The following is a 115,343-nucleotide window of genomic DNA, read 5'->3' on the forward strand; positions in this document are numbered from 1 at the left end:
GGCCACCACCCGACGGGTGGTGGCCGGCCCCTCGGCGTGAACGGCTCAGGAAGTGCGGGAATCGGCGGGCAGTTCGGCCCGGGCTCCCGGAACCTCTCCGGGCTGCTTACCGGCCTCCGCGCCGATGTCGCTGAGGTCCGTGTTCCGCGTCTCCTTGGCGCAGACGATCGCCAGCACCGTGAGCAGTGCCGCCGCGATGACGTACAGGGAGATGGGCGTCGAACTGTCGAACTCCACGAGCAGCGCCGTGGCGATGAGCGGCGCCGGGGCACCCGCGGCGACCGACGAGAACTGGGCGCCGATCGACGCGCCCGAATAGCGCATGCGTGTCGAGAACATCTCCGAGAAGAACGCCGCCTGGGGTGCGTACATCGCGCCGTGGAAGATCAGCCCCACGGTGACGGCGAGCAGCAGACTCCCGAAGCTCCGGCTGTCGATCAGCGCGAAGAACGGGAACATCCACAGCCCCACGCCGATCGCGCCGATCAGATAGACCGGCCTACGCCCGATGCGGTCGGACAGTGCGCCCCAGGCCGGGATCACGACGAAGTGCACGGCGGACGCGATGAGCACGGCATTGAGCGCGGTCTGCTTGCTCAGTTCCGCGGACGTCACCGCGTACACGAGGATGAACGCGGTGATCACGTAGTAGCTGATGTTCTCGGCCATCCGGGCACCCATGGCGATCAGCACATCCCGCCAGTGATCGCGCAGCACGGCGACGAGCGGCATCTTCTCGGCCGTCGTGGCCGATGCCTTGCGCTGTTCGGCCTGGGCGAGGGCGGCTTTGAACACGGGCGATTCATCGACAGAGAGACGAATCCACAAGCCGAGGATCACGAGGAGGCCGGAGAGCAGGAAGGGGATGCGCCAGCCCCACGCCTCGAAGGCGGAGTCGGACATCAGTGCGGTGAGCGCGGAGAGCACGCCGGTCGCCAGCAGCTGACCCGCGGGCGCTCCGGTCTGCGGCCAGGACGCCCAGAACCCTCGCCTCTTCGCATCACCGTGCTCCGAGACGAGCAGCACGGCCCCACCCCATTCGCCGCCGAGGGCGAAGCCCTGCACCAGCCGCAGAACCGTGAGCAGGACGGGGGCGGCCAAACCGATGGTGGCGTGGGTCGGCAGGAGCCCGATGGCGAAGGTCGCACCACCCATCAGCAAAAGGCTCAGCACCAGCAGCTTCTTACGGCCGAGCCGGTCACCGTAGTGCCCGAACACCAGGGCCCCGATAGGCCGGGCTGCGAAGCCGACCGCGTAGGTGAGGAAGGCGAGCAGGGTTCCGACGAGCGGTTCGGAGCCGGGGAAGAACAGCTTGTTGAAGACCAGCGCGGCAGCCGATCCGTAGAGGAAGAAGTCGTACCACTCCACGGTGGTCCCGACGAGACTCGCGGCGACGACGCGGCGGAGGTTCGAGGCGGGTGGGGGAGCGGTTGCTGGGGCGGCCATGGATACCACTTCCGGACAGTTGGCGGGGACGTTTCCGTGTCGCCATACCGTAGGAAGGGGCAGGTCAGGCGCGTATGTGGCGGGACACCATAGTTCGGGTCGCGGGTGTGCGGGCGGGGGCTACGAGGTGGTGTTCGGGGCCTGGTCCCGCCTTGTGGGGCAGGCGGGTAGGGACTGTCCGAGTTGCGCTGTTCGGCAGGTTTCGCGAGGGCGGTGCTGACTCCCGTGCTGGTTCGGTGCTGACCAAAAGCCCACATCATCACCCGTCTTAACCTCCCCCGTGCTGACTTGGTGCTGACTACGCTGCGTTGCAGTCGGGCAATTCGTGGGGGAGCGGACGGCTGCAGGTTTCGTTTGCATCCTCGGAATGGAGACGGCGAAGGCCGGTTTGCGGCGGCTGAAGACGGGCTGGCAAGAGGGGCGGCACAACGCGCGAGCGAATCGGACGCCGGCGCTGCTGGGAGCGGCGGGGGCAGAAGAGTTCGATGGGTGGCCCGCGCCAAGAGCGCCCGTAGTACTCCAGCCGTAGATCGCGATCTTGCTGTTCAGGGGCGGTGCGAAGAAAAGGTACGGCCGCCGTCAGGGCCCCTCCCCGCGGCTCTCAGGCCGACGACACCAGCTCCTCCAGCTTGTTGAGACTCTGAGCCCAGCCCTCCTCGTGAAGAGCTTGGCGCCCCACAGTGGCGAAGTCACCCTGGCTGATGACCAACTCGGCCCGTGTACCGCCGATATCGCGAAGCGACAGCGTCACCACCGTCTCCCGATCCTCGGGATCGGGATCCTCCCACCGGAAGGTGCAGGACAGGCGTTCCGGAGGGTCGACCTCAACGAATTCCCCCACCAGGTAGAACAGATCGCCCTCCGGAGGCTGCATGGCGATCCGATACCTACCGCCTGGCCGAAGGTCGCTTTCCACACTTGGGATGGTGAAACCGTCAGGGCCCCACCACTTGGCCAGTTCCTGCGGTTCGGTCAACGCTCGGAATACGACCGAGCGCGGTGCCCGGAGGACACGCTGCAGATGCAGCCTCAGCCCGCCATCGTGTGTCATCGCGAACCTCCTCCAACCGAAGGCGCCGAGATTGACCCGCATGCTTATCGTAAGTATCCCAGCCTTAGACCGCGATCTCGCTGGCCAGGGGCGGTGTGAGGACAGTCCCCGCGCTTACACAACGCCCTGCCGGCCCTCTGACGGAGACGTGGGAGCAGCACGGCCCCCATCCCCCCGCTGCGCCCTGTTCGCCGGCTTGTCATCCCACCCTTGTAATGTCCGGCGTCGGGGCTCGGTCCGCGTGAAACGGCCCCGGCTCGCATCCGGGACCGGGCTGGGTGTTCCGGCCGGGTATCCGGACGGAGCACCCCCGGGTTGGAGTCGCTAGGGATGACCAGGTGGAACGGCTGGTCTGCCGGTGTGCCGTTGGTGACGCGGATCGAGTTGGCCGGGCAGGCGCTGTGGTTGCGCGAGACGCGGACTTCGCTGCCCCTTCGGCGGAGTTGGAAAGGGTGGCGACGGGGACGGCCTTGGTGGCGTCGACGGCCGAGGTCAGCTCGACGCAGTACCGGCGGCGGTCATGCTTGTCGAGGCGACGGTGTTGGTCCGCTGGACATTGACGCCGTTCGGGCCGACCGCGGCCGCGGCCTGGGCGTAGGGGGCCTTCGGCCCGGAGACCGCGGCCATGGTTCGTCGGCCGGCGCGGACACCGCAGCCACACCTGCCGCACGGTGGCAGGCGGGGGATCGGGCCGGACAGGACCGTGGGCGCGACATCGCGGCGGCCGAGTCCGGCTCCGCCCGGGGGCGGTCCCAGGAGTCGCTGTCCTGTCACGGCAGCTTCCATAGGGCCACGTCGCTGGAGAGTCCGGCGGTGACCATGGTTCCGTCCGGGCTGATCCGCATCGGATGCGCGATGTCATAGTCCGCGCTGTCCTGGTAGGTCCGCTTTTCCTCGATGTCGACGACCTTTCGGGTGGCGACGTCCCACAGCACGATGAGGGGGTCGCCGTTGACCGAACCGATCACGGTCTCGCCGTCGGGACTGAATTGCACGGAATTCACATACTGGGCGATGCGCTCCTTACGGGGGATCGCCTCTCCGGGGGTGGTGACGTAGGGCACCGTGAGGGTCGCGACCTCCTCCTGGCTGTCCGCCGACCACAGCTTGACCTGCCCGTCCCTGGTGCTCAAGCTCGCGGTGCCACCGGCCAACAAGGATCCGTCGGGGCTGTAGGCGAGTCCGAGTACCGGCAGTTCGAGGCCGTCGATCGTGCTGATGATTTCGCCCGTGGAGAGGTCCCAGAAGCGTACGTTGCACGCCTCGTGACTGGTAACGATCGTGCTGCCGTCGCGGCTGAAGGCGACCGACTCGACCGACTTCTTCCGGCTGTCCGTGTAGCCGATCGGGTCGATCAGCGTCGCGAGTTTCTCATGAGTGCCGGTGTCCCACAGATTGACCGTCGCGTGCATGTTGGCGCAGGCCAGGACGTCGGCGTGCGGATGGAACGCCAGTGACTGCACCTTGACGGGATCGATCTCGGTGTCGGTGAGCGTCGCGATCTCCTCGCGTGCGGCCACGTTCCACAGAGTCGTGCTCACGCCGTCGCAGCCGGCGAGCAGCGTCCCGTCCCTGCTGAAGGCCAGGTCGAGGACCCCGTCGTACCGTTCGCTGGGCTTTCTGAGCTTGACGGTGGGGGTCAAGGTCCGCGGGTCCCAGAATTCGATACCTCCGTCGAGCAGTCCGACAGCGAGGATCTTGCTGTCCGGGCTGAACGCCAGGGCGTACACACCTCTGAAGTTCGTTTTTGCGATCAAGGGGCGAGACAGTCGCTGTTGGCTGCGTGGTCCTTGGGACCGGGAGGGCGGGGCGGGATCCGACCGCCCGGAGGACGACATGGTGAGCGCGGTGGGTACGGCGACGGCCGCAGCGGCCACGGTCCCGAGCGCGCCAAGGAGGAGGGTGCGTCGGTTCGGCCGCCGCGCCGGACGGCCGATTCGGGGCCGGGGTGCACCGGCGTCCGCGTCGGGTGTCATGGCCCTTCCTCCGCTGTGTGGCCCTTGCAGGTGTCCGTGGCGGACGGGCATCCCTGATCTGTCGTCTGCCCGCTCTGAGGGGCGGGCAGAACTAACTCATATGGCATGACGGCACGATATGTTCGGGGGTGGCGGGCGCGTGTCCGCGAGGAGGACCTTCACCCTTCCCACACTCGGCACCGGGCAGGTGACGCGGATTCAGTACGCATGGTGAGCAGGGGCTGGAGACGCGGTAAAGGGTACGGAGCAGTACCTGGAAACCGTACGCGCGAATGCCGGACCGGCCGCTACGCTCGATCTCGCCGGGGCTCGTGGAGCAGGAGTACGCGTACGGGGCGTCGGTCCGGGGCCAGGGAGCGGTGCCGTTCGGCCTGACCGTGGCAACAAGGGATGTGTGAGCCACCGGGGGACATGGGTGAGGAATCGGACCACGTTGCGAGGGGGGTCGCGCGGTTCGCGTACACCTCGGCCCGATACGTCACGCGGGACACCGGATACCGCCGCCGAACCATGGTGGCGGAAGCACGGACGGCTGCTCTATCTCGGGGTCGGCATACCTGTGCTCGGCGCCGTGCTGACCGCCCTCGCCCTCAACGGCCTGGGCCTGGGCGGCGAGCCCGAACCTGCCGCTCCCGCCGCCACGGGCAGCCCCTCGGCGAGCCCTCCGTCCGCGCCGTTCACCGTGTCCGCCCGGCAGGACGGCGACGACGGTGGCTGCACGGCCCTGAAGGACAGGATCTCCTCGCCGCAGGATCGGGCGGAGATCGTGACCGGCGGTGACGTGGCCGCGGTCGTCCGGCGCCATCGCGGCGCGCGGGCCGGTGAACTCACCACCGAACTCACGATCGAAGGCGGTAGGCAGCCTCTCACCATCACCTCGATCGACATCGAGCCCGAACAGCCGCGTCCCGCACCGCCGTTCGCCGGAACGCTGCTGTGCGAGGAGGGCGCCGGAGGTGAGCCGAAGATCCAGCTGTACGCGGACCTGGACAGCCCCCGGCCAGTGTTCCTGACCGGGAAGGGCTCGGTCGATCGGTACTTCGACGAGCACGTCGTCACGCTCGCGCCGGGCGAGCAGGTCAACCTGTCGGCGATCTTCGTAGCCGCGAAGGGGTCCCGAGAGTTCCGGCTGAGCGTCCGCTACGTGCGGAACGGGAAGGAAGGCGCTGTCCCCGTGCCTGTCCCGAGGGGGAGCCGGTATGCAGTCACCGGATACGCCGCGGAGTACAAGGCTGTGTACTCGGGGTCGCCGAACGGAGGGTTCCGGCTCGAGGACGACTCCCGGCCCTGCCGATGGTCGCCCGCGGCGCCGTGTTGACCGGCGCGCGGTGCCCACAGCTTCGGGGAAGGCCCGCAAGAAGCTGGGAAGACCCGCAAAGCTACGGGAAGTTCTGGGAGACGGGGGAGCGGTATGGCACGTCGGAGTTCGCGTACGGACCTGCGTGCGGCGGGAGCGGGCCTGCTGGTCGTCGTCCTGCTGATGCTGCTCATCGGCGACGGGAAGACCGTCGCCAAGCCGTCCGGGCCTCCGAATACCCTGGAGGTGGCCTGGTCGTACGTGACCACCGGGCGGGCGCTGGACGCACGCGACGTGCCACCAGCCCTCGACGACGAGGCGTTGGCGGTCCCCGTAGGCCGCTCAGTCCGCGTCCTGGACCCACGGAGCGGCCGGCTCCTCTCCACCGTGAACGGCTTCGCGGAGGATTCCCCCGACCTGGGGCTGTCGGGCGGTGTGCTCCTCCTCGTGGACACGCAGGACCACTTCAAGGACACCTTGCGGGCGTACGATCCCGCGACCGGGCGCGAGCTGTGGCATCGCAGGGCAGCCCCTGGCCCGGACGGCAAGGGGGCCGGTGACTTCGCCGTCGGAGGCGTTCTCATGGCGGACTGGGGACCGGTGGTCATGGAGAGCGATCGAGCCCTGGCCCTCGATCCGCGTACCGGCGCGGCCCGGTGGGACGTGCGGTTGGACACCCACTGCGCCACGCCCCACCCTTACCTGGACGATCCCTACCAAATTGCGGCGACGTCGACCCGTCTCCTCCTGCTCCGCCACTGCACGGACGAGGCTGCACAACTCCAGGCGGTGGACGAGAGCGACGGAAGGCCCGCATGGCGGAAGCGTCTGGGGCGTGGAGAGCTCATTCATGTCAGTGCGGTGGACGGGGCCCTCGGAGTACGCATGGACGATGAGTTCCGGTTGCTCACGGAGTCGGGTGAGGAGATCCTGCGGCAGGCGGGGTCCGGATATCCGCTGGGGGAGGAACAGGGGGTCGTGTATGCGGGCATCGACCAGAAACTCCGGGCCTTCCGGGCGGACACCGGGAAGCCCGCCTGGAATCGTGCCCGCCCCCTGAACGGCATCCCCTTCATGAAGGACGGGCTGATCGTCGAAGACACGAACACGGACGGCTCGTACTCCGGAGACGTGCGCTGGTCCGTCGGGGACGCCGCCGGGCAGGGGCCCGGAGCCAGCACCTTCGTGGATCTTGACGGCCGCCGGACCGCCTCGGTGCCCTGGCCGGTCGCCGGAACGCTGCTGGGGGCGAGCGGGGAACTGCTCGTGGTCCGCAGTGAGGAAGCGAAGGGAACCCGCTTTACCGGACTGCGGCCGGGGCATCGTGCCAAGGACGCGGCCCGGCCCGTCGCACTGGGGGGATCGGGACCACGACACTGGCCCGACGCTTGTGGCCTGGTGGACGCCGGACTCCTCTCGGAACTCGCCCCGGACTATTTCGCGCTGCCGGAGAAGCAGAGTCGCACCATGCGCGGAGTGCGACTGCCGCACCCGAGTGTGTGCCGTTTCGCCACGGAGTCCGGTGACGACAGCGACGTCTTCTCCGTCACTGTGCGCTGGGCCGCGCCCGACGCGACGGCAGCCCGGACATACGCGGCCAGCGCCGTGCCCTGGGGCTGCGCCCCGTCACTCGGCGGGTGCGTGACGGCCGAGATCGAGAAGCCGCGGAGCGGGGCCTGGCTGTACACCTACCGGACGGGCCTGGAGTCGAGACCTGTGGCCCACGCCACCGTGGTGTCCGGCCGGTATGTCCTCGGGGTCGCCGCTGGCGAGGACGAACCGGCGCACCAGGCGCTGGTACGACGGGTCGCCCTGCACCTGTCCGAGCGGGGCGGGCGCCGGGAATGAGACACAAGCTCTGCGACCCGTGCGGTCCTTGTCGAGCCAGGCGGTCACTGCCTGTTCAACGCGCCGGAAAGCGGTGGCGGCCCGTTTACCGGGGGCAGGGCCGATCCCCGCGCGCGTGAGTTCGGTGGCGATCTGGTCCCAGATCTCTCGAGTGCCGGAGGGGAAACTGCTGGGCAACGGCAGGTAGAGCGCGACGTGCCCGTTGCTGAGCGCGTGTCGACGGCCAGCTGCGCGCAGTAGGGCGGACGGGATCCACCGCCCAGCAGACGGAGCCGGTGGGCAGAGGAGAGCAGTCCGCGTTGCACTGCTCAGCACACTTCGCGAGGGCGGAGCTGACTCCCGTGCTGACGTGGCCCGATCACCCGACGAACGCGCGTGAGAAATTCGGTGGTCGGGTCACGAGGCAGAAGGGACACTTCTATGTCGGACGCCGTACCGCCGCCCGTGCATCTCGACAAGGTGGTGGACGGGCTGGCGGAAAACCCTTCCCTGCCGTCCGAACTCGTGCGCCGTCTCCTCGGCTGTCGCAAGGGCTTCGGCAGCGTGGCCAAGCGGCCGGACCTGAACGATGACGTGATCGCCGAGATCATTGCCACAGACGATCACTGGCTGACACACTCGCTCGCCCTCAACCGCAGCCTCCCACAAGCCTTCCGGATGGTGCTCGCCGAGCACCCAGATCCCGCAATTCGCAGGGCTGTAGCCGTTGCTGCGGACGGCGCACCGCGAGGGCTGTTCGAACGGCTGCTCGGCGACGCCGACCCGCAGGTTCGCGAACACTTGGCGGAGAGCGATCACGTGCCGGCAGATCTGAGGGCCCGGTTGGCGGCGGACGCGAACCCGAAGATCCGGACGACGCTTGCCCAATGGTGGACGACGGCGCCGGAAACGGTGCGCCGACTGCTGCTGACAGATCCCGACGACTCAGTACGAGCAGGGGCCTGTGCCACCTACTTCCGCCGGATTCCCCATCCCGTTCCGCCGACAGACCTCCTTCCGGAGCTGCTGGCCGACCCGGTCACGCGCGCCGGGGCGGTACGCCACTGCACGCTGGACACCGCCACCGCCCGCCGGCTGGCCGAGGATTCGAACGATGAGGTGCGCGAGGAACTCGCGGAACACCCCGATCTCCCAGCGGCAGTGCGCGACCAGCTCGCCCAGGACCCCAACCAGCGCGTCGCGCTCCGTGTCTTCGCCCGTCAGGACACCCCGGAGCCGACTCGAGCCGCGATCCATGCACGGATCCTGTCCGACGCACCCCCATTGGACTGGCTCGCGAACCCTGAACCCCTGGACGACGACGCTCTCGAACGGGAACTCATGGGCGAGATAGCCCGAGCGGAGCTCCGGACACTGCGCCTGCCGTGGGTGACGACCGACCCGCTGCCGTATGTGGACTCGCCATACGTCTGCTTTCGTGCCTCGGCAGCGATGTCCGACCAGCTCCCACAGCCGTTCGTTGCCCAACTGCTCGACGACGAGGAGAGCAGCGTCCGCACCACGATGGCTCTCCACGCCCGGGACCAGATCGATCCCGACACTGCCGAGCGCATCGACCGAAACTACCGCCCGCACAAGGGGGTCCGATGGCGTCCGGCCGACGACTTCCCACTCCCGGCAGACGTACTTCGACGCCTGGCCACGGACACCGACCCGAGAATGAGGCAGCTGGCCCCGCGCGATCCTGACCTGCCCTTGGAACTCGCGCGCCGTCTAGCAGCTGACCCCGACCCCATGGTGCGCCGCACCATCGCCACCCATCCCAGGCTTCCGGCCGAGGACCTGACGCGGCTGCTGGCTGATCCTTCGGAATCTGTCGCGGCTGCCGCAGCCACAAACCCCAACCTGCCAACCACATGTATGCACCAGCTGCTCGCCCTCGCAGGCTTGTGACGCTTGATTGTGCGTAGTGAGCGGCCTGGCCGACTGGGCGACTACGGCAGAAGGCCCCATCCGGCTCGCGATGGTGGCGGCCAGGTACGGCGCCCGCACGGTCCACGTGTCCAGCGACCCAAGACGAGACGTGACGGGCGTCGCGGCCACGTGCCGCAGCGGGCCGCTCAGAGGTGGCCGTCCAGGAACTTCCGTACCTCGGCGCTGGTCATAGGCCCCGTGCCGTGCGCCACCGCCTCTCCCTCCTTCAGCAGGACGTAGGACGGGGCTCCGGTGATCCCGTATCGCTCGGTTGCGGCCGGACAACGTGTGATGTCGGCGCGGACAACCGTCAAGCGGCCCATGTAGTCGTCGGCGATGCCACCCACGACGAGGTCCATCACCCGGCAGGGCTCGATTGCCTTGGGCCATGTCCCGGTGAAGTATGCGAGGACCGGAACTCCGCTCATTCCGAGGATGAAATTGAACTCCGCGTCCTCACGGGGTCGGTGAACCCGCTTCGCCATGGAAGCTCCTGACCTCATATTCCGTCATTCCATCCCCATCATCCCCCGCGCGGTGTGCCAGGCCGGCCCGGTCGGTCGTCCGGTCGGCATGTCGGAAGGGAGCCACGGGGCCGTTACAGAACCACGGTGCCCCGCGAGAGGTGTCCGGCTTCAGCTCGTGCCAGGACGGTGCCCTCCAGACGGCAGGAAAGCCGCGTGCAGGGTACAGCGGCCCAGATTGCCGATCATGGACGGTCGAAGTACGCGTCAGCTGACCCGAAGACCGACCGCCAGCGTCAGTTCAAGGACCCGGTGTGGCGATGCGAGATCCGGAAACAGGTCCCGCAGCTGCGACATCCGGTACCGGACTGTCTGGGGATGGACGAACAACGCCGCGGCCACCTCGTCCCGCCTGCCCTGGTGCAGCAGCCACTCCCGCAACGTCTCCTCCAGCCGCCGTGCGGTCGCGACAGGCAAGGTCCGCAACGGCGCGAGGGCTCGGGTACGCAGGTCTGCGAATGCGTCCACGTCGGCGCTCAGCACCAGTTCGGGCAGGTGGTCCTCGGTGTCGCGAATCTCGGAGGAGAGGGAGCGCGCGCGCATGGCTCGTGCGTACGAGGCGGACGCACGGGTCCATGGCCGGGCCGGGCCGGCCACGGCGGTGCGGTCGGTCAGCTGCCGCAAGAGATGCGATCGGTCGGCATCGGGGACGAGCAGCACACCGGTGGCGTCCGGCAGATCGTCGAGGACGAGGGTGCTCGGGTCGAGCGTGCGGTAGGCCGGCCGGGCCTGGGCGGCGGGCAGCAGGACCGCGGTCAGCGAAACCGGAGGCTGCCACCCGGCCCGTTGGACAGAGGCCAGCAGCACGTCCGGGCTCGCGCCGGCGAGGAGGTCGCGGGCCAGGTGTTCCAGGTGGAGCTCGTGGGCCCGGCCCCGGGCGGCCAGTTCGTCGGCGTGGCCCGCGGCGCTCGCGGCGGAGAGCTCGTCGATGTAGGCGAAGGTCAGCTCGGCGAACTTGGCGACCTCGGCGGCGGGCAGACCTGCGGGTACGGCACCCGCTGCCAGGCATCGCCAGGCCACGCGGGCACCGACGCGGTAGGCGCTGAGCAGGGCGTCCATCGAACGGCCGTCGCGCACCTCGCCGCGGCCCAGCTCGTAGGCCGCGTCACCACCGTCGCCGCCTGTGGCGTTCCCGCTCGCGAGGTCCAGGTAGTGCCCCAGGGCGGTGCGGACGGCTCGGCGGATGGTGCCGCCCATGCGGCCGGACAGAGCGTTGGCGTAGGGAGGGACCTCGTCGATGATCGCCTGGACGACCTCGTCGGCGGTGGTCTTCAGCGAGGCCCGAAGCACGGTGACCGTTGTCTCATTGAGGGCCAGTTCGCCGGCCCTCCGGATTGCATGGCTCATGTTTTGTTCCCTGCGAACAATTCTGCTGATCAGATTCACGTCCTGCGGTCAGGACTTTACGCCCTGAGGCGTATCAAGCTGAAGTCATGACGAGTGCAGCCCTTCGCAGCAGGGCATGGAAACTGCTGGAGACGGTCACGACGCCGCTGCTGCCGTCGGACTACCTCGACCTGGTCAGCCCGCTGCGTGCGGGCGCCGACCTACGTGGGCGCATCGAGGCCGTGCACCCCGAGACGGGTGACGCCGCGACCATCGTGATCAGGCCGGGACGGGGCTGGCGCGGCCACACCGCCGGTCAGTACGTGCGAATCGGGGTCGACGTCGACGGGGTGCGCCTGTGGCGCGCCTACTCCATCACCTCGCCGACCGACCGCCAGGACGGCCGCGTCACGATCACCGTGAAGGCGATCCCGGACGGCAAGGTCAGCAACCACCTGGTCCGCAGGGCGGAACCGGGCACGCTGATCCAGCTCGACCAGGCGACCGGCGACTTCGTGCTGCCGCAGGCCGAGCCCGCCAAGGTGCTCTACCTGACGGCCGGCAGCGGCATCACGCCCGTGATGGGCATGCTGCGCGACACCGAGTTCGACGACGTCGTCATGGTCCACTGCGCGCCGCAGCCGCAGGACGTGATCTTCCGCAGCGAACTGCACGACCTGGTCGCGGACAAGAAGCTGCGGCTCACCGAGGTGCACACCGACACGGACGGCATGCTCGACATCGCCCGTCTCGACGAACTCGTGCCCGACTGGGCCGAGCGCGAGACCTGGGCCTGCGGGCCCGCGGGCCTGCTCGACGCCGCCGAGGAGCATTGGGCCGAGCACGGCGTACAAGAGCTCCTGCACACCGAACGCTTCCGCCCCGGCATCGTCGTCGCCGGCGACGGCGGCGAGGTCACGTTCAGCGCCACCGGCAAGAAGGTCGACGCGGACGGTGCCACGCCGTTGCTGGACGTCGGCGAGGAGGCCGGCGTGCTCATGCCCTCCGGGTGCCGCATGGGCATCTGCTTCGGCTGCGTCACGCCGCTCAAGGCGGGCGCCGTCCGCGACCTGCGCACCGGCGAGATCACCGAGGCCGAGCCGGGCGTCCTCATCCAGACCTGCGTGTCCGCCGCGGCGGGCCCCTGCGACATCGAACGGTAGGAGCACCTTGACCGCCATCGACCCCACCGCCCACCTGACAGCGGAGCAGATCGAGGAGCTCGGCCGTGAGCTGGACGCGATCCGCGACGAGGTGATCGCCGGCCGCGGCGAGAAGGACGCCGCCTACATCCGTAAGGTCATCTCGGCGCAGCGCAAGCTCGAGCTGGTCAGCAGGGGTGTGCTGTTGTTCTCGTTCTTCCCGCCCGCGTGGCTGATCGGCACCGCAGGTCTGTCCGTGGCGAAGATCATGGAAAACATGGAGATCGGCCACAACATCCTGCACGGCCAGTGGGACTGGATGCGTGACCCGAAGATTCACTCCACCACCTGGGAGTGGGACCACGTCTCGCCGTCCGAGCAGTGGAAGCACTCGCACAACGAGCTGCACCACACGTACACCAACGTGATCGGCAAGGACAACGACCTCGGCTACGGCATCATGCGCGTCGACGAAGACCAGAAGTGGCACCCGTTCCACCTCGGCCAGCCGCTGTGGAACTTCATCAACGCCTGCTTCTTCGAGTACGGCATCGCGGCGTACGACCTGGAGCTCGGCAAGAACCTGCACAAGCGCCGCCGCAAGAACCCGGAGTTCCGCGCGCGGGCCAAGGCCGTGGGCCGCAAGATCCGCAAGCAGGTGCTCAAGGACTACGTGATCCACCCGCTGCTGTCGGGCCCGTCGTTCTTCACCACGCTCGCCGCCACGTTCACCGCGAACCTGGTCCGCAACATCTGGACCCACTCGGTGATCATGTGCGGGCACTTCCCCGAGGGCGTGCAGGTCTTCGAGCGCCGGTCGATCAAGGGCGAGACGCGCGGCCAGTGGTACCTGCGCCAGATGATGGGCTCGGCGAACATCAGCGGCAGCAGGGCCATGCACTTCATGACCGGCAACCTGTCGCACCAGATCGAGCACCACCTGTTCCCGGACCTGCCGAGCAACCGGTACGCCGAGGTCGCGGTGAAGGTGCGTGCGCTGTTCGAAAAGTACGAGCTGGAGTACGTCACCGGGCCGCTGCCCAAGCAGGTGGCCTCCGCGTGGCGCAAGGTCTTCCGGCTCTCGCTGCCGAACAAGAAGCCCAAGGTCAGGACGCCGGACCGTGAGCAGGACCTCGTCGCGGCCTGATTCCCAGTAGCCAGGGCGTTGGCGCTTGTGTGTCCGGCTCGGGTCAGCCTGGCGCGGGGGACAGCGTCCAGCTCGCGGACGAGGCGGGCGTGGATCGATGCCGGGCTTGCAGCCTTGGGCCCGGAGACACAGCAGTGCCGGTTCCCGCACGGCACGGGAACCGGCACTGCTTCACTCAGCGGCTACGGGTTGACGCAGCCGATCGAGCCGATCGGGAAGTTGTTGCCGGTCGATGTCGCAGTGAACCCGAAGGTGACGCTGCCGTCCGGCGGGATGGTCCGGTTGTAGTCGAGATTCTTGACCGTGAGCGTGCCGTCGGACCCCGTGGTCAGCGTACCGTTCCACACACTGCTGACCTTGGCGCCCGTGCCGGGCGTCCACTTCACGGCCCAGCCGTCACGTGCTGTCGTGCCGTGGTTCATGACCTCGACGGAACCCTGGAATCCGCCGCTCCACGAGTTGGTCACGCTGTAGACGGCCATGCACCCGGAGTGCGGGTCGGTGGGGTCGGTGGGTGTAGGCGTAGGTGTGGGCGTGGGGTCCGTCGGGGTCGGCGTCGGCGTCGGGGTGCTGCCTGAGCCGCGGATGCCGGTCACTTCGCCGTTGCCGCCGTCGAAGACGATGTCGGAGCAGGAGAAGAAGTTCTCCTGACTGTCCGAGCGAACCCACTGGATGAACATCACCGCGTCGCCCGAGCGGCCCGAGGGCAGGTTCAGGTCCCAGTAGTAGTGGCCGCCGTCCGCACCCGGCGAGCCGGTCTGCGGCGGGTTGGTGACGGTCTCGATCAGTTCCAGGTCGTCCCAGCCCAGTTCGGTGGTGGGCGAGTAGCCGGGCTTGGACATGTACACCCGGAACGAACCGGGGTGCGCCGCCCAGTTGCTGTGCTTCACCTGGATCGTGTTCCCGGAGGTCAGGTGCGTCCGAGGCCAGTCACCGCGGGGGGCGTTGTATCCGGTGAAGTTGTACGGCGACCGGTCGCCGGCGCTGCACAGCTTTCCGTCCGGGACGTAACCGGCCCCTCGCCCACCCGCGTTGGAGTCGAGCACGGCGAACCAGTTGTACAGAGCGGTCGCACCGCTCTCGTTGAGCGCGGCCCTGCACGCCGGGTTGGTCGGGTCCAGAGCGCCGGTGCTGGTCTTGGCGTCCAGCATGCAGAGGTACGTACGCGACCCCGGCGTCATCGTCACGCCGTGCGCCTGCGCATTGCCCTGGCCGAGCAGCGTCAGGGCCAACCCGCTGAGTAACGTCGCGAGCACCGTTGCCAGGGAGGCAAGTTGTTTCTTGCGTCGAGTCATGGTGTCTCCTGTGCCTGTGTGGGGACTGTCTTCCGGTCGGGCTAGTCCCGTGCGGTCACCGACCGGTGGCGGGACGAAATGACTGATGGGCGATCAGGGGATCAGAGCGCACGACGACCCAAAATGGGAGCGCTCCCACGCGCTGGTTTGTAGGGGACTGTAGGAGCGCCGCGTGTCCCTGACAACCCATCGGACGAAATATGTCGCTCGGATTTCCGAAAAGGCAGGCCGGGGCGAGAGGAAGACGCGGCGGTGTGCCCCGCGGCAGTCGATTGCTTGGGAGCGCTCCCGAACGGGGAGCCTCCCGCACGGGACGCCGATGGCAGGTGCGGTCGGCCCGCGCGTACCGGTCCGGGGCCGAACGCCAAGGCAACCCGGACACGGAAGCCGTTGGGGCTACTCGTTGCGGGAGCGGGGCCAGCGGGGGTCCGCAGGGCCTCAGTGCTGGAGGGCGCTCTGTCCGGCGGCCTCTCCTCGCGGGACGCCCCTGGCCACCGACGCCTCGCCGTACGCCAGTTCGCTGGCCAGGAGCGCCGCGCCCACGACCCCCGCGCGGGGGCCGAGTTCGGACATGACGATGGGCAGATTGCCGGTGGCGAGGGGAAGCGAGCGTTTGTACACGACGCTGCGGATCTCGGCGAGCAGGGGATAGCCGAGCCCGGTCAGACCGCCGCCGATCACGATCATCGACGGGTTCATGAAGCTGACCAGCGTGGCGAGGACCTGCCCGACCCGGTGGCCGCCTGCCCGGATCAGGCCGACGCTCGTGCTGTCGCCGCCGTCCGCGCACTCCCCGACATCCAGCGCGGTCAAGACCCCCCGCTCGGCCAGCCGTTCGGCAAGGGCGGGCGACCGGCCGGACCGTGCGGCCTCGGTGGCGTCCCTGGACAGGGCCGCTCCGCCGAAGTACGCCTCCAGACAGCCGGTGTTCCCGCAGGAGCAGACGGGCCCGTCCGCCTCGGCCTCGACCTGGACGTGCCCGATGTCGCCGGCGCACCCCTCCGCGCCCCGGTAGATGCGGCCGTGGTGCTGCATGCCGGAGCCGATGCCGCTGCCGATCTTCACGAAGAGCAGGTGGTCGACCGTCCTCGCGATCCCGCTGTGCTGCTCCCCGAGGGACATCACGTTGACGTCGTTGTCGACCACGACGGGGCAACCGTGCGCCACGGAGAGGGTGTCGCGTACCGGAAAGCGGTTCCAGCCCACCATGATCGGCGGCGAGACAGGTACGCCTTCGCGGAAGCTGACGGGTCCCGGCAGGCCGATGCCGATCGCGTCGAGTTGCGTGTAGTGCCCCTGGCCGGCCATCGTGCGCAGGAGTTCGCTGACACGCCCGAGCACGGCGACCGGTCCGGAGCGGATGTCCGCCGGCTCGGAGCAGGAGGCCACGGGCGCGAGGGCGCCGTCGGTGATCTCGATGTCGATGGAGCTGGCGCCCAGATCGACGGCGGCGAACCGCACGCCGGGGTCGAGCCGGACGAGGGTGGAGCGCCGCCCGCCGCGCGACGCGGCGGGGCCCGCCTCACAGACCCGCCCGGCGGCGACCATGCGGTCGAGTTCGCCGAGCAGTCGCGGGCGCGGAACCTCCAGCCGGTCCGCGAGTTGGGCGCGGGACAGTGGGCCGTTGTCACGCAGCAGACTCAACACGCGGTACTGGATGTTCACGGACTCACTTCCTCTGGACACCCTCGGACAGTACTTCGGGAGTTGTCGCGGGGGCGGTACGGGGTCGCACACCGTACCGCCCGGCAGGGCCCGTTCTCGCAGGGCGGTACGGGCGGCTTCGGCAACTTTTTCACAGAACGCCGAAAGGTGCCGCACCGTTGGCGGAACTCTCCCGGTGGGGCTCCCGCCTCCCGGAAGGGACCGGTCACGGACCTCGGGTACAGGACTGCCCCGCCGGTGACAGCGGGGCAGTTCCGTCCGTTCCGGCGTCAGCCGGTGGCGCCTCCCTTCAGGGCGCGAGCGCTCCGTGCCAGGGCCGCGCCTGCCGCGCTGTCCGGAACCAGGGCGGTGTCGGACGTGTAGCCGGCGAACGATTCCAGAACGGCCGTCGCCTGGCTGGTGCGGCCCGCGTCCGCGTGCGCCTCGGCCTGGGAGAGCCGTACGCTCAGCCGCTGCTGTCCCTGCGCCGTGACCAGGCCGTCGGCCCGCAGACGGGTGATCAGCGCGCGGATGTCCGCATACGAGGTACGGGTCGTGAAGGCCACCGTCCTCGTGGTGGTGTTGCCGGCCTTGTCCCGGGCACTGACCGTGAGGTCATGGTTCCCCAACGGCAGTCGCCACAGCTCCAGCGCCTGACCCGAGGCGACGGAGTCGCCGTCCAGGGTGGCCGTCGTGGTGGCCACACCGGACACCGCGTCCTGTGCCGAGAAGACCGGCGTCGGGCGGTCGGAGTCCCCGTGGACGCTGCCGGCGTCGAGACCGCTCACCGTCACCGTGGGACCGGTGCGGTCGATCCGTACGGTGAGCGAACCCGCCTCGGAGACGTTTCCGCCGTTGTCGGTCGCCCGGTAACGGACGGTCGTGGCCCCCTCCTTGGACAGGGTGACGGCCGCGTTGGCCGACTGCCACGTCGTCCCGCCGTCGACCGAGTACTGACGACTGGCGACCGTCCCGTTGTCGGTCGCCGAGACCGCGAGCGACACGTTGCCGGTGTACCAGCCGTCGTCACCGTTGGGCCGGGGCGGGTTGAGCGTGGCCGTGACCTTGGGCGGTGTCTTGTCCGCGACGCCCGTGCCCAGGAAGGTCAGCGAGTCCAGCTCGACACCGCCGGAGCCCGTGACGAAGACCTCACCACTGCCCGAAGGGGCGTCCGGAAGTGCGGTGGTGATGGACTGCCAGCCGTCCCCGGCCGGAACCGACACCGTCGCGAACGGCTCCGCGTCGGCAGCACCCCAACGCAAGTCCAGGGTGCCGGCCCCGCCGGCGCGGGTCTTTACCCCGGTGATCCCGGCGAAGGACACCGGGTCGTACGCGATCCAGTCACCCGCGTCGAAGGAGGTCAGCTTGCGCTGCCCGGACGCCGTGGTGTCGTCCGCGACCGTGACACCCTCCGCCGAGTCGTAGTGCTCCGCCTGCATGACGGCCGGATTGAGCACCACCTGGGCGTCACCGGTCGCCGCAGGAACGCCGCCCGCGCCCTTGTCGGTGTAGGCGATACCGAGGACGCCGAACACGTTCTCGGTGTCACCGTGCCCCGCGTCCGTGGGGGTGGCGACGCCGCCCGTGCAGCCGGTGCCGCTGTTGACCGGGTGCCCGTGCTGGTTGTGCCCCAGGCCGAAGGTCCAGGCGGCCTTGGCGCAGTCCGGCGTGGTGCCGTCCTCCGGGTCCTCGACGGCGATGCCGTACGGCACGGCGTCGCCCCAGTTGAAGAACCCGCCGTCGGGCGGCGAGGTGATGCGGACCGTCGGCGCCGTGTTGCCCACCGTGATCTGACGGCTCGACAGGCCGAACTTGCCCTGCGGGTCGGAGACCTTCAGCCGCGCCTGGAACTGCCCGTTCTCCGGGTACGTGCGGCCGGCCGTGGGCCCGGTGGCGTCGAAGGTGCCGTCGCCGTCGAGGTCCCACTGGTAGGTGAGGTCGCCGTTCTCCGGGTCGCTGGAGCCCGTGGCGCTGAACGAGACCTCCAGCGGGGCCTGGCCGGACGTCCTGTCGGCCTTGATCACAGCGGTGGGGGCCTTGTTGCCCTCGGCGTAGTCGATCCGGTAGAGACCCGCGTCGGGATTCTGCCTGAAGAAGCCGTCCCCGTAGTCGAGGACGTAGAGCGCGCCGTCCGGGCCGAACTCCAGGTCCATCGGGTTGTCCCACTGGGGGATGCCGTTCTGTGAACGCTCGCTGTTGGGGAGGAAGTTCTCCAGTTTGCTTACGGGGCCGTCCGGCCCGCCGAGCGTGAAGGCGGCGACGTAGTCCTGGGAGAACTCCGCGAAGAACGCCTTGCCGTCCCAGTACTCCGGAAACTTGCCGGGTGAGGGGTTGCCCGCGTCGTAGTGGTAGACCGGACCGCCCATCGGCGCCTGGCCGCCGGGACCGCCGGGGCCGCGGAACGCGGTCAGCTCGGGCCACGGCTGGTCGGTGTCCCGGTCGCCGTACCAGAGCGTGGCCGGCACGGCCGCGGGCAGCTCGGACAGGCCGGTGTTCCAGCGGGAGTCGTTCACCGGCGCCGCGCAGTCGAAGGCGGGGCCGGGTGTGAGGGTGGCGAAGTCGAAGTCCCGGTAGGGCTTTCTGTTGTCACCCGTGCAGAACGGCCAGCCGCTGTTCATGGCCTTGGTCGTGGTCTGCCACTCCACATATCCCATCGGGCCGCGGTTCGGGTCGGCGGTCCCGGCGTCGGGGCCGTAGTCGCCCCACATCACCGCGTCGGTCTCGGGGTCCACCGCCAGCCGGAAGGGGTTGCGCAGGCCCATCACGAAGATCTCGGGGCGGGTCCTGTCCGTTCCCGGCTCGAAGAGGTTTCCCTCCGGGATGGTGTAACTGCCGTCCTCCTGGACGTTGATCCGCAGGATCTTGCCCCGCAGGTCGTTGGTGTTGCCCGAGCCGCGGCGCTCGTCGAGCCCGGGGTTGTAGCCCGCCGCGTCGTTGATCGGTGTGTAGCCGCTGACGTTCGGGCCGGACGCAGGGGTGTTGCCGCCGGTCGCGAGGTAGAGATTCCCCTCCCCGTCGAAGTCCACGTCACCGGCGACGTGGCAGCACTGGCCACGGTTGGCGTCGACCCGGATGATCTCCTGCGCGGTGGAGAGGTCGAGCCTGTCACCGGTCCACTTGAAACGGGTCAGGGTGTCGTACCCCTCCCACTGCTTCCAGTACGAGTCGTTCTGCCCGGCCGGCAGTTGCTGCGGGGCGGCCCCGGCCGGGGTGTTCAGCGGCGGTGAGTAGTACAGATAGACCCACTTGTTGGTCGCGAAGTCCGGGTCGAGTGTGACGGTCTGCAGCCCCATCTCGGAGTTCTGGTACACGTCGACGTGGTTGACGACCTTCGTGACACCCGTGCCGGGGTCGGTGAGCCGGACGTCGCCGTTGCGGGCCGTGTGCAGGACACGGCTGTCGGGCAGTACGGCGAGGTCGATCGGCTCGCCGGTGTCCTTCGTCAGGGTGACCTTCTCGTAGTTCGACCAGTCCAGGGCGTGTTCGTGGCCGGGGTGCGCCTGGGCGGCGGGCGCGACGGCCACACCGCCCAGCGCGGGCAGTGCCACGAGCAGGACCCCCGTGATCAGGCCTCTCAGGGTGCGGTGCACGATGATGCGTCTCCTCGATCGCTGACGGTAAGGAGCGGAAACGGAGGCGCTCCGCGCGGGGGCGCCCCTCTTCATCGGAGCCCTCTCAGCCGAGGAGTCCCTTGAGCGCCGTGAAGCTGCGCTCCGCCGCTCCGAGCGAACCCGGCGGATTCGGCGCGGTGTTGGGTGCGGTGTCCTGCTCCCAGATGCCCACGTGCGAGGCGCGCGGCCCGATGTCCCGGACGAACCTCTCGTACGGAAGGTCACCGGCACCGAACTCGACTATGTCGAAGCCGTTGGCGTTCGCCGCGTTGGCGTCGCCGTCCTTCATGTGGAACAGCGGATAGCGGTACGGCTGGTTGCGCACGTACGCGGCGGGGTCGAATCCGGGCCAGCGGTACTGGCCCACGTACGCCCAGTAGATGTCCAGCTCCAGATAGACGTGGCGCGGGTCCGTGTTCTTGAGGAACACGTCGTACAGCCGGACCGACGGCTGGTCGGAGGCGAACGCGAACTCGCCCGCGTGGTTGTGCTGGTAGAGCTTCAGGCCCCGTGCGGTCGCCGCGGCACCCCAGATGTTGAACTCGTCGGCGGCAGCGCGGTAGCCCGCGACGGTGTTGACGTTCGAGGGCGCGTTGGCCGTGCCCACGTGCGGCATCCCGAGGATCTGCGCGGCGTCCAGCTCGGCCTGGAGGTTGTTGCGCAGATTGCCGATGCCGACGTGGCTGCCGACGGCGCGCAGTCCGTTGTCGTCGAGGAGCTTGCGGATCTCGGGGAGAGTGATCTGCCGGCCCAGGACGGAGGTGGACTGGGTGTACCCGGCGAACTCGATCTCCGTGTAGCCGATCCGGGCCAGCTCGGGGAGGACGACGCCGAAGCCGAGCGCACTGACCTTGTCGCGGATGCTGTAGAGCTGGATGCCGATGCGGTCCTTGGGGATGGAGAGACTGCTCGACGCGGCGGTGGCGGAGGTGGCGGCGGCCCCGGTGACGGTGGCGGCGGCTATAGCCACGGTGGTGCCGACGGTGGCGCGCAGGAAGTCCCTGCGGTCGAAGGACTTGCGGATATGACTCACGGTCACTCCTGGGGAATGAGGAGAAGGAGACATGGGCCGGGACGCGCCGACCGGGGGAGCTGCCCGGTGGTGTGCGCCGCGACGGTGGATCCACGGACTCGGCACAACAGCGCTACGAGCGTGGCTTGTCGGCGGTGGGAAGGTGTGTCGCGCCGACCGGGGTACGGCGACGGGGCGGGCCGCGGTCACCTGGCGGGGCGGACGGGCGGCGGGCCGCCGGCTGTCCCGCTCGGCGTCAGAGGCGGGACGTGCCCGCCTCGTGGGCGTCGGCCCGCGCCGCGGCGGCGCGCGCGTCGGCCTTCTCGGCGAGGCCGACGCCACGGTCCAGCGGCGCAGCTCCCCTTGCCGAGCGGGCGGACGACGAGCCGGCGGCGGCGGTCTCTCCGGTGACGCCGCCACGGATACGAGCGAGCTCGCCCACGACCAGAACCGGGTCGTTGCCGGTCGCGGTGAGCCCGCCGCGCACGATCGCGTTGTCGAGCACGGCATTCGCGGTGTTGTCGGTGACCGCCAGGTTGCCGCCGAAGTACGAGGCCCCCGCGCAGGACCCGATCAGGCTCTCGCCGCCGAGCTGGAGGTTGTCGGCGTTGCCCGAGTACTTCGCGGCGCCGTACACCTCGCTGGCGCAGAACACGCCGCCGAGGGTGTTCCCGTTGACGGTGAGCGCGCCCTTGACGGTGGTGTCGTACACATCGCTGTACTGGTTGCCGTCACCCGTCAGCGAGCCGCTGAGGGTGCTGCCGGAGACGTACAGCTCGCCGGCCCCGGTGCTGACATTCCCACCGAGCGTCGAGTCGACCACGTAGACGAACCCCTGGGTGGCGTCGACCTGCTTGAGGTTGCTCTTCTCCAGATGCGCGCCGAATGCGGAGTCGGTGGTCAGAGTGCCCTTGACGGTGGTGTCGGTGAGGTCGAGATAGGCGTTCTCCTCGACGTTGACCGCGCCGTTGAAGGTGGCGCCCGCCGCCACGAGGTCGGCTCCGGCCTCGACCGTCACCGTGCCCTTGACCCTCGTGCCGGTGAGGGTGCAGGACTTTCCGGCGGGTACGACCAGGTCGTTGGTGACGGTCACGGCACCGCCGTCACCGACACAGGTGGTGTAGAGCGCGGCCTGGGCCGAGCCGGAGAAGGCCACCAGGCTCCCGGACGCCACTAGTGAGGCCGTGGCGATGAACGTGCGAATCTTCATGTCGCTTCCCTTCCGCTGCGGTCACGGCGGAGTCGGTGACCCGGCCGGTTTCCCCGCGTTTCGACGGGGTGCTGAAACGGTGCGTGGGCGACGACCGTTGTGACGGCTGTCGCGCGGTGCCTCGTGACGGGTGGCGGCCCGGCCATGGGGGGAGAGACCTGGAAAGACTCGTGAGGTGAAGAGCGTTCGAGGGGGAACGCGATCGGGTGCTGTGTTACAGGGACGAAACACATGTCTCGGTGGGCCGAGAGATTAGGGCGCCGTGTGGGGGACTGTCCAGAGGTTCGGTACGAATCTCTCGAACTTTGTGATGATTCATCAAAAGGTGTGCGGCATAAGGCGAAAGAGAGGGCGGAGCCGTCGGGGCACCGGAGGTGACGGTGCGGCAGAGGCGCGGTATTCGCACTCGGAAAGGGGTGATGCGACGACCTGCGGACGCCCGGTCGGAGGCAGATCCCCCGGCGCCTCCGTCGTGGCCCCACGGCGAAATCGAACTGCGCGCGGTCGTCCACGGGTGACACCAGGGCCGTTTCCTGATGACACGCCAGTCCGGCTCCGTACCGCCGACGCTGGAGGCGCGGCCGGTCGCCGCCGACCTGGCGGCTCAGACCGCCGTCGCACGGGACGGCGACCGAGTCAGTGCAGGTGCGAGATCATGAAGACCGTGTGGGCCGTGTCCCGTTCGACGCGGCGGGCGAGACGGTCGAGGGCGTCCGCCCCGCTCAGCAGGGTGCCGTTCTCGGCCGAGAATCGGGCGCCGGCCTCCACGAGCAGCCACAGGGGCGGATTGGCGAGGAGCACGCGGAGATGGATCTCGGCCCGGCCGCCGTCGGTGTCGCTCATCACGAGGCGCTGCTCGATCCCGTCGGGCCGGCTGACGGTGGCGAGCCGGTCGGTGCGAACAGTCTGCCGGGTCCACAGACCGTGGACGGTCACCCGGCCGGGGGCCGCGACGACCCTGGCGGGCAGCAGGATCACGAAGAGCGCGACGGACAGGGCGATCCACATCGCCGCGCTCCCCAGCGTCAGGCCGGCGTCCACTGCGTCCACGGTCAGCGACAGGGCGAGCAGCAGCCCGGCGCAGCCGACGGCGGCCCGGGCCTCCCCGGCCCACTTGCTGTCGGGGACGATGTGGTCGCCGGACTCCGGCGTGCGGACGAATCGTGACTCCATGGAACGGACGTTAGAGCCGCGGACGGCCGATGCCGGTCCGTCTTGACGCGGCACCTATGCCGCGGCGGCCAACTTTGACGCCTGGCTGACGGGGCCCCGATGGTCGGGGCGGGAAGATTCGGACTGTAACTCCGACGCCGATTACGACGCGGCCGGCGCCTCCGCGCCGCGACACGGGATCGGCCGGCCCCCTCGGCGGACGTGCGGATGGGCGCGGTGTCCGTGACCGATGCTCGCGGCGCGCCGGAGCGCTCGTCCGGTGGGCAGCCCCGATGAAGCATTATGGGTGCATCTTGACGCTTTCCTGACGCGCCCGCCCCGATGGGGCATTTGGGCGTTGCTTACGCTGGCCGGGCCGTCCGTCCGCAGGCCGGAACCCCTCACCGAGCAGCAGCCCAGGAGCCTTTCCATGTCCACGACGAATGTCCCGCGCACCGGTCGACTGCGCACGTGGATGCTCGAGGGGCTGTCCGACATGGGCAAGGGCAAGCCGTCCCGGCCCGTGGAGTCGTCGCCCGGGGCCGGCCACAAGGGGCAGCGGTGGTGGCGGGTGATGTGCCTGACCGGTGTCGACTACTTCTCCACCCTCGGCTACCAGCCCGGCATCGCCGCGCTCGCGGCCGGACTGCTGTCTCCCGTCGCCACCGTCGTGCTGGTGATCGTCACCCTGGCGGGCGCCCTGCCCGTCTACCGGCGTGTGGCGGAGGAGAGCCCGCACGGCGAGGGCTCGATCGCGATGCTGTCGCGCCTGCTGTCCTTCTGGAAGGGCAAGCTGTTCGTCCTCACCCTGCTGGGCTTCGCGGCCACCGACTTCCTGATCACCATCACACTGTCGGCGGCGGACGCCTCCACCCACCTCGTGGAGAACCCGCATCTGGCCGAGGCCCTGCACGACAAGCAGGTGCTCATCACGATGATCCTCATCGCGCTTCTCGGCGCGGTGTTCCTCAAGGGCTTCCTGGAGGCGATCGGCGTGGCCGTCGCCCTGGTCGGCGTCTATCTGGCACTCAACGCGGTGGTCGTGGCCACCGGCCTGTGGCACGTGGCCACCGAGGGCCACGTCGTCACCGACTGGTCCACCGCCCTGACCGCCGAACACGGCAACGTCTTCGCCATGATCGGCGTCGCACTGATCGTCTTCCCCAAACTCGCGCTCGGCCTGTCGGGCTTCGAAACCGGTGTGGCCGTCATGCCGCACGTCGAGGGCGACCCGGGCGACACCGAGGAGAAGCCCACGGGACGGATCCGGGGCACCAAGAGGCTGCTGACGACGGCCGCGCTGATCATGAGTGTCTTTCTGATCTGCACCAGCTTCATCACCACCGTTCTCATCCCCCACGAGAAGTTCGAGTCCGGCGGCGAGGCGAACGGCCGTGCCCTCGCCTACCTCGCTCACGAGTACCTCGGCAACGCCTTCGGCACGATCTACGACGTCTCGACCATCGCCATCCTGTGGTTCGCCGGTGCTTCCGCCATGGCCGGTCTGCTGAACCTGATGCCTCGCTACCTGCCCAAGTACGGCATGGCCCCGCACTGGGCGCGCGCCGTACGCCCGATGGTCATCGTCTTCACCCTGGTCGCCTTCCTGGTAACCTGGATCTTCGACGCGGACGTCGACGCGCAGGGTGGCGCGTACGCGACCGGTGTCCTCGTTCTGATCTGCTCCGCGGCCATCGCCGTGACCATCGCCGCCCGCAAGGCGGGCCAGCGCGCCTGGACGATCGCCTTCGGTGTCATCTCCGTCGTGTTCCTCTACACCACGGTCGTCAACGTCATCGAGCGCCCGGACGGGGTGAAGATCGGTGCCTGCTTCATCGTCGGCATCATCCTCGTCTCCCTCCTCTCCCGCCTCGGCCGCGCTTTCGAGCTGCGCGTCACGCATGTCGAACTGGACGAGACGGCCGAACGATTCGTCCAGGACATCTCCCGCCGAACAGCCCGGTTCATCGCCAACGAACCCGACAACCGTGACGCCGCCGAGTACCGCGACAAGATTGAACAGATTCGCGCCGACAACGACCTCCCCACCAGCGAGGACTTCGTCTTCGTCGAAGTCACCGTCACCGACCCCTCCGAGTTCGAAGCCGGGTTGACCGCCCGCGGCGAAGTCCTCCACGGCCGCTACCGCGTGCTCACGATCGAGTCGTCCTCGGTCCCCAACGGCCTCGCGGCCCTCCTCCTCCACGCACGCGACATCACCGGCACCCGCCCCCACATCTACTTCGAGTGGACCGAGGGCAACCCCTTCGCCAACTTCCTCCGCTTCTTCCTCCTGGGCCAGGGCGAAGTCGCCCCGGTCACGCGCGAGGTGCTGCGCGAGGCGGAGGCGGACCGGAACCGCCGCCCCCGCGTCCACGTCGGCTGAGAGGTTCCGTGACGAAGTGATCCGCCTGTGCGGTCGCCTCCGAAGGCAGGTGGGGCGAGGCCGGCGAGTCGGGGGAGGCGTTGGGCAGTGAGAGGACCATCGTGAGCCCGCCTCCGGGAGTGTCCTCGGCGCCGAGCGTGGCGTGGATCGCTTCTGTGAAGCCACGCGCGACCGCGAGGCCGAGTCCGACTCCGGCGCCTCGCGGGGCATCACCGAGACGCTGGAAGGGTTCGAACATCTGCCCCTTCGCCGTATCGGGGACGCCCGGACCACGGTCGACGACACGTAGTTCCACCCGGTCGCGCAGACTGCTGGCCGAGACGAGGACGGGCATGCCCTCCGGGCTGTACTTGACGGCGTTCTCGACGATGTTGGCCACAACACGTTCCAGCAGGCCGCGATCCACGGCGACCATCGGCAAGGTCTCCGGAATGTCCAGTTCGACGCTGCCCTCGGGAACCCCGCCCAGTGCCATCGGGACGACCTCGTCCAGATCCGTCTCCCGGATCAGCGGTACGACGGTGCCTGTGTTGAGGCGGGACATGTCCAGCAGGTTGCCTATCAGCGCGGCCAGCCGGTCGGCGCCCTCCTCGATTCCTTCGTGCAGGGCCTCGCGGTCGGTATCGGACCAGTCGACGTCGTCGGCACGCAGGGAGGTGACGGACGCCTTGATGCCGGCCAGCGGGGTGCGGAGGTCGTGGCTGACGGCGGCGAGCAGCGCGGTGCGGAAGCGGTCGCTCTCGGCGAGCTTGCGCGCCTCCTCGGCCTGGCCGACCAGACGTTGCCGGTCCAGTGCAACGACGGCCTGGGCGGCGAAGGCGCCCAGGACCCTGCGGTCCTCGGCCGGCAGCGGCCGACCTGAAAGGACCAGGGCCAGGTTCTCTCCGACAGGTATGTCGACGTCGGCGTCCTCGGGGCGGCCGACCGGGCGGACGCCGACAGCCGCCGCACAGGACCAGGGATCGACGTCGCTCGCCCGCTCCAGGAGCGCGACGGACTCCATGGCGAAGGTCTCACGGAGCCGTTCCATCAGTGCGTCGAGGGAATTCTCGCCCCGCAGGATGCTCCCGGCCAGGAAGGAGAGGATCTCCGACTCCGCGCGCAGGCGCGCCGCCTGGTGGGTGCGGCGAGCCGCCAGATCGACGACCGAGGCGACGGACACAGCCACACCGATGAAGATCACGATGGCGACGATGTTCTTGGGGTCGGAGATGGTCAGCCGGTGCAACGGCGGTGTGAAGAAGTAGTTCAGCAGCAGAGAGCCGAACGCGGCCGACGCGAGGGCCGGCAGCATGCCGCCCAGCAGGGCAGCGGCGACGGTGGCGGTGAGGAACAGCAGCATGTCGTTGGCGAGCCCGAGCTCGGGAACGACGCTGCTGAGCAGCAGGGTGAGGAGAGCGGGCCCGACGACGCCGGTCAGCCATCCCCAGATGATCCGGGCTCGGCCGAGCCGCGCGCTGCGGGCGATCGGCAGGCCACGCCCCTTGGCTGCCGCGTCGTGGGTGACGATGTGGACGTCCAGGTCCGGACCGGACTCCCGGGCGACGGTGCCGCTGACGCCGGGCCCGAGTACGTACTGCCAGGTCTTGCGGCGGCTGACGCCGAGGACGATCTGGGTGGCGTTGATGCCTCGGGCGAATTCGAGGAGGGCCGAGGGCACGTCGTCGCCGATGACATGGTGGAAGGTGCCGCCGAGATCCTCGACCAGGGTGCGCTGGACGGCCAGTTCCTTGGGCGACACCGCCTTGAGCCCGTCGCTCGCGGAGATGTAGACGGCCAGGACCTCACCGCCGGCGCCCTTCTCCGCGAGACGGGCGGCGCGGCGGATGAGAGTGCGTCCTTCGGGCCCACCGGTCAGCCCGACGACGATGCGTTCGCGGGCCTGCCAGGTGGTGCGTATGTCGTGCTCGCCCCGGTACTGCTGCAGGTACTCGTCCACTCGGTCGGCGACCCAGAGAAGGGCCAGTTCGCGCAGGGCGGTGAGGTTGCCGGGGCGGAAGTAGTTGGACAGGGCGGCATCCATCTTGTCCGGCTTGTAGATGTTGCCGTGCGCCATCCGTCGGCGCAGCGCCTGGGGCGACATGTCGACCAGCTCGATCTGGTCGGCCCGGCGCACCACCTCGTCCGGGACGGTCTCGCGCTGCCGTACGCCGGTGATGGACTCCACGACGTCACCCAGCGACTCCAGGTGCTGGATGTTCACCGTCGAAACGACGTCGATCCCTGCCTTGAGGAGCTCCTCGACGTCCTGCCAGCGCTTCGCGTTGCGGGAACCGGGCACATTGGTGTGGGCAAGCTCGTCCACCAGGGCGACCGCCGGGGCGCGATCCAGCACGGCGTCGACGTCCATCTCCGTGAACACCGCGCCCCGGTAGTCCACTTGCCTGCGCGGCACGAGCTCCAACCCGTGCAGCATCACCTCGGTGCGGGACCGGCTGTGGTGCTCCACGAACCCGATGACGACATCAGTACCCCGCTCCACCCTTCGGTGCGCCTCGGAGAGCATCGCGTACGTCTTGCCGACGCCCGGCGCCGCGCCGAGGTAGATCCGGAGTTTTCCGCGTCCCATAGTGTGACTTCTCGTTCTTCCGTGGTGGAGGCGGTATCAGGGTTCGAAGCGTGAACGCGTTCATGCTGAACGGCTTGGTCACGTAGGCGGCGGAACGGCGTCCGGCCGGTGGGGTGCGGAGTCGTCGCACCCCACCGGCCTCCGTTCCCTCGCCCGAGGCCCGTCAGCCCTGGACCAGGTCCCGCAGCGCGGTGTTCAGCTCGAGGACGTTCACCCGGGGCTCGCCCATGAAGCCCAGGAGCCTGCCCGTCGTGTGATCGGCGACGAGGCCCTCGACCTCCTTGACCGGAAGGCCGTTCTTCTCCGCGACCCGGTGGACCTGGAGCTTCGCGTACGCGGGAGAGATGCCCGGGTCCAGACCGGATCCGGAGGAGGTGACCGCGTCTGCCGGTACGTCAGCGGGCTTCACCTCGTACGAGGCCGTGGAGTTGTCCTCGACCACGGCCGCCTTGGCGTCCGTCACCCACTTCACCAGGTCCTCGTTGTCGCCGGAGCGGTTGGTGGCGCCGGAGAGGATCAGGGAGTACTGCGTGTTGACGCTGTTGCTGCCCAGACCGTTGGAGGGGCGCGGCTGGAACCACTTCAGATCCGGTCGTACGGCCTCCTCGGCGTCGTCGGGGTTCTGCTTCGGCAGGTTGTACGTCTGGCCGATGAGGGAGGAGCCGACCACGCTGCCGCTCCTGTCCTTGATCTCGGAGCCGTTCGCCCGGTCGTGGAACAGGGCCTGGGCGACACCGGTGACGGCGAGCGGGTAGATCACCCCGCACACCAGGGTGAGGACGAGCAGGGCCCTCAGCCCGGCCCCGAACAGGCGCACGGTGTTGCTGACGGAGGTGTTGGTCATGGCGGATCAGCCGATTCCGGGGATGAGGGAGATGAGCAGGTCGATGATCTTGATGCCGATGAACGGGGCGACCAGTCCGCCGAGGCCGTAGATGCCGAGGTTGCGGCGCAGCATCCGGTCAGCGCCCGCGGGCCGGTAGCGCACTCCCTTGAGGGCCAGCGGTACCAAGGCGACGATGATCAGAGCGTTGAAGACGACCGCGGACAGGATCGCCGACTCCGGCGAGGTCAGGCCCATGATGTTCAGCTTGTCCAGCGACGGGTACGCCACGGCGAACATGGCGGGGATGATCGCGAAGTACTTCGCGACGTCGTTGGCGATGGAGAACGTGGTGAGGGCGCCGCGCGTGATGAGGAGCTGCTTGCCGATCGCGACGATCTCGATGAGCTTGGTGGGGTTCGAGTCCAGGTCCACCATGTTCCCGGCCTCCTTGGCGGCCGAGGTACCGGTGTTCATCGCGACACCGACGTCCGCCTGGGCGAGGGCCGGGGCGTCGTTGGTGCCGTCACCCGTCATGGCGACGAGCTTGCCGCCGGCTTGCTCCCGCTTGATGAGGGCCATCTTGTCCTCGGGCGTCGCCTCGGCCAGGAAGTCGTCGACCCCCGCCTCCTCGGCGATCGCCTTCGCGGTGAGCGGGTTGTCGCCGGTGATCATGACCGTACGGATGCCCATGCGGCGCAGCTCGTCGAACCGCTCGCGCATGCCCTCCTTCACCACGTCCTTGAGATGGATGACCCCGAGGATCCGCGGACCGCGAGCGTCTTCCACAGCCACCAGCAGCGGCGTGCCACCGGCCTGGGAAATCCCGTCCGTGAGTGCTTGCGCGTCCTCGGCGACCACCCCGCCCCGCTCCTTCACCCAGGCGACGACGGAGCCGGTCGCCCCCTTGCGGACCTTGCGCCCGTCCAGGTCGACGCCCGACATGCGGGTCTGCGCGGTGAACGCGACCCATTCGGCATCGGTCAGCTCGCCCCGGTCCCGTTCCCGCAGCCCGTACTTCTCCTTGGCCAGGACGACAATCGACCGGCCTTCGGGGGTTTCGTCGGCGAGCGAGGACAGCTGCGCGGCATCCGCGAGTTCGTCCTCGGTCACACCTTCGGCCGCGAGGAATTCGGCCGCCTGCCGGTTGCCCAGGGTGATGGTCCCCGTCTTGTCGAGGAGCAGGGTCGACACGTCGCCCGCCGCTTCCACCGCGCGCCCCGACATGGCCAGGACGTTGCGCTGGACGAGGCGGTCCATACCGGCGATGCCGATCGCGGAGAGCAGCGCACCGATGGTGGTCGGGATCAGGCAGACGAGGAGCGCGGCGAGCACGATCATCGAGGTCTGGTCGTCGGCGCCCGCGTAGACGGCGAACGGCTTCAAGGTGACCACGGCCAGCAGGAAGACGATGGTGAGGGACGCCAGAAGGATGTTCAGGGCGATCTCGTTGGGGGTCTTCTGCCGGGCCGCGCCCTCCACCAGGCTGATCATCCGGTCGATGAACGTCTCGCCCGGTTTCGTCGTGATCCTGATGACAACGCGGTCGGACAGCACCTTCGTACCGCCGGTCACCGCACTGCGGTCACCGCCGGATTCGCGGATGACCGGGGCCGATTCTCCGGTGATGGCGGATTCGTCGACGGAGGCGACGCCTTCCACGACATCGCCGTCGCCGGGAACGGTGTCCCCGGCCTCGCAGACCACCAGGTCCCCGATGCGCAGCTCCGTTCCGGCGACCCGCTCCTCGTCGGAACCGATCAACCGGCGGGCGACGGTTCCGGTCTTCGCCTTGCGCAAGGTGTCGGCCTGGGCCTTGCCCCGGCCCTCGGCCACCGCTTCCGCGAGGTTCGCGAACACGGTGGTCAGCCAGAGCCAGCCGGCGATGGCCCAGCCGAACCAGTCGGTCGGGTCCTGCACCGCGAGCACGGTGGTGACCGCCGAGCCGACCAGGACGACGAACATGACGGGCGACTTGATCATCACGCGCGGGTCGAGCTTGCGAACCGCGTCCGGGAAGGACTTCAGCAGCTGCTTCGGGTCGAAGAGGCCGCTGCCGACGCGTTCGCCGGCCGTGTGGTTGCCGGACGGCGACAGGTCTCCGTGCGGAGCGTGAGTGGGGGTGACGGTGCTCATGAGGCGAGCCCTTCAGCGAGCGGACCCAGCGCAAGGGCGGGGAAGTAGGTCAGACCGGTGATGATCAGGATGGTGCCGACGAGAAGACCCGTGTAGAGGGGTTTGTCGGTGCGCAGTGTGCCCGCGGTCTCGGGTACCGGCTTCTGCTCGGCCAGCGACCCGGCGAGGGCCAGGACGAAGACGATCGGGAGGAAACGGCCGAGGAGCATCGCGATGCCGATGGTGCTGTTGAACCACTGGGTGTCCGCGTTCAGTCCCGCGAAGGCGGAGCCGTTGTTGTTCGCCCCGGAGGTGTAGGCGTACAGGATCTCGGAGAAGCCGTGCGCCCCGGAGTTCGTCATCGAGTTGCCCGGCGTGGGCAGAGCCATCGCCACCGCGGTGAAACCGAGCACGAGTGCCGGGGTGATGAGGATGTAGCAGGCCGCGAGCTTGATCTGACGCGTGCCGATCTTCTTGCCCAGGTACTCCGGGGTCCGCCCGACCATGAGCCCCGCGATGAACACCGCGATGATCGCCATGATCAGCATGCCGTAGAGGCCGGATCCGACGCCACCGGGTGCGATCTCGCCCAACTGCATGCCCAGCATCGTGATGCCACCGCCGAAGCCGGTGAAGGAGGAGTGGAAGGAGTTCACCGCACCGGTCGAGGTCAGCGTGGTGGCCACCGCGAAGATCGAGGAGCCGGCGATCCCGAAGCGGGTCTCCTTGCCCTCCATGGCCCCGCCCGCGATATCGAACGCGGGTCCGTGGTGGGCGAACTCGGTCCACATCATCAGCGCCGTGAAGCCGAGCCAGATGGTGGCCATCGTGCCGAGGATCGCGTACCCCTGCCTGATCGAGCCGACCATCCGGCCGAAGGTGCGGGTCAGTGCGAACGGGATCAGCAGGATGAGGAAGATCTCGAACAGGTTGGAGAGCGGGTTGGGGTTCTCGAAGGGGTGGGCGGAGTTGGCGTTGAAGTAGCCGCCGCCGTTGGTGCCCAGCTCCTTGATGGCCTCCTGGGACGCGACCGCGCCACCGTTCCACTCCTGCGTGCCGCCCATGAACTGGCCGACCTCGTGGATGCCGGAGAAGTTCTGGATGGCACCGCAGGCGACCAGGACGAGCGCACCGATCACAGAGATCGGCACCAGGATGCGGACCGTGCCGCGCACCAGATCGGCCCAGAAGTTGCCGAGTTCACCGGTACGTGCCCGTGCGAAGCCCCGGACGAGCGCCACCGCGACGGCCATGCCGACGGCGGCGGAGAGGAAGTTCTGCACCGCGAGGCCGCCGGTCTGAACGACGTGGCCCATGGCCTGCTCGCCGTAGTACGACTGCCAGTTGGTGTTGGCCACGAACGACGCGGCCGTGTTGAACGCCTGGTCCGGGTCGATGGAGGAGAAGCCGAGCGAGCCGGGCAGCGAGCCCTGTACCCGTTGCAGGAGGTACAGGAAGAGAACACTCACCGCCGAGAAGGCGAGCACGCCCCGCAGGTAGGCGGGCCACCTCATCTCGGCGGCAGGATTGGCACCGATGGCCTTGTATATCCACTTCTCCGGTCCGTAGTGCTTCTCGGAGGAGTAGACCCTGGCCATGTAGTCGCCCAGCGGACGGTACGCGAGCGCGAGGGCGGCGATCAGGGCGAGGAGCTGGAGCACACCAGCGGTCTGGGGACTCATAGCGGCGCTCAGAACCTCTCCGGGTGAAGAAGGGCGAGCACGAGGTAGCCCAGCAGGGAGACGGCCACGACGAGGCCGACGATGTTCTCGGCGGTCACAGCTTGGTCACCCCCCGGGCGATGAGAGCCACCAGCGCGAATACCGCGACTGTGGTGACGACGAAGGCCAGGTCGGCCATCGTGAGCTCCTGATTGACGTGAGGAATGGAATCGGCCGTGCGGCCAAGATGAGGAAACCTCGGCTCCGGACCGGTGATAAGCCGCCTTGACGGGGTCCATACGAGGACGGGCGCTCCCTTGACGCCGACCTGATGCGGTCGACCTTCACCGCTACGGAGCGTTGTCCTCCGTTGCACGGCGCGAGACCGGCCTGCTCCGGGCCGTACCGGAACCCGAGCCGTGGCCAGCAGCCACGTCAGGCGGCCGGTCGCGCTCTCCGGAAGACCGGTGGCCCGGCCACCAGAACCGGTGGCCGGGCCATACGTACAGCGGGAGCCTCGACCCCGGCCACGGAACGACCGGCACCGGCAGCTCGGAGGGCTGGGCGGATCCTCGCGATCAGGCGCCCACATCGCGCCGTCGGAAGTCTTCCTGGGTCTCGCGTCGTACCAGCAGGCGCGCCGAGCCGTCGTGCACCGCGACGACCGGAGGCCGGCCGACCAAGTTGTACGCGGAAGCCATGGACAGCTGGTACGCGCCGGACACCGGCACGGCGAGCAGATCGCCGGGGCGGACGTCGCCGGGGAGCAGGACATCAGCCGCGAGGACGTCGCCCGCCTCGCAGTGCCGGCCCACGACCGTGGCCGCGACCGGCTCGGCCGTCGCGGGCCGGCCGATCAGGCGTGGCGCGTAGCGTGCCCCGTACAGAGCCGGCCGGGGGTTGTCGCTCATACCGCCGTCGACGGCGACGAACACCGTCGACCCGGTGTGCTTGACGGCGAGTACGCGGTACAGCGCCACTCCGGCCGGGGCCGCGATGGCCCGCCCGGGTTCGATGGCGAGTCTGGGCACGGGCAGTCCCGCTGCCGCGCAGCTCGAGGAGAGCTCCCTGCCCAGGCGGCGTGCGAGCGAGGTCAGGTCCAGCGCGGTTTCCCCCGGCCGATAGGCGACGCCGTGCCCACCACCCATGTCGAGTTCCGGAAACGTGACTCCGTGGCTCTCCTTGATCCGGGCCATCAGCCCGACCATCCGGCGTACGGCCACCAGATAGGGCCTGACGTCGGTGATCTGGGAGCCTATGTGGCAGTGCAGGCCGCTCAGTTCGAGCTGCGGCTGGCCGAGGACCCGGGCGACGGCGTGCTGGGCGGAACCGTCGGTGAGGGAGAGGCCGAACTTCTGCCCGTCCGTACCGGTACGGATCTTCTCGTGCCCGCCGGCGGAGACTCCCGGTACCACCCGCACCATGACCTTCTGCCGACCGTCGGAGCCGACCAGCGCGGCGATTCGGGCGATCTCCGAGGGGCTGTCGACGATGATCCGTCCGACTCCGAGCCGCAGCGCGGTCTCGATGTCGCGCGGGCTCTTCGCGTTTCCGTGCAGTACCGTCCGCGCCGCCGGAAACCCGGCCATGACGGCGAGTTCGAGTTCACCGGCCGAGCAGACGTCGAGCCCCAGCCCCTCCTCGTCGATCCACCGGACCATCGCCCGGGACAGGAACGCCTTGGCTGCGTACAGCACATCGGCGTCGGGGAAGGCGGCCCGGTACGTCCGGCACCGCGCCCGCACCTCGTCCTCGTCCAGGACGTAGACAGGCGTGTCGAACCGGTCGGCCACGTCGGCGAGCGAGACCCCGCCGACACTCACATGCCCCTCCGGGAGGCGTGCGGTGGAGGCCGGCCAGACGGACAGGTCGTCCAGTCCGGCCGGGAGTTCTGTGGGAGCGGGAGCGGACATGGCGGCATCTCCTCGAGAGACGGGTATCGAAGCGTGGGTCACCGTGCGCGGACGGGCTCGTCGGCTGTGCGTACCGGCTCCGCAGTGACGGCAGGAGCTGAAAGGACCGGGTCGAGGACGAGCCGTTCGATGCCGAGAGGAGCAGCGAGGGAGCGAAGCGCGGGCTCGGCGAGCCTGATCGAGGACTGACCGGCACCGAGGGCCGCCGTCAGCAGGTCCTGGCAGGTGAAGCCGACAGCGGTCCGCTCCCCGAGGGGAGTACGGAACATCCGCAGCGCGGGCCCCGCTGTTCCAGGCCGGACGGGCACGAACAGGAGCCCGGCCGGGGCCTGTTCTTCGGGGTCGGGGTCGTCGTCGTACTGGAAGAGGCACATGGGTTTCTCCGAAGGATCTGCGCGAGGCTGTTGCCCGGCGCGTGACGTCGAAGCTTTGCCCGCCCCTGTCTGCGGTGCGCCCTCACCTGACGCAACCTTGACGGCTGCCGTCCCGTTCATACGGATCACTGACGCTCGGAGCGCTCCGGCCGCCGTTCAATGGAGGTCCGGGACAGGACTACCAGGAGGGACATGCGGTGCTGCGGAGGATCGTGGTCGGTGTGAGCGGTTCCCTGGGGAGCCTCGCGGCCCTGCACCGGGCCACCGCCGAGGCACAGGAGCGCAACGCGGAGCTGTGCGCGGTGCTGGCCTGGCAGCTGCCCGGCGGAGGGCTGGGCAGCCGTGCCACGTACGGCACCGCTGTGCTGCGGGAGTGCCGGGAAGCGGCCGCGGAAGACCTGCGCACGGTCCTGGACACAGCGTTCCCCGCCGGAAGACCAGGAGTCACTCTGACCGGGCTGACCGTGCGCGGCGAGCCCGGGGCGGTACTCGTCGATGCCGTTCGGTCCGCCGACGACCTCTTGGTCGTCGGCACGGGTCCACGCGGCAGGTGGCTCCCTCGGCTACGGACGCCGGTGGCCCGGCATTGCCTGGCACACGCACCGTGCCCCGTGCTCGCGGTTCCCCCGAACCCGCTCGAAGCCGAACTCGCATCGGTACGTCGCAGGACATGGTCCGTGCCGTACATGACTCGGGAACCAGGGCGATGAGATCCAGCCCCGACCTGACCGGTCCCACCGGCAGGCGCCAGGGGAGTGGGCGGCCCCGTAGGTTCGTGGTGAAGCCCCTGGTCCACCTCTACCGGTGCAGCCCCAGAAGGTCCGTGAACGCTTGTCGGCTGTGCACGAGCAGCTCGCGTACCGAGGGGTTGTGTGCGCTCTTCCAGATCAGGGCGAGCAAGGCTGGTGTGTCGACATCATCGATGGTGCGGGCGGTGAGCCGGTCGCGGTAGCTCGCGGCCATCGAGTTGCTGAGGACGGCGACGCCCAGCCCGCGGGCGGCGAGGTCGGCGATGGCATCCGCGGCGCTGGCTTGCAGCGCGATCGAGGGTCGAATGTCCTGTGCGGCGCAAGCCCGGTCGAGCACCGTGCGTAGGCCGGTACCCGGTGGCATGCACACGAGGGGATAGGCAGTCAGGTCGCGCAGGGTGACTCGCCGCTGTTTCGCCAAGGGGTGCCCGGCCGGGACTGCCGCGATGAGCCGTTCGCTGATGATGGTCAGCGCCTCCAGCCCGTCGGGGGTGGTTGCTGCTGCCCCGATGAGCGCCAAGTCGACGGCGCCGGTGCGCACCCCATCGACGAGCCGGTCGGAGCTGTCCTCCAGCAGCGAGATCTCCACACCGGGATGCGCCGTGTGGAATGAGGCGAGAGCGTCGAACAGCGGGGTGACGGTGCAGCCGATGACCATGCCGACGGTGAGGCGACCCCGGATCAGCTCGGTCACCTCGTCCACTGCCCGGCCGACTGCCCCCGCTGCGGCGAGTGCGGCACGGGCGTGTTCGAGCGCGGCCTTCCCCGCGACGGTGGGAGTGACGGTTCGGGCCGAACGGTCGAACAGCTCGGCACCGAGCTCCCGTTCGAGCTGGCGGATCTGGGCGCTGATGCCCGACTGGCTGATGTGCACCCGCTCGGCCGCACGCGTGAAGTTCTGCTCCTCGGCGACTGCGACGAGGTATTCCAGCTGTCTCAGCTCCATGACTACAGATTCTAGTTTGCAGAAGATCCATCTGTTGGACTTCTGGTCGGCAGGCGACCAGGCTGAGGAACACCGGAGCCCTACGCCAGGAGGAACCCATGCAGGAGTACGAGAAGGCCACGCGGCCCGAGGACATCACCCGCTTGTTCGTTGAGCGGTCCAACGCCGGCGACGCGGCCGGGGTCGCCGCGCTCTACGAAGAGGATGCCGTGATGGCTTACCCGCCCGGCGAGCTGACGGTGGGGCGGGATGCGATCCGCGGGCTTTGGGAGAAGGTGCTGGCCAACGGTCCCCGCTTCGAGCAGGAACAGCCACTGCCGACATTGATCAGCGGCGACATCGCCCTCACCTCGACCCCACCGAAGGACGGTGCCGGCGCGCGGGCGCAGGTCGTCAGGCGCCAGTCCGACGGGAGTTGGCTCCGCCTGCTCGACCAGCCCGAGTTCGTCCCACCCACCCGCTGACCCCGTCGCGACCAGCTACTTCGGGTCGCGGTTGAACTGCGTCGTCGACCAGCGGAATCCGAGGGCGATCAGGGCGACGCACCAGGCGATCGCGATCCAGGCGTTGTTGCCGATCTCCGTGCCGAGGAGGAGCCCGCGGAGGGTTTCGATGGCGGGGGTGAAGGGCTGGTACTCGGCGATGGGCCGGAACCACCCGGGCATGGTGTCGGCGGGGATGAAGGCGCTGGAGACGAGGGGAAGAAGGATCAGCGGCATGGCCATGTTGCCGGCCGCCTCGGGGTTGGGGGAGGCCAGGCCCATGCCGACCGCGATCCAGGTCAGTGCAAGGGCGAAGAGCACGACGATTCCGAATGCTGCCAGCCACTCCAGGGCGGTCGCGTCCGCGGAGCGGAAGCCGATGGCCACGCCGACGGCGCCGACGAGAACGACACTCATGACGGATTGCAGCACGCTGCCGACGACGTGCCCGATGAGTACCGAAGGACGGTAGACGGCCATCGTGCGGAAGCGGGCGATGAGGCCTTCGGTCATGTCCATGGAGACGTACACCGCGGCCCCGATCACGGTGCTGCCGATGGTCATCAGCAGCAGGCCCGGGACGATGTAGGCGATGTAGTCGGAGCGGTCCGCGCCGCCGCCACCGATGCCCGCGCTCATCACGTCGCCGAAGACGTAGACGAAGAGCAGCAGCATCATGATCGGCGTGAGCAACAGGTTCAGGGTCCCCGACGGATAGCGACGGGCGTGCAGCAGATTGCGGCGCAGCATCGTGTTCGAGTCGCGTACGGCGAGGGACAGGGCGCTCATAGGACGGTCTCCTTGGGCTGGTGAGGCACGTCGGTGCCGCTGGTCAGGGCGAAGAAGACGTCGTCGAGGTCGGGGGTGTGGACGGTGAGTCCGTCCGCCTCGATGCCGGCCGAGTCCAGCCGGTCGAGAACGGAGCGCAGTGCGCGTTGACTGCCGTCGCTGGGGATGGACAGCGACAGTGCCTCGTCGTCCCGGGTGACCTCGCGTAGGGCGTCAGCGGCGGACCGGTACGCGACCGGGTCGGTGAAGCGGAGCCGGACGTGCCCGCCCGGGACGAGCCGTTTGAGTTCGTCGGCGGTGCCCTCGGCGGCGATCCTGCCGTCGTTCAACACGGCGATGCGGTCGGCGAGTTCGTCGGCCTCCTCCAGGTACTGGGTGGTGAGGAGGACCGTGACGCCGTCGGCGACGAGGCCGCGGATGATGCCCCACATGTTGTGACGGGAGCGCGGGTCGAGTCCTGTCGTCGGTTCGTCGAGGAAGATGATCCGCGGGCTGCCGACCAGAGTCATCGCGAGGTCCAGGCGGCGCTTCATCCCGCCGGAGTAGGTGGAGGCGGGCTTCCCGGCGGCTTCCTTCAGGTCGAAGCGCTCCAGGAGTTCGGCGGTGACCCGCCGTCCCTCGCTCTTGGGCAGGTGGTGCAGGTCCGCCATGAGGAGCATGTTTTCCTCGCCGGTGATCAGTCCGTCCACGGCGGAGAACTGTCCGGTGACACCGATCGCGGCACGAACCGCCTGCGGGTCGGCGGCCAGGTCGTGACCGCCGACGTGCAGGTCACCGGCGTCGGCGGTGATGAGCGTGGAGAGGATTTTCACGGCGGTCGTCTTGCCGGCACCGTTCGGGCCGAGCAGCGCGAACACGGACCCGGCCGGGATGCGCAGATCGATGCCGTCGAGGACGAGCTTGTCACCGTACGACTTGCGTAGGCCGACGGCGGAGACGGCGGCAGGCGACGGGTGCCCGCCACCGGGACTAGATGTGGGCATGACAGGTGAAGGCATGTGACTTCCTTCCGGGGCTGAGGGCGCAGGGGGGGTGGACGCTGTGCGGAATGCGGATCACGGACTGCTCGTGACTGCGCGTCAGTCGTGCCGTCCTGGGGAAGGGGGTCGAGCGGTCCGCCGCGGAGACCTGCTCACCCGTGGGCGTCGGCAGGGCTGAGTCAGGTCTCGTCGGCCTGCTCGCCCCCCTCGGCGGACAGGCCTGCGGCGGCTTCCGGTGGCCGGTCGGCCCGCGCCTGTTCGCGCTGCGCGGAGGCCGAGGGGCCGCGCCTACGGGCTTCGTCCGCCGGCTCGAGCCGGCAGGGTGCTACTTCTCGGCGGTGCCGGGTTCCCCGCCGAGGGACTCCTGGTAGACCTCCGCGTACGTGCGTGAGTCCTTGACCAGGTCGTCGCAGAACGCGGCGACGTCGTTGCCGATGAGTTGCAGAACCCCCTTGCCCGTCGCGGCGCCCTCCTCGAAGAAGTCGACGATTCCGGGAAGCAGGGGCCCGTCGAGCAGGTCGATCGGTCCGACCTTGAACAGGTACCTCTGCATCTCCTTGTAGACGATCCGGTAGTCCGGCGGGAGCGCCTTGACCCGAGCCATGTGCGCCCGCCACTGCTTCTTGCCCTGGATGATGTCCTGGATGCTCACGTCAGCCTCCCAGCCGGCTCAGTTTCCTTGCGACGTTCCTGTTCAGCTGCTCGCGCCACCGGTCGCGATGGGTTCGGGCGCCTTCTCCGCCGGCGAGTGCCGTGCAGAAGCCTCGGATGTCGTCGCCGAGTACTTCGTGGACGCTCAGTCCGTCCGCCGCTGTGTCTTCGAGCAGCCCCAGGGCGGCGTCGAGGATCGGCATCAGGTTGCGGCCGGTGAAGTCCCCGTAGGGGAAGAGGTGGGCGATGATCTGTCCCCACGCCGCCCGGTAGTCGTCCGGCAGGGCCGCGGCCCGGGTCTCGAACGCCTTCCATTCCCTGGTGAGATCGTTGCCTGTGATCTTCTCCCAGAAGTTCATCTCCCGCCCTCCTTGAGCGTGTTGATGCGAGCTGAGACGTACTGCCATTTCGCCCAGAACTTCGCGAGTTCTTCGCGTCCCGCGTCGTTGAGCGCGTAGAACTTGCGCGGCGGACCGACCCCGGACGGTCGTTTCGTCACCTGGACGAGTCCGTTCCGCTCCAGCCGCAGCAGGATGGTGTACACGGTCCCCTCGATGACATCGGCGAAGCCGAGCTCGTTCAGCTGACGAGTGATGGCGTACCCGTAGGTTTCCTCGCTGCCGATGATTTCGAGCACGCACCCTTCGAGCGTGCCCTTCAGCATCTCCGTCAGGTCGTCCATCGCGAGACCTCCTCGGTTCTCTCGGTACTGCGTGCTACCGAGTACTGCTATAACGTATCACCGAGTAGTGGGGAGCGGTAGTGACCGGCGGACACGGGCCGGACTCGGACTGGCATTTGGCCTTCCGGTGCGGGTTCTCGGCAGTTTTGCCGTGGGGCGTCGGCGGCCGGCCGGCAACCCATACATTCGGTTCATGTCTGATCACTCGGAGTTCCCCACGCGTCCGGTCGCCTCCTCCCCTCCCTCCGAGCCCTCCGGCCTCTCCCGCCGTGGTGTTCTGCGGGCCGCGGCGGCTGCCGGAGCGTTGGGTATCCCGCTCGGCGCCGCCATGGCCTCCCCGGCCGCGGCGGCGCCGGGCATCGTTCCGACGGCCGCACCTGAACTGCCCGCCGGCCTCGTGCCCTACCTCTCCCCCTACATCAACTGGGCCGGCGAGATCACCCACGGCGGGCTGTGGGCGTGCGCGCCCCGCGCCGGGCAGGACCTCGCCGACCTCGCCAACTGGGCCCGTGCCAACGGCTGGCGGCTGCGTGCCCGCGGCAAGGCGCACACCTGGTCGCCCCTGACCATCACCTCGTCCACCGAGCGCGACGCGAAGGTCCTCCTGCTGGACACCACCGTCCATCTCACGCACATGGAACTCACGACCCCGCCCGCAGGCGCCCCCGGTGCGGTACGTGCGCAGGCCGGGGTGACCCTCGAAACGCTGATGGCCTTCCTCGCCGACCACGGACTGGGCGTCACCAACACTCCCGCACCGGGGGAGTTGACCCTGGGAGGCACGCTGGCTATCGACGCACACGGCACCAGTGTTCCCGCGGACGGCGAGTCCGCCCGCCCCGGTCACACCTACGGCAGCCTCAGCAACCTCGTCCTGTCCCTCACCGCCGTCGTATGGGACCCGGACCAGGGTGCCTACGTCGTGAAGACCTTCCGCCGAGGAGCCGACGAGGAGTGCGAGGCGCTGGCCACCCACCTCGGGCGCGGCCTCATCGTGGAAGCGGAGATCCAGGCGGGCGAGGACATACCGCTGCGCTGCCGGAGCCGTGTCGACCTCACCGCCGACGAACTGTTCGCCGCCCCGGGCAGCGACCTCGCCGCCCGGGGAAACACCTTCGCGGACTTCATGGCCGAGTCGGGGCGGGTGGAGACGATCTGGTTCGCCTTCACCGACCGGCCCTGGCTCAAGGTATGGAGCCTCAGCCCCGAGCGCCCGGTCACTTCCAGGCCGGTGCACAGCCCGTACAACTACCCGTTCAGCGATGTCGTCCCGACCACGGTCGCCCGGCTGGCCGGGCTCGTCGTCGGGGGCTCCTGGCATCTCGCGCCGCTGCTCGGCGCCGCGCAGTACACGGTGGCGGCCACCGGACTGACCGCCACCCTCGCGAAGGACCTGTGGGGCCCGTCGCACACCCTCCAGTTCTACCTGCGCCCCACAACACTGCGGGAGACCGCGAACGGGTACGGGATCCTCACCCGTCGCGCCGACGTCCAGCGCGTCGTCTCCGAGTTCGCCGGCTTCTACAAGCAGAGGCTGGCGGCCTGGGCCGCGGCGGGCAGATTCCCGATCAACGGGCAGGTGGAGATCAGGGTCAGCGGCCTCGACCGGCCCGATGACTCCGCCGCGCCGGGCGCACGCCCTCCGCTGCTCTCCGTCGTCCGCCCGCACCCGGACCACCCGGAGTACGACTGCGTGGTGTGGGTGGACGTGCTGACCCAGCCGACCTCACCCGGAGCCCACGCGTTCTACCGGGAACTGGAACGCTTCCTGATGAGCACCTTCGACGGCGACTACGCGCTCGCGCGCGTCGAGTGGTCCAAGGGCTGGGGCTATACGGATACGGCGGCCTGGGCCGACGAGCAGATCATCGAGTCCGCGGTGCCCGCTTCGTACGGCGCCGGGCAGTGGTCCGAAGCCGTCTCCGTCCTGGACCGGCTCGACCCCCACCGGGTCTTCGGCAATGGCTTCACCGATCGGCTGGTGCGCTAGCCCCGGGCCCGGAGGACAGGACAGGGGCTGTTGCCCTGTCCTCCGGGTTCTCTGCTCCTATGTGGCCCGCACGCGCCGGACCAGTCCTGTCACCACGTCCAGGACGAGGAAGGCGGCCAGGGTCACCCCCAGGACCGGCAGCGCCCAGCCGAGAGCGGCGACAGCGGGAATGCCCAGGACGATCACGGGCAGCGGCAGCCGGCGCCATGCTCCGCGGGCGGGCGCCGTGCCGAGTGCCGCCTTGCGATCGTCGCGGGTCGGGCGGCGCTGCCACCACATGCGGTAGCCCCAGATGGTCACGGCGGTGAGGCCGAGCGCGATCGCGGCCAGCACGATCTGGTTGACGATGCCGAACAGCACGCCCATGTGCCCCTGCACCCCGAGCTTGCTGAGTTTGGACAGGAGCGGATAGTCCGCCCACCGGCTGTGGGAGGTGATCTCGCCCTTCTCGGCGTCGACGGCGACCTGGTCGTAGTGCACCGGCCAGACGTTGTCGCCCTGGGCCACGACCCACGCGCCCGAACTGTCGGCGGGAGGCGTCACCTCCACCGTGCCGCCCAACCCGGCGTCCCGGGCCGCGGCCAGGGACGCGTCGAAGTCGGCCGGATCCGTCGCGGCGGACTCCTCCGCGGCACCGTGCCCGGCGTGTTCCCCGCCCTCCTCCTCCGCGGGCGGCTGAGCGCCGGGAAGCGTGGTGTCCAACGCGGGAGCACGGCCCTTGACCGCGTCCAGCAGCTGACCGAACCGATCGCCCGCATAGTGCGACCACGTCAGGCCGGTGGCACTCAGGAAGAGCAGACCGAGTGCCAGCCACACACCCGTGGCCGCGTGCCAGCTGCGGGTGCGGCGCACGCCCCGGGCCGAACGGTCGGGCAGCAGAACGCCCCGCGCGGACTTGGCCCGCTGTCCACGGCTGCGTCCGAGCCAGAGGACGAGACCGCCGGCGACGATCACCCAGAGCCAGCTCGCCGCGACTTCCGAGTAGAGGCGGCCGGTCTCACCCAGGTGCAGATTGCGGTGGAGGTCGTCGAGCCAGGTGGTGAGCGGAGTCGAGCCGAACCACGTGGTCAGGTCGCCCTGCACCTCGGCGGTATAGGGGTCGACGAACACGGTGCGCTGCTTGTCACCGAGCTCCGGCAGGGACAGCACCACCCGTGTGGTGTCCTCCGGTCCGGGAGGGGTGACGACGGAGGCCAGGCTGCCCTCCGGGTGCGCGGCCCTGGCTGCGGCTATCTGCTCCGACAGCGGACGGGGCGCCTCGCCGACCTGCTCGACGCGCAACTGGTCGCCGTACACGAGTTGGTCGAGCTGCGGCGTGAAGGTGTAGGCCAACCCCGTCAGGGCGGCCACGATCAGGAAGGGGGCGACGAATATGCCGGCAAAGAAGTGCAGCCGGACGAGCAGGCTCCGTACGGCCTGCCAGGAGCGGCCGGGCCCGGGCTCGGCCGCGGGGGCGGAGGCGGGCTCGGCGACGGTGACCGTTGCCGCCGAGGCAGGCGGGGCGTCGTGACGACGGCGGTCGTTCCGTGGTGGTTCTTCGGTTCCGAAAGACATGCGTATCCCTCAGGTGGGCGCGTCCGCCGGACATGCCGGGGACGCAGCGAAGTCGGTGAGGTGTTTCCGTCGGGGTGACGGTGCGACGCGAGTGCCCCGGCCGGGCTCCGCCCGTACGCATGCTCCGGCGCACCGGTGAACAGCCGGTGCGATGGAACGCGGAAGGGGGACCGTCAGGCCGGGGTCGCCGAGGGAGGACCCCGCCGGGTCCGGGAACGGGCGAGCAGTACCCCGAATCGGGGATGCGCCGACGAGAGGGGTACGGGTCGAAGCCGTGGAGTGACAGGGAGGACCGGCGGCTCGCGGTAGGAGAAGGCCGGGGCGACCATGCCGGCCAGCCCGCGCAGGACCCGTTCTCCGTAGATGACGCACAGCGCGGTCCCGACCGTGGCGACCGCATGGGCCGAGGTCATGGCGGAGGACAGAGAGTGCCCGATACCGCGCTCGGCGATGTCTGCCGGGGCCATGACCATGTGCCGGCCGGTCATGTGGTGTGCCGCGTGGCCGACTTCGGGCATCGAGAGACGATGGAAACCGAGGTGGAGGGAGAACTGCGTTCCGGCCAGCGCCAGCACCGTGACATCGAAGCGGCGCCGGCGGTCACCGAAGAACACCGAGCCGAGCACGGTCAGCGTGGCCAGGATGAGCGCCAGCGGACCTGCGCCGGGCAGCCGCCCACCGGCCGAGGCATGGCTCACCACACCCAGGAAAAGGCATGCCGAAGCGCAGAGCAGACCTCTTCCGATCCGCCCGGTCCATCCTCCCGGCTCGCGCACGGGTACAACCTATCGAGCATGTACACGGCGGCGCGTGTGTGTCTGTACGGTGCACGAGTCCGGATGGAGGCGGAACAGCCGACCGCCCCGAGCACCAGGGGGTGCAGGACGAACGTCTGCTTCCCTCCTCGTCGTTCGGCGCGGCGGCGGCCCGTACGCCGAGCACCGTGCGGACCGGCTTCCTGTCGGGTCATGATCCGGCTGGTGGCCACGGCAAGCGGCAGGATCGACCGTGAACCGGCTAACCATCACATGGGCTCGCCCCGTCCGGACGAGGTGATGAACGGCTCACCTGTGCGAGGACGATCACCGTGTCGTCGGTGGGCGCGGACGGCAGCAGGCTCGTCAGGATGTTCTTCGCCGTCGCTTCCAGCTCCCCTGCGCTACGCGCGAGTTGGGATCGGAGGGCCTCGATGCCCTCGCTGATGTCTCCGCCCGCTTCGACGAGGCCGTCGGTGTACAGGGCCAGGACGGCACCTTCCGGGAGTTCGATGTCGGTCGTGCGGAACGGGAATCCGCCGACGCCGAGGGGAACTCCGAGGACCTCGTCGATGACATCGACCGTGCCGTCGGGCTGCCGGACCAGAGGTGGGGGGTGGCCCGCGTTCGCGATGCGGGCTGCGCCGGTCGTGGGGTCGTAACGGATGTAGAGGCAGGTCGCCAGCTCGATCCCGGCTTCCTGTGCGCACACGTCGAGTTCCCTCAGAACGGCGTCCGGTTCGAGATTCTGGCGGGCCAGGGTCTTGGCGGTGATGCGCAGTCTGCCCATCGCCGCGGCCGCCGGAACGCCGTGTCCCACCACGTCTCCCACGACCAGCGCCACGTGGCCGCCCGGCAGTTCGATCGCGTCGTACCAGTCGCCTCCGACCTCGCTGATGTGGCTTCCGGGCAGGTATCTGTGTGCGGTCCGCACATAGGGGCCGGCCGTGAGGGCGTTGGGGAGCAGGGCGCGTTGGAGGGTGAGGGCGATGTCCTGGACGCGGCTGTAGAGGCGGGCGTTGTCCAGGCAGAGTGCGGCGCGGGAGGCGAGTTCGCCGGCCAGGCTGAGGTCGTGCTCGGTGAAGACGGGGCGGTCGGCGGAGCGGCCGAACATGGCGACGCCCTGCACCGTGCCCCGCGCGATGAGCGGAGCGAGGAGCAGACTGGTCAGGCCGCTGTCGAGGAGCAGCTGGACGCGGGCCCGATGGATGACGGTGCGCGTCATGAACTCGTCGTTGACCGGGACGCACACGGGGCCGCCGGTGCGGATCATCTCGTGGATCGTGGAGCCCGGCGGGTAGGTGACCCTCGCCAGGCCGGCCACGAGCTCGGTGGCAGGAGGCGGCAGGCTGGTTCCGGAGGCGATCCGGCGGGTGATCAGCGGAGCAGCCGGGTCGAACACCTCACGTTCGTCCGCCCACTCCACGACCTCGACGACCGACGCGTCGCAGAAGTCCGGGACGGCGGCGTCGACCAGCTCGCGAGCGGTCACGTTCACGTCCAGGGTGGTGCCGATCCGGGTGGAGGCCCGGTCGAGGAGGGCCAGGCGCTGCCGCGCGGCGGTCGCTTCCACGATCGCCCGCTCGCGGTCGGTGACGTCCACGAGCAGGCCGCCCAGTCCCGGCCGCGTGCCCACGGCCTGGCTCAGAGGGAAGAAGCTCACGGAACGTACCTGGTCACGGTCGGGGTGCCCGGGCGTGCGGAAGCCGACCAGTGCGCTCACGACGGGCCGGCCCTCGTCGGCGACGGCGCGCAGCAGTCGCCGGTACTCACCGCCGTCCGTGGTGATCATGATGTCGGTCATGGGCACCCCGATGTGGTCCTGGATCGATACGCCGTCCATGGCGGCGAGGGCCTGGTTGAGGTGGACGTAGCGCAGGTCCTCGTCGAGGATGACGAGGCCGATGGGGCACGTCTCGAAGAGTGCGTCGAGGAAGGCGAGGTTGGTCTTCACCCGGTCGAGTTCATCGCCCCTGCTTGCCAGGCCCACGACGACGGAACGGCCGTGCTCGCCCGTCACGGGAAAGACCCGGAAGCCGCAGTCGAACAAGGTTCCGTCCTGGTGCAGCACCCGCATCCTCACCCGCCAGTAGCCCAGGGTCCGGCCGCGTTCCACGAGTCGCTCGGCTGCGTTCGTGCCGTCCCGTGTGGCCGCGGGGAAGAGGGCGGCGGCCGGCCTGGACAGGACGTCCTCGGCCGCGTAGCCGAAGAGTCGCTGCGCGCCCGGCCCCCAGTAACAGATCCGACCGTGGTCGTCGATGCCCAGCACGGCCACGGACACATGCTCCAGCAGGGTGCCCGGCTCCGACCACAGCGGACCAGGAGCGAATTCTTCCCCTGGCGGGTCGGATGACACCGGGCCCCCTTTCAGGCGCGCACGGGCCGACCGTGTGCATCCAGTCGCTGGTGGACGGGGCTGTCCAGGCAATTCTGCCCGCCCCGGGCCGTTCGGACATCGCGGCCGTCCAGCTGCACAACGGCCGAACCGCTCGGACAGGAATGGTGATGCGAGGCGAGCCGACGGATCTTTGTGCAGCTCAGTGCCGGTTTCGTCGACGCTACAACAGATGCGGCGGTACCGCTGGTTCAGGTGAGGCGCCGGCGGCAGCCCGGCCCGGGTCGGCTCTGGATCCCCGAACTTCGGCCTTCGTGAACATCTGCGTGCCGCTCTCGGCGGCGAACGGGTGAGAATGTGGACGGACGAACCGTATGAGGAGCAACAAGAGATCACCGCAGCGAACGCAGATGCCGAGCAGGGGAGCCGAGGCGATGACGCCCTCGCACGCACCGGACCCACCGACCGTCGTGGTCGTACAGAACACCAGGAACGGCGGTCCCGGCCGGGTCGGGGCCTGGCTGCGCGAGGCGGGGATCGGCCTCGAAGTGCTGCGTCCCTACGAGGGTGAGGCCTTGCCCCAGGCGCTCGGCGGCAGGGCGCTCCTCGTGCTCGGCGGCGACTTCATGCCGGACGACGACGAGCGCGCGCCCTGGCTCCCGGCCACCCGCCGCCTCGTCGCGCAGGCGCTGGACGACCGCACGCCCTTCCTCGGCATCTGCCTCGGCGGCCAGTTGCTCGCTCAGGTGGCGGGCGGCAGCGTACGGGCGCGTCACGGGCAGCCCGAGTTCGGCAGCACACAGATCCGGCTGCGCCCCGAAGCCGCCGATGACCCGCTGCTGTACGGGCTCGGCGCGACGGTTCCCGCGATCGAGCGGCACGTCGACGCGATCACCGAACTCCCGCCGGGTGCGACCTGGTTGGCGTCCAGCACATCCTGCCCCCACCAGGCGTTCCGGGTCGGGGCGCGGGCCTGGGGCGTGCAGTTCCACCCGGAGGCGGAGGCCTGTCGGATCGCCGGTTGGGACCGGGAGCGGCTGGCCCTGCAGGGCTTCGACAGGGACCGGCTGCACACCGAGGCCCTGGCGGACGAGGACGCGGCGGTCCCGGCGTGGTCGGCGTTCACGCGAAGGTTCGCCCAGGTGTGCGCGAGGCTGCCGTGACCGCTGCGGGCGGTCGCGGATACGGCGGCTGATGATCCAGGAGTTCCTGAAGCCCGGTTCCCCTGTGAACCGCCTCACCCCTCAGGCCTCACTCGCGCTGAGGTCCGTGAGCGCGGCTCCCAACCGGCGTACGCCCTCGGTCAGCTCGGATTGACCGGCCGCCGCGGCGAACCCGATACGCAGGTGGGCCGCCGGCGGCTCGGTGGCGAAGTAGCGGCTGCCGGCGCTCACCGCGACGCCCCGTTGCCGGGCGGCACCGGTGAGGGCGATGTCGTCCACGCCGGACGGCAGGCGTAGCCACAGGTGCAGTCCGCCCGTAGGCAGCCCGGCCAAGGTCGCGCCGGGGATCTCCTGGGCGACCGCGGCGGCCAGCACGGCGCACCGCTCCCGCAGCGCCGTACCGAGAGAGCGGATGTGCCGGTCCCAGGACGGGGAGCTGAGCACCTCCAGCGCGGCCTCCTGGAGCGGACGGGTGACGAAGAAGTCATCGACCAGACGTACCGCCCGCATGCGCTCCATGACCGGTCCGCGGGCCACCAGCGCCCCGATCCGCAGGCTCGGTGCGGCGGGCTTGGTGAGCGAGGTGACGTGGACGACCGTGCCGTCGCGGTCGTCGGCCACCAGCGGCCGCGGCACGGCACCGCCATGCCCCAGGTGCCGCGCGAAGTCGTCCTCGAGCACGAACGCGCCGGACGCGCGCGCCACATCGAGGATCTGGCGGCGCCGTCGGGGCGCCAGTACGGTGCCGGTCGGGTTGTCTTCCGCACCCTGCTGTTCGGCGGCGGCGCCCTCGGCGGCCTGTTCACGGGCCTGCTGTCCGGCAGAATCGGCTCCCAGGGCGCTTTGGCCTGGGCGGCGACCGGATCCGCCGCGGTCCTCATCCCACTCGCACTGTCCCCGGTGAGCCGCCTCCGAGGCCTGCCGCCGACACCGGAGGAGCCCGTTCCGACGACGGTGGCCGTGCAGGAGGCGGGCTGAGACGCCGAACGCCGAACATGTGGCGGGGGATCAGGCGATGGCCCCGCCGTGCGGGGGCTTCGGAGCGCCCGGCGGAACGAAGCAGGCGGTGATCGTCTTGCCCGACGCCTGGGGGTGCGTGGCCCATCCGTCGGCGAGCGCGTCAACGATGGCGAGTCCGCGCCCCCCGGTCGTCGTGTGGTCTTCGGGCTGCTGGGCGGGGGGCACAGGATCGGAGTCGTGGACACTTACGTGCAGGCAGCGGCTGTCCCAGGTGAGGACCAGCTGGGCATCGCTGTGTGCGTGCACGTGCGCGTTGGTGATCAGTTCGGAAACGCTGAGCAGTATGGCGTCCACGGTTTCGGGAGCTTCCTTCGTCCATTCCAGGGACGCCAGGTGGTCCCGCGTCCAGCGGCGGCCGGCCCGTACCCCGTGCGCTACGGGAAACGACTGAGCCCATCCCACCGCACGCAGCGACATGTCCTTCGTCATCGGCCCCTCCTCGCTCGGCTCCTTCTCTCTCCTACCCCCGCATTCGAGGACCATCACGGCAACCCCGGCCCGCGGCCCGCCCGCCCGGCCGACCGGAGCGGAAGCTGACCGGTCTCTCCTGCGACCGGGTGGCGAAGGGGCATGCGTGTGCCGCCGCCTACCGGGTAGTCGGCAGCGCAAGGCGTAACCGAGCGAAAGAAGGGTTGTTCCTCATGTCCTCCTCCCTCGTCGAGACCGTCGACATCAAGGCGCCTGTCAGCGTCACCTGGGCTCTGTGGAGCGATGTGACGCAGTGGCCGAAGTTCCTGAGCCACGTGCGACGGGTCGATCCGATGGACGAGCGCCGGTTCTCCTGGCAGTTGTCCCTGCCGGGTGCCGACAAGAGCTTCGTCGCGGAGCTCACCGAGGTCGTCCCGCAGGACCGGATCGCCTGGAAGACGATCGAGGGCGTGCATCACGCAGGCGTGGTCACCTTCCACCGGCTCGATGACACCTCCAGCCGGGTCGCCCTGCAGATCGAGTACGACCCCAGCGGATTCGTCGAGCACCTGGGTGCCCTGACCAACCTCGACTCGGCACTCACCAACTACGACCTGGGTGAGTTCCAGAAGCTGGCCGAGTCCACGGCGGCGGGTGACGGCCCTCGGGGCCTGTGACCGCCGCAGGCCCGCCGGGGTGCTGAGCACCTCGCGGACGTGACCGCCCGTGCGCGCTTCCGAAGTGCGCACGGGCGGTTCTCCGTCGAACGGCGAGCGGGTGGCGAGGGTCGTCCGGCGGGATGACGCGCAGGGCGTCGCTGCAGGCGGCTCAGCGTCCGACGGCGCAGGCGTCCCCGTTCAGCATGAACCGTGGCGGCGACGACGAGTCACCGGTGTGTGCGGCCAGATAGCCGAGGGTGATGCTCGCGCCGGGAGCGATCGTGGCGTTGTGCGAGGCGTTGTCGGCCGTGATCGTGTTACTTCCCTGGGTGAGGTCGGTGTTCCAGTCGGAGGTCACGGTCTGCCCGAGGGCCAGCGGGAACTCGAGGGTCCAGCCGTTCACCGGGGTGCTGCCGGTGTTGGTGACGGTGAGGTCCACCGTTGTGCCGGTTCCCCACGTCTGCACGGCGAGGTCCACACGGCAGGCGGGTTCCTCCCGGGAGAATGCCACGCGGTGCAGGCCGCCGGACAGATCGTTGACCACGTAGAACTCTCCGTCGACTGTCGTGCCGATGGACGTCACCTGGGTGGGCATCTCCCCGATCTCGGCCTGCTCGTAGCCGCCTCCGCCGTCGGGTCGCAGCGCCCAGACCGTGGACGAGCAGTAGTCGGTGGCGATGTACGTGCCGCCGACGAGGCCGGCGTACTTCTGGCCCCGGTAGACGTGACCGCCGATGACCGAGCAGCCGCCCGTGTAGGGGGAGTAGGTGAAAACCGGCTCCGTGTACGTTTCGCCGGGCACGCAGTCGCCGCCCGTGAACCTCTCCAGGCCCTCGTAGCAGGACCAGCCGAGGTTCAGCCCTCCCTCTCCGGGCGTGAGGTGGTCGACCTCCTCCCACCGGCCCTGGCCGACGTCGCCGATCCACATCGAGCCGTCGGCGCGGTCGAAGGAGAACCGCCACGGGTTGCGCAGGCCGTACAGCCAGATCTCCTCGCGGGCGCCGGGGGTGCCCACGAAGGGGTTGTCGCCGGGAACGCAGTAGGGGAGCGGTTCGCAGCCGCGGCTCACGTCGATGCGCATGACCTTGCCCAGCAGGGTGTCCAGTCGCTGCCCGGAGCGGAAGGGGTCCGCGGAGCCGCCGCCGTCACCGATGCTCCAGTACAGGCGGCCGTCGGGGCCGAAGGCGAGCTGGCCGCCGTTGTGGTTGCTGTGCTCGGCGTGCGGCTGGGAGAGCAGGACCTCCAAGCGGGACTCGTCGAGGCGGTAACGGGCGAGAGTGACCGCTCCGTCGGGCAGTGCCGTGTACGCCACGTACAGGTGGTGGCTGTCAGCGAAGTCGGACGGGGCGGCGATGCCGAGCAGGCCGCGCTCGTTGCCCGATTCGTCCACGGCCGACCTGATGTCGATGAGCGGGGTTGGGGCCAGACCGGTATCAGGGTGGTACACGCGCACGGTGCCGGACTTCTCGGTGATGAACAATCGGCCCGAGCCGTCGTCGGGGGCGACGAGGGCGGTGGGCCGTCTCAGCCCGGAGGCGACCTGGGTCGTGGTCGCACGGAGCGAAGGCAGGGGGACTGACGAGGGGTCAGCCTCCGCGCCGGTCGGCCTTGTGTCCGCCGTCGCGGTCGGGGCCGCCGCCAAGGGCTGGGCCGCGGCGGCGGGTAAGGGAGCAAGGGTGGTCAGCAGGAGGGCCAGCAGCAGCTGTCCGGTCCAGCGGCTTCGTAACATGTCGGCTCCAGAGTCGAGGACGCTTGCGCGGCGGTCGTACGCGCACACAAGTGGTTCGCACCCGGTGGCGCGCCCCGAACGGCACGCTGTCGTAGCGGACGTCACCGGTGCCGGTCGGCGGGAGGGCCCGGTCGTTCGGTCGTTCGGTCGGACGATGAAGCCGTCCGTCTTCCCGGTCTTCCACGCACCCACGGTGTGCCGGCGAGTTGTAGCGGCCGCTCTTGGTCCAAACTGGCGTGCGCATGACAATTGGTGTCTTCTGGTGGGGTGCCGGGTTCTCTGAGGGGGTGCCAACCGTGTGGGAGCGCTCCCGCGATTACCCAAGACTGCGCGCGGAGAGGCAGCGCGGGCAACATTCGTTTGCGCCACTTCCGCGCCACGTGGCGCAAATGATGCGATCGCCGAACGAGACCCACTGGTTGGCGGTCGGCGTCGGTCGGCCGTCCGTCGCCCCGTCACCGGGGCGCGCCGAAGCCGGGGGTTTTCGACCCGCCGAAGGGGAATCCGAGGGGCGGCATGGGTGGGGCCGGCGCGCCACGGTCGGGCCGGCCGGGACCGCTCCGGAGTCGAAGTCCCGCCGCGTTGAGTCGGGTTGCCAGTGCCGGATGGTCGTGTGCGCAGCCTCGGTCACGGCCATTGCCGACCGCAGGACACCTCGCTATGTTAATCAATAATCACATTGCTCAGCATGATCCGAAACACGGTCGTGACGCAACTGGCAATGGAGAAAGGACATCTCGAGCCATCTGGTCGAGCAGGGAAGTGGGTAAGTTAATGCACAATCCCGACAGGCGAAAATTCCTGTCCCTCGGTGTCGCACTCGGCCTCGTGGGCGTGGCCGCCCCCGCCCAGGCATGGGCGTCGGCGGACTCGGTCGGCGGGACCGGCACAGGTGCCGACCCGGAGTACGTCTGGGACAGTGCGGTGGATCCTCTGATGGTTTCGCTGCTCACGAACGGCCAGGTTCCCGCGGTCAACACGGCGATGGCGGGGTGGGTGGACAACGGTGACGCGCTGCCCGGCGGCCTGCCGGCCGAGCTCAGGGCGCATCTCGAGGCGGTCAACAAGCTGCCCTCCTGGGCCGACCCCGTCAAGCTGGCCCGCGCCGCCGACTTCAACCGGCGCAAGGACACCTACCTGTTCATGCTGTACGGCCTCGGCAGCGGGATCATGAGCACCGTGATCCCGCGGGAGGCCAGAAGCGTCTACTGGTCCGTGGGCGGCGCCGACATGAAGGACCGCGCGGCCAAGACGTTCACGTTCGGCTACGACCTGGCCCAGCTGGACGCCTTCAAGCCGACGGGACAGTTCGTCGTCACCGCCAACAAGACGCGACTGGTGCACGGCGCCGTACGTCACCTGCTGCCGCAGTCGCCCCACTGGAAGGCGGGCGCCGACCAGGTCATCCCGATCAGTGCCGCCGACATCCTGGTCACCTTCCACAGCCTGGGAACCTTCGTGCGCCGGAGGATGCTCGACTGGAGGATCCCGATGTCGGCCGCGGACCAGGAGGCGTTCCTGCACTCGTGGCAGGTCGCCATTCACCTGCTCGGTGTGCCGGACGAGTTCATTCCGAAGACATGGGCGGCCGCGGAGGCCCAGTCCGCGCAGGTGCTCACCCCGATTCTCGCCGCGACGCCCGAGGGACTCGACCTGGCCGAGGTGCTGCTCGGTCTGACCGCGGAGATCGATCTCGGCGTCACCCGTGGGTTCCTGAACGAGTTCGTGCGCTACGCCCTCAGCAACGAGGTCGGCGACTGGCTGGGGCTGCCGCGCGACTACGCGGCAGCGGCTCTGCTCCGCACGGTGTGGCCGGCCTTCATCCTCTTCCGCGAAGGGCTGTCGCCCGTCGCGCCCGGCGCCTTCTACATGTTCGACCAGTTCCTTCGCGGCGTAGCCATGCTGTTCCTCAACAAGGGCACTTCCGGGGCCACCACCCCGATCACGATCCCGACCGGGAACAGGCCGGCCGGCTGAGCCGCCGGTCCGTACCCGCAGGTGCACGCCCCTCGGCTGTCGCGCCGAGGGGCGGACACCCGGGGTGACCTCCGCGCACGCCACCTCACGGCGCGGCGCCCCGTCGCGTGCCGGGTTACGAAGCCGGTTCAGAGGCCCAGCGCACCCACGACCAGAGCGGTCACGGCGTCGCGGTGCGCAGGGCTGTCCTGCCACCGCAGTGCGCGGCCGGCCTCGACCGCCACACCGAACCCCGCGTGCACCAACACCCGGGCCTGGCGCGGGTCCAGCTCCGGACGGGCCAGCCGCAGCTGCTCCTCCCAGACAGCGATGTGTTCACGCTGAGCGAGGACCACGGGCCGGCGCAGATCGGCCGGCAGGCCCGCGACCTCAGCTTCGGCGACGCTGTTGAGCGCGGTGTACTCGAAGCTGTAGGCCACGTACGTCACCGCCAGCGCGACGACGGCGTCGTGCGGGCCGGACACCTCGTGCAGACTCCGGTCCACCCCCTGGGCCAGCAGCCCCGCCGCCTGAAGGCACGCGGCCGCCAGGATGTCGACCTTGCCGGGGTAGTGGCGGTAGAGCGCCGACGGGGCCAGCCCCACCGCCTCGGCGATCTGACCGTTCGTGACGCTGGCGAACCCGTCCTCTGCGAACAGCGGGATGGCGGCCGCGAGGATCTCCGCGCGCCGTGTGCGCGGAACCGGCTGGGCGGGCAGCTCCACGGTACGGGTGCCGCTCAGGGGTGCCGCGGGATCGGTCGCGGCGACGCGCAGCGCGGACGTCAACAGCAGTTCATCGGCCCGACGTTGAGCGATCGAGGTGTGGTGCATCGCGATGGACCCGATCGCGCCGAGGGCCGCCGCGGCCCGCAGCTGTTCGTCCGGCAGCGGGTACTCGCGCTGCACCGCCTCGTCGACGCGCCCCACGACGTGCCCGAACTTCGTCCTGAGATGTCGGCGGTCCTCGCTGTTGAGGTACCGGGCCTCCCATCGGTACACGCCCCCCGATGCGCGGTGCGCGACGGTGACCCGGGTGACGGCGCCGAGCACGTCCGCCAGCCCCGCCCCGGACGGCACCTCGTCGAGCGAGGTGACGAGCCGGTCCGCCATGAGGTCGGCGCACTCCGCGAACAGCGCGTACTTGTTCGGGAAATGCCGGTAGAGGGCCGCCGCGCTGATACCCACGCCGGCGGCGATCTGCTCCATGGACGCCGCGTGGTAGCCGCGCTCGCTGAAGACTCGGCCGGCCGCCTCGACGATGAGCTGCTTGCGGTTGCGGGGCCGGGTGGCCGCGGCCGGATCGGCGCTCACGGCCGAACGGGCGGGTGCGGAGACAGGGCCATGCGGATCAGTCAACCACACGGTCCCCGAGGGGTTCGGGCTCCCTCGGCGCGGACCGCGCCCCACGCGGATGCCGGCTCACTTCCCAGGTGAAGGCGCACGGACGGAACCGTCACATCAGCCTCGCCCGGCCTCCGGTGCCCCCGTGCACCGGCCGTCCCGTTCACACCGGCGGATGGCTGACGAGGAGATCGTCCGTGGTCGCCGCGAGCAGCCGCCCCGCGTACGAGGCGAGGGCCGTGGCCGCAGGGAAGGGGCCGCCGAAGGTGAAGGGCGCATCGTAGGTGACCGGCGGACGTGAGAGCAGTCCGTCCGGACCGACGGCGTACAGACGCGCGTTGAGCACGGTCAGGGAGGCTGCCTTGCCCGCCGGTCCCAGGGCTGTCCACGGCGCCTCGGGGTGCAGGGCAGGCCGATGGTGCAGGGTGTCGTCGTGCGGGGTCACCGCGAAGAGCGTGTTGTCGCACATCGCCAGAGCCGTTGTCCCGGCGGGGACCTTCCCGGCCGGGGTCCAGGGAGCCGGCCCGGGCACCGGGGCGCGTACTAGGAGTCGGTCGTCCGTTCCGACCGCGAGCAGGGCCAGCGGTACGGGGCGGCACGCCTCGCGCGGGGCCGTCAGGCACCGGATCTCCGGCGCAGGTCCCGGCGCGGGCGGACAGGGGATCCACGGCAGGTTCTGGTCCGACGGCTCGCGGTGGAGCAGGGTCCTGCCGTCCTCGGCCACGGCGAAGAGCAGGCCCTCGCAGGCGGCGAGCGCCCGCAGACGCGGCGCCGGCCCGACGGTGTGCCAGGAGGGACGGGGCGAGATACCGCCGAGACGGTCGAGGACGTTGCGGGTGATCCGGTCCACGACCGGATCGGACAGTGCCCGGCCCCAGTTGATCGTGGCCGTGTTGAAAACCGTGCCGGCGCCCATGCGGAAGACGCCCATGGTGGCCCAGCCGCCCTGCCCGTACGCGCGCCAGTGCCGCAGGTCCGCGGTGGCGAGGACGGCGAAGGAGCGCGGGGTGCCGTCCCGCCCGGTGGCCCGGGGCACGCCGGCCGACCAGTCGAGTTCGGCGGCGTCGGTCTCGTACCCGAGCGCGCCCCGGGCGAACGCGTCGCCGTCGGCGAGTCCGGTGCCCTCGAAGACCCAGTGGCCGGCGAACCGGACCGTGTAGGACTCGCGTCCTATCACGGCCATGCCCTCGCCCCACGCGCCGGCGCCGTTGCGGAAACTGACTCCGGTCATGGAGTTCTCGGGCCGGTCGACGGGCGAACTGGACCACTCGACGGTGGCGAGGCGGGGGTCCACAGCGGTTGCGGGGTCGGCGGCGGCATCGCGGTGACAGACCATCGTGCGGCCCTCGTCCTCCAGGCGCATCTGCCACCAGGCGGTGTTTCCGGCGAAGACCGCCAGATTGCCGCCCCTGCGGACGAAGGCCTCGACGCTGTCGCGCATACCGGCCGACCAGTACTCGTCATGCCCGTTGATCACCAGCAGCCGGTAGGAGGACAGCAGTTCGTCGCCGTCGTGCAGATCGAAACCGGAGCAGAACTCGACCCGGTACCCGGCACGCGGGAGCCAGCGCAGCAGAGGCTCCTCCCAGCGCTCGGGCGGCGGCCCGCCGCCGGGCCCGGTGAGGGACACCCGTGCGGCGCGGCCCGGCTCCTCCGCGTAGTAGATGCTGCGGCCCGGCTGTCCCGCACGGTGGTACGCGCGCCAGGTGGCGAAGGGAACGGAGACGAGCACGGACGAGGTCGCCGCGGGCCGGGCCGCGCGGACCACGAACCACACTTCGTGCTCGGCGTCGCGCTCGGGCGCCGGTGTCTCGGGACGGTCGTCGTGGAAACGGGCCACGTACAGGGAACTGGGCCAGTCGGGCGGGACGTCGAGGGTCCACCCGGTCCCGCGAACGGGCACCCGCGTCATCGCGCGCTCGGTGACGACGTCACTGACGACGACGTGACCGGTCAGCGGGCCGCCGTCGCCGGCGGTCACGCCGAAACGCATGCTGCCGCCCTGGACGCAGGACGTCGTCTCCGCACGGGCCAGGGGCCGCGGGACGGGACCCGCGCTCATCGGCCGGAGCCTTCCGTCGCGAGGAGTCCGGGCAGTGCGGCCAGCCGGGGCGGGTCGCCGGCCGATGAGGACACGACGACTTCCTCGATGGCGCGAAGGTGGGCCTGGATGGCGGCCGGCGGCAGATAGGCCGTATCGGCGGTGAGGGTGACGGTGAGCGCGCTGTCGTCCCCGCTCACATGCAGGCAGTACCGGCAGGCGACACGGTCCTGCGTCGCGGGGAAGTCGAGCACGCTCCGGCGGCGGAGCGCCACGAGTTCGTCGGCGTCCGACGCGGGACGGGGCGTCGCGGGCCGCTCCGCCAGCCGCATGTCGTTGAAGCAGCAGTACGGGTGCACCTCGGCGCCCCGCTCGTGGGACGCCCGGTCCAGCAGGGTGTCCCAGTCGGCGGGATCGTAGGCGGCCGCGCGGTACCCGGCGAGCGCGGCCGGCCACGCACCCGCCAGCAGATCGGTGAAATCGGGGTCCGGACCCGGGACATCGTCCATGCGCAGAACGAACAGCGCGTCCTGCGACAGCGTGCTGACCAGGGTGCGGTGGCCCTGCGCCGCGCGATTGCCCGCGATCGGCATGACCGCCGCCACGGAGTGCCCCTGATCGGCGGCGACCAGAGCGGCCGAAGCGGTGAGGAGCACGGTCGAGCCGCTGACCCGATGGGCGGCGGCCAGCGCCTCGACGGCCCGGGGAAGCACGGCGGAGACCAGACGGCCCGTCCAGAAGCGGGGGGTGCGTGGAACCGCGACCGGGGTGGGGAACATCGTCGGAGGGGCCTGCCGCAGGCCGTTCTCCCAGTGGGCGAGCGCGGCCGCACCGGAGCGGCGGCCGGCCGGGGAGGCCTGATGCCGTGCCAGGTCCATCGGGGTCTCGGCACAGGAGGGGCCGGCCGACCCGCGGCGGGCCAGCAGCCGCAGATCGCGGACGAGGACCTCGGCTCCGTGCCCGTCCGTGGCCAGATGGCACAACGCCAGCACGACGTGGGTGATCCGGCCTTCGTGGCGGACGGCGCCGAACCGTACGGGCCACTCGTGCGCGTAGTCGAAACGGCGGGAGGTCAGGGACGCCAACAGGTGCTCGGCGGCGGCCGCGCAGCCGGCCGGGTCGGGCTCGTCGTGGACGCGGACCTCCACCAGCCCCTCGGCACACAGGCGTTGGCGGGGTTCTCCGTCGTCACCGGTCGCGATCCGGGTGCGCAGCGCCTCGTGGCGGACGAGGAGTGCGGCGACTGCGCCTGCCAGCCGGGGCAGGTCGACGGGAGTACCCCGGTCGGCGAGGGGCAGGACACGGCCGATGTTGAAGTAGTGATCGTTCGGCGCGGTGCGGCCGATCGCGTGCCAGATCGCGCGCTGCCCCCAGGTGAGCGGGGCGTCACCGGACCGGCCGCCCGTGAACGGGACATTCGTCCTCGCGTCCGCCGGGGTCATGCCGGGAACCGGTGCCGCAACTGCGGCCGCGCCGGCGTCCGGGGCAACCGAGTCTGGGATCAACGCGTCCGGGGCCGCCGTGGCGGGGACCAATGCGTCCGGGGCCGTCGCGGTCACGGGGTGGCCTCCGCGGCCAGAGCCCGCACGCGGGCGGTGAGGCCGACGAGTCCTTCGGTGTACAGCGCCCGGTCGCCGAGGTCGATGAGCACGCCGTACTCGGTTTCCAGACTGTCGGCGAGCCGCAGCAGGGAGAGCGAGCTGACACCGAGCGCGGCGAGCGGTTCGGCGGAGTCGACGATCTCGCCGGCGGTCACCTGGCCGTCCGTGGCCCGTTCGACGAGCTCGGCAAGGCGGTGACGGGTCGGGGCGGGCGCGTTCACCGTACGCCGCCCGCCTGCCGGGCGGCCTCGTCCGCCAGACGGCGGCGCAGGCTGAGCGGTCGGATGTCCGGCCACACCTGGTCGACGTGCGCGACGCACTCCTCCTCGGTGCCGCTGAAGCCCTCGGCCCGCCAGCCTGCGGGCAGCGGCGTGCCCTCCTGCCAGAGGGCGTGCTGCTCCTCGTCGTTGACGGCCACGAGGTAGCGGGTCGGATCGCTCATGGAGGCTACTCCTTGCACAGTGCGGTGACGGCGGCGGTGACGCCGTGCACGGTAGGGGTGTCGAAGAAGACGTCGAGAGGGACGTCCACGCCGAGGTTCTGATGGATGCGGGCGGCGATGGCGGTGATGGTCAGGGAATGGCCGCCGAGGTCGAAGAGGTCCTCGTCGGGCCCGAGGTCGTCCAGGGCCAGGACCTCGCGCCAGATGGCGAGCACCGCCCCGGTGGTGGGGTCGAGTTCGCCGTCCGTGGCGCCGGCGGCCGCCGGTCCGCTCCGGTCCGGGACCGGTTCCGGGAGCGCGGCCCGGTCCAGCTTGCCATTGGGCGTCAGCGGGAAGGCGTCCAGCACGGTGTACGTGCCGGGCACCGCGGCGGCGGGGAGCGTCGCGGACAGATGGGCGTGCAGCTCCTGCGCGCTGGGTGCCGGGCCGACGGGAACGACATAGGCACTCAGCCGCCGGTCGCCGTCCGTGCCGTGCACCGCGGCCGCGGCCTGGGCCACCGAGGGATGCGAGGCCAGCCGCGCCTCGATCTCGCCCAGCTCGATCCGGTGGCCGCGCAGTTTGACCTGGGTGTCGGAGCGGCCCAGGTAGACGAGACCGCCGCCGGGCAGGCGCCGGACGAGGTCCCCGGTGCGGTAGATGCGCGACCCCGGCGGGCCGTACGGGTCGGGGAGGAAACGCGCGGCTGTCAGGCCCGGGCGGTGCCGGTAGCCGTGGGCCAGCCCCGCGCCGCCGAGGCAGAGCTCACCCGCAAGTCCGTACGGGACGGGGCGCAGCCGCTCGTCGAGGACGTAGGCGCGGGTGTTGGCGAGCGGTTCGCCGATGAGGACGTGTCCGTCATCGGTCACGGCGGGTTCCGCGAGGGTGGACCAGATGGTCGTCTCGGTCGGGCCGTACACGTTCACGAGCCGCTTGCTCACCGCGGCCAGGTCCGAGGCGAGGGCCGGGGGCAGCGCCTCGCCGCCCGTGAGCGCCGTGAGCCCGGCCGCCGCGCCGGTGAGGCCCGCGTCGAGGAGCAGCCGCCACCCGCTGGGAGTGGCCTGGACATGGGTGATCCCCTCGCCCCGGACGAGGCGGAGGAGCGCGGGGCCGTCGCGGTGACCGCCCTCGGGTACGAGGACGACGCGTCCTCCGGTGACGAGGGGCAGAAGCAGTTCGACGGCGGAGATGTCAAAGGACAGCGAGGTGAGTCCCAGCCAGCGGTCCTCGGGGCCGGAGCCCAGGTGGTCGCGCAGCGCGCCCAGGACGTTGGCGAGCGCGGAGTGGGGTACCTCCACCCCCTTGGGGCGCCCGGTGGACCCGGAGGTGTAGAGCACATAGGCGGGCTGGGAGGGCGTCGGGCCCGGGGGCAGGGCCGGGGTGTCCGTGCCCTCGGGCGCGAGATCGGCCGGTACGAGGTCGCCGGGGCCGTCCGGACGCGCGGTGATCCGGAGCGCGAGACGGGAGTCGGACCGGATGAAGGCCAGCCGCTCCGCCGGGTAATCGGGGTCGAGGGGCAGATAGGCGGCCCCGCAGGCCATGGTGGCGAGGACGGCGACCAGTTGATCGCGCCCGCGGGGCAGGCCGATGCCGATGAGAGTGCCCGGGCCCGCGCCGTGGCGGTGCAGCGCGGTGGCCGCGTGCGCGACGAGACCGGAGAGCTCGCGGTAGGTCAGGGCTTCCTCGCCGCGGACGACGGCGACCGCGTCGGGGTGGGCGGAAACCGCCCGGGCGAAGAGCGCGGGCACGGTGCACCGGGCGAGTTCGGGCCGGGGGGCCGGTGCGGCGAGTTGGTCCGACCGTTCCCGGGACGTCAGCAGGGGCAGGTCGCCGACCGGTGTGCCGGGGTCGGCCAGTACGCCGTCGAGGAGCGTCCTCCAGTGTCCGGCGATGCCCCGTGCCGATTCGGCGGTGAGGGCGTCGGCCCGGTACTGCAGGCTCGCGTCGATCTCGGACCCGGAGTCGACGAGCTGGAGGTGGAGCAGGTTGCGCGCGGTACCGCAGAAGCCGGTCCAGTGGACCTCGGCGCGTACCCCGCCGCCGAAGGCGGGCAGCTCCCCCGCGGGGCGGCGCCGGTAGCTGAGGGAGAGGGGGGTGAGCGCGGTGCGCGGGGTCAGACCGCGCACGGAGCGGCCGAGCGGAACGGCCCGGTGCCGGTACAGGGCGCGCAGCTCCGCGCGGACGGACTGGGACCAGGTGGCGAACGGCGCTTCGGGGGCCGCGGTGCTGAAGAGGGGCAGCTCGTTGACGGCCAGCCCCACATCGACCGCCTCGCCGCGCGGGCGCAGCGACAGTTCGACGGCGGTGACCGGGGCGGGGTCGCCGTAACGGGCGAGCAGCGCGTGCCAGGACGCGGTGAGCAGTTCGAAGCGGGTCAGGCCGAGCCGGCGCGCCGTCGTGTCCACGAGGGCGGTCCGCCCGGGGCCGAGGTTCAGCGAGATCTCGGCGCCCGGCGCGGGAGCGGTGCCGGGGATGCGCGAGGGTGCGAGGCCGGGCAGCACGGGCGCGGCCGGCTCCCGCCAACGAGCGGCCCAGTACGCCTCCGCGCCCGTGAAGGCATCGGATGAGGGCTCCACCGTCGGCCGCGGGGCGACCGGAGCGAGCGGGCCTCCGTGGTAGGCGTCGGCCAGGTCGCTGACCAGCTGGTCCTTGGACTCGCCGTCGAAGACGAGGTGATGGACGGTCAGAAGCAGGACGTGCCGTACCGGGGACAGCCGGAAGAGGACGAAGCGGTACAGCGGCCCGCGGGAGAGGTCGAAGGCAACCGACCGCTCCCGGGCGAGGAGGGGGTCCAGTTCACCGGGGAAGCAGTCGACCACGCGCGGACGGGACTGTTCCGTGCCGGCCTGTGGAGCGCCGTCGGCACCGAAGACCGTGTTGAGGGCCGGGTGCCGGGCCGCGACGGCGGAGCAGGCCCGGACCATGCCGTCGGCGTCGACGGGGCCGTGGAGGTCCACGGTCATGGTGAGGTGGTAGGCGGCAGCGGTGTCCAGGGTGCGCTCGGTGAGCCAGACGCCGTGCTGGGCGGGGCTGAGGATCGCGTTCACAGGGTGGCCTCGGAGTGGTCTTGGGCGAGGAGCAGGCGCAGGTCGCGTTTGAGGACCTTGCCGGCCTCGTTACGGGGCAGCGCATCGCGGAACAGCAAGGTGGCGGGCAGTTCGTGGACGGCCAGGTGATCGAGCAGGAACGTCCGCAGGGCGGACGCCGTCAGACCGGCGTCGGACACGACCACGGCGGCGACGACGCTGCCGAGCACGGGATGCGGAACTCCTACGGCGGCGGCGTCGCGCACCTGTGGATGGGAGTGCAGGGCGTTCTCGATCTGGAGGGTGGAGACCTTGTGGGCGCCCGACTTGACGACGTCCCGCTCCCGGTCGAGCAGGTGCAGGAAGCCGTCCTCGTCGATGCGGCCGAGATCGCCCATGCGCACCCAGCGCCCCTGGAAGACCTCACCGTCCCTCTCACCCATGTACGCCCGCGGAGCCGTGGGAGAACGCAGCCACAGCTCGCCCGAGCCGCCCGCCGGGACCGGGAGGCCTTCCGGGGTGGTCACGCGCAGATCGGCCAGGGAGGCGGGCCGGCCCGGTGAGGTGGGACGGGCCGGATCGAACAGCAGGGTGATCTGCGCGGGCGCGGCCTCGGTGGAGGTGTAGTAGTTGACGATCTGGGCCTTCGGGAAGGCCCCGACGAGCCCGAGCGCGACCGGTTGGGGAAGGGCGGCGGCCGTGGATCCGACCAGGCGCACACCGTCGAGCGTGCCCGAGGCCGTGGCGTCCGCGAGGGCCGGTGACGCCAGCAGTTCGATCGCCATGGCGGGGACGAGGAAGACGCTCCCGACGTCGTGTTCGGACAGGAGCCGGAGGAAGCGGGCCGGGGTGAACTGCGGAGCGGTGACACACGTGGCGTGCGCGTTGAGCGCGTTGACCAGCATGGTCTGTCCGGCGTTCGTGCCGACCGGGAAGGCGTGCAGGAAGGCGGTGGAGTGGCGAAGCGGCCGGCGGCGCTCGTCCGGCGTGCAGCCGTGAGCCAGGTTGGCGTGGCGGGCGCCGACGGCCTTGGGGGTTCCGGTGGTGCCGGAGGTGTAGAGGATCTGGGCGAGTTCGCCGGGTGCGGGGTCGGGCAGGTCCGGCGCCGTGGGGTGGCCGTCGGCGTCGGATTCGGTCAACACGGTTGTTCCGGGCGGGATTCCGGCCGGCAGGTCCGGCCCGCCGTGCAGCAGGAATCGGGCCTCCGCATCGGCGAGCACGTACTCCGTGGCGGCGGGCGCGGACCGGTCGGACAGCGGGACCGCCACCCCGCCGGCGCGCAGCACCGCGAGGAACGCGACGGCGAACTCCGTCCACCGGCTCGTGCCGTGGTGCAGCACGACACGGTCCCCGGGCCGCAGTCCGGCGGAGCGCAGCACGGAGGCGTACGCACCCGAACGGGCCTGCCAGGATGCGAAGTCGAGCCGTTCGCGGCCGGTGACGAGGGCCGTGCGGTCGCCGTGCGCGGCGGCACGGTGGGCGAGCAGGGCGGGCAGGGTGGCGACTGTGTCCGTCACGTCCGGCTCTCCTTCACGCGGCGGGCGGCGGCGATGCGGGCACGCTCGCGCAGGCCGACCAGGTCGTCGGGTTCGGCCTCGGGGACGTCCCGGTCGAAGCGGGCCAGCACGGGAAGGCGCAGGCCGAGCGCGACCATGCCGAGCATGGCGCACCCGAACAGGACGTACATCAGGGCGATGCCGCGCCCGGGGCCGGTGCCTATCAGGGGGCCGAAGACGGGGGCGAGCGCCCCACCGGGCTCCATCAGCGGCCCCAGCAGCGAGGAGCCCAGCGGCGCGATGACTCCGTGGCCCAACGGCAGGGTGGACCAGGCGACCAGCGTGTTCAGGGCGAAGACGCGGCCGTGGAAGCGCTGCGGCACCTTGACCTGGACGATCGTGGAGTAGACGCCGTTGACGAGGGACAGGGCGAAGGACATGCCGAACGCCCCGGCGGCGATCACCCAGAGGCTGGCGTGCAGTCCGGTGACGGCTCCTGCCAGGGCCAGGAGCGCCGCGATGCCGAGCATGCCCCGCAGCCTGTGTCGGCGCGGGCCGCCCCAGAAGCCCATGACGATCCCTCCCAGGATCGCTCCCGCGCCGCCCGCGACCGCGACCCGCGCCGCCCCCTGGAGGTCGTCGAAGGCGAGGACCAGCGGGGTGATGAGCAGGAACAGGGGCGAGAGGAAGATGTTGAGGCCCGCGAACCACAGGAGCATGGCCCGGAAACCCCGATTGCGCCATGAGTGCGTGAAGCCGTGCCGGATCTCGGACACGAGGGACTCGCGCCGCGTCCACGGCAGCGTACGGGGGAACTTCACCGCGAGCAGGACGCCGATGGCCAGCACGTAGCTGACCACGTCGATGACGAGGATGCCGCCGAGACCGATCGCCGCCATGAGCGCCACAGCCACCAGTGGAACCACGAACTGCGCTGTCCCGAAAGCGAGTTGAACGATCCCGTTCGCGTGGCCCAGGTACTGCTTGGGCACGAGCTGGGGGACCGCGGACGCGTAGGCGAGGCGTTGGAACGTCAGGGCGACGGAGAGCACGCCGAGCAGGACGTACACCTCCCAGGAGTGCAGGTTTCCGGTGACGAGCAGAGCGAGGAGGCCGGCCTGGGTGGTGCAGGCGGCGATGTCGCCGGCGAGGAGCACCGTGCGCCGGTTCATCCGGTCGACGAGGGCTCCCGCGAGAGGGCCGACGAGGATGCCCGGGACCATGGCCACGACCGCGTACAGCGCGTACCGGGTGAGGGAGCCGGTGTTCAGGAGGATCCAGATCGGGAGGGCGAACTCGGTCAGTGCCGAGCCGGTGATCGAGAAGAGCTGCCCGACCGCGACCAGGAGGAACCGGCGCATGCTGGGTTCGGGCCCGGCGGCGGACTCCGTTCCCTCGTGGGGCGGAGCAGAGGGCTGTTCGTCAGCCTGTGTGCCGTCGTCCGCGGCGAGGGGGCCGGTGTCCCCGTGGAACCACCACGAGTGGAGCGGATCGTGGGCGGGGAGCTCGTCGGTCAGCCCGTCGCGGACCGCGAGGTGCACGGTGGTGACCGCGTCGGCGACCTCGACGGCCCGGTACTTGAGGAAGAAGTGACCGCCCTGGTCGAGGACGGCCACGGCGGAGCGTTCGGCGAGCAGCAGCCACTCGCGGTAGCGCTCCTGGTAGAAGTCGGCGGCCGGGTCCTGGTCGCCGATCAGGCAGACGAGCGGGGCGCGCAGCCGTGGGGCGCCGGCGGCGACGTCGGCGATGGCGCGGGTGAAGTAGTCCTCGGCGGCCTGTGTGTCACGGCGCATGTTGCCGATGATGAAGGCGGCCTGCTCCTTGTCGAGGTCGGAGGTGTTCACGCCGAGCCCGATGAGCCAGTTCGCGTACACCCGGTCGCCGAGCAGGGGTTCGAGGGAGGCGACGCGGCTGAGTGCGTTGAGGACGCGGCTGCGCGGCCGGGCGAACGGGAACTGGGCTCCGGCGTAGACGGCCTCCAAGGGATGGCCGGTCGCCTCCAGCAGCCGGGACACGGCGATCGCCAGCGCCGTACCGACGGCGCAGTGGCCGTACACGACGACAGGTCCCTCCGTCCGTTGCCGCACCTCGCCCGCGATGCGTTCGGCGAGTTCGTCGAACGGCACGGACTCCTCGGTGACGCCGACGTCGTGGCCCGGCACGGCGACGGCCCACAGTTCGACGTCCAAGGGCAGGGCGTCGGCGACGGGCTGGTAGACGACGGGGCTGCCGCCGCCGTAGGGGACGCAGACGAAGGTGCGGGTACGGCGGGCGGCGGACACGGGCGGGGTGAGCCGGTGCAGCAGCGGCCGCGGAGTGTCGTCGTGCTCGTCCCTGGCGGCGACGGCGGCCAGGTCGCGGATGGTGCGGTGGGTGAAGAGGTCCATGACGCTCACGGGCTGCGCGCCCGCCTCGGCGAGCCGGCCGCGTGCCCTGGCGACGACCTGGGTGGCGAGGAGCGAGTGGCCGCCGAGGTCGAAGAAGTCCTCGTCCGTGCCGACTTCCGTGAGGCCGAGCACCTCGCACCAGATCCCGGCGAGCAGGAGCTCGGTCGGGGTGGCCGGCCGGGTGGCGCCGGCCGCGCGCCGCATCTGGGGCGCGGGCAGGGCACGGCGGTCGAGCTTCCCGTTGGGAGTGAGCGGCAGGGAGGGGACGACGGCCACCACGGCGGGGACCTGGTGTTCGGGCAGCAGCCTCTTGAGCGCGGTGCGGAGCCGTGCGGGGTCGGGCTCTTCGGAGCCGGTGGCGGCCACGACGTACCCGACGAGACGCTTGTCGCCCGGCCGGTCCTCGCGCAGGACGACGGCGGCGTCCGCGACACCGGGCAGGCCGCGCAGCGCGGCCTCGGTCTCGCCGGGCTCGATCCGCAGCCCGCGCAGCTTGATCTGCTGGTCGATGCGGCCGAGGTGCTGGAGGGCGCCGTCCGGGCGGCGTCGGGCCAGGTCTCCGGTGCGGTAGAGACGGGAGCCCGGCGGGCCGTACGGGTCGGGCACGAAGCGGGCTGCGGTCAGCCCCGGCCGGCGGTGGTAGCCGAGGGCGACGGCGGTGCCGCCGATGTGGAGTTCGCCGGGGGCGCCGGGCGGCACGGGACGCAGAGCGGAGTCCAGTACGTACAGCCTGGTGTTGTCGATCGGGAGCCCGATCGGCACCGTCTCCAGGGGGCCCGAGCACTCCCACGAGGAGACGTCGACGGCGGCCTCCGTGGGCCCGTACAGGTTGGCGACGGAGCAGTGCGGCAGCCGGCCGGTCAGCTCGCGGGCGGCGTCGGGCGGCAGGGCCTCCCCGCTGCTGATCACGCGGCGCAGCGCCGTACACCGCTCGATGTCCTCCTCGGCGAGGAAGACCGTCAGCATCGCGGGGACGAAGTGGGCGACGGTGACGCCGGCGGAGGCGATGAGGTCGCGCAGGTAGCCGCTGTCCTTCTGGCCGCCGGGCTTGGCGAGGACGATGCGCGCGCCGGTGGCCAGGGGCCAGAAGAACTCCCAGACCGATACGTCGAAGCCGACGGGGGTCTTCTGCAGGACGGCGTCGTCCGGCCCCAGGCGGTAGGCGTCCTGCATCCACTGGATGCGGTTGGCGATCGCCCCGTGGGTGTTCGGGACGCCCTTCGGACGGCCGGTGGAGCCGGAGGTGTAGATGAGGTACGCGGTGTCGTCGGGGCCGGGTCCCGCCGGTGCGCGGCGCGATCTGGGCGGCTCCGCGGGGTCGTCCAGCAGCATGACCTGCGCGGTGCAGCCGTGCGGTGTGGGCAGTCCGCGCTGGGTGAGCAGGACGGGCGCGTCGCTGTCGGCGAGGAGGAAGGCGAGGCGTTCGGCGGGGTAGCCGGGTTCCAGCGGGGTGTAGCCCGCACCGGTGCGCAGGATGCCCAGCAGACCGGCGACGAGTTCGGGCGAACGTTCGGAGCAGATGGCCACGAGGCTGCCCGGGCCGACTCCCTCGGCGGCCAGGCGGGCGGCGATCCGGTCGGCCTGTGCGTCGAGCTGCCGGTAGGTGAGGGCCGCCCTGCCTTCGACGGCCACGGCGACCGCGCCGGGAGTCCGGGCGATCTGCTCGGCGACGAGGGCGGTGAGCGTGGTGGGCGCACGGTCCAGCGCGGTGGCGTTGAACCGGCGCGTCTCGAAGTCGTGTTCGTCGGGGGTGCGTCCCGCGAGGGCGGACAGCGGGGACTCCGGGGCCGCTGCGACGGCCTGGAGGAGCCTGCCGAGGTGGTCGGCGAGGCGTGCGATGTCGGCAACCTCGAAGAGGTCGGTGTTGAAGTTGAAGGACCCGTGCAGCCCGTCGGGCCACTCCTGGAGGAAGAGTTCGAGATCGAAACGGGTACCGCTGGCCCGCACCCCGAACGGTTCGGCCGTCACCGGGCCGTCCGATCCGGCGTCCCGCTGGGTGGCGTAGTTCTGTACGGCCAGGACGGCCTGGAAGACGGGTGGCCGCGACACGTCCCGCGCGACCTTGAGCTCGCTGACCAGCTGGGCGAACGGCAGGTCCTGGTGGGCGTAGGCGTCGAGGCAGGTCTCGCGGGTGCGGCGCAGGAACTCGGCGAACGAGGGGTCGCCCTGCAGACGGGCCGGAAGGGCGATGACGTTCACGAACATGCCGACCAGAGGCTCGAGTTCCGGTTCGGGGCGTCCGGCGACGGGGGAGCCGACCGCGAAGTCCGTCTGACCGCTGTAGCGGGCCAGGAGGATCTGGAAGGCGGCCAGGAGGACCATGTGGACGGTCGCGTCGTGCCGGCGCCCGAGCAGCGTGAGCCGGTCCAGGAGGGCGCGGTCGACCGAGAACGCGTGCCCGGCGCCCTCGAACGTCTGACGGGGCGGGCGGGGGCGCGAGAAGGCGAGCTCCAGCGGCTCGATCCCGGCCAGCTCACGGGTCCAGTGGGCGACCTCGGCAGCGAGCCGCTCACCGCTGAGCTGCTCGCGCTGCCACAGGGCGAAGTCACCGTACTGGACAGCGAGTTCGGGAAGCGGATCCGGATTCCCCGAGACGTGTGCGGCGTGGCCCCGCAGCACCTCACCCAGCAGGACCTCGCTGGACCAGCCGTCACTGACGCTGTGATGGACCACCAGGAGCAGTACGTGGTCGTCGTCGGCGAGCCGGATGAGGAGCGCTCGCAGCAGCGGCCCCTCCTCCAGGTCGAAGGGCACGGCCGACGCCTCGTCGACGAGGCGTTCGGCCTCGGACAGGCACGAGGCTTCGGCGTGGGTGAGAGCGGCCGGCCCGGGCGGGTCGATGACCAGCAGGGGGCGCCCGTCGTCGGTGGCCGGGTACCGCGAGCGCAGCGTCTCGTGGCGGGCCACGCTCGCGTCCAGAGCGGCGCGCAGAGCACCGGTGTCCAGAGGGCCGCGGAGCCTGCGGACCACCGGGATGTTGTACGCGGCGGTTCCCGGAGCGAACTGCTCCATGAACCAAAGCCGTTCCTGGGCGAACGACAGCGGGACGGGCGTGCCGGGTTCCCGGCGGGGCACGGTCGCGCGGGCAACGGTCCGCGAGGCCAGCCGGCGGCGCAACAGCTCCTTCTTGGCCGCCGAAAGACGGGTCGCGGCGGGTTCTGCCGGATTGGTCGTGTCGGCGCTCATGAGACGGGCCGGCTTCCTTCCAGTACGTCCTGCGCGGCGAGGAGCTCTTCGGCCGCCGTGTCCGACAGGGCGTCGATCTCGGCGGTCAGGGCCGCTTCCACGGCCTCGGCGAAGGCCGCGACCGTGCGGTGGGTGAACAGGGTGCGCAGAGGGACGGCGAGGTCGACGGCGGCGCGAATACGGGCGACGACCCTGGTGGCCAGGAGCGAGTGGCCGCCCAGGTCGAAGAAGTCGTCGTCGGCGCCGACGGGTCCGGTGCCGAGCACCTCCCGCCAGACGTCGGCCACGAGTTCCTCCGCCTCGGTCCGGGGCGGTACGTGCACGGCGCGTACGGGCGAGGAGGCCCCCGGATCCGGCAGGGCCGCCCGGTCCACCTTGCCGTTCGGGGTGAGGGGCAGTTCGTCGAGCACGACCCAGGCGTCGGGGACGAGATGCGGCGGCAGCACCGTGGACAGCTCCGCGCGCAGCCGCGCCGGTTCCGGCGCGGGCGCTCCCGGCGCCGCTACGACGTGGGCGACCAGCCGGTCCTCGCGGGCGGACACCACGGCCTCGGCGACACCGGCCAGGGCGCCGAGCGCGGACTCGACCTCGCCGGGTTCGATCCGGAATCCGCGCACCTTCACCTGGCCGTCCAGGCGGCCGAGGAACTCCAGTTGCCCGTCGGCGCGACGGCGGACCCGGTCACCCGTGCGGTAGCGGCGGGCCCCGGGAGGCCCGTCCGGGTCGGGCACGAAGGAACGGGCGGTGGCGCCGGGGCGCCCCAGATACCCGTCGCCGACACCGGCCCCGCCGATCACCAGTTCACCGGGAGTGCCGGGCGGCACGGGCGTGCCGTGGCGGTCCAGCACGGCGACGGTCGTCCCGCCGATGGGCCGGCCGATGGGTGGCCTGCGCAGTTCGTCGGCAGCCCCGAGGTCCGCCGTGGTGGCGATGACCGTGGTCTCCGTCGGGCCGTAGGAGTTCACCAGTCGTACCGTGTCGCCGAAGCGGCCCCGCCAGACGGCGACCGCCTCCGCGCGCGCCTGGTCGGCGCCCAGGATCAGCAGGCGCAGCGAGTCCGGCCACGGGGTTTCGTCCAGGTCGGCGACGAGGTGGTGCCAGTAGGGGGTCGGAAGGTCCAGGACGGTGACACCGGCCGCGTACGGTTCGGCCAGCTGATCGGAGAGGGCGGCTCCGGGCCGGGCCGTGACGAGGACCGCGCCCGACGCCAGCGCCGGGAAGATCTCCTCGGCGCTGGTGTCGAAGGAGAGCGAGGCGCTGTGCAGGACGCGGTCCGACTCGCCGATGCCGTAGCCCTCGCGCATCCACGCGACCCGTGCCGCGAGTGCGCGGTGCGGTACGAGAACGCCCTTGGGCGTGCCGGTGGAGCCCGAGGTGTAGACGAGGTACGCGGGATCGTCCGGGCCTGCCCCGCTGTCGGGTCCGGGGAGAGGCCCGCTGGTGTCCCGGGAGCCGGTCGGCGGGGTGATGGACAGGACGGGGAGGTCGACGGCGAGACCCGCGACCGGCTCGCCGTCAGTCGTCAGCAGGAGGGCGGCCTCGCTGTCCCGGAGCATGAAGTCGAGCCGTGAAGAGGGGTATTGCGGGTCGAGCGGGAGGTACCCGGCGCCGATGCGCCAGGCGGCGAGCATCGCCACGACCGCCTGTGGACCACGGGGCAGACAGAGCGCGACGAGGTCCCCACGACGGACGCCGCGGGCCAGGAGCCGGGCAGCCAGAGCGCGGGAGGAGCCGGCGAGTTCACCGCGCGTGAGGCTTTCGTCGGGCCCGATGACTGCCGCTGCGCCGGGGACGAGCGCCGCCCGGTCGATCGCGTCGAGGACCGTCGGGGGGTGTGCCGGAAGAGCGGGCCCCGCGGTCTCGTTGCGCTGTACCGCCAGCTCCTGCCCGTCCAGTACGGGCAGCAGCCGTACGGGCGTGTCCGGCGCGTCCAGGGCGGCGCGCAGCAGGACCTCGAAGCGGGCGGCGATCAGGGCGGTCCGCGTCGCGTCTAGGAGATCGGTGCGGTAGCCGAAGACGGCGTGCAGATCGTCGCCGTCCGGGCGGACGTCCAGGCTCAGTTCGAACTTGGCGGCGGTGTGGCCGCCGTCGCCCTCGGCGCACACGAGGTCCGCGAAGGGGTGCTCGCCGAGAGCGCCGCCGCTCTGCGTGTGCACGGTGAGGAGCGTCTGGAAGACAGGCGTGCGGCCGGTGTCACGGTCCTGCCGCAGCTCCTCGGTGAGCCGTTCGAAAGGTACGCGGCCGTGCGTCAGGGCGCGGAGCCAGTCGCCGCGGATCCGCCGCAGGACGGCGTCGAAGGACGGATCGCCGGCGAAGTCCGCGCGCAGCACCAGGGTGGAGGAGAAGTAGCCGACGGTCCGCTCGCTGTCGACCGTGGTCCGTGCCGCGGTGGGCACCCCCACACAGAAGTCGTCCTGGCCGGTGCAGCGGTGGAGAAGAGCCTGGTAGGCGGCGGCGATCACCATGAACGGGGTGAGGCGCCGTAAACGGGCGAAGGACTCCACCGCGGCGCCCAGACCGCCCAGCACCCGGGTGTGGTAGGCGCCTGTGCTGCCCGGGACCTCGGGACGGGGGTGTTCGAGGGGGAGGGCCAACGGCGATGCCCCACTGAGCAGTTCACGCCAGTGGTCGAGGGCCGACGCGGCCTCGGGGCCCTCCAGCCACGCGCGCTCCGCGGCCGCGTGAGCCAGATAGGACGGCGGCTCCGCCAGCTCCGCCGTACCGCCCACGCGGTGGGCGGAGTAGTGCGCGGCGAGTTCGGAACGCAGGAGGCCGAGGGACCACCCGTCGGCGACGATGTGGTGCACCACGAGGCAGAACGTGTACGCGCACTCCCCGGTACGGAGCAGCGCGGCCCGCAGCAACGGCCCCTCGGCCAGATCGAAGGGGCGGTTGGTGAACTCGCCGATGCACGAAGCGATGTCCGTATCGGAACGGCCCCGCAGATCGCGGGTGTCGAGCGGTACGCGAGACGGCGGATCGACGACGACGTACGGACGTCCGTCGACGGCGGGGAACCGGCTGCGCAGCGCCTCGTGCCGCCCGGTCGCCGCGTCCAGGGCCGCGCCCAGGGCCGCCGGCGAGAGCGGTCCCGTGAACCGGAGCACCAGCGGAATGTTGTAGGCCGCGTCCCCCGGTTCGAACTGGTCCAGGAACCACAGACGCTCCTGCCCGACGGAGAGCGCGGCCGCGGCGTGACCCCTCGCCGGTCCGGGTTCGCTCGCCGGTGCGGAAGGGGGCTGCTGATCGGGTACGGGCATGACGCTCCTGGGGGCCGGGCTGTGAGGTCGGCCCGAAATGGCTTGAACCGCATACGTGTTGCCGGCATGCGAAGGGTGACGCGCTGGGAGGGGAGGACACCTGCCCTGATGGGCTGTCGTGGTGCCGCAGATGCTAGAGAGAGATCGATCCGTGGGTCAATGGTCTGGACCAAAGTGTTGGCTCCGAGGGGATACCGAGTGTGCATCGGCCAGGAAGAACGCGAAGACCGAACGTGCGGGCGGCGGGTCGGTGCGCAGGGTGAGTGGCCCCCGCGGCTCCGGGGACAAGGCCGGCGGTGCGGGGGCGCAACCGGCGGCGCGTAGGGAGTGTGCGGCGGGCGTCCGGGAGTTCCCGCTCCGGACGTGCCGCGGCGCCGGGCCGAGGGGTGATCGGCTGAAACCCGCCCCGGGGCGGAGTGGGGGAAGGGCCTCGGAGTGGCGCTTTTCCGGACATCTCGCGAGGGCGGTCCTCACCCCCGTGCTGGTTCGGTGCTGTCCGGCCGGGTGACAGCCATGGCCGGGTGAACAGGACAGTGAGGCGCCACGTATGGAGGAGAGGGCACCGAATCCCACGCTCCCGGCGTCGGTGACGTCGTGTCCGTACGGCTTGGAGGGGCAACGGATGAGGCACGCACGACGCAGCCTGCAACGGATCGCACGGCTGGCGGCCGTCGGCGGACTGCTCTGCGGCGGGCTGATGGTCACCAGCGCCGTGGCGGGCGAATCCTCTGCCCCGCCGGACGGCCCGGGCGGCACCGTTCCGCCTGCCGAGCTCGGCGCGGGTCTGGTCTCGCAGCTCGGCACCTCGCGTACGGCGGGCAGTTGGATCGGCTCCGACGGCCGCCCTGTCGTCGCGGTGACCGACGCGGAGGCCGCGGCGGAGGTCCGACGAGCGGGGGCACGCGCCGAACTCGTCCGTCACAGCATGGTCCGCCTCCGGTCGGCCGCGGACGCGCTGAGCGGAGCCCCCCGGGTGCCCGGTACGGCATGGGCGATGGACTACTCGTCCAACCGGATCGTCGTGCGTGCCGACAGCACCGTGTCCGCCACGGACTGGTCACGGATGTCGGGCCTCGCCGAGGACATCGGCAGCTTCGTGCACATGCGGCGGACCGCAGGAACCCTCTCGACGCGGCTCAACGGCGCCGACCCGATCTTCGCCCGCAACGGACGCTGCTCCGCGGGATTCAATGTGACCGACGGCCGGCAGAACTTCGTCCTGACAGCCGGTCACTGCGGTCCGCGCGGAACCGCCTGGTTCCAGGACGCGACGGGCACCCGGCAGCTCGGCACCACCACGGCCGGCAGCTTTCCCGGCAGCGACTTCTCCCTCGTCGAGTACGGGAACGGTGAAGCTCCGAGTGCGACGAGCCTCGTCGGCGTCGGTGGTGACCAGGAGGTGAGGATCACGGCGGTCGCCGATCCTGTCGTCGGTCAACGGGCCTTCCGCAGCGGCAGCACCACAGGGGTGCGCTCCGGCCGGGTGACCGCGCTGAACGCGACGGTGAACTACCCGGAGGGCACGGTGACCGGCCTGATCGAGACGACGCTCTGCGCCGAACCGGGCGACAGCGGGGGGCCGCTGTTCGCCGACGGGCTGGCCCTCGGCCTGACGTCCGGGGGCAACGGCGACTGCACCATCGGCGGTACCACGTACTTCCAGCCGACAACCACCGCGATGGCGGCCCTCGGAGTGAGACTGATCGCCGAGGGGAGCGGCACCGGCCCGGTCCCACCCCCGTCCGCCGCAGGGGCCGTGGCCCCAGGAGCCGTTGCCCCAGGATCGTGGGGGCTTCCGATGTTCGGCGGTTCCGTCAGCTTCCGGACCCTCACACCTGGGCTGCTGGTCATCGTCGTGAGCCTTCTCGGGCTCGCGGCGACCGGCTTGATCCGATCGGCCCAGCGGCGGAACAGCTACCGACGCCGGTACGCCCGGAGCTGGAACTGAGCGTCCGACCCGCGTCGGCGTCATGCCGGGCCAGGTCATGCGATCGCCCGTCTCCTGGTGCGGTCTCATGCCTGGCCCGTTCGCACCTTCTCAAGCCAGAGCGGTTGCCAGTCCCCTGAACACCAGCCCGCATCCGAGTACCAGGACGACGGAGGCCGTGGCGAGCGGCGCGATCCGGTGGGCACCCGCGAGTACCCGGCTTCGCGGCCGCTGGACCAGCCTCCGGGCCGTGGTCTCCCGTAGCCGCACCACCAGGAACCCGGCTCCCGCGAGCGTCAGCGCCAGCCCGCCCCCGTACGACAGGACCAGCAGGAAGCCGAACCATGCCTGGCCGAGAGCGGCCGCGCCGATGAGTACGACGACGGCGGAGGGACTCGGCACCAGCCCGCCGGCCAGGCCGAGGAGTATCACGCCGCGGAGCCCGGGGGCGGGCGGTGTGTGGCTGTGGGAATGGCCGTGGGAGTGACTGTGGGGATGGCTGTGTCCATGCCCATGGTGGTGATCGTCGCCGTGCACCTGGCCGGCACTCGCCGGTGTGGGGGAGCGGTCCGCGCCTTCGCCGGCGTGCTCGTTCCGGCGCACCGTCGCGAGAGCGGGAACCCGCTCTTCACCGTGCAGAGCTCCGGTGTCCTGACTGCGCTCGTGTACCGGAGCGTGCTCCTGCCCGGGTGCGTGGCTTCCATGATGGCCGTGGCTATGAGGGCGGTGGCGCAGACGCCACCCCCTGCGCAACAGGAGCACCCCTGCGACCGCGACCAGGGTGCCGCTCGTGACACCCAGCCAGGACACCACGGTCGGCGCGGCCGCGGAGCCGGCGGTGATCAGGGCACCCAGGGCGAAGACGCCCAGCGTGTGGGTGAGAGTCACCGAAGCCCCGAGAGTCAGCATGTCCCGCATGGAGCTACGGCCGCCCGCTGCTGCGGCGGCGGCCATCATGGTCTTGCCGTGCCCCGGGGCCAGTGCGTGCATGGCGCCCAGCAGCAGCGAAGCCACGAGCGCCAGCGCGGCGAAGCCCACGGTCAGCTCGTGCCGGGCGACCAGTCCGGTCAGCGCCTGCGTCCAACGGTCCGTCCCGCGCGGCAGCACGCCCAGCGCCGGGGAACCGTTCGCCTCGCCCTCGTTCCCCGCGCGCAGCGCCGGCCCGCCGGGGCGGACCGTGAACGTGGCCGAACGCGAGTCTGGCGGTGAGGAGAGCAGGTCGTCGGGGTACGCGGTCAGCCGCCGGGACCGGGAGGCGTCGGGCACGCCCGACCCCGAGATCGTCATCCGGTCGCTCCGTGCGGTGATCTCCCGCCATCCGACTCCGGTGGCTACGTCCGTCGGGCGGTACGAGAGTCGCAACCGCGCGTCGTCCGGCAGCGGCGCCGCCATCTCGCAGGTCACGCGCAGTGTCTGCAGCCCCGCCTGCCCCGCGCGCACCTGCGCCTTCGCGCTCCCCGCCGAGACGGAGACCCCTGTGCCGCCCGCGCCCCTGCCCCCGACCGTGAACCGAGCACCCTCGGCGGCCGCATCGCACCGCGCCCGGGCCCACGCCGACAGCTCGTCCGGCGCGAGCCGGTCGTCCCGGTCGCTGTCGATGCGGATCCGTTCCTGAGAGGCCGGGATCTCAGCCAGGTCCTCCACGTGGTCCACGCTGAGCCGCCCCGGAGCGACGACGAGACCGTCGTACTGGTTCACCGTGAAGTTGCCCAAGGGGTGTGCTTGCGCCGCCTGCGCCGGGAGCAGAGCCAGGACAGTGCCCGTCGCCAGCGTGGCGAGAGCGCAGGCGGCGGTACGGCGGATCATGAGTCACCCCGGGGCCGGGGCAGTGCCGACAGGGCGGATGCGGCGTCGCGGGCTCCCGTGGGTGAGAAGCCCGGATTCAGATCGAGCGCGGCACGCAGATGGCGGCGGGCAGCTCCGTCGTCGTCGAGAGCGCGCTCGATCATGCCCCGGTGAAAGAGGAAGGAGGCGTTCTGATAGCCGGGCGACCCGGCGGTCGCCTTCTTCGCGTACGTCAGTGCCTCCTGGTTCCTGCCGTTCGCGTGCAGCGCCCAGGCGAGAGCGTCCGCCGTGTGCACGCTCTCGCGGCGGGTCCATTCGGCGCGCGCCGACTTCAACGCCTCGGCGGCGTCGCCGTGGTCGGCCTCGAGGAGGGAGGACTCCAGATCGGTGGCGACGCCGTTGGCGCGGGCCAGGCGGGTCCAGACACGGATGAGCGCGTACTGCTCCTCGGCCTGCCGACGCTGTCCTCCCACCTCGTACATTTCGGCGAGGGCGGCGAGCTGCCCAGGCAACGGGTAGCGCCGTACGACCCCTTCGAGGTCGCTCACCGCACGCTTGCCATCGCCCAGCGCGGCATGGGCGCGACCTCGCCCTTCCAGCGCCGGCAGGTGATCCGGTTCGGCGCGCAGAGCGGTCGCGAAATGCTTCAGGGACTGACGGAACTCACCCTGGGACCAGGACAGTTGACCGAGCAATGTGGCGGTATGGGCCACATCGGCGGTACTGAACGCCGAGGCCAGTGCCCGCAGCAGCACCCGACGTGCCCCCTTCACGTCGCCGCGCAACTCCAGGACGTACGCGTACCGCGTGAACACGGGTATGCCGGGACGCCGCCGGTCGGCGAGCTCCACTGCCTCCAACGCCTCGTCGTAGCGGCCGAGTTCGACGAGTGCATCGACACGGGTGCACAGTGCCCGTTCGCTGTACGGGTTCACCCTCAGCGCCCGGTCCACCAGGATCAGCGCCGCTTCGAAGTCGTGGCGCGCGGCGGCCAGAGCCGCCTGCCCGGCGAGTGCCGCGTCGTTCCCGTCCGCGGCACGCAGCTTCAGTGAACGCCCGAACGCCGCCTCGGCCTGCGGATACCGTGTCGGATCACCGCCGGTCCGAGCCTGCTCGATGTATGCCGCGCCCAGTGTCGCCCACCCGCCGGCGTCCCGGGGCTGCGTCCTGAGGTGCCGCTGCAAGGCGGTGATGCCCTGCGCGAGCTCCCCGACGGCCAACTGCTCGACGGGCACATCCGCCGCGAGCGCTCGCCCGGCCCGCTCGGGCCGCACCATGTCACCGCCGGCCCCGGACGCCACCGAGGTGAACGTGAGCCCGAGAGCCACCGCCACGACGGCGGAGACGCGCCACCGCCCCGGCCCGTGCCGTCGCTGACACCATCGCGCGAACCGCGGCGTGCGTACGGGCATCGATCCTGCCCTCCTCGTTCTCGGTCGGTAGTGGTTCGGCAGCGTCATGGGGAGCGCGTCATGCCGGCGGGCGGGCCGTGGTCACGAGCGGCCGGGCCGCCGCGGCACCTGGCAGCCCGACGGCCGGAGGTTCAGCCGAGCCAGGACCGGTGTCCGGTCCGACGGCGGGAACGCAGCCACGCCGTGCCGAAGACGACCAGCAGTACCGTCACGGCTCCCGTTCCCGCGGAGGCGAGCATCACCGTGTCGTCGTCCCACGACGCGGTGATCGAGGACATCCCGCCCGTCAGTCCTGTGGTGTTCGCCTTCGTGGCCGCCTCCGCCGCCCTGACGTCGGAACCGGCGGTGGGCAGGGCGACGTACGGAAAGGCGGTGCCGAACTTCTTGTCGTTCGCGTCGACGGCGTCGCCCAGGTCGTTCTTCGAACCGACGAGTTCGCCCTCGACGACCTGGAGCGCGATGTCCAGCACGTCGTCCGTGAGGCGCCGCCCGTTGGGGAAGCCCGCGTTGTCGCCGTCCAGCACCCCCAGCCGTTTCGGCTCCGCGACCGGCTTGATGGACGTGTTGAGGCGCAGCATCTCCGAAGCCTTGCCCGCCGGAGGCTGGTTGAGGTCCTTCACCCCGGTCAGGAACACCGAGACGAGATCTTCGCGCGGCTCCGCCGGAGCCTTGATCTTGTAGATTCCCTCGATGAGTTTCGGCAGCTCGGGTTCGATGACGTTCTTCAGGAAGTCGCCGTCGTTCTCGGGCGACGACGCGTTGAACCTGTCCTTGTCCTTGACCGGATTGACGACCTCGTTGACCAGCGGCATGCCGAGCCGCGACACCCGCGTCCAGTCGCCGTAGGCGTTCTTCCGCTCCGTCGTCGCGTAGATGCCGACCACCGGCTGCTCGGCGGACTCCCGGATGTACGAGTTCGGCACCTGAAGGGCGATCGTGTTGACGTTGTAGCCCTGGAGAGTGTCGTTGCCGACCTCCGACAGATCGCCGCCGTACAGGAGGTCGAAGACCCGCAGGTCGAGGAAGAACGGATCATCCGCCTGACCGGCGAAGGCCTTGAGCCCGCCGGCGACCTTCTGTACCGCCTGGTCGCGCAGCGCCTGGTAGTCGGGCATCGACGCCTTGCCGACGTTCGACGGCGCGACCGGCAGGCCCTTCGCCAGCGGGTGGCGCGAGACAGTCTTCCCGTGCTGCAGCCGCAGCAGCTCCAGGTCGTACGTCTGGGTGAAGTTGAGGTCCGGATCCGTCAGGCTCTCCACCGGGCCCGTGTTGTAGAGGAAGGTGTTCTCGTTCTTCCGGTGGTCCTTGAAGGTGAACCGGTACAGGAGGTCGTCCTGGGCGTCACCGTCGCTGTCGATGTGGATGTCATAGCGGGCGTCGCCGGCGAACGTGTAGAAGTTGGGGCCACCGGCCGGCTCCTGGAACGGCAGCCAGTTCGCCACCAGCGTCGTCGAGTCGGGATGGTCGGGGCTGACGAACGCGTACACGTCGGTGTTGTCGAACTGGGGCTGCCCGGAGATCAGGGGCGCTTCCCGGTGGCTCGAGGCTGTCGCCGTCTCCGGCTCCAGCATGCCCACACCGGCAGCCGTGAGCCCTCCGGCGGCCAGCGCACCACAGGCGACCAGAGCGATGCTCCCGCGCCCCCGCCAGGTCCGGCCGCTTCTCGTCGTTGCGGTCATCTCGTCCATCCTTCGTCGGGCATCGATCCGTTCCGGCTTGCTCGTAGCTCCAGTACGTGCGCCGCACCGGTCTTGTTCGGCCCCGACCGAACGAGTTTCGGCCGCCCGAGGTCGGACGGCGTCCCTCTACGACCGCGTGGACAGGACCTCTCGGACGGTCAGCCGGATTGGGAGCGCCCCCGGCGGGCAGGCGAGGCTTGCACCACTACAGAAGGAGATTTGATGATCATCGTCGGAATAGTCGCCGTCTGTGTTGTCCTGGCCGTCCTCGCGTTCTTCGTCCCGAAACTCTCCCGCCATCCCGAGCGCGGAACCCAGCGCACGCTGGGCCTGGGCTCCCGCGCGGGCAGCAAGGCGCCCGGTGTCATGGGCCGCGCCTTCAGCAAGCCCTTCCGCAGCAGCTCCAAGGCCGTCGGACGCAGTGGTTCGGCCGGTCGCCGCGCCCGCTGGCGCATGCCGTTCTGACGGCTTCCGCGGAACTCTGCGCTCCACGGGCGCGGCGTAGCCAGGAAGTGGCCCGTCAAGGAGTCAGGTTCAGGCGATCCGCTCGCAGACGTCCGTCGTCGAGCCGTGAGCCATCGTCACGGTCTTGTGGCCGGATGCGCTGATGTCGAGGGTGTACACGCCGTCGACGACATACATGCCCCGGTCGAGGTTGCCCTCACCCACGCCGACCAGGACCGGCCCCAGCACCGACCAGAACTGTGATCCGTCGGCGCGGTACTCGACGATCGCGGAGCCGCTCGCGTCCGCGTCGTAGAAGACGTCCGAGTCCGTGTTGGTGACCCGGACGACGAGGTCCCCCTTGTACGCCACACTCTTCGGCGACCCGTCCGGGTAGCGGGCCAGAACACGCTGCACCACCTCGTCCACGACAGGTTCGCCATGGATGGCGAAGTCGCACCGGAGACCCGCGGCGACATCCCAGGGTGCGGAAGGCGCGGGCGTCCAGCCGAGATCGTGGTGCGGGCCGGATTGGTGGGCGGTGGCGTGGGCCGGCGTCGCGCCCAGGAGCGTGGTTGCCAGGATTGATCCGATGGCCAGAACTGTTCGTCGCATGGTGACTTCCCGTGAGTGAGGTTCGGCTGGTGTCCCGGCCGAAGCGTGCCCCCGGCTTCTCACCACTTGCTGACCATGCTTGTCTGCCGCGTAGTTGGGCCGGATACGCTCGCCAACGCCATGGAGTTCCAACTGCTGGGTTCGTTCGAGGCTCGACACGACGGTGCACGGGTCGTTGTCGCTGACCGCCGTCAGGAGCGCTGCCTCCTTTCGATCCTGCTCCTCGAGGCAGGGCAGGTCGTCTCCACCGACCGCCTCTCCGACCTGCTGTGGGACGGTGACGCCTCCGCGTCCGCCCGCCGCACCATCCACACCTACGTAGGCCGCATCCGCGCCCGACTGCGGCCGTACGGGCTGCACATCGACACCCGGCACGGCGGATACGTCCTCGACCCGGGTGGCCACACCATCGATACCGAAGACTTCATCGCCCTGTGCGGCCACGCACGGGCGACCGCGGACGCCGTGCAGCGTGTGCGCCACTACGACCGGGCACTTGCCCTCTGGCACGGGCCGCTGCTTGCCGACGTGGCCGACGACGCGCTGCGCAAGCGGCTCGGCAGCCGGCTCGGCGAACTGAGGATGTCCGCGCTGGAACAGCGTGCGGAGGCCCACCTGGAACTCGGCGAGCACGACAAGGTGGTCGCCGATCTCTCACCGCTCGCTCCCCGGCACCCCGAGAGGGAGAGGCTGGTCGCCGCGCAGATGACCGGGCTGCGCAGAAGCGGCCGGCAGGCCGAGGCCCTCGACCTCTACCGGCTCACCCGGCAGGCGCTCGTGAACCGTCTCGGCGTCGAGCCGGGCACCGGACTGCGGACCCTGTACGAGCGCATGCTGCGGGGTGATCCCCGGCTGGACCGGCCGCCCGGGCCCGTGTACGCGGTGCGTGTGGGGGAGGAGTGGCTGCCCTGGTCCACGAGCGGTCACCCCGCGCTCGAGTTCTGCAACACCTACGCCGGCTGGGGCGGTCCTCCCCTGCCCGGATCCGAGTGGCTGCGTTCGTACTCCACACTGGCCGTCTGGGCAGGCCATATGGATCTCGCGGAGGACTGGGTCGTGTCGGGGCTGCTCAAGAAGGCACTGCAGGAACCGAATGATGCCGCGGCCGTCCTGCGGGAGGCCCGGGAGTTCCGTACGCGGCTCTACGCCGCTCTGACCGACATCGATGATGTGCGGGCCTTCAAGGCGGTAGCCGGTGCGGCGGAGGACGCGGCAAGAAACTCCGCGTTCGTCCTCGGCGAGGGCAGACTGGGCCGGTGGCGACTGTCGCCGTCCGCAGGACTGCGTCTGCCCGTTCTCGCGGTGGCCCGCAGCGCGGCCGAACTGCTGGCCGATCCGGCCAGATTCATGATCCGGGTCTGCCCGGGGGAGGGCTGTGGCTGGGTGTTTCCCGACGAGAGCGGTCGGCGCAGATGGTGCAGCCTCCGCACCTGCGGGAAGGACGTGTCGACGGTGTCGCGCTCTGACTGAGCCTGTGACCTGGGAAGAGCAAGGTCCGGGAGGGAAGTTCCAGGCGTCAGCCGCGCGTCCTGGCCACGCACGCCGCCACCACGTCACGGAGACTGCCCGTGCGGTCGAGTGCCTCCCGCTGGATCCGTGCCCCGGTCCCGCGCTCCAGTACGTTCTTGAGCGCGGCCTCGGCCCCCGCGAGGTCGCCGCTCTCCTCCAAGGCGTCGCGGACGTGCGCGAGCAGGGCGCCCACAACGTCGGACGCGGGCTCGGGCAGCATGGTCAGGGGGTGGAGGAGCTTCCCCTCCAGTCCGGACCGGCCCGCTTGCCAGGCGGCCATCCGCAGGACACCCACTCCGACCGGGTCGGGCGGCTCCCCTTCGGACCAGCTGCGTGCCGCTGTGTCGACCAGCCCGCGCACCAGCGTGGCGAGCAGCGCGGCGTCGGCCGGATCGAGGCACACATCAGCCACCCGGACCTCGACGGTCGGGTACCGGTGCGAGAGCCGTGCGTCGAAGTAGATCATTCCCTTGTCGCGCAGGACGCCCGTGTCGACCAGTGCCGCGACCTGTTCGTGGTACCGGTCGGCGGAACCGAAGACCTCGACCGGCCCGGCCGACGGCCAGCGCCCCCAGACCCTGCTCCGGTAACTGGCGTACGCACTGTCGAGGCCTTGCCAGAAAGGTGAGTTGGCGCTCAGCGCAAGGAGCACCGGCAGCCAGGGGCGTACACGGTCCAGCACACCGACGCCCTCCTCGTCCGACTCCACCGAGACGTGCACGTGGCATCCGCAGGTCAGTTGCTCCTGCGTGGTCAGTCCGAACTTCTCGGCGAGCCACCGGTGCCTCTCGCCGTCGCCGATCGAGGGGCTGACCGGCAGAGGCGCTGTCGCCATGGCCGCCACGGTGGCACCGGCCTGGGCGGCACTCTTCGCCGCCTCGGCCCGTGAGCGAAGGATCTCGTCCGCGAGTTCACGCATGTCGGTGCGCGGCTCGGTGGCGAACTCCAGTTGCTGGTCGTGGAGTTCCGGCTCGAAGACCGAGTCGCCCTCCGCACGGCGTTCCGCGAGGGCCAGCACCGCCGTCGACAGCGCGCGGGGCTCACCGCTCTGTTCGTCGACGAGCAGCAGCTCCTCCTCGACACCCACCGTCCGCACCATCGTGGCCTCCCGAGCCCCGTTCCGCCGACCGCCCACGGCCGGGCCTGCTTGTTCCTGCCACTCACCGACTGCCCCGCTCTCCCGGCTTCACGCGAGCAGGGCCCCCGACGGGATTCGAGAGCGCGCACAGGGAATCGGCGCCGGCCGGCGCACGGCCCGATCTGCTTGTCATCACCCGCATCGGCGCAGCCGGCTGAGCCGGATCGGCGGACATCGAGGGATCGGGCGTGATCGCCGTCGTGCCGAGGTGCGTGACGGCGGGGACGGGGGCATCGTGGTGTACGGGGCCGGCCACCCCGCACTGCCGGGTGCCCATCGGCCAGTGGGGCCTACGAGCCCCGCGGTTCAGGACTGCCCCGCCCCCGCCGTCGTGCGGTCCGGGCGAAGGAGCGTCGGATGTCGGCCCTCGAAAGGATCTCGCCGCAATGCGGGGCGCCCTGCTGGGTGAATCTGGCCGCACTGGACCTGCGTGCTTCTCAGTCCTTCTACGGGGCTGTCATGCACTGGGAATTTCACGCCAGCAGTCTCGGCAGCGACTTCTCGGTCGCGCTCGCGCACGGCAGACCGGTCGCCGGGATCGGGCGTTGCGCGGGCGGTGACGGACCCTCCGCAGTCTGGATTCCGTACTTCGCCGTGAGCAGCGCGGACGGGACAGCGGACAGAGTCAGGGAACGTGGCGCCACACTCGCGGTGGGCCCGATCCCGCTGGGCGACGGGCGCGCCGGGGTCGCCGCCGACCGGGAAGGGGCCATCTTCGGTTTCTGGGAGGGGTCGACTCCGGAGTGGTCGGCGGGGGAGGGGGCGCCGGCTCGGCTGGACCTGCAGACCGGCCACGCCTTCGAGGCGGCCATCTTCTACGCCGAGGTCTTCGACTGGGCGGCCGGGCCGTCCGGCAGTTGTACGGTCGACTACGCACAGGACCACGTGCTCATCCAGGTCGGTGGGCGCACCGTGGCCACTCTGCGCGGCGGAGCCACGGATGCCGCTCCGGACCCCAGGGCCCGGACACGGTGGATCGTCGACTTCTACGTCCCGGACAGCGAGCGGACGGCGGCCGCCGCCGTCGCTCACGGCGGCGGAGCGACGGCCATACCCTCGCCCGGTGGTTCCGGGGAGACCGCCTACGTGATAAGTGACCCCGAAGGTGCGCTCGTCTCCGTCTCCGAGCGATGACACGGCCCGGTCCACGAGTCCGAGGCCGATCGGCGAGCGCGGACCAGGGCGAGCCCACCCGTGGCCACGGCGATCATTCCCCCCGTACCGCCCAGCGACGTCACACGCCGCCGACGCCCGGTGCGGCGGCTTTGCGGCCGAGCACGGCAGCGGACTCTCTGCGGCGCCGCTGTTCCGCGACGTCGGCCACGGGAGCGGAGAGCATGAGGGTGCGGGTGTAAGGGTGCCGGGGGTCGGTGGTGACGGCTTGGGCGTCGCCCGTTTCCACGAGGGTTCCGCCCCTGATCACCGCCACCCGGTGGCTCATGAAGCGCACGACCGAGAGGTCGTGGGTGACGAAGAGATAGGCGACGGCCGTCTCCTCCTGGATCTCCAGCAGCAGTTCGAGAACCGTTCGTTGGGTGGTCAGGTCGAGCGCGGACACCGGCTCGTCGCAGATCACGAGCCGGGGGCGCAGCGCCAGCGCGCGGGCTATGGCGACCCGTTGGCGCTGACCGCCCGAGAACTCCCGGGGCAGGCGGCTCGCCGCGTCCGACGGGAGGTGGACCCGTGCGAGGAGATCCCCCACCCGGCCGCGTGCCTCCCGGGCGCTCGAACCGTGCCCGAGGAGGGGCTCGCTGAGCGTGTCCCCGATGGTGCGTGAGGGGTTCAGCGAGGTGTACGGATCCTGGAAGACGACCTGGAGGTCGCGGCTCAGTTCACGGCGGCGGGAGGCCACTGCCGTGTCGATGCGCTCGCCGGCGAACGTGATGCTGCCGGAGCGGGTTGGGACGAGCCCGAGGACCGCGCGCCCGATCGTCGTCTTGCCCGAACCCGACTCGCCGACCAGGCCCAGGGTCTCTCCCGGCCGTATGTCGAGGGAGACCCCCTTGAGGATCTCGGCGCGCGGGGCGCGCCATCCCTTGCCCGGGTAGGAGACCCGGAGATCCCTGATCCGCAGCAGGGCGTCGGGGAAAGCGGATTCGGTGGTGCCGGTGCTGGTCATGCGGTGGTCTTCCTCGCCTCTCGGGACTGCCAGGGCGTCCGGACCGGGGCCTGGTCGAGGACCGCGCCGAGCAGGGTCCGGGTGTAGGGGTTCCGGGGGGAGCGGAGGACCTGATCGGTGGGTCCGGTCTCGACGATCCGGCCACCGCTCATCACGGCGACGCGGTCGCAGAGGTCCGCCACGACCCCGAGGTTGTGGGTCACGAGCAGCACGCCCAGGCCGCGGCTCTGCTGGAGCCTGCGCAGCAGGCCGAGGATCTCGGCCTGGACCCGGACGTCCAGCGCGGTGGTGGGCTCGTCGGCGACGAGGAGTTCCGGGTCGCAGGACATCGCCCCGGCGATCAGGACGCGCTGGGCCATGCCTCCGGAGATCTCGTGGGGGTACAGCCGCATCGTCCGCTCGGGATCGGGGATCTCCACCAGGCGCAGCAGGTCGAGGGCCCGTCCGGCCGCCTCCTTGCGCGAGATGCCGAGGACATGGCGCATGGGCTCCGTGAGCTGGCTGCCGATGGTGAAGGCGGGGTCGAGGTTGCTCATGGGTTCCTGCGGAACGTAGGCCACGGTGCCTCCTCTCAGGGCGCGGTGAGCGCGCTCGGGCAGGCCGACGACCTCCTGTCCCTTGATCGTGATGCTGCCCGAACCGACCCTCCCGCCCTCGGGCAGGATCCCCAGCACCGAGAAGGCGGTCTGCGTCTTGCCGGAGCCCGATTCCCCCACCAGGCCCACGATTTCGCCCGGGTGCACATCCAGGTCGACGCCGTGCACCACCTCCTTGGCGGTGCCGTCCGGGCGGGCGTAGGCGACGGTGAGGCCGCGGACCGACAGGAGTGCGGCCGGGTCCGACGGCTTTCCCAGGTCCGCCGCGGCCGGGTCGGACAGCCCTGCCAGGACCTCCGCTGCCGGGGCCGGCTGGGTGCGGGGCCGCCTGCGGCGCCGCCCGGCCCTCTCCCCGCCGCGGTCCTCCAGTACGTCGCGCAGCGCCCCGGCGAGCAGGACGAGACTGCCGTTGGTCAGGCCGAGGGCGAGTCCGGGCCACAGGATGAGCAGGGGTGCGCGCTGGATGTTCTGGAACGCCTCGTTGAGCATCGCGCCCCAGGTCGCCGCCGAGCCGCTGCCGACGCCGAGGAATTCCAGGCCGGCCTGGAGGCCGATGGCGATTCCGGCGACGAGGGCCACCTGGATGATGAGGGGACCGCGGACGACGATCAGGATGTGCCGGGCGACGATGCGGGTGTCGGACAGCCCGGACACCTTCGCGGCGTCGACGTACAGCTCCTTGCGGACGTTGGCGACGATGCCGCGGACCAGACGGAAGAAGCTGGGGGCCACGAGCACCCCGAGCACGATCATCAGCACCCAGACATTGGGGCCGAGGATGGCGCGGGAGGCGAGGAGCACCACCATCGCGGGCAGCGCCATGACGAGGTTGACGGCCCAGTTGGCGACGGAGTCGAACCGGCCACCGTAGTAACCGGCGTACAGGCCGGACGGCACGCCCAGGGCGAGCGCGATGGCCAGGGCGACCACCGCGCCGCCGAGTGTGTTGCGTCCGCCGTACAGGATGCGCGAGAGGATGTCCCGTCCCGCGGAGTCCATGCCCATGGGGTGCGCCCCGTCGGGCGCCGCGAACGCGTCGCCGAGCGAGGAGACGTCCGGGGCCTGCGGTGCGAGCAGGGGCGCGAGGACGGCGGCGGCGACGAGCAGGAGCAGTACTCCTGCTGATATCGCGCCGAGAGGGTTGCGCAGGAGCCTGCGCAGACTGCCGCCGCCTGCCGGGACGGCACGAGCGGCGGCGCCGTCGGGGGCCGGGGTGGACGGACGGGAAGCGGTGGCCATGCCGGCCGGGAGGTTCTCGCTCATGCGGCCCTCGCCTTCGGGTTGAGCCAGCCGATCATGGTGTCGACCAGGAGATTGATCAGGACGACACCGATCACGGTGAACATGACCAGCGCCATGATCACGGGGATGTCGCCACGGGTGGTGTACGTGACAGTCATGCTGCCGATGCCGGGGAGACCGAAGATCTGCTCCACGATCACCGCGCCGCCGAGCAGGCCGACGAACTGCATGCCGAGGACCGAGAGCGCCGGCGCGGACGCGTTGCGCAGGACGTGCCGGAACACGATCCGGGAGGTGGGCAGTCCGCGGGCGCGCAGGGTACGGACGTAGTCCTGGCGCAGTACGTCGACGACCGCGCCCCGTACCTGCTGCGAGACTCCCGCGACGGAGGCGACCGCGAGGGACAGGACCGGCAGCGTGATGGTGGAGAGCCAGCCGCTGGGCGACTCGGTGAACGCCGTGTACCCGATCGCCGGGAACCAGTTCAGGTTGACGGCGAAGACCAGCACGATCACCAGGGTGACGAGGAAGCCCGGCAGGGCGTATCCGATCACCCCGAGGATCTGCACGAAGCGGTCGGCCGCGCCGCGCCGGACGCCTGCCCACACACCGAGCAGGAACGACACGACGGTGGTGACGAGGGTGACCCCCAGCGTGAGGCTCGCGGTGACCGGCAGTCTGCTCGTGACCGCGGTACCGACGTTCTCGCTGGTGAACCAGGAGGTGCCCAGGTCGCCGCGGACGGCGTGCGCCAGCCAGTCCGCGTACTGGGTGAGGACGGGCCGGTCCAGGCCGAGCGAGGCGTTCTTGGCGTCGACGGCCGCCTGGTCGGCGCCCTGGCCGAGGAGTTGCCTGCCGACGTCCGCGTCGGAGACCGACAGCAGCAGGTAGGAGAGAAGAGAGATGACGATCAGGAGCACAGCCCCCGCCGCGATCCTTCGGGCGATGAAGTTCAGCATGGCACTCGGTATCTGTTCGGTACTCGGCTGTTCGGCACTCGGCTGTTCGGGGCCGGCCGCCGGGGGTGGCCGAGCCTCATGGGCCGCCCCCGGCGGGACCTCATGAGGCGGGTGCGTAGTTGTAGATCGAAGGAACGGCCATACCGGACTGCGGAGTGATCTTCACCGTGCCGTCCGAGACGTGCAGGTAGGTCATCCGGTAGAAGGGCACGAACCAGCCGTCCTCGACGAGGTGCGCGTTGAGTGCCTTCGCCGCCTGCTGGGCCTCCGCGCCCGTGCCGGTCTGGATCTGCGGCATCAGCTTCTGCACAGTGGCGTCGGTCGTGCCGAACATGTTGAAGGCGCCGGGACTGACGAGTTCGTTGACGACGACCCAGTCGGACGAGGACTGCCCCATGTTCATGACCATGCCGGAGTAGGCGCGGTCGGTGAACACCTTCTGGATGGCTGAGCCGCCGTCGAGGTCGTCCCAGACCAGCTTGATGCCGATGGCCTTGAAGTCGGTGGCGAGGGACGCGGCCAGCGCGTCGTTGACGATCGCGGCGATCCGGGGGAGCTTCAGCGTGAAGCCCTTGGCGTAGCCCGCGGCCTTCAGCAGGCCCTTGGCCTTGGCCGGGTCGTGTGCGTAGTAGGTGTCCAGCTTCGGGTCGTAGCCCTGCGCGTCGGGGCCGAAGACCTGGCCGGTGACCTTGCCCCTGTTCTGCCGGATGGTGGAGAGCATGGTGTCGCGGTCGATCGCGAGGTTGAGAGCCTGGCGGACCCGGGGGTCCTTGAGCGCGGGTGTCAGCTGACCCGCGCGGTCGAACAGCAGCAGCCCCTGGAAGTCGAATTCCTGCTTCGTCGTCTTCACCCGGGGGTCGGACTCGATGCTGACCTGCTGGTCGGCGGTCTGCAGGAGCGCCGCGTTGACCTGGCCGGTCCTGATGCCGTTGGCGATCGCCGTCTCGTTGTCGAAGAAGCTGATCGTGAGGTTCTCGTAGGGAAGTTGCTCGCCCCAGTAGTCCTTGTTGCGCTCGTAGACCCACTTGGTCCCGATGGTCGTCTTCGCCTTGACGAGACGGTAGGGGCCCGTGCCGTCGGGGGTGGTCTTGAGGCTGTCGGCCTTCGCGAACTTCGCCGGGTTCGCCATCAGTCCTGCAGCGTCACTCAGGTAGAACAGCATGGCCGGGTTGGGCTGCTTGAGCTCGAGGGTCACGTGGGTGGCGTCCACGACCTCGACGGCCTTCAGGTCGTTCAGCCATTTCGCGTCGGCGCCGCCGCCCTTCTGGAAGTGCTCCATGTTCGACTTGACGGCTGCCGCGTCGAAGGCTGTGCCGTCGGCGAACTCGACGTCCTTGCGCAGGGTGAGGGCGAGTTCGGTGGCGTCCGCGTTGTACGTCCACTTGGTGGCGAGCATCGGGCTGAACTCACCGTTCGGCTCCCGCTTGACCAGGGTGTCGTAGGTGGCCTGGAAGAACGGCAGCGCGCTGCCGACGGCGTGCGCGGGATCGAGGCTCTGCGGAAAGGTCAGGGTGGCGATGTCCAGCTGCGAGCTGCCCGAGCTCTTGGCGTCCGTGCCCGCGCAGCCCGCGAGGGTCAGGGAGATCGCCAGGGCGGCGGCGAGAGCCCCGGTTCGAGTGGTTCTGCTCATGAGATTCGCTCCGTCTGGAGGGCCGGGGAAGGACGTCCCGGGTGAGAGTGGCGGTGAGCCTACACACGGAATTAACCAGTTGGTAGGTTTTTTCGATGAGAGTTCGGTCGCCTGGTAAATTCCGAGGGCGCACGACGAAGACGCAGGTCAGGATGGCCGCAGCAGACCGCCCAACGGGCCGGCCGTGCGAGCGGCAGGGCAGGTGGATGCCCCACGACGGCAGGAGGCCGCCGAGTTGGACGACCGACCCGAGGACGCCCCGCAGCGCCTGTCGAAGGGCGAGCGCACGCGCGCCCGCATCCTCGAATCGGCGACGGAACTGTTCTCCCGCACCGGCTTCAACGCGGTCTCGCTGCGCGACATCGCGGCGCACGCGGGGATGACCCACGCCGGGCTGCTCCACCACTTCCCGGGCAAGGAGGCGATGCTCCTCGAAGTGCTGGCACAGCGGGACCGGACCGACGCGCAGGCCGTCTTTCCCGACATCGTCCGGCCGGGGACACCGGCCCGTGCCTCCGACCGGCTGCGCGGCCTGGTCGACCTGGTGGCGCGCAACAGCCGGACGCACGGCATGGTCGCGCTCTACACGAAGTTGTCCGCCGAGGCGACCGACCCCGGTCATCCGGCGCACCACTACTTCAGGGAGCGCTACCGCGTCGTCAGGGCGGAGCTGACCGAACTCGTCGCAGCCCTGCAGGCCGAGGCGGATCCCCCCGTCGACGTGGAGCCCGCTGTCGTGGCCGTCCAGCTGCTCGCGCTGATGGACGGCCTCCAGACCCAGTGGCTGCTGGAGCCCGAGGCCGTGCCGATGGACGCACTGGTGCGCGCCTTCCTGGCACGGCTCGGACTCGACCCCGACGACGGCGCGGGAGCGGGCTCCGTCAGCGCGTGAGCGTTGCGAGTGCGGCATCGGCCGTACTTCTGTGCCCGGCGGCGTTGGGGTGGAACCCGGCAGCCTCCGCGGTGTCCGTGGGCTCGATCCAGCGGACGCCCGCCGGCTTGCACGCGTCGTGCCCGACGGACGGCGCGTACGCGTCGACGTACACGTCCTGCTGCGCCCCCGCCCGCTGTGCGAGCATCGAGTTGAACTGCTTCTCCTTGTCCCTGATCCAGGGGAAGTCGCCGTTCGCGAGAGATACCGTCGGGCGGCAGGCCGTTCCGTCGTCGGGGAGGATGGCGGGGTATCCCACGACCAGCACCTCGGCCTGCGGTGACCTGGCGTGGATCTCCGTCAGTACGGCCGAGACCTTGCCGGCCGTGGTGGCGATGCGGGAGCTGATCTCGTCGGTGCCGAGCAGCGTGAAGCTGCTCTTGCAGGGCGCGCCGTACGGCGCCACCTGGGCGAGGATCACGCAGCGGGTGAGGATGCCGGCCAGGTCGAGGTCGTTGCCGCCGATGCCGATGGTGACCAGGGTCGTGTCGGGCCGCAGCGCGTCGAGTTGCGGAGGCACCGTCTCCTGCGGGTTCGTCATGTGAGTGGTGTCGGCCCCGGCGCAGGTGGCGTCGGTGAACGACGCGGCGCCGAGCTCCGCCGCGATGAGGGTCGGGTAGTTCCTGGCCGAGCGGCCACACGTCAGGTCGGTCTGCTCGGGTATGCCCGGCCCGGAGCTGAAGGAGTCGCCGAGCGCGACGTACCGGACGGCCTCCTCGCCCTGTGTGCCGGGGCGTTCCGCCGGGGTGCCCGCGGAGGCGGCCACGGTGGAGGCGGTCAGGGCGACCATGACGGTGGCGGCGGCGAGTGCGATGCGCGCCGCCCGGCGCGTGAGGCGGGGGAGTCCGGTCCGTGAAGACGGCTGAATGGCAGGGGGCATGACCGTTCCTCGTTTCGTTCGTGGAAAGGAGGCGCGGCCTCAGGACACGGTGCACTGCACTGTCCCGGAGCGGCGCGGCTCGAGCGCGAAAACCGTACGTTGAACGGTTTCTGATCGTCAAGGGGTTGCGCGGGGGTCGATGCACGCCCGTCGGCCGTAGTGGCGGCGGGTGAACTGGGGTCCTTGACGTCTAAAACCGATCAACTTATGGTTTTCGGATGGGGGTGCCGGGCCGAGCTCTGCACGACCGACCCGGCCGCCGCACCCGCCGCCTCTCCCGCCCCGACCCGTTAGGTGCCGCATGACCCAGCAGACCCCGCCTCGCCCGGGTGTGGAACAGGCCGCCCCGCGGCTCTCCCTCACCGAGAAGGCGTCCCTGACCAGTGGCGCCGGTGACTTCGTCACCGAGGCCGCACCGGAGGCGGGCATCCCCGCGGTCACCATGTCCGACGGCCCGCACGGGCTGCGGCTCCCGAAGGAGAGCGGGGACGGGGGCCAGGTGGATCTGCACAGCGCCGCCCCGGCCACCTGCTACCCGCCCGCCGTGGCGCTCGGCAGCAGCTGGGACCCGGAGCTGGCCCACCGCGTGGCCGGTGCGCTCGCCGACGAGGCGACCGCGCACGGGGTCCGGGTCCTCCTCGGCCCCGGCATCAACATCAAGCGGTCTCCGCTGTGCGGACGGAACTTCGAGTACTTCTCCGAGGACCCGCTGCTCACGGCCGAGCTGGGCGGCGCCATGGTGCGGGGACTCCAGGAGTCGGGCGTCGGGGCGGCACTCAAGCACTTCGCGGCGAACAACCAGGAAACCGACCGCATGCGCGTCAGCGCCGACATCGACGAGCGCCCGCTGCGCGAGATCTATCTGCGCGCCTTCGAACGCATCGTCCGCCGTGACCGCCCCTGGTCGGTCATGTGCTCCTACAACGCGGTCAACGGCACGCCCCTGTCCGAGAACACCCGGCTGCTCACCGACATCCTGCGCACGGAATGGGGCTTCGACGGCATCGTGATGTCCGACTGGGGCGCCGTACGCGACCGGGTCGCCGCTCTCCGCGCCGGACTCGACCTCCAGATGCCGGGCACGCACGGGCGCACCGACGCCGAGGTCGTCGCCGCGGTGAAGGCGGGAGAGCTCGACGAATCGGTTCTGGACACCTCCGTCGAACGACTGGCCCGCTTCGCCCGCCGGGTGACCGGTGCCGAGCTCGCCGGCCCCCGGATGTCGGTCGACGAGCACCACCTCCTCGCGGGGGAAGCCGCCGACAGGTGCGTCGTACTCCTCAAGAACGAAGGGGACGTCCTGCCGCTCGACAGGTCGGGCGGGAGCGTGGCCGTCATCGGCGAGCAGGCACGCACCCCGCGCTACCAGGGCGCGGGCAGCTCCCAGGTCACACCGACCAGGCTCGACGCACCGCTGGACCTCCTGCGCGAACTGTCCGACGGGGCACATGTGCGTTTCGCCCCCGGCTACACGGTCCCCGGTGGCGCGGCGGACGCTTCGGCGGCGGGGACGGCCGAGGCTCTGGGCGAGGAAGCCGTGCGCCTGGCGGCTGCCTGCGACACCGTGGTCGTCTTCCTGGGCCTGTCGGCGGCCGAGGAGTCCGAGGGCTTCGACCGCGACCACATCGACCTGCCGGACGACCAACTGCGGCTGCTCGAACGCCTCGTCGCGGCGAATCCGCGCGTCGTGGTCGTGCTCTCCAACGGCGGGGTGGTGCGCACGGCCCCCTGGCACGACACCGTGCCCGCCCTTGTCGAGGGATGGCTGCTCGGCCAGGCGGGGGGCGGCGCGCTGGCCCGGGTGCTCTTCGGTGCCGTCAACCCGTCCGGCAAGCTGGCCGAGACCGTCCCGCTGCGTCTGGAGGACTCGCCGAGCCACCTCTCCTTCCCCGGAGAGGAAGGGCACGTCCGCTACGGCGAGGGCGTCTTCGTCGGATACCGGGGCTACGACTCCGCGGCCCGTGTCGTCGCCTTCCCCTTCGGCCACGGGCTGTCGTACACGACCTTCGCGTACAGCGGTCTGCGTGTCGTACCGGTTGGGGACGCCTTCTCCGTGGCCGTCACCGTCACCAACACGGGCAGGTGCCCCGGACGCGAAGTCGTCCAGATCTACAGCAGCGGCCCTGCCGGATCGTCGGTAGCCCGCCCCCCGAGGGAACTGCGCGGCTTCGCGTCGGTGTCCCTCGCCCCCGGCGAGAGCCGCGAGGTGGTCGTCGAGGTGCCGCGTGGGGAACTCGCCCACTACAGCGCACGCGAGGGCAGGTGGCGGGTCGAGGGCGGCGCATACGGCATCGAGGCCGGCTCGTCCTCCCGCGACATCCGGCAGTCGGCCCTGATCGAGGTGGAGGGCGACCCCTCGGACGTCGCGCTGAGCGGCCGCAGCACGATCGCCGAATGGCTGAACCACCCGGTCGGAGGCCCGCTGCTGATGGAGAGGTTCCTGGCGGCGCGGGCCGGGGCGGGGGCGGCCGGCGGCGCCATGGAGGACCCGACGATGGCGCGGTTCCTCGCCGGGATGCCCCTCGATGTGATCGCCGAGTTCCCCCAGAGTCCCGTTGGCCCCGCAGGGGTTGCCGAACTGACGGCGCTGGCCGCCGCCGGCACCCCTCCCGGGAGCGCGTGAGATGACAGGACGTCCGACGGTCGACGGCAGCGTGAGGCCGGGCTGGGAGGCGGTGCGGGACGCCTTCGCGCACGGTCAGGCGCACGATCCCGGTCACGCGCAGCTGGCTGTGCATCACCGGGGCCTGCTCGTTGTGGACCTGTGGTCCACGGGCACGGCGGCCACGGGCTTACAGGGCACGGCTCGCCGTCCGTTCGGGCCGGACTCCGTCGGCGTCCTGATGTCGGTCTCCAAAGCCCTGGTCGCCGTCTGCGCGCATCTGCTGAGCGAGCGCGGAGTCCTGGACCTGAACGCACCGGTCGCCCGCTACTGGCCGGAGTTCGCGGCCGCGGGAAAGGCGGACACCACGGTCGCCGACCTGCTCGCCCACCGGGCAGGACTCCCCGCGTTCACCGCCGCTCCCGAGGGGACGTCGCTGCCCGGCCTGCTCGACGGCGGGGCGCGGGTGCGCGCCCTCGCGGCGATGGAGCCCGTCTGGCAACCCGGGTCGGCGTACCTCTACCACGCACTGACCTACGGGCATCTGATCGGAGAGGTCGTCCGCCGGGTGACGGGGACGAGCATCGGCCGGCTGTTCGCCCACCGGGTGGCCGGGCCGCTGGACCTGGACCTGTGGATCGGTCTGCCGGCCGGGGAGGAACACCGCTTCGTGCCGCAGACCTCCGGTCCGCCGCCCGGCGCCGAGCGGATCGCGGCAGCCGTCAGCTCTCTCGGCCTGGCCACGGACCATCCGCTCGCCACCGCACTGCGTGCCTCGGCCGCCGAACTCGCCCGCGTCACCAAGGCGTTGGGCGGCACGGAGGGGCGGTCCGCCGAGATTCCGGCCGCGGGCGGCATCGGGAACGCCCGTTCGCTCTCACGGCTGTACGCCGCGCTCATCGGCCGCGTCGACGGGGTACGGCTGCTGTCGCGGCGGACCCTGGACCTGGCACGGACTCCGCACACCGACCATCTGCCGCAGCCCGCGCCCCTGCACCGGTTCGACGGTCCCGACCGCTCACGCTTCGGGCTCGGATTCGAGCTGCCCCGCCCAGGGGAACCCCTGCTGGGCGACGGCTCCTTCGGGCACGCCGGTGCGGGCGGCCGCCTCGGCATGGCCCATCCGGAGAGCGGGCTCGCCGTCGGCTACGTCTGCACGGAGATGTCCTGGGAGCCGTCGGCCGGCCCCGATCCTCGTTGGATGCCGTGGACGGCGGCCGTCAGGGAAGCGGCGGGTATCCCCGCCACGGCCTGACACCGGCGCAGGGGTACCCGACGACGGGGGAGCGGGGGAGCGGGGGCACCGGCGATGGCCGCCGGCGCCCCCGCTCCTCTCTGCTCGGCCCGGGCCTCAGCGGTCGGGGCCCGCGCTCTCCGTGTCGAGGGTGAGCAACCGCATGATGTCGTCGATCGGCTGCTCCATGTCCGTCGTACGGTCGATGAGCCACTGCAGCTGGATACCGTCGGCCACCGCGAGCAGCAGGACCGCCAGCCGCTCGGCGGGGATCTCCGTGCTCATCCGCCCCTCGTCCATCCGCTTCTGGACGAAGCCGGCGACCCGCTCACGCAGAACCGGATAGCGCTCCGCGAAGTGCGCGTGCGCCGGATGTTCCGGGTCGCCGGCCGCCGCCGCCATGGAGACGAACAGCTCCACCAGCCCCGGGGTCTTGGCACCCTCCCGGATGATCTCGCGATAACTCTCGGGGCTGGTGCGCTCGTCCTGGCGCGCCCGGGCGGTCTCGTCGCGCATCCGGAGGACCTGGGTGAGCAGATCCTCCTTGGAACTGAAGTAGTGCATCAGGCCGGGCAGGCTGAGACTGCACTTGGCGGCCACCTTGCGCAGTGATGTACCGCGGTACCCCTCGGTGGCGAAGATCTCCAGGGCTGCCTGAAGGATCTCGGTGCGCTTCGCCTCGCCCTTTTCGTACGGGCCCCGTTTCGCCATGCGCAGCAGCCTAACCGGCACTGCGGACAGGGGCGGATCCGGCCGCCGGGAGTCCGTCGTGTCCATCGGGTCCGTCGTTTCCGTCGGGAATGCGGCCGGACCGGGCCAGTGAGCCGAGCCATCCGGCGGACGGCTTGGGGGTACGGGTGAAGGTCTCCGGGTCGACGGCGATCAGGCCGAACGTCGGCCGGTAGGAGCCCCATTCGTAGTTGTCCAGGGCGCTCCAGTGCAGATAGCCGCGGACGTCGATCCCGTCCCGCATCGCCGAGGCGAGGCTCGCCAGGGCCGCGGTGGTGTACGCGATGCGCTGGTCGTCGTCGGCAGTGGCGATGCCGTTCTCCGTGACCAGGACCGGGACGTGCGGGCCGACGACGTCCGCGGTGTGCCGCACGGCTTCGCCGAGCGCCTCGGGGTAGACCTCCCAGCCGGTCAGGGTGGTGGGAACGCCCTGCGGGACGGGCAGCGGACCGTCGCTCCCGATCCGGTGGCGGGTGTACGCCTGGACGCCGATCCAGTCGTCCTCGCGTGCGGCCTCCAGAAAGACGTCCTCACGTGGCCGGGCGTACGCCGCCATGGCCGCCGCCGCGCCGGGTTCGGCCTGGTATGCCTGGTTGGCGACCGTCCACCCCACCTGGAGCGTGGGGTCCGCGGCCTTCAGGACGGCGGTGGCGGCGCGGTGGGCACGTATCAGCGCCCGGGTGACGGGAGCGTCCGGTTCCACCGAGCCCGGGTCGACCGTGATGCCGGTCTCCTCGCCGCTCGACGGCCGGCCCTCGCTGTCGGCCGCCGCGAGGCCGCGCCCTCGGAGCAGGGTGTGCATCAGCGCGATCATGTTCGGTTCGTTGATGGTGGCCACGTGACGGACGCCCGGCAGAAGAATTTCCGTCGCGACGCCCGCGTACGAGGCGAACAGGTCCGTCGATTCGGGCGAGGTCCAGCCGCCGAGGGCGCTGAACCAGCGCGGGGAGGTGAAGTGATGCAGTGTCACCAGCGGGGTCAGGCCGCGCTCCAGGGCTCCGCGCACCATGTTGCGGTAGTGCGCGACGGCCGCGCGGGAAATCTGTCCGCGCTCTGGTTCGATGCGGGCCCACTCGATGCTGAACCGGTAGGCGTTGAAGCCCAGTTCGCTGAGCAGGTCCATGTCCTCGCGCCAGCGGTGGAAGCTGTCGGCCGCGTCTCCGCTGCGCTCGGCCACGAACGTGCCGGGCCGGTTCTCGATGGCCCACCAGTCGCTGGAGACATTGTTCCCCTCGACCTGGTGGGCGGAGGTGGAGGCGCCCAGTAGGAAGCCTTCCGGGAGTACTAGTCCTGGCCCGGTCGGGGGCGTCATAGGGGAGCTCCTTCCGCATCGGAGAGGGGCATGGCGGAAGGCTGCGCCCCGCTCCGTGAAAAGCGTTCATTGATCGGTTTTCGTGTTAGCGTACAGGGCGTACCTGGCCTGCAGGAAGAGGCAACTGCCTCGGCGCACCACCCGGGAGGCCCGGTCTGCACGCCCATACAGCGCAGCCGGTGGAGGAGAGCATGGACGCGGTCATTCCCCAGCCCGAGCGGCAGGTCACGGCCGCCGCCGGCCAGGGCCCGCACCCCGCGGGGCCTTGGCGGATCCACGCGGCGGACGACCGCCTCACCACGCTGGCCAGAACCGTCCAGGCCCTGCTCGAACCCCACTCGGGTGCCCGTGAACACGCCGCCTCCGTGCCCGCCGTCCTGACGCTCGCTCTCGACGAAACCCTCCGGCCGCACGGCAGGACGGTGGGCGTCGCCCCCTGCGGCGCCGCCGAACCCGTCGACGAGTCCTACCGCCTCACGGTCACCGGGTCCGGCATCTCCTGTCTCGCGGCCACCCCCACGGGGGTGTTCCGGGCCGCGGTCACGGCCGTCCAACTGATCGCCACCTCGCCGGGCCCGATTGCCTGCCAGGAGATGGAGGACGCGCCCCGCTACGCCTGGCGCGGCCTCCTGATCGACCCGGCACGCAACCACCTCACGCCCGGCGAGGTGCGCCGCATCATCGACCTGGCGGCGCTCTACAAGCTCAACGTCCTGCACCTGCACCTGACGGACAACGAGGGCTGGCGCCTCGAGATCCCCGGAACCCCCGAACTCACCGGGACCGGACCGGACGGCGCCCCGCGCGACTTCTACACGGCCGAGGACTACCGCGCCCTCCAGAGGTATGCCGCCGAACGCTTCGTGACGATCGTTCCCGAGATCGACCTGCCGGGCCACTGCGCCACCCTGCGCGAGGCGCTGCCCGGACTTCCGGACGCACCGGCGCCAGAAGGCCTGAGGGGCCGCTTCCCGTTCGTCCCTCCGCTCGACCTCGCGGACCGGGACACCAGGGAGGCCGTGGCCTCGGTCCTCGCCGACGTGTGCCGCATGACCGAGGGACCGTTCGTGCACATCGGCGGCGACGAGGCAGTCGGGATGACCCAGGACAGCTTCGCGCACGCGGTCCGGGAACTGCGGTCGCTGGTACGGGAGTCGGGAAAGCGCCCGCTGGGCTGGCAGGAGTCCTCACGCGCCGGCATCGGCCCGGACGACATCGCCCAGTTCTGGGTGGATGTGCCGATGATGGATCTGCCGGACACCTCGGAGGAGCTTGCCTCCCGCCCCGAACTGCTCGCGGCGGGCCACACCCCCGAGCTGATCGCAGCGCTCAAGAAGTTCTTCGCCCCCAGCGACCACGACCTCGCCCGCATCCTCGAAGGCGGCGGCCGCGTGATCCTGTCCCCGCAGTCCCACCTCTACCTGGACCGCGCCTACGCCTCCGAGTTCGTCCCGCCCACACAGGCTTCGGCCGCCGCACGCCTCGGGTTCCCCGCCTACCGGCCCCTCGATGTCCAGCACACCGCCACCTGGGACCCCGCCTCCTACGAGATCCCCGAGGACCGCGTAGCCGGTGTCGAGGCGACGGTCTTCAGCGAGACGGCCGAAGGGATCGACGATGTGACCTTCCTGCTGCTGCCCCGCCTGCCCTCTGTCGCGGCGGCCGCATGGAACGGCCGGACGCCCAGGTGGGAGGACCACCGCGTCCGGCTCGCCGGCCACGCACGCCTCTGGCGGCAGCGTGGGCTCACGTACCTCGCCTCGACGGAGATTCCCTGGGAAGACGCGCACGTCACGGACGAGGCCTGACAGCCGGGACGCGGTCACGCGCCGATGTTCGCGGGCGGCGGCCCCACGACGGCGGTCGCTCCGTACGGCGCCAGTGTCCAGGCCCGTAGCGAAGCAGAGCGGTACGCACGAGACCGCGCCGTGGTCGAGCACGGAACCGAGGGGATGCTCCAGGGTCTCGGGCGACCCTGGAACCCGTGCTCATGTACGGGCTCAACCACGAGGCGCACCGTACGGAGTTACCGGGAGACCTCGCGGTCGACGCGACCCTGGCCGCCCTTCGTGGCCGCACCAGGGCCGCTGCCTGCGGGCAACCGCCGCCGGAGCCACCACGGGCGAACTCGCCCGCACCGTAGGAGTCTCGGCGACGGCCGGCCAGCACGCTGCGCGAGGCCGGGCTGATCGTCAGTCACCGGTACACCCATTCCGTCCTGCACACCCTCACCCCGTTCGGTGCCGCGCTTCTGCGCGCCGATGGGCACCGGCGGGAAGGGTGACGTCCGGGCGGTGCTGCCCTTCGGCCCGGACCGTGGTGGGGCGGGCGCGTCAGGGGCGGCTGGTCAGGTAACCGCCCATGTTGGTGAAGTACTCCGTCGCGGGCAACTCCCGGCCGTCCTCGGTCCGTACGCGTGTGACGGCCAGACCGTGGTTGCGGCCCGTGCGGGCGTCGGCTCCGGCGACGATGACCACGCCCTCGCCCTCGCGGTAGAAGATCCGGCCGGGCGTACCGCCGTAGCGGCCCTCGGACACCACTGCGGCGAGCACCTCGAGCCGCTTGCCCTTGTGGAAGGCGTAGGCGCTGGGGTACGGCTCGGACTGGGCCCGGACCAGACGTTCGAGGTCCTCCGCCGGCCAGTTCCAGTCGATGCGGATGTCCTCGGCGGAGCGCTTGTGGAAGAAGGTCGCCAGGGAGCGGTCCTGCTTGGTGAACTCCGTCTGCCCGGACGCGATCAGCGCGAGTGCGCCGGTGGTCACCGGACCGATGAGGTCGACGGTCTTGTGGAACAGGTCGGTGGCGGTGTCCGTCGGCCCGACGGGAACCGCCTCCTGGCGGACGATGTCCCCGGCGTCCAGTTCGTCGTCCATCATGTGCGCGGTGACGCCCACCTCGGGCTCGCCGTTGATGAGGGCCCAGATCAGCGGGGAGAAGCCGGCGTACTTCGGCAGCAGCGAGTCGTGGACGTTCAGCGTTCCGTACCGGGGGAGGCCGAAGATGCGCGGGGGGATCCAGGTGCGCCAGTTGTTGGCGACGATGATGTCCGGCTCGGCCGCCTTGAGGCTCTCGAACAGTTCCTCGTCGTCAGGCCGGTTGCGGATCAGGACCGGGACGCCGTGCTCCTCGGCGAGGTCGGCGACCGAGTCGCTCCAGATCTTCTCGTACGCGTGCTCACTCTTGGGGTGTGTCACGACCAGCACCACGTCGTGCTCGGAGTCCAGGAGAGCTTGCAGGGTGCGGTGCCCCCAGGTCTGGTATCCGAACATGACAACCCGCATGGGTTTTCTCCTCAGGGTAGGGACTGGTCGTTGGCCAGTAAAGCAAGCCTTACCTTAGTATGCAACGCGATGGTGTGCAGCCGTAGTTGGCGGGAGCTCCTGCGACCGCCCCTCCGGCGTGCCCTATCGACAGCTCCAAAGGATTAGCTTAGGCTTACCTAAATTCCAGCGGGCCGCTTCGTCGGCGTGCTCACATCCCGTACCTTCCCCCACGCCTGACAGGCGGCTTCCCCGCACGATGGGAGTGACATGTCACAGGTTCTTCCTGGCGACGTAACACCGGTCCACGACCTCATTGGCATCGGCTTCGGCCCGTCCAATGTGGCCATGGCGATCGCGATCAGCGAGCACAACGCACGCGCCGGCTCACAGGAGGCGGTCAGCGCTCACTTCTTCGAGCAGCAGCCACGCTTCGGCTGGCACCGCGGCATGCTGATCGACGACGCGACCATGCAGGTGTCCTTCCTCAAGGACCTGGTGACGCTCCGGAACCCGACCAGTGAGTTCAGCTTCCTCTGCTATCTGAAGAGCAAGGGTCGGCTGGTCGACTTCATCAACCACAAGAACCTCTTCCCGCTGCGGGTCGAGTTCCACGACTACTTCGAGTGGGCCGCGGCCCAGGTCGACGACATGGTCTCCTACGGCAACGAGGTCGTCGGGGTCACCCCCGTCGTCCGTGAAGGCACCGTGGAGTACGTGGACGTGACCGTCCGGTCCGGGGAGGGGCTCGAGGTCCACCGGGCCCGCAACCTCGTCATCGGCACCGGGCTGCGTCCCCTCATGCCGGAGGGCGTCGAGCGCGGCGACCGCGTCTGGCACAACTCCGACCTGCTGGCGAAGGTCGCCGGGCTGGAGGGCACCTCGCCCTCCCGGTTCGTCGTCGTGGGTGCCGGGCAGAGCGCCGCCGAGAACGTCGCCTACCTGCACCGCGTCTTCCCCGAGGCCGAGATCTGCGCGGTCTTCTCGCGCTACGGCTACAGCCCCGCCGACGACAGCAGCTTCGCCAACCGGATCTTCGATCCCGAGGCGGTCGACCAGTACTTCACGGCGCCCGACGAGACCAAGCGCAAGCTGATGGACTACCACGGCAACACCAACTACGCCGTCGTGGACATCGACCTGATCGACGACCTGTACCGCCAGGCGTACCAGGAGAAGGTCCTCGGCACCGAGCGGCTGCGCTTCGTCAACGTGTCCCGGCTCACCGGCGTCGAGGAGACGCCGGAGAAGGTCCGGTCCACCGTGAAGTCCCTCGTCACGGGCGAGGAGAGCGAGCTCGACGCCGACATCGTGGTGTTCGCCACCGGCTACAGCCCCGTCGACCCGCTCGGACTCCTGGGCGACGTCGCGGACCGCTGCCTCCGCGACGACGAGGGCCGTGTCCGCGTCGAGCGCGACTACCGCATAGCGACCGACTCCGACCTGCGCTGCGGCATCTACCTGCAGGGCGGCACGGAGCACACGCACGGCATCACGTCGTCCCTGCTGTCCAACACCGCGATCCGGGTCGGCGAGATCCTGGACTCGCTGCTCGACCGGGGCGTCAAGTCCGCTTCCGACGAGGCCAGGCCGGTCGCCGACGGAGCCGGCAGCACAGTCCGCTAGCCCGCAGTCGCGGGGGATCGGGGCCGAGGCGCGGGGTGAGCGACCACCGCGCCTCCCCAGTGGATCAAAGGGATAGCGTACGTCGACATGAGCACGACTGCAGTTGAGCGCCCCGCGACCGGGGGAGCAACGCAAGCCCGCCGGCGCCGGGTTGTGGGTTTGGCCACGCTCGTGGTGATCCTCCTGGCCGTGGGGGTGATGTCGTTGGCCGTCGGGGCGCGCGCGTTGAGTCCTGGCGAGGTGTGGCACGGGCTGTTCGCCGCGCCGGACTCCGACCAGCGGCTCACCGAGATCAGGCTCATCGTGGAGACCGTGCGGATACCCCGGACGGTGCTCGCCGTCGTGGCGGGCGTCGCCCTGGGGGTCGGCGGGGCGCTGATCCAGGGGTACACGCGCAACCCCATCGCCGACACGGGCCTGCTGGGGGTGAACTCCGGAGCCTCGTTCGCCGTCGTGACGGTGATCGCGCTGTTCGGGTTCTCCAATCCGTTCCAGTACGTCTGGTTCGCCTTCCTGGGTGCCGCCGTCGCCGGCGTCGTCGTGTTCGGGCTGTCGAGCATCGGCCGTGGGGCGGGCAACCCCCTGACGCTCGCACTGGCCGGGCAGGGGGTCACGGTCTTCCTCGCGGCGATGACCACGGCGGTCGCGCTGTCGGACAGGGAGTCGCTGAACGCGCTGCGGTTCTGGAACGCCGGCTCCGTGGCCGGTGTCGGATTCGACGTCATCTGGCCGGTGACCGCGTTCATCGCGGTCGGACTGGTGCTGGCCCTGACCCAGCTGCCCACCCTCAACCTGCTCAACCTGGGCGACGACGTGGCGCGGGGGCTCGGTGTGAACATCGCCCTGAGCCGGACCGTCGGCATCGTCGCGATCACCCTGCTGGCGGGCGCGGCGACGGCGGCGTGCGGACCCATCGCGTTCCTCGGACTCATGGTGGCCCACGTGGCCCGGTACCTGACCGGTCCGGACTATCGCTGGCTGGTGCCGTACGCGGGTCTGCTCGGGGCCGTCGTCCTGCTGGTCTGTGACATCGTGGGCCGTTTGGTCGTGCGGCCGGGTGAGCTGGACGCGGGAGTCGTCGTCGCCCTCCTCGGTGCCCCGTTCTTCGCGGCCCTGGTGTGGCGAGGAAAGTTCAGGAACGCATGAATGTGACCGATGTGAAGCCGTCGATGGCGCCGGGCGTACGCTTGGGCCACGTGTCGTTCGTATGGCGGCCCTGGCTCCTGTGCGTCACGCTGCTGCTGATGACGGCGACCTTCCTGGTGTTCTGCCTGTCCGTCAGCATCGGGGACTTCCCCATCGGCCTCTCCCGGGTGATCGCCACGATCCTCGGCAGGGGCGAGCAGTTCGACGAGTTCATCATCATGGATCTGCGGATGCCGCGGGCCCTGGCCGGGCTCGTCGTGGGCATCGCCCTGGGAGTGTCCGGGGCGATCACGCAGTCCATCGCGCGCAATCCGCTGGCCAGTCCGGACATTCTGGGAATCACCGGGGGCGCCAGCGCGGTCGCGGTGTTCCTGGTGACGGTGTCGGGCGGGACCGCCGCGGCGGTCGTCAACTCCGTGGGCCTGTCCGCCGCGGCGCTCGCCGGCGGCCTCGGTACGGGTCTGCTCGTGTACTTCCTGGCGTGGCGGCGCGGGATCGACGGCTTCCGGCTCATCCTCATCGGCATCTCGGTGAGCGCCGCGATGGAGGCGATCACGACCTGGCTGCTCGTCTCGGCCGACATCAGGGACGTGGCAAGGGCCCAGACGTGGCTGGTCGGCTCGCTGGACAACCGGTCCTGGGACGAGGTCGAAGTCGCGCTCTGGGGAACGCTCGTCCTGCTGGCGGCGGTGGCATGCGTCGCGTTCCAGTTCAAGCCGATGCACCTCGGCGACGAGATCGCCGCGGGTCTCGGCGTCCGGTACTCGTGGGTGCGAGCGGTCCTCCTGCTGTGCGCGGTTCTGCTGGCCGCTGTGGCGGTGAGCGCGGCCGGTCCCGTTCCGTTCGTCGCGCTGGTGGCACCGCAGGTGGCGATGCGTCTGGCGAGGTACCCGACCCCGCCGATGGTGGCCTCCGGCATGGTGGGGGCGCTGCTGCTGATCGGTGCCGACCTCTTCGCACGTACGGCACTGCCGATCACTCTCCCCGTCGGCGTGGTCACCGCCGCGGTCGGCGGCCCGTTCCTCGTGTACCTGCTGGTGCGCGCGAACCTCAGATAGAGCACGCGAAGGCTTCGGCAATCCAGGCAATCTTGACCACAGCTTGACTACAGGGGGACTTGTGGCCGCTCAGTACATCACCGAGATCGAGTCCGGCGTCGATGACGTCGCACGGCTGGCAGCCAGGGGCGTCACGGTCGGGTACGGCAGCCGGACCGTCATCGACGGCCTCGACGTGACGATCCCGACAGGGGTGATCACCACGATCATCGGCCCCAACGGCTGCGGGAAGTCGACCCTGTTGCGCACCCTGACGCGGCTGCTCAAGCCGACCGGCGGAACCGTCGTGCTGGACGGTGCGGACATCGCCCGACTCAGGTCCAGGGACGTGGCGAAGAAGCTCGGTCTGCTGCCGCAGGCGCCGGTGGCGCCGGAGGGGCTGACCGTGTCCGATCTGGTCGCCAGGGGGCGTCATCCGCACCAGAGCTGGCTGCGGCAGTGGTCGTCGGACGACGCCGACGTCGTGGAACGCGCGCTGGCCATGACCGGGGTGTCCGAACTGGCGGACCGTCCGGTCGACTCGCTGTCCGGCGGACAGCGTCAGCGCGTGTGGATATCGATGACGCTGGCCCAGGGCACCGACCTGCTGCTGCTGGACGAGCCGACCACGTACCTGGACCTGGCGCACGCGATCGACGTGCTCGACCTGGTGGACGACCTGCACGAATCGGGATGCACGGTGGTCATGGTGCTGCACGACCTCAATCTGGCCACGCGGTACAGCGACAACCTCATCGTGATGAAAGAGGGTTCGATCCTCGCGCAGGGTCACCCGCGCGACGTGATCACGGCCGAGCTGCTGCACGAGGCGTTCGGACTGCGCGCCATGGTGATCGAGGACCCGGTGGGTGACCGGCCGCTCATCGTTCCGGTCGGCCGGACGCACGTCCAGTTCAACTGAGGGCCGGGTAAGGGAAATAGCTCCAGTTAGGCTAGGCTAACCTCACCAGCGCAGGATAAGGTTTGGCTGCCCTTAGACGGGGGCACGCGGACAGCGCGAAAGCAAGGGATTCCCGGATGCTCCTCCATAGAACGACGGTTACGAAGTCCTGGCGGCGGTTGGCCGCCGTCGTTTCCGCCGCGACGCTCGGCGTCGGTCTTCTCGCCGGATGTGGTTCCGACACGCCGGACAAGAAGACTGACAAGGCTCCGGCTGCCGCCTCCGGCGTGTTCCCGGTCACCGTGGAGCACGCGTTCGGATCCACGAAGGTCGAGAAGGCCCCCAAGCGGGTCGTCACCGTCGGCTACACGGACGATCAGACCGTCCTGGCGTTCGGCATCAAGCCGGTCGGCATGGTCGACCAGTACCCGAACCCGGCGGGCCAGTCCCCCGACATCAACACCCAGTGGCCCTGGGTGAAGGACAAGTGGGGCGACGCCCGCCCCGAGGTCGTCATGAAGAACGGCGACGCGGGCCCCAACTTCGAGAAGATCGCCTCCCTGCGGCCGGACCTGATCCTCGCGGTCTACTCCGAGGTCGACCAGGCCGCCTACGACAAGCTCTCCAAGATCGCTCCCACGGTGGGCCGCACCAAGGGTGAGAAGGACCTCTTCAGCGCACCGTGGCAGGACAACGCGGTCCACATCGCCAAGGCGCTCGGCAAGGAGGCCGAGGGCACCGCGATGGTCAAGAGCATCCAGGGCCAGCTCGACACGGCCCGTGAGGCCCACCCGCAGTTCGGCAAGGAGACCGCTGTCGCCGTGTCCTGGTACAAGGACTCGATCTCGGCCTTCACCACCACCGACGTGCGCGGCCGGCTGCTGACGGGCATCGGCTACAAGGGTGCGACGGAGATCGACAAGATCGCCGACGGCCAGTTCTCCACCGCGCTGTCCCCGGAGCGCGTCGACCTGATCGACGTCGACCGCATCGTCGTCATCAACGACAAGGCGGACACGGAAGCGCTGAAGAAGTTCGAGCTGTTCAACAACCTGTCCGCGGTCAAGGCCGGCAAGGTCTCGTACCTGCTGGACAGTGAGGGTCCGGCGGTCGGCGCGGCGCTGTCCCAGGGCACCCTGCTGTCCATGCCGTACGGGGTCGACGAGCTCGTCAAGTCGGTCGAGTAGAGATGGTGGTCAACCTGACCGGCCCCCGGCCCGAATCGGTCCGCGCGTGAGTGTCACCGATACACGCGTCGCACCGGCGACCCTGCGCACGGCGACCGGACGCGAGGGCACCCGATGGGTAGCGGCGCACTGCCGCGAGTTGCCTTGGCTGACCGCCGCCACCGTGTTCACCACGGTGGCGGGGGCGGCGCTCCAGGTGCTTCCTGTGCTGCTGCTCGGCCAAGTGGTCGACGGGGTGGTAGCAGGTGAGTCCCGCTCGGTCCTGGTCAGGATCGGGGCGTTGATGGTGGCCGCCGCGGTGTTCGGCGCGGCGGCCACCGCGGCGTCGACGTACCTGATCGGGCGGCTGGGCGCGGATCTGCTCGCGCGGCTGCGGGAAGGTGCCGTCCGGGCGGTGCTCGGGATGCCGAGCGCGCGCGTCGAACAGGTCGGCCGGGGAGATGTGCTCTCCCGGGTCGGTGACGACGTGGCCGTGCTGTCCAGGGGCATCCGGTCGGCCATCCCCACGGTCTTCTCGGCCGGAGTGCTGGTCGCCATCGCCACGGCCGGAATGTTCGGACTGGACTGGCGGCTCGGCCTCGCGGGTGCCGGCGCACTGCCCGCGTACGCGCTGGCCCTGCGCTGGTACCTCCCCCGCTCCGCCCCGCTCTACCGCAAGCAACGGGCCGCACAGGCGGACCGTGCGCAGGCGTTGATCAGCGGCCTGAACGGGATCGACACCGTCCGGGCGTACCGCCTGGAGGGCGCCTTCCGCGAGAAGGTCACCAGTGAGTCCTGGCGGGTGCGGAATCTCGGCATCGAGGTGTTCCGGTTCTTCGGCCGGTTCGTCGGCCGGGAGAACCGTGCCGAGTTCATCGGTCTGGTCCTCATCCTCGTGGTGGGGTACGCCCTGCTCGAGGCCGATATGGCCAGCCTGGGCGAGGTGTCGGCGGCTCCGCTGATGTTCCACCGGCTGTTCACGCCGCTGGGCGCCATCATGTTCACCTTCGACGAGGCGCAGAAGTCGGGCGCCAGCCTGACCCGGCTGGTCGGGGTGCTGGGTGAGGCCGCGGACGAACGGCTGGTCGGTGACACCACCGTCGCACCGGCGGAGGCCGCGCCGTACCCGGTGACGGTGGAGGGCCTGACCTTCACCTATCCCGACACCGAGGATCCCGTCCTACGGGACGTCAGCCTGACGATCCCGGCCGGTGGTTCGCTCGCACTGGTGGGGGCGACGGGCGCGGGCAAGTCGACCCTGGCCGCGCTGATCGCGGGCATCGGGACTCCGCAGGCCGGATCGGTGCGCATCGGGTCGAACGACCTGGCCGGTACGGACGAGGCGGGGGCACGTGCCCTGGTGAGCATCCTGACGCAGGAGACGCACGTGTTCTCCGGTTCGCTCGCCGACGATCTGCGGCTGTCCGCGCCGGAGGCGACCGACGCGGAACTGATGGAGGCGCTGCGCACCGTCGGCGCCGGCGGTTGGGTCGAGGCGCTGCCCGACGGGCTGCACGGCATGGTCGGCGAGGGCGGTGAGCGCCTGGATGTGACCAAGGTCGCCCAGGTGGCCCTGGCCCGGCTGGTGTTGGGCCGGGCCCCCGTGGTGGTGCTCGACGAGTCGACCGCGGAGGCGGGCAGCGAGGGTGCGGCGGAGCTGGAGCGGGCCGTGCTGGCCGCGTGCTCGGGCCGGACCACGCTGTTCGTGGCGCACCGGCTGACCCAGGCGATGGCGGCGGACCGGATAGCGGTACTGGATGCCGGGCGCGTGGTGGAGCAGGGAACGCACGAGGAGTTGGTGGCTCTCGGCGGCCGCTATGCCCGCCTGTGGCAGGCATGGCGTGAAGGTAGTTAGGCAAGCCTGACTTAGGGTAGCCTAACTTCCATACCTTGGAAGGGACACTGAGTCTTCGATGATGGATCCGAACGCTCGACTCGTACTGCTTTCTCCCGCGAGCCTGGCCGACGTGCGCCGGCGGACCGGTAACCGCTCCGACAGGATCATCGCCGAAGCGTGCGCCATCGGTCTCTCGTACTGGGCGACCGGACTGGGGCCCGACGGCATCGACCTCACCCCGGGGACCCTGTTCGCGGATGTTCTCGGGTGGGTCGACAACGGCGGTTCCGTGCCTACCGGTTGGGAGGTGGGCGCGGACGGCCGGAGCATCGCCGTACCGGAAGGCGTGCCGCGGGCCGAGGCCCAGCTCGCTCTGGACGACCTCGCCGACTTCCCGGACCGGCCCATCGGCAGCATCGGCCCCTCCGGCCCGGCGGCGCGGATCGAAGCCCTGGCCGAGTGGAACGACACCGAGGCCGGGCGGGTCCGCCCGACCTTGGTGGAGATGTTCCGCGAGCACGCGCGGGCCAGGCCCGACGCCGTCGCCGTCATCGACGAGAACCAGTCGCTGACGTATCGTCAGGTAGCCGAGCTGTCGGGTCAGCTGGCCCACCATCTGATCGAACGCGGACTCACCGCCGAACAGGTCGTCGGTATATCCCTCGGCCGCTCCGCCGACATGGTGATCGGACTGCTCGGCGTGCTCCAGGCAGGCTGTGCGTTCGTGCCGCTGGATCCGCAGTGGCCCGCCGCACGCCGCGCCGTCGTCGTCGAGGACGCCCGGGTCGTGCTGCAGCTCAACGACACGGGCGAGCACCACCCGGGTGAACCCGAGGCCGTGGCCGTGGACCTCGGCGACTGGAGGTTCGCTTCCTGCCCCGTCGAGGGCCCCGAGGTCGCCGTCCCCGGCGACGCCCTGGCGTACGTGATCTTCACGTCCGGTTCCACCGGGCGGCCCAAGGGCGCGATGATCCGGCACGAGGCGATCAGCGAGCGCCTGCTGTGGCAGGTCGACGAGATCCTGCGCTTCGGTCATGACGACGCGTCACTCTTCAAGGCCCCGCTGTCCTTCGACATCTCCATCAACGAGATCTTCCTGCCGTTGGTGTCCGGCGGCAGGCTGGTGGTCCTGCGGCCCGGCGGCGAACGCGACCCGCACCACCTGCTGAGCGTGATCGCCGAACACCGCGTCACCTTCACGTACCTGGTGTCGTCCATGCTGGACGTGCTGCTCGAGATCGCGGGCGACTCCGGTCGGCTGGACAGTCTGCGGCACGTGTGGTGCGGCGGCGAGGTCCTGACCCCGGAGCTGTACGAGCGCTTCCGCACCCGGCTCGACATCCCCATGTACCACGGCTACGGCCCGGCCGAGACGACGATCGGCGTCAGCCACGTCATCTACCGGGGCGAGGCGGAACGCCTGTCGACATCGATCGGCAAGGCCAACCCCAACACCCAGCTCTACGTGCTCGACGACGAGCTGCGCCCCGTCCCCGTCGGTGTCGGCGGCGAACTGTACGTAGGCGGATTCCTGCTGGGGCGCGGCTACGTCAACGCGCCCGGCCTGACGGCGTCCCGGTTCGTGGCGAACCCCTTCGCGGGGGACGGGTCCCGGCTCTACCGGACCGGTGACCTCGCGCGCTACGCCCCGGACGGGTCGCTGGACTTCCTCGGACGGGCCGACAACCAGATCAAGATCCGCGGTATGCGTCTGGAGATCGAGGACGTCGAGGCCGGTCTCGCCGAGCACCCCGGGGTACGGCACACCTGCGTCGTCGCCAAGAAGAACACGGCGGGCGGCACCTACCTCGTGGGGTACGTGATCCCGGCCGCCGGCAGCGAGGACCTGCGCGCCGAGGAAGTCAGGGCGTGGGCCGTCGAGCACATGGTGGAGTACATGGTGCCCGCCCACACCGTCGTGATGAAGGAGTTCCCGCTCACCGCGAACGGCAAGCTCGACCGCAAGGCACTGCCCGAGCCCGTGATCGGGACCGGCGCGATCGTCCCGCCCGCCACCGAGAACGAGCGCGTGCTGTGCGCGACGGTCGCGGCGGTGCTGCGGCTGGACGAGGTCGGCGTCGACCAGGACTTCTTCCGGCTCGGCGGAGACAGCATCCTGGCCATCTCCCTGCTCAGCGCGCTGCGCGAGGCGGGCCTGTATGTGACGGCACGTCAGATCTTCACCAACAGTGTCGTGGGCGCGCTGGCGGCGGTGGCGAGCCGCGAGGACGTGTCCACGGCGCGGCACGGCGATGTGGCGACCGGTTCCGTCGTCGGTTCGCCCATCGTGCAGTGGCTCGGTGAGACCACGGACGCCATCGACGGCTTCGTGCAGTCGATGGTCCTGAACACCCCGGCTGACCTGACCGCCGGAGCCCTGGACGAGATCCTCACCGCCGTGGTCGCACGCCACGACATGCTGCGCGCCGAGCTGGTGCGCGGTGAACGCTGGAGCTTCGACATCCCCGAGGCGGCACCGGCCGCCGCGGTGTGGCAGGAGAGCGACCGTCCCCTCGACGCCTGCGTGGAGCTCGCCACCGACGGGCTCGACCCGGACGACGGCGTGATGCTGCGGGCTGTCTGGCGACGGGAGGCACGCCAACTGGTTGTCGTCGTCCACCACCTGGTGATCGACGGCGTGTCCTGGCGGGTCCTGATGGAGGACCTGGCCACGGCGTGGCGCCAGATCTCCTCCGGCGAACCTGTCGAACTGCCCCCGGTGGGCACGTCGTTCCGGCGCTGGACCGAACTGCTCGGGCGCGCGGAATTCGACGCGGACCGTGCCTACTTCGAGCGCCCCCTGCCGGGAGCGGACGCACCCGTGGGCAGGCGCGCGCTGTCCGGAACCGACACCGTCGTCCAGGAGCGGACCCGGACCGTCTCCGTCGGCCCCGAGGTCACGGCCGCGCTGCTGGGCGAGATTCCCGCGAAGTTCCACGCGGGCGTCAACGACGTCCTGCTGACCGCGCTCGCCGTCTCCCTCGCCCGGTGGCGCCGCGACCTCGGGCAGGACCAGACGTTCGCGCACATCGAACTCGAGGGCCACGGCCGTGAAGGCCGGTTCGTGGCGGGCGCCGCCGGCTTCGAGCCGGAACTGTCACGAACCGTGGGCTGGTTCACCACTCTGTTCCCGGTGACCGTCGACCCGGGCGCGGCAGCCGACCCCACGGCACCCGAGTACCTGGCCGCAGCACTCAAGGCGGTCAAGGAGGACCTCGCCAGGGTGCCCAGCAACGGCGTCTCCTACGGCGCCCTGCGCTACCTGGCCGGTACCGCGTTCGACGCGCCCGCACCCCAAGTGCTGTTCAACTACCTGGGACGCTTCGACTCCGGCGCGACCGGCGACTGGCAGCCCGCGGGCACCACCGGGCAGCTGGGCGAGAAGCGCGACCCGAGGATGCGTCTGCCCCGCTCCCTGGAGTTCAACGCGATCGCCGAACCCGCGTCGACCGGCGAGTACGAGCTGGTCACCACCATCTCCTGGCCCGACGGAATGTTCACCGACGAGGACATCGCGACCGTCGGCGAGTACCTGCGGGTGGCGCTGGCCGGACTGGCCGCACTCGACCGGGGCGGCCACTCTCCCAGCGACTTCTCCCTGGTGCCGCTCACACAGCCCGACGTCGACGCCCTGGACGGCCCGGAACTGCGGGACATCCTGCCGCTGACCCCGTTGCAGGAGGGCCTGTACTTCCACTCGGTCTTCGACGACGACTCGGCGGGCAGCTACGTCGAGCAGCAGGTGCTGACGCTGGAGGGCGAGGTGGACGCCGACCGGCTCACGGCCGCGGCCACCCGGCTGCTCACCCTGTACCCGAACCTGGCCGCCAGGTTCGTGGCCCTCGCCGACGGCCGTGTGGTCTCCGTGCTGGAGAGCGGCGCCCAGGCACCGTTCACCACGCTGGACCGCCCGGGAATCACCGACGACGAGATCCGCGACTACGCCGAGCGGGACCGCCGCGCCGGATTCGACCTGGCCACCGGCCCACTGATGCGGTACACGCTCGTCCGCGCGGGCTCCGGCCGGAACGTGCTGGTGCAGACCGTGCACCACATCATCGCCGACGGCTGGTCGGTACCGCCGATGCTTCGTACGCTGCTGGCCGAGTACCACCGGCCGGGAACCGTGTACCAGATCGGCGGCTTCCCCGACTACGTGCACTGGCTCGCAGGACGCGACGACGACGAGAGCGACCGCGTCTGGCGCGAGCAGCTCGCGGATCTGCCCGGCCCCTCACTGGTCGCCGAAGGACACACCCCCTCCGACCGGTTCACCGACATCGCCGTGGAGCCGACGGACGACATCGACGCGGCAGCCCGGGCGGCCGGCGTGCCGCTCAGCGTGGCCGTGCACAGCGCCTGGGCGGTGACCCTGGGCGGCATCCTGCAGGGCAAGGACGTGGTGTTCGGTTCCACGGTGTCCGGGCGCGACGCGGACGTGCCCGGCATCGGGGACATGGTGGGCCTGTTCATCAACACGATCCCCGTGCGCGCCCGGTGGGAGTCCGCCACCACGGCGGGCGACCTGCTCGCCTCCGTACGGGAACACCAGAGCGCGGTGCTGCCGCACCAGCACGTCTCGCTGGCGAGGATCGGCCGGCAGGCGGGCGCCGGCGCCCGGTTCGACACCCTGGTGGTGTTCGACGTCGCGACCGATGTGGACGCCCTGCGGGGACCCGACGACGAGCTGGTCATCGCCGACATCGTGAACGAGGGCGCCCCGCACTACCCGTTGACGCTGGTGGTGGAGCGCGCACTCGACGGCCGTCCGCGCTTCAACCTCATCTACGACGGTGAGCTGCTCCGTGAAACGAGCGCCCAGGCCGTCCTGAGCACCTTCACCCGGACCCTCACCGGCCTTCTCACCCGTCCGGACGCCCCGGTCGGCGATCTGGCAGCCGACGACGCCCGACGCCCCGCGCCGATCACCCCGACGACCCTGGGCGCACTGTTCGACGCCGCCGCGCACCGCGACCTGGCCGCCACCGCCGTCACGCAGTGCGCGCTCGACGGCAGCTCCAGGTCACTGACCTACGGCGAACTGGAGGCGGCGAAGAACGAGCTGGCCTCGGCGCTTCGAGCGGCCGGTGTCGGACCGGGCAAGCGCGTGGCCGTCGCCGTCCCCCGTTCCCTGGAGCAGGTCGTCGCCCTCGTCGCGATCGTCTCCGCGGGCGGCGCGTACGTGCCGCTGGACCTGGCGTACCCGGACGAACGGCTGGAGTACATCCTCTCCGACGCCGCTCCGCAGGTCGTTCTCGTCGACCGTGAACAGCGGGACCGCTTCACCGAACTGCTGACCCGGGAAGGCCTGTCGGCCCGCGTGCTCGTCCAGGGGGACGAGCTGCAACAGGCCGACGAGCTGCCCGACGACACCGCCGCGCCCGCGGCCGGCTGGTACGACCCGGCGTACGTGATCTACACGTCCGGATCGACCGGCAGGCCCAAGGGCGTCGTCGTCCCGCACTCCAGCGTGGTGACGCTGCTCGCGAACACCCGGCCCGACATGGACTTCGGCCCGAGCGACGTGTGGGTCCAGTTCCACTCGTACTCCTTCGACTTCGCGGTCTGGGAACTGTGGGGCGCGCTGGTGCACGGCGGAGAGCTCCTGGTGCCGGAGTACGCCCTGACCCGCTCCCCGGTCGACTTCCACCGGCTGGTCCAGGAGCGCGGGGTGACCGTGCTCAACCAGACCCCGTCGGCGTTCTACCGGTTCGTCGAGGCCGACCGGCACGCCGGCGGACCGGCCACCGCGCTGCGCCGGATCATCTTCGGCGGCGAAGCGCTGGATCCCGTGCGGCTGCGCGGCTGGGTCGAGCGGCACGGCACCCGTTCGCCCGAGCTGGTCAACATGTACGGCATCACCGAGACCACCGTCCACGTCACCCACCGGGTGCTCACCGACGAGGACTTCGGCGAGGACGTCAGCCCGATCGGCGGTCCGATCCCCGGCCTGGTCACCTACCTGCTCGACGACCGGCTCCGGCCGGTTCCGCCGGGCCGGGTCGGCGCCATCTACGTCGCCGGCGACCAGGTGTCCCTCGGCTACCTGGGCAGGCCCGGACTGACCGCCGGCCGGTTCGTCGCGAACCCGTTCGCGGGCGACGGTTCCCGCATGTACCACACGGGTGACCTCGCGCTCCGCACGCTCGACGGCGAGCTGGAGTTCGCCGGCCGCGCCGACGACCAGGTGCAGCTCAAGGGATTCCGTATCGAGCTCGGCGAGGTGGAGGCCGCGATCCGGGAACTCGACGGCGTGGTCGATGTGGCTGTCACCGTCGCGGACAGCGGCGAGCACCTCGTCGCGCACGTCGTGGGACGGGTGCCCGGCGACCTCACCGGCCTGCTGTCGGCGAAGCTGCCCGTGCACATGGTGCCGGGCCGGGTCCTGCCGGTCGACGCCCTGCCGCTGACGGTCAACGGCAAGCTGGACCGGAAGGCCCTGACCGAGCGTGCCGCACAGGACGGCACCCCGGAGGCCGCGGGCGAATCCGCACGCGCCGCACAGGACGGCACCCCGGTGGCCGCGGGCGGGTCCGCACTCGCCGCGCTGGTCGGGATCTTCGCCGAGACGCTGCCCGGCTC

Annotated in this window: 81 protein-coding genes and 1 pseudogene (1 of these 82 running past the window's edge); 29 read left to right on the plus strand and 53 right to left on the minus strand. The window is 70.6% G+C overall.

From position 1 onward, the window contains the following. Positions 1 to 45: 45 nt before the first annotated feature. The 4 genes from ACFW9O_RS11915 to ACFW9O_RS11930 form a co-directional block, all read right to left on the minus strand. Positions 46 to 1,446 (minus strand): MFS transporter, encoded by a 1,401-nt coding sequence (locus ACFW9O_RS11915; RefSeq protein WP_384607871.1) that lies wholly within the window; start codon positions 1,444 to 1,446, stop codon positions 46 to 48. Positions 1,447 to 2,047: 601 nt separating this feature from the next. Then, positions 2,048 to 2,539 (minus strand): SRPBCC domain-containing protein, encoded by a 492-nt coding sequence (locus ACFW9O_RS11920; RefSeq protein WP_384607873.1) that lies wholly within the window; start codon positions 2,537 to 2,539, stop codon positions 2,048 to 2,050. 450 nt (positions 2,540 to 2,989) lie between these two features. After that, a complete protein-coding gene (locus ACFW9O_RS11925) occupies positions 2,990 to 3,271 on the minus strand; it encodes a hypothetical protein (protein ID WP_384607876.1) in 282 nt (93 codons plus the stop codon). Continuing rightward, positions 3,268 to 4,254, minus strand: coding sequence for a WD40 repeat domain-containing protein (locus ACFW9O_RS11930; RefSeq protein WP_384607879.1), 987 nt, complete (start codon positions 4,252 to 4,254; stop codon positions 3,268 to 3,270). Before ACFW9O_RS11930 ends, ACFW9O_RS11925 begins: the two co-directional genes overlap by 4 nt. A gap of 790 nt (positions 4,255 to 5,044) precedes the next feature. Here ACFW9O_RS11930 and ACFW9O_RS11935 point away from each other — a divergent pair. From ACFW9O_RS11935 to ACFW9O_RS11950, 4 genes and pseudogenes are all read left to right on the plus strand, one after another. Next, positions 5,045 to 5,791 carry a hypothetical protein gene (locus ACFW9O_RS11935; protein ID WP_384607882.1) on the plus strand — a complete coding sequence of 249 codons (747 nt, stop codon included), beginning with the start codon at positions 5,045 to 5,047 and terminating at the stop codon, positions 5,789 to 5,791. 93 nt (positions 5,792 to 5,884) lie between these two features. Beyond that, the gene (locus ACFW9O_RS11940; RefSeq protein ID WP_384607885.1) at positions 5,885 to 7,618 is read left to right on the plus strand and encodes a PQQ-binding-like beta-propeller repeat protein; all 1,734 of its coding nucleotides are present in this window, start codon (positions 5,885 to 5,887) and stop codon (positions 7,616 to 7,618) included. Between the two features lie 420 nt (positions 7,619 to 8,038). Next, positions 8,039 to 9,511 carry a hypothetical protein gene (locus ACFW9O_RS11945; protein WP_384607888.1) on the plus strand — a complete coding sequence of 491 codons (1,473 nt, stop codon included), beginning with the start codon at positions 8,039 to 8,041 and terminating at the stop codon, positions 9,509 to 9,511. 19 nt (positions 9,512 to 9,530) lie between these two features. After that, positions 9,531 to 9,629, plus strand: a pseudogene (locus ACFW9O_RS11950) (dTDP-4-dehydrorhamnose reductase); the annotation flags it as partial. 49 nt (positions 9,630 to 9,678) lie between these two features. Here the strand turns inward: ACFW9O_RS11950 and ACFW9O_RS11955 are convergent. Further along, positions 9,679 to 10,017: a thioredoxin family protein gene (locus ACFW9O_RS11955; RefSeq protein ID WP_384607891.1), complete on the minus strand. Its 339-nt coding sequence runs from the start codon at positions 10,015 to 10,017 to the stop codon at positions 9,679 to 9,681. A gap of 246 nt (positions 10,018 to 10,263) precedes the next feature. Then, positions 10,264 to 11,403, minus strand: coding sequence for a PucR family transcriptional regulator (locus tag ACFW9O_RS11960; RefSeq protein ID WP_384607894.1), 1,140 nt, complete (start codon positions 11,401 to 11,403; stop codon positions 10,264 to 10,266). A gap of 86 nt (positions 11,404 to 11,489) precedes the next feature. Between ACFW9O_RS11960 and ACFW9O_RS11965 the strand changes: the two genes are divergently transcribed. Further along, positions 11,490 to 12,545, plus strand: coding sequence for a ferredoxin reductase (locus ACFW9O_RS11965; RefSeq protein WP_384607896.1), 1,056 nt, complete (start codon positions 11,490 to 11,492; stop codon positions 12,543 to 12,545). Between the two features lie 7 nt (positions 12,546 to 12,552). Beyond that, positions 12,553 to 13,671 carry a fatty acid desaturase family protein gene (locus ACFW9O_RS11970; RefSeq protein ID WP_384607899.1) on the plus strand — a complete coding sequence of 373 codons (1,119 nt, stop codon included), beginning with the start codon at positions 12,553 to 12,555 and terminating at the stop codon, positions 13,669 to 13,671. 182 nt (positions 13,672 to 13,853) lie between these two features. Here ACFW9O_RS11970 and ACFW9O_RS11975 read toward each other — a convergent pair whose 3' ends face one another. From ACFW9O_RS11975 to ACFW9O_RS12000, 6 genes are all read right to left on the minus strand, one after another. Next, positions 13,854 to 14,966: a lytic polysaccharide monooxygenase gene (locus tag ACFW9O_RS11975; RefSeq protein WP_384607901.1), complete on the minus strand. Its 1,113-nt coding sequence runs from the start codon at positions 14,964 to 14,966 to the stop codon at positions 13,854 to 13,856. Positions 14,967 to 15,404: 438 nt separating this feature from the next. Beyond that, on the minus strand, positions 15,405 to 16,652 hold the full coding sequence (locus ACFW9O_RS11980) for an ROK family protein (protein ID WP_384607904.1): 1,248 nt from the start codon (positions 16,650 to 16,652) through the stop codon (positions 15,405 to 15,407). Between the two features lie 248 nt (positions 16,653 to 16,900). Next, positions 16,901 to 20,200 carry a PQQ-dependent sugar dehydrogenase gene (locus ACFW9O_RS11985; protein WP_384607906.1) on the minus strand — a complete coding sequence of 1,100 codons (3,300 nt, stop codon included), beginning with the start codon at positions 20,198 to 20,200 and terminating at the stop codon, positions 16,901 to 16,903. Positions 20,201 to 20,285: 85 nt separating this feature from the next. Next, positions 20,286 to 21,254, minus strand: coding sequence for a sugar phosphate isomerase/epimerase (locus ACFW9O_RS11990; protein WP_351176598.1), 969 nt, complete (start codon positions 21,252 to 21,254; stop codon positions 20,286 to 20,288). Between the two features lie 235 nt (positions 21,255 to 21,489). Next, entirely contained in the window at positions 21,490 to 22,443 is a 954-nt protein-coding gene (locus ACFW9O_RS11995; protein WP_384607909.1) for a hypothetical protein, read from the minus strand. Between the two features lie 636 nt (positions 22,444 to 23,079). Beyond that, complete coding sequence (locus tag ACFW9O_RS12000; RefSeq protein ID WP_384607911.1) at positions 23,080 to 23,616, minus strand: hypothetical protein; 537 nt, start codon at positions 23,614 to 23,616, stop codon at positions 23,080 to 23,082. A 409-nt stretch (positions 23,617 to 24,025) separates the two neighbouring features. On the opposite strand from ACFW9O_RS12000, the gene ACFW9O_RS12005 reads away from it, so the two are divergent. Further along, complete coding sequence (locus ACFW9O_RS12005; RefSeq protein ID WP_384607914.1) at positions 24,026 to 25,981, plus strand: amino acid transporter; 1,956 nt, start codon at positions 24,026 to 24,028, stop codon at positions 25,979 to 25,981. Here ACFW9O_RS12005 and ACFW9O_RS12010 read toward each other — a convergent pair. The 7 genes from ACFW9O_RS12010 to ACFW9O_RS12040 form a co-directional block, all read right to left on the minus strand. Beyond that, complete coding sequence (locus tag ACFW9O_RS12010; RefSeq protein WP_384607917.1) at positions 25,914 to 28,550, minus strand: DUF4118 domain-containing protein; 2,637 nt, start codon at positions 28,548 to 28,550, stop codon at positions 25,914 to 25,916. The genes ACFW9O_RS12005 and ACFW9O_RS12010 overlap by 68 nt on opposite strands. 163 nt (positions 28,551 to 28,713) lie before the next feature. Further along, positions 28,714 to 29,394, minus strand: a complete 681-nt coding sequence (locus ACFW9O_RS12015; protein ID WP_384607919.1) for a potassium-transporting ATPase subunit C — start codon at positions 29,392 to 29,394, stop codon at positions 28,714 to 28,716. Positions 29,395 to 29,400: 6 nt separating this feature from the next. Continuing rightward, complete coding sequence (kdpB, locus tag ACFW9O_RS12020; protein WP_384607921.1) at positions 29,401 to 31,509, minus strand: potassium-transporting ATPase subunit KdpB; 2,109 nt, start codon at positions 31,507 to 31,509, stop codon at positions 29,401 to 29,403. Then, positions 31,506 to 33,170 carry a potassium-transporting ATPase subunit KdpA gene (gene kdpA / locus ACFW9O_RS12025; protein WP_384607924.1) on the minus strand — a complete coding sequence of 555 codons (1,665 nt, stop codon included), beginning with the start codon at positions 33,168 to 33,170 and terminating at the stop codon, positions 31,506 to 31,508. Before kdpA ends, kdpB begins: the two co-directional genes overlap by 4 nt. An 8-nt stretch (positions 33,171 to 33,178) precedes the next feature. Then, positions 33,179 to 33,268, minus strand: a complete 90-nt coding sequence (gene kdpF, locus ACFW9O_RS12030; RefSeq protein WP_351177662.1) for a K(+)-transporting ATPase subunit F — start codon at positions 33,266 to 33,268, stop codon at positions 33,179 to 33,181. 459 nt (positions 33,269 to 33,727) lie between these two features. Then, positions 33,728 to 35,062: a diaminopimelate decarboxylase gene (gene lysA / locus ACFW9O_RS12035; RefSeq protein ID WP_384607928.1), complete on the minus strand. Its 1,335-nt coding sequence runs from the start codon at positions 35,060 to 35,062 to the stop codon at positions 33,728 to 33,730. A gap of 38 nt (positions 35,063 to 35,100) precedes the next feature. Then, the gene (locus ACFW9O_RS12040; protein ID WP_384607930.1) at positions 35,101 to 35,436 is read right to left on the minus strand and encodes an SAV_915 family protein; all 336 of its coding nucleotides are present in this window, start codon (positions 35,434 to 35,436) and stop codon (positions 35,101 to 35,103) included. 197 nt (positions 35,437 to 35,633) lie between these two features. Here ACFW9O_RS12040 and ACFW9O_RS12045 point away from each other — a divergent pair, with 197 nt between their 5' ends. Further along, positions 35,634 to 36,146 carry a universal stress protein gene (locus ACFW9O_RS12045; protein WP_384607932.1) on the plus strand — a complete coding sequence of 171 codons (513 nt, stop codon included), beginning with the start codon at positions 35,634 to 35,636 and terminating at the stop codon, positions 36,144 to 36,146. An 88-nt stretch (positions 36,147 to 36,234) separates the two neighbouring features. Here ACFW9O_RS12045 and ACFW9O_RS12050 read toward each other — a convergent pair whose 3' ends face one another. Next, complete coding sequence (locus tag ACFW9O_RS12050) at positions 36,235 to 37,131, minus strand: LysR family transcriptional regulator (RefSeq protein WP_384607935.1); 897 nt, start codon at positions 37,129 to 37,131, stop codon at positions 36,235 to 36,237. A gap of 98 nt (positions 37,132 to 37,229) precedes the next feature. On the opposite strand from ACFW9O_RS12050, the gene ACFW9O_RS12055 reads away from it, so the two are divergent. Beyond that, complete coding sequence (locus tag ACFW9O_RS12055) at positions 37,230 to 37,595, plus strand: YybH family protein (RefSeq protein WP_384607937.1); 366 nt, start codon at positions 37,230 to 37,232, stop codon at positions 37,593 to 37,595. Positions 37,596 to 37,610: 15 nt separating this feature from the next. Here ACFW9O_RS12055 and ACFW9O_RS12060 read toward each other — a convergent pair whose 3' ends face one another. The 5 genes from ACFW9O_RS12060 to ACFW9O_RS12080 all read right to left on the minus strand — a co-directional run bounded on the left by ACFW9O_RS12060 (position 37,611) and on the right by ACFW9O_RS12080 (position 40,715). Beyond that, a complete protein-coding gene (locus ACFW9O_RS12060; protein WP_384607940.1) occupies positions 37,611 to 38,402 on the minus strand; it encodes an ABC transporter permease in 792 nt (263 codons plus the stop codon). Further along, positions 38,399 to 39,385, minus strand: a complete 987-nt coding sequence (locus ACFW9O_RS12065; protein ID WP_384607943.1) for an ATP-binding cassette domain-containing protein — start codon at positions 39,383 to 39,385, stop codon at positions 38,399 to 38,401. The genes ACFW9O_RS12060 and ACFW9O_RS12065 overlap by 4 nt, the downstream gene beginning before the upstream one ends. A gap of 322 nt (positions 39,386 to 39,707) precedes the next feature. Continuing rightward, positions 39,708 to 40,034: a DUF1048 domain-containing protein gene (locus ACFW9O_RS12070; protein ID WP_384607946.1), complete on the minus strand. Its 327-nt coding sequence runs from the start codon at positions 40,032 to 40,034 to the stop codon at positions 39,708 to 39,710. A gap of 1 nt (position 40,035) precedes the next feature. Continuing rightward, the gene (locus ACFW9O_RS12075; RefSeq protein ID WP_384607949.1) at positions 40,036 to 40,392 is read right to left on the minus strand and encodes a DUF1048 domain-containing protein; all 357 of its coding nucleotides are present in this window, start codon (positions 40,390 to 40,392) and stop codon (positions 40,036 to 40,038) included. Continuing rightward, the gene (locus ACFW9O_RS12080; RefSeq protein WP_384607952.1) at positions 40,389 to 40,715 is read right to left on the minus strand and encodes a PadR family transcriptional regulator; all 327 of its coding nucleotides are present in this window, start codon (positions 40,713 to 40,715) and stop codon (positions 40,389 to 40,391) included. The genes ACFW9O_RS12075 and ACFW9O_RS12080 overlap by 4 nt, the downstream gene beginning before the upstream one ends. 193 nt (positions 40,716 to 40,908) lie before the next feature. Between ACFW9O_RS12080 and ACFW9O_RS12085 the strand changes: the two genes are divergently transcribed. Beyond that, on the plus strand, positions 40,909 to 42,705 hold the full coding sequence (locus ACFW9O_RS12085; RefSeq protein WP_384607955.1) for a cholesterol oxidase substrate-binding domain-containing protein: 1,797 nt from the start codon (positions 40,909 to 40,911) through the stop codon (positions 42,703 to 42,705). 57 nt (positions 42,706 to 42,762) lie between these two features. Here ACFW9O_RS12085 and ACFW9O_RS12090 read toward each other — a convergent pair whose 3' ends face one another. From ACFW9O_RS12090 to ACFW9O_RS12100, 3 genes are all read right to left on the minus strand, one after another. Then, a complete protein-coding gene (locus ACFW9O_RS12090) occupies positions 42,763 to 44,259 on the minus strand; it encodes a PepSY-associated TM helix domain-containing protein (RefSeq protein WP_384607957.1) in 1,497 nt (498 codons plus the stop codon). Positions 44,260 to 44,432: 173 nt separating this feature from the next. After that, the gene (locus ACFW9O_RS12095) at positions 44,433 to 44,957 is read right to left on the minus strand and encodes a hypothetical protein (RefSeq protein ID WP_384607959.1); all 525 of its coding nucleotides are present in this window, start codon (positions 44,955 to 44,957) and stop codon (positions 44,433 to 44,435) included. Positions 44,958 to 45,276: 319 nt separating this feature from the next. Continuing rightward, the gene (locus tag ACFW9O_RS12100; protein WP_384607961.1) at positions 45,277 to 47,370 is read right to left on the minus strand and encodes a SpoIIE family protein phosphatase; all 2,094 of its coding nucleotides are present in this window, start codon (positions 47,368 to 47,370) and stop codon (positions 45,277 to 45,279) included. A 389-nt stretch (positions 47,371 to 47,759) separates the two neighbouring features. Between ACFW9O_RS12100 and ACFW9O_RS12105 the strand changes: the two genes are divergently transcribed. Continuing rightward, on the plus strand, positions 47,760 to 48,512 hold the full coding sequence (locus ACFW9O_RS12105; RefSeq protein WP_384607964.1) for a type 1 glutamine amidotransferase: 753 nt from the start codon (positions 47,760 to 47,762) through the stop codon (positions 48,510 to 48,512). 81 nt (positions 48,513 to 48,593) lie between these two features. On the opposite strand, the gene ACFW9O_RS12110 is transcribed toward ACFW9O_RS12105, so the two are convergent. Next, positions 48,594 to 49,217: an aminotransferase class I/II-fold pyridoxal phosphate-dependent enzyme gene (locus tag ACFW9O_RS12110; RefSeq protein WP_384607967.1), complete on the minus strand. Its 624-nt coding sequence runs from the start codon at positions 49,215 to 49,217 to the stop codon at positions 48,594 to 48,596. On the opposite strand from ACFW9O_RS12110, the gene ACFW9O_RS12115 reads away from it, so the two are divergent. Further along, complete coding sequence (locus tag ACFW9O_RS12115) at positions 49,101 to 49,490, plus strand: hypothetical protein (RefSeq protein WP_384608948.1); 390 nt, start codon at positions 49,101 to 49,103, stop codon at positions 49,488 to 49,490. The two genes, ACFW9O_RS12110 and ACFW9O_RS12115, sit on opposite strands and share 117 nt — an antisense overlap. 30 nt (positions 49,491 to 49,520) lie before the next feature. On the opposite strand, the gene ACFW9O_RS12120 is transcribed toward ACFW9O_RS12115, so the two are convergent. After that, entirely contained in the window at positions 49,521 to 49,961 is a 441-nt protein-coding gene (locus tag ACFW9O_RS12120) for an ATP-binding protein (protein WP_351167271.1), read from the minus strand. A 212-nt stretch (positions 49,962 to 50,173) separates the two neighbouring features. On the opposite strand from ACFW9O_RS12120, the gene ACFW9O_RS12125 reads away from it, so the two are divergent. Continuing rightward, positions 50,174 to 50,617, plus strand: coding sequence for an SRPBCC family protein (locus ACFW9O_RS12125; RefSeq protein WP_384607971.1), 444 nt, complete (start codon positions 50,174 to 50,176; stop codon positions 50,615 to 50,617). Positions 50,618 to 50,768: 151 nt separating this feature from the next. Here ACFW9O_RS12125 and ACFW9O_RS12130 read toward each other — a convergent pair whose 3' ends face one another. After that, entirely contained in the window at positions 50,769 to 52,328 is a 1,560-nt protein-coding gene (locus ACFW9O_RS12130; protein WP_384607974.1) for a PQQ-dependent sugar dehydrogenase, read from the minus strand. A 774-nt stretch (positions 52,329 to 53,102) separates the two neighbouring features. On the opposite strand from ACFW9O_RS12130, the gene ACFW9O_RS12135 reads away from it, so the two are divergent. Next, the gene (locus ACFW9O_RS12135; RefSeq protein WP_384607976.1) at positions 53,103 to 54,305 is read left to right on the plus strand and encodes an oxygenase MpaB family protein; all 1,203 of its coding nucleotides are present in this window, start codon (positions 53,103 to 53,105) and stop codon (positions 54,303 to 54,305) included. A gap of 128 nt (positions 54,306 to 54,433) precedes the next feature. Here the strand turns inward: ACFW9O_RS12135 and ACFW9O_RS12140 are convergent, their stop codons facing one another. The 9 genes from ACFW9O_RS12140 to ACFW9O_RS12180 all read right to left on the minus strand — a co-directional run bounded on the left by ACFW9O_RS12140 (position 54,434) and on the right by ACFW9O_RS12180 (position 73,045). Then, on the minus strand, positions 54,434 to 55,597 hold the full coding sequence (locus tag ACFW9O_RS12140; protein ID WP_384607978.1) for a TetR/AcrR family transcriptional regulator: 1,164 nt from the start codon (positions 55,595 to 55,597) through the stop codon (positions 54,434 to 54,436). A 193-nt stretch (positions 55,598 to 55,790) separates the two neighbouring features. Next, the gene (locus ACFW9O_RS12145; RefSeq protein WP_384608889.1) at positions 55,791 to 57,620 is read right to left on the minus strand and encodes a N,N-dimethylformamidase beta subunit family domain-containing protein; all 1,830 of its coding nucleotides are present in this window, start codon (positions 57,618 to 57,620) and stop codon (positions 55,791 to 55,793) included. A gap of 65 nt (positions 57,621 to 57,685) precedes the next feature. Next, positions 57,686 to 59,110: a condensation domain-containing protein gene (locus ACFW9O_RS12150; RefSeq protein WP_384607981.1), complete on the minus strand. Its 1,425-nt coding sequence runs from the start codon at positions 59,108 to 59,110 to the stop codon at positions 57,686 to 57,688. A 113-nt stretch (positions 59,111 to 59,223) separates the two neighbouring features. Continuing rightward, positions 59,224 to 59,490, minus strand: coding sequence for an acyl carrier protein (locus ACFW9O_RS12155; RefSeq protein WP_384607984.1), 267 nt, complete (start codon positions 59,488 to 59,490; stop codon positions 59,224 to 59,226). Further along, positions 59,487 to 59,711: an MbtH family NRPS accessory protein gene (locus ACFW9O_RS12160; RefSeq protein WP_351167283.1), complete on the minus strand. Its 225-nt coding sequence runs from the start codon at positions 59,709 to 59,711 to the stop codon at positions 59,487 to 59,489. The genes ACFW9O_RS12155 and ACFW9O_RS12160 overlap by 4 nt, the downstream gene beginning before the upstream one ends. Positions 59,712 to 59,716: 5 nt before the next feature. Then, positions 59,717 to 62,737 (minus strand): amino acid adenylation domain-containing protein, encoded by a 3,021-nt coding sequence (locus ACFW9O_RS12165; RefSeq protein WP_384607988.1) that lies wholly within the window; start codon positions 62,735 to 62,737, stop codon positions 59,717 to 59,719. After that, positions 62,734 to 64,233 carry a class I adenylate-forming enzyme family protein gene (locus tag ACFW9O_RS12170; protein ID WP_384607991.1) on the minus strand — a complete coding sequence of 500 codons (1,500 nt, stop codon included), beginning with the start codon at positions 64,231 to 64,233 and terminating at the stop codon, positions 62,734 to 62,736. The genes ACFW9O_RS12165 and ACFW9O_RS12170 overlap by 4 nt, the downstream gene beginning before the upstream one ends. Beyond that, positions 64,230 to 69,785, minus strand: coding sequence for an amino acid adenylation domain-containing protein (locus ACFW9O_RS12175; protein ID WP_384607994.1), 5,556 nt, complete (start codon positions 69,783 to 69,785; stop codon positions 64,230 to 64,232). The genes ACFW9O_RS12170 and ACFW9O_RS12175 overlap by 4 nt, the downstream gene beginning before the upstream one ends. Next, complete coding sequence (locus tag ACFW9O_RS12180; protein WP_384607997.1) at positions 69,782 to 73,045, minus strand: amino acid adenylation domain-containing protein; 3,264 nt, start codon at positions 73,043 to 73,045, stop codon at positions 69,782 to 69,784. Before ACFW9O_RS12180 ends, ACFW9O_RS12175 begins: the two co-directional genes overlap by 4 nt. Before the next feature lie 622 nt (positions 73,046 to 73,667). Here ACFW9O_RS12180 and ACFW9O_RS12185 point away from each other — a divergent pair. Continuing rightward, positions 73,668 to 74,993 carry a S1 family peptidase gene (locus ACFW9O_RS12185; protein WP_384607999.1) on the plus strand — a complete coding sequence of 442 codons (1,326 nt, stop codon included), beginning with the start codon at positions 73,668 to 73,670 and terminating at the stop codon, positions 74,991 to 74,993. Between the two features lie 90 nt (positions 74,994 to 75,083). Here the strand turns inward: ACFW9O_RS12185 and ACFW9O_RS12190 are convergent, their stop codons facing one another. From ACFW9O_RS12190 to ACFW9O_RS12200, 3 genes are all read right to left on the minus strand, one after another. Next, complete coding sequence (locus ACFW9O_RS12190) at positions 75,084 to 76,778, minus strand: nickel transporter (protein WP_384608001.1); 1,695 nt, start codon at positions 76,776 to 76,778, stop codon at positions 75,084 to 75,086. Next, positions 76,775 to 78,169 (minus strand): tetratricopeptide repeat protein, encoded by a 1,395-nt coding sequence (locus ACFW9O_RS12195; protein ID WP_384608003.1) that lies wholly within the window; start codon positions 78,167 to 78,169, stop codon positions 76,775 to 76,777. Before ACFW9O_RS12195 ends, ACFW9O_RS12190 begins: the two co-directional genes overlap by 4 nt. 131 nt (positions 78,170 to 78,300) lie before the next feature. After that, positions 78,301 to 79,848 (minus strand): DUF4331 domain-containing protein, encoded by a 1,548-nt coding sequence (locus tag ACFW9O_RS12200; protein ID WP_384608005.1) that lies wholly within the window; start codon positions 79,846 to 79,848, stop codon positions 78,301 to 78,303. 222 nt (positions 79,849 to 80,070) lie between these two features. Here ACFW9O_RS12200 and ACFW9O_RS12205 point away from each other — a divergent pair, with 222 nt between their 5' ends. After that, positions 80,071 to 80,313 carry a DUF6411 family protein gene (locus tag ACFW9O_RS12205; RefSeq protein ID WP_384608007.1) on the plus strand — a complete coding sequence of 81 codons (243 nt, stop codon included), beginning with the start codon at positions 80,071 to 80,073 and terminating at the stop codon, positions 80,311 to 80,313. A gap of 69 nt (positions 80,314 to 80,382) precedes the next feature. Here the strand turns inward: ACFW9O_RS12205 and ACFW9O_RS12210 are convergent, their stop codons facing one another. Beyond that, positions 80,383 to 80,907 carry a hypothetical protein gene (locus ACFW9O_RS12210; RefSeq protein WP_384608009.1) on the minus strand — a complete coding sequence of 175 codons (525 nt, stop codon included), beginning with the start codon at positions 80,905 to 80,907 and terminating at the stop codon, positions 80,383 to 80,385. A gap of 120 nt (positions 80,908 to 81,027) precedes the next feature. Between ACFW9O_RS12210 and ACFW9O_RS12215 the strand changes: the two genes are divergently transcribed. Then, on the plus strand, positions 81,028 to 82,377 hold the full coding sequence (locus ACFW9O_RS12215) for a BTAD domain-containing putative transcriptional regulator (RefSeq protein ID WP_384608010.1): 1,350 nt from the start codon (positions 81,028 to 81,030) through the stop codon (positions 82,375 to 82,377). Between the two features lie 46 nt (positions 82,378 to 82,423). Here the strand turns inward: ACFW9O_RS12215 and ACFW9O_RS12220 are convergent, their stop codons facing one another. Next, on the minus strand, positions 82,424 to 83,515 hold the full coding sequence (locus ACFW9O_RS12220; protein ID WP_384608013.1) for a glutamate--cysteine ligase: 1,092 nt from the start codon (positions 83,513 to 83,515) through the stop codon (positions 82,424 to 82,426). 396 nt (positions 83,516 to 83,911) lie between these two features. On the opposite strand from ACFW9O_RS12220, the gene ACFW9O_RS12225 reads away from it, so the two are divergent. Next, a complete protein-coding gene (locus ACFW9O_RS12225; RefSeq protein WP_384608015.1) occupies positions 83,912 to 84,688 on the plus strand; it encodes a VOC family protein in 777 nt (258 codons plus the stop codon). Between the two features lie 100 nt (positions 84,689 to 84,788). On the opposite strand, the gene ACFW9O_RS12230 is transcribed toward ACFW9O_RS12225, so the two are convergent. The 4 genes from ACFW9O_RS12230 to ACFW9O_RS12245 all read right to left on the minus strand — a co-directional run bounded on the left by ACFW9O_RS12230 (position 84,789) and on the right by ACFW9O_RS12245 (position 90,100). Further along, on the minus strand, positions 84,789 to 85,673 hold the full coding sequence (locus ACFW9O_RS12230) for an ABC transporter ATP-binding protein (RefSeq protein WP_384608018.1): 885 nt from the start codon (positions 85,671 to 85,673) through the stop codon (positions 84,789 to 84,791). Beyond that, entirely contained in the window at positions 85,670 to 87,532 is a 1,863-nt protein-coding gene (locus ACFW9O_RS12235; RefSeq protein WP_384608020.1) for a dipeptide/oligopeptide/nickel ABC transporter permease/ATP-binding protein, read from the minus strand. Before ACFW9O_RS12235 ends, ACFW9O_RS12230 begins: the two co-directional genes overlap by 4 nt. Then, the gene (locus ACFW9O_RS12240) at positions 87,529 to 88,470 is read right to left on the minus strand and encodes an ABC transporter permease (RefSeq protein ID WP_384608022.1); all 942 of its coding nucleotides are present in this window, start codon (positions 88,468 to 88,470) and stop codon (positions 87,529 to 87,531) included. Before ACFW9O_RS12240 ends, ACFW9O_RS12235 begins: the two co-directional genes overlap by 4 nt. Before the next feature lie 100 nt (positions 88,471 to 88,570). Beyond that, on the minus strand, positions 88,571 to 90,100 hold the full coding sequence (locus ACFW9O_RS12245) for an ABC transporter substrate-binding protein (protein WP_384608024.1): 1,530 nt from the start codon (positions 90,098 to 90,100) through the stop codon (positions 88,571 to 88,573). 235 nt (positions 90,101 to 90,335) lie between these two features. Between ACFW9O_RS12245 and ACFW9O_RS12250 the strand changes: the two genes are divergently transcribed. After that, positions 90,336 to 90,992, plus strand: a complete 657-nt coding sequence (locus ACFW9O_RS12250) for a TetR/AcrR family transcriptional regulator (RefSeq protein WP_384608027.1) — start codon at positions 90,336 to 90,338, stop codon at positions 90,990 to 90,992. Here ACFW9O_RS12250 and ACFW9O_RS12255 read toward each other — a convergent pair. Continuing rightward, positions 90,982 to 91,911 carry an SGNH/GDSL hydrolase family protein gene (locus ACFW9O_RS12255; RefSeq protein WP_384608030.1) on the minus strand — a complete coding sequence of 310 codons (930 nt, stop codon included), beginning with the start codon at positions 91,909 to 91,911 and terminating at the stop codon, positions 90,982 to 90,984. The genes ACFW9O_RS12250 and ACFW9O_RS12255 overlap by 11 nt on opposite strands. A gap of 301 nt (positions 91,912 to 92,212) precedes the next feature. Here ACFW9O_RS12255 and ACFW9O_RS12260 point away from each other — a divergent pair, with 301 nt between their 5' ends. Both ACFW9O_RS12260 and ACFW9O_RS12265 read left to right on the plus strand, forming a co-directional pair. Continuing rightward, a complete protein-coding gene (locus ACFW9O_RS12260) occupies positions 92,213 to 94,534 on the plus strand; it encodes a glycoside hydrolase family 3 C-terminal domain-containing protein (protein ID WP_384608032.1) in 2,322 nt (773 codons plus the stop codon). A gap of 1 nt (position 94,535) precedes the next feature. Beyond that, complete coding sequence (locus ACFW9O_RS12265; protein WP_384608035.1) at positions 94,536 to 95,768, plus strand: serine hydrolase domain-containing protein; 1,233 nt, start codon at positions 94,536 to 94,538, stop codon at positions 95,766 to 95,768. A gap of 96 nt (positions 95,769 to 95,864) precedes the next feature. Here ACFW9O_RS12265 and ACFW9O_RS12270 read toward each other — a convergent pair whose 3' ends face one another. Both ACFW9O_RS12270 and ACFW9O_RS12275 read right to left on the minus strand, forming a co-directional pair. Next, positions 95,865 to 96,458, minus strand: coding sequence for a TetR/AcrR family transcriptional regulator (locus ACFW9O_RS12270; protein ID WP_384608038.1), 594 nt, complete (start codon positions 96,456 to 96,458; stop codon positions 95,865 to 95,867). Positions 96,459 to 96,468: 10 nt separating this feature from the next. Then, on the minus strand, positions 96,469 to 97,788 hold the full coding sequence (locus ACFW9O_RS12275; protein WP_384608041.1) for a glycoside hydrolase family 1 protein: 1,320 nt from the start codon (positions 97,786 to 97,788) through the stop codon (positions 96,469 to 96,471). Positions 97,789 to 97,979: 191 nt separating this feature from the next. On the opposite strand from ACFW9O_RS12275, the gene ACFW9O_RS12280 reads away from it, so the two are divergent. Beyond that, a complete protein-coding gene (locus ACFW9O_RS12280; protein ID WP_384608044.1) occupies positions 97,980 to 99,596 on the plus strand; it encodes a family 20 glycosylhydrolase in 1,617 nt (538 codons plus the stop codon). 525 nt (positions 99,597 to 100,121) lie between these two features. Here ACFW9O_RS12280 and ACFW9O_RS12285 read toward each other — a convergent pair. After that, positions 100,122 to 101,069 carry a methionyl-tRNA formyltransferase gene (locus tag ACFW9O_RS12285; protein WP_384608047.1) on the minus strand — a complete coding sequence of 316 codons (948 nt, stop codon included), beginning with the start codon at positions 101,067 to 101,069 and terminating at the stop codon, positions 100,122 to 100,124. Between the two features lie 249 nt (positions 101,070 to 101,318). Here ACFW9O_RS12285 and ACFW9O_RS12290 point away from each other — a divergent pair, with 249 nt between their 5' ends. The 7 genes from ACFW9O_RS12290 to ACFW9O_RS12320 form a co-directional block, all read left to right on the plus strand. Beyond that, positions 101,319 to 102,674 (plus strand): lysine N(6)-hydroxylase/L-ornithine N(5)-oxygenase family protein, encoded by a 1,356-nt coding sequence (locus ACFW9O_RS12290; protein ID WP_384608050.1) that lies wholly within the window; start codon positions 101,319 to 101,321, stop codon positions 102,672 to 102,674. 87 nt (positions 102,675 to 102,761) lie between these two features. Continuing rightward, entirely contained in the window at positions 102,762 to 103,820 is a 1,059-nt protein-coding gene (locus ACFW9O_RS12295; RefSeq protein ID WP_384608053.1) for a FecCD family ABC transporter permease, read from the plus strand. Then, complete coding sequence (locus tag ACFW9O_RS12300; RefSeq protein WP_384608056.1) at positions 103,817 to 104,878, plus strand: FecCD family ABC transporter permease; 1,062 nt, start codon at positions 103,817 to 103,819, stop codon at positions 104,876 to 104,878. Before ACFW9O_RS12295 ends, ACFW9O_RS12300 begins: the two co-directional genes overlap by 4 nt. Before the next feature lie 61 nt (positions 104,879 to 104,939). Continuing rightward, the gene (locus ACFW9O_RS12305; protein WP_351167337.1) at positions 104,940 to 105,779 is read left to right on the plus strand and encodes an ABC transporter ATP-binding protein; all 840 of its coding nucleotides are present in this window, start codon (positions 104,940 to 104,942) and stop codon (positions 105,777 to 105,779) included. Positions 105,780 to 105,895: 116 nt separating this feature from the next. Next, positions 105,896 to 106,945 carry an iron-siderophore ABC transporter substrate-binding protein gene (locus ACFW9O_RS12310; protein WP_351167339.1) on the plus strand — a complete coding sequence of 350 codons (1,050 nt, stop codon included), beginning with the start codon at positions 105,896 to 105,898 and terminating at the stop codon, positions 106,943 to 106,945. Between the two features lie 46 nt (positions 106,946 to 106,991). Further along, positions 106,992 to 108,779 (plus strand): ABC transporter ATP-binding protein, encoded by a 1,788-nt coding sequence (locus ACFW9O_RS12315; protein ID WP_384608060.1) that lies wholly within the window; start codon positions 106,992 to 106,994, stop codon positions 108,777 to 108,779. A 58-nt stretch (positions 108,780 to 108,837) separates the two neighbouring features. After that, on the plus strand, positions 108,838 to 115,343 hold the 5' portion of the coding sequence (locus ACFW9O_RS12320) for an amino acid adenylation domain-containing protein (RefSeq protein WP_384608063.1). The gene runs 4,435 nt beyond the window's last position; 6,506 of the gene's 10,941 nt are visible here — the first part of the coding sequence; the start codon lies at positions 108,838 to 108,840; the stop codon falls past the right edge of the window.

It is taken from the genome of Streptomyces sp. NPDC059499, from assembly GCF_042749285.1.
Taxonomy (GTDB): domain Bacteria; phylum Actinomycetota; class Actinomycetes; order Streptomycetales; family Streptomycetaceae; genus Streptomyces.

Coding starts and splice junctions, on each gene's coding strand:
- ACFW9O_RS11915 (WP_384607871.1), bottom strand. CDS start 1,446: ATGGCCGCCCCAGCAACCGCTCCCCCACCCGCCTCGAACCTCCGCCGC.
- ACFW9O_RS11920 (WP_384607873.1), bottom strand. CDS start 2,539: ATGCGGGTCAATCTCGGCGCCTTCGGTTGGAGGAGGTTCGCGATGACA.
- ACFW9O_RS11940 (WP_384607885.1), top strand. CDS start 5,885: ATGGCACGTCGGAGTTCGCGTACGGACCTGCGTGCGGCGGGAGCGGGC.
- ACFW9O_RS11945 (WP_384607888.1), top strand. CDS start 8,039: ATGTCGGACGCCGTACCGCCGCCCGTGCATCTCGACAAGGTGGTGGAC.
- ACFW9O_RS11955 (WP_384607891.1), bottom strand. CDS start 10,017: ATGGCGAAGCGGGTTCACCGACCCCGTGAGGACGCGGAGTTCAATTTC.
- ACFW9O_RS11960 (WP_384607894.1), bottom strand. CDS start 11,403: ATGAGCCATGCAATCCGGAGGGCCGGCGAACTGGCCCTCAATGAGACA.
- ACFW9O_RS11965 (WP_384607896.1), top strand. CDS start 11,490: ATGACGAGTGCAGCCCTTCGCAGCAGGGCATGGAAACTGCTGGAGACG.
- ACFW9O_RS11975 (WP_384607901.1), bottom strand. CDS start 14,966: ATGACTCGACGCAAGAAACAACTTGCCTCCCTGGCAACGGTGCTCGCG.
- ACFW9O_RS11995 (WP_384607909.1), bottom strand. CDS start 22,443: ATGAAGATTCGCACGTTCATCGCCACGGCCTCACTAGTGGCGTCCGGG.
- ACFW9O_RS12000 (WP_384607911.1), bottom strand. CDS start 23,616: ATGGAGTCACGATTCGTCCGCACGCCGGAGTCCGGCGACCACATCGTC.
- ACFW9O_RS12005 (WP_384607914.1), top strand. CDS start 24,026: ATGTCCACGACGAATGTCCCGCGCACCGGTCGACTGCGCACGTGGATG.
- ACFW9O_RS12010 (WP_384607917.1), bottom strand. CDS start 28,550: ATGGGACGCGGAAAACTCCGGATCTACCTCGGCGCGGCGCCGGGCGTC.
- ACFW9O_RS12015 (WP_384607919.1), bottom strand. CDS start 29,394: ATGACCAACACCTCCGTCAGCAACACCGTGCGCCTGTTCGGGGCCGGG.
- kdpB (WP_384607921.1), bottom strand. CDS start 31,509: ATGAGCACCGTCACCCCCACTCACGCTCCGCACGGAGACCTGTCGCCG.
- kdpA (WP_384607924.1), bottom strand. CDS start 33,170: ATGAGTCCCCAGACCGCTGGTGTGCTCCAGCTCCTCGCCCTGATCGCC.
- lysA (WP_384607928.1), bottom strand. CDS start 35,062: ATGTCCGCTCCCGCTCCCACAGAACTCCCGGCCGGACTGGACGACCTG.
- ACFW9O_RS12040 (WP_384607930.1), bottom strand. CDS start 35,436: ATGTGCCTCTTCCAGTACGACGACGACCCCGACCCCGAAGAACAGGCC.
- ACFW9O_RS12050 (WP_384607935.1), bottom strand. CDS start 37,131: ATGGAGCTGAGACAGCTGGAATACCTCGTCGCAGTCGCCGAGGAGCAG.
- ACFW9O_RS12055 (WP_384607937.1), top strand. CDS start 37,230: ATGCAGGAGTACGAGAAGGCCACGCGGCCCGAGGACATCACCCGCTTG.
- ACFW9O_RS12060 (WP_384607940.1), bottom strand. CDS start 38,402: ATGAGCGCCCTGTCCCTCGCCGTACGCGACTCGAACACGATGCTGCGC.
- ACFW9O_RS12065 (WP_384607943.1), bottom strand. CDS start 39,385: ATGCCCACATCTAGTCCCGGTGGCGGGCACCCGTCGCCTGCCGCCGTC.
- ACFW9O_RS12075 (WP_384607949.1), bottom strand. CDS start 40,392: ATGAACTTCTGGGAGAAGATCACAGGCAACGATCTCACCAGGGAATGG.
- ACFW9O_RS12080 (WP_384607952.1), bottom strand. CDS start 40,715: ATGGACGACCTGACGGAGATGCTGAAGGGCACGCTCGAAGGGTGCGTG.
- ACFW9O_RS12085 (WP_384607955.1), top strand. CDS start 40,909: ATGTCTGATCACTCGGAGTTCCCCACGCGTCCGGTCGCCTCCTCCCCT.
- ACFW9O_RS12090 (WP_384607957.1), bottom strand. CDS start 44,259: ATGTCTTTCGGAACCGAAGAACCACCACGGAACGACCGCCGTCGTCAC.
- ACFW9O_RS12105 (WP_384607964.1), top strand. CDS start 47,760: ATGCCGAGCAGGGGAGCCGAGGCGATGACGCCCTCGCACGCACCGGAC.
- ACFW9O_RS12120 (WP_351167271.1), bottom strand. CDS start 49,961: ATGACGAAGGACATGTCGCTGCGTGCGGTGGGATGGGCTCAGTCGTTT.
- ACFW9O_RS12125 (WP_384607971.1), top strand. CDS start 50,174: ATGTCCTCCTCCCTCGTCGAGACCGTCGACATCAAGGCGCCTGTCAGC.
- ACFW9O_RS12130 (WP_384607974.1), bottom strand. CDS start 52,328: ATGTTACGAAGCCGCTGGACCGGACAGCTGCTGCTGGCCCTCCTGCTG.
- ACFW9O_RS12135 (WP_384607976.1), top strand. CDS start 53,103: ATGCACAATCCCGACAGGCGAAAATTCCTGTCCCTCGGTGTCGCACTC.
- ACFW9O_RS12145 (WP_384608889.1), bottom strand. CDS start 57,620: ATGCGTTTCGGCGTGACCGCCGGCGACGGCGGCCCGCTGACCGGTCAC.
- ACFW9O_RS12150 (WP_384607981.1), bottom strand. CDS start 59,110: ATGACCCCGGCGGACGCGAGGACGAATGTCCCGTTCACGGGCGGCCGG.
- ACFW9O_RS12160 (WP_351167283.1), bottom strand. CDS start 59,711: ATGAGCGATCCGACCCGCTACCTCGTGGCCGTCAACGACGAGGAGCAG.
- ACFW9O_RS12175 (WP_384607994.1), bottom strand. CDS start 69,785: ATGAGCGCCGACACGACCAATCCGGCAGAACCCGCCGCGACCCGTCTT.
- ACFW9O_RS12180 (WP_384607997.1), bottom strand. CDS start 73,045: ATGCCCGTACCCGATCAGCAGCCCCCTTCCGCACCGGCGAGCGAACCC.
- ACFW9O_RS12185 (WP_384607999.1), top strand. CDS start 73,668: ATGAGGCACGCACGACGCAGCCTGCAACGGATCGCACGGCTGGCGGCC.
- ACFW9O_RS12190 (WP_384608001.1), bottom strand. CDS start 76,778: ATGATCCGCCGTACCGCCGCCTGCGCTCTCGCCACGCTGGCGACGGGC.
- ACFW9O_RS12195 (WP_384608003.1), bottom strand. CDS start 78,169: ATGCCCGTACGCACGCCGCGGTTCGCGCGATGGTGTCAGCGACGGCAC.
- ACFW9O_RS12200 (WP_384608005.1), bottom strand. CDS start 79,848: ATGACCGCAACGACGAGAAGCGGCCGGACCTGGCGGGGGCGCGGGAGC.
- ACFW9O_RS12205 (WP_384608007.1), top strand. CDS start 80,071: ATGATCATCGTCGGAATAGTCGCCGTCTGTGTTGTCCTGGCCGTCCTC.
- ACFW9O_RS12210 (WP_384608009.1), bottom strand. CDS start 80,907: ATGCGACGAACAGTTCTGGCCATCGGATCAATCCTGGCAACCACGCTC.
- ACFW9O_RS12215 (WP_384608010.1), top strand. CDS start 81,028: ATGGAGTTCCAACTGCTGGGTTCGTTCGAGGCTCGACACGACGGTGCA.
- ACFW9O_RS12220 (WP_384608013.1), bottom strand. CDS start 83,515: ATGGTGCGGACGGTGGGTGTCGAGGAGGAGCTGCTGCTCGTCGACGAA.
- ACFW9O_RS12225 (WP_384608015.1), top strand. CDS start 83,912: ATGTCGGCCCTCGAAAGGATCTCGCCGCAATGCGGGGCGCCCTGCTGG.
- ACFW9O_RS12230 (WP_384608018.1), bottom strand. CDS start 85,673: ATGACCAGCACCGGCACCACCGAATCCGCTTTCCCCGACGCCCTGCTG.
- ACFW9O_RS12235 (WP_384608020.1), bottom strand. CDS start 87,532: ATGAGCGAGAACCTCCCGGCCGGCATGGCCACCGCTTCCCGTCCGTCC.
- ACFW9O_RS12240 (WP_384608022.1), bottom strand. CDS start 88,470: ATGCTGAACTTCATCGCCCGAAGGATCGCGGCGGGGGCTGTGCTCCTG.
- ACFW9O_RS12245 (WP_384608024.1), bottom strand. CDS start 90,100: ATGAGCAGAACCACTCGAACCGGGGCTCTCGCCGCCGCCCTGGCGATC.
- ACFW9O_RS12255 (WP_384608030.1), bottom strand. CDS start 91,911: ATGCCCCCTGCCATTCAGCCGTCTTCACGGACCGGACTCCCCCGCCTC.
- ACFW9O_RS12260 (WP_384608032.1), top strand. CDS start 92,213: ATGACCCAGCAGACCCCGCCTCGCCCGGGTGTGGAACAGGCCGCCCCG.
- ACFW9O_RS12265 (WP_384608035.1), top strand. CDS start 94,536: ATGACAGGACGTCCGACGGTCGACGGCAGCGTGAGGCCGGGCTGGGAG.
- ACFW9O_RS12270 (WP_384608038.1), bottom strand. CDS start 96,458: ATGGCGAAACGGGGCCCGTACGAAAAGGGCGAGGCGAAGCGCACCGAG.
- ACFW9O_RS12275 (WP_384608041.1), bottom strand. CDS start 97,788: ATGACGCCCCCGACCGGGCCAGGACTAGTACTCCCGGAAGGCTTCCTA.
- ACFW9O_RS12280 (WP_384608044.1), top strand. CDS start 97,980: ATGGACGCGGTCATTCCCCAGCCCGAGCGGCAGGTCACGGCCGCCGCC.
- ACFW9O_RS12285 (WP_384608047.1), bottom strand. CDS start 101,069: ATGCGGGTTGTCATGTTCGGATACCAGACCTGGGGGCACCGCACCCTG.
- ACFW9O_RS12290 (WP_384608050.1), top strand. CDS start 101,319: ATGTCACAGGTTCTTCCTGGCGACGTAACACCGGTCCACGACCTCATT.
- ACFW9O_RS12295 (WP_384608053.1), top strand. CDS start 102,762: ATGAGCACGACTGCAGTTGAGCGCCCCGCGACCGGGGGAGCAACGCAA.
- ACFW9O_RS12300 (WP_384608056.1), top strand. CDS start 103,817: ATGAATGTGACCGATGTGAAGCCGTCGATGGCGCCGGGCGTACGCTTG.
- ACFW9O_RS12310 (WP_351167339.1), top strand. CDS start 105,896: ATGCTCCTCCATAGAACGACGGTTACGAAGTCCTGGCGGCGGTTGGCC.